General features: G+C 60.0%; 106 protein-coding genes, 1 pseudogene and 1 riboswitch (2 of these 108 only partly in view). Of the genes and pseudogenes, 82 read left to right on the top strand and 25 right to left on the bottom strand.

Annotated features, from left to right (window positions below; all coding sequences use genetic code 11):
• The 3 genes in view from C1725_RS15845 to C1725_RS15835 are tightly spaced (at most 56 nt apart) and all read left to right on the top strand, a layout consistent with a single transcriptional unit that may run on beyond the window.
• Positions 1 to 399: the 3' portion of an ABC transporter permease family protein gene (locus tag C1725_RS15845; RefSeq protein WP_102412613.1), read on the top strand. The gene continues 513 nt to the left of window position 1, outside the view; the window shows 399 of its 912 coding nt (coding positions 514-912); the start codon falls outside the window, past its left edge; it ends in the stop codon at positions 397 to 399.
• A 51-nt stretch (positions 400 to 450) separates the two neighbouring features.
• Complete coding sequence (locus C1725_RS15840) at positions 451 to 2,100, top strand: extracellular solute-binding protein (RefSeq protein ID WP_102412611.1); 1,650 nt, start codon at positions 451 to 453, stop codon at positions 2,098 to 2,100.
• 56 nt (positions 2,101 to 2,156) lie between these two features.
• A complete protein-coding gene (locus C1725_RS15835; RefSeq protein WP_102412609.1) occupies positions 2,157 to 3,173 on the top strand; it encodes an exo-alpha-sialidase in 1,017 nt (338 codons plus the stop codon).
• Here C1725_RS15835 and C1725_RS15830 read toward each other — a convergent pair.
• The gene (locus C1725_RS15830; protein WP_346026736.1) at positions 3,170 to 3,925 is read right to left on the bottom strand and encodes a DeoR/GlpR family DNA-binding transcription regulator; all 756 of its coding nucleotides are present in this window, start codon (positions 3,923 to 3,925) and stop codon (positions 3,170 to 3,172) included. The genes C1725_RS15835 and C1725_RS15830 overlap by 4 nt on opposite strands.
• Before the next feature lie 112 nt (positions 3,926 to 4,037).
• On the opposite strand from C1725_RS15830, the gene C1725_RS15825 reads away from it, so the two are divergent.
• The 3 genes from C1725_RS15825 to C1725_RS15815 are packed head-to-tail and all read left to right on the top strand — an operon-like array spanning position 4,038 to position 7,225.
• On the top strand, positions 4,038 to 5,327 hold the full coding sequence (locus C1725_RS15825) for a sedoheptulokinase (RefSeq protein WP_346026735.1): 1,290 nt from the start codon (positions 4,038 to 4,040) through the stop codon (positions 5,325 to 5,327).
• Between the two features lie 42 nt (positions 5,328 to 5,369).
• Complete coding sequence (locus C1725_RS15820) at positions 5,370 to 6,143, top strand: HpcH/HpaI aldolase family protein (RefSeq protein ID WP_346026734.1); 774 nt, start codon at positions 5,370 to 5,372, stop codon at positions 6,141 to 6,143.
• An 11-nt stretch (positions 6,144 to 6,154) separates the two neighbouring features.
• Positions 6,155 to 7,225 carry an iron-containing alcohol dehydrogenase gene (locus C1725_RS15815; RefSeq protein ID WP_102412604.1) on the top strand — a complete coding sequence of 357 codons (1,071 nt, stop codon included), beginning with the start codon at positions 6,155 to 6,157 and terminating at the stop codon, positions 7,223 to 7,225.
• On the opposite strand, the gene C1725_RS15810 is transcribed toward C1725_RS15815, so the two are convergent.
• Positions 7,205 to 7,879 (bottom strand): alpha/beta hydrolase, encoded by a 675-nt coding sequence (locus C1725_RS15810; protein ID WP_346026733.1) that lies wholly within the window; start codon positions 7,877 to 7,879, stop codon positions 7,205 to 7,207. The two genes, C1725_RS15815 and C1725_RS15810, sit on opposite strands and share 21 nt — an antisense overlap.
• A gap of 233 nt (positions 7,880 to 8,112) precedes the next feature.
• Between C1725_RS15810 and C1725_RS19480 the strand changes: the two are divergent.
• From C1725_RS19480 to C1725_RS15785, 5 genes and pseudogenes are all read left to right on the top strand, one after another.
• Positions 8,113 to 8,238, top strand: a pseudogene (locus C1725_RS19480) (AbrB/MazE/SpoVT family DNA-binding domain-containing protein); the annotation flags it as partial.
• A 760-nt stretch (positions 8,239 to 8,998) separates the two neighbouring features.
• Entirely contained in the window at positions 8,999 to 9,787 is a 789-nt protein-coding gene (locus C1725_RS15800) for an AP2 domain-containing protein (protein WP_346026732.1), read from the top strand.
• A gap of 70 nt (positions 9,788 to 9,857) precedes the next feature.
• Positions 9,858 to 11,822, top strand: coding sequence for an SH3 domain-containing protein (locus C1725_RS15795; RefSeq protein ID WP_102412600.1), 1,965 nt, complete (start codon positions 9,858 to 9,860; stop codon positions 11,820 to 11,822).
• 87 nt (positions 11,823 to 11,909) lie between these two features.
• On the top strand, positions 11,910 to 20,027 hold the full coding sequence (locus tag C1725_RS15790; protein ID WP_102412598.1) for a Cna B-type domain-containing protein: 8,118 nt from the start codon (positions 11,910 to 11,912) through the stop codon (positions 20,025 to 20,027).
• Between the two features lie 79 nt (positions 20,028 to 20,106).
• Positions 20,107 to 22,131 carry an ABC transporter substrate-binding protein gene (locus tag C1725_RS15785; protein ID WP_102412597.1) on the top strand — a complete coding sequence of 675 codons (2,025 nt, stop codon included), beginning with the start codon at positions 20,107 to 20,109 and terminating at the stop codon, positions 22,129 to 22,131.
• A gap of 131 nt (positions 22,132 to 22,262) precedes the next feature.
• Here C1725_RS15785 and C1725_RS15780 read toward each other — a convergent pair whose 3' ends face one another.
• Positions 22,263 to 23,132 carry a hypothetical protein gene (locus C1725_RS15780; protein WP_146009271.1) on the bottom strand — a complete coding sequence of 290 codons (870 nt, stop codon included), beginning with the start codon at positions 23,130 to 23,132 and terminating at the stop codon, positions 22,263 to 22,265.
• A gap of 319 nt (positions 23,133 to 23,451) precedes the next feature.
• Between C1725_RS15780 and C1725_RS15775 the strand changes: the two genes are divergently transcribed.
• The 12 genes from C1725_RS15775 to C1725_RS15720 all read left to right on the top strand — a co-directional run bounded on the left by C1725_RS15775 (position 23,452) and on the right by C1725_RS15720 (position 36,908).
• Positions 23,452 to 24,147, top strand: coding sequence for a GntR family transcriptional regulator (locus C1725_RS15775; protein WP_102412593.1), 696 nt, complete (start codon positions 23,452 to 23,454; stop codon positions 24,145 to 24,147).
• Positions 24,148 to 24,264: 117 nt separating this feature from the next.
• On the top strand, positions 24,265 to 25,227 hold the full coding sequence (locus C1725_RS15770) for a tripartite tricarboxylate transporter substrate binding protein (RefSeq protein WP_346026731.1): 963 nt from the start codon (positions 24,265 to 24,267) through the stop codon (positions 25,225 to 25,227).
• A gap of 68 nt (positions 25,228 to 25,295) precedes the next feature.
• On the top strand, positions 25,296 to 25,883 hold the full coding sequence (locus tag C1725_RS15765; protein ID WP_102412590.1) for a tripartite tricarboxylate transporter TctB family protein: 588 nt from the start codon (positions 25,296 to 25,298) through the stop codon (positions 25,881 to 25,883).
• Between the two features lie 71 nt (positions 25,884 to 25,954).
• Positions 25,955 to 27,469, top strand: coding sequence for a tripartite tricarboxylate transporter permease (locus C1725_RS15760; protein ID WP_346026730.1), 1,515 nt, complete (start codon positions 25,955 to 25,957; stop codon positions 27,467 to 27,469).
• Positions 27,470 to 27,502: 33 nt separating this feature from the next.
• A complete protein-coding gene (gene ilvD, locus C1725_RS15755) occupies positions 27,503 to 29,188 on the top strand; it encodes a dihydroxy-acid dehydratase (protein ID WP_102412587.1) in 1,686 nt (561 codons plus the stop codon).
• Positions 29,169 to 29,849: an RraA family protein gene (locus C1725_RS15750; protein ID WP_102412585.1), complete on the top strand. Its 681-nt coding sequence runs from the start codon at positions 29,169 to 29,171 to the stop codon at positions 29,847 to 29,849. The genes ilvD and C1725_RS15750 overlap by 20 nt, the downstream gene beginning before the upstream one ends.
• 17 nt (positions 29,850 to 29,866) lie before the next feature.
• Positions 29,867 to 31,012, top strand: coding sequence for a galactonate dehydratase (dgoD, locus tag C1725_RS15745; RefSeq protein WP_102412583.1), 1,146 nt, complete (start codon positions 29,867 to 29,869; stop codon positions 31,010 to 31,012).
• 113 nt (positions 31,013 to 31,125) lie between these two features.
• The gene (locus tag C1725_RS15740; RefSeq protein WP_102412581.1) at positions 31,126 to 31,800 is read left to right on the top strand and encodes a bifunctional 4-hydroxy-2-oxoglutarate aldolase/2-dehydro-3-deoxy-phosphogluconate aldolase; all 675 of its coding nucleotides are present in this window, start codon (positions 31,126 to 31,128) and stop codon (positions 31,798 to 31,800) included.
• Positions 31,797 to 32,780 (top strand): 2-dehydro-3-deoxygalactonokinase, encoded by a 984-nt coding sequence (locus C1725_RS15735; protein WP_102412579.1) that lies wholly within the window; start codon positions 31,797 to 31,799, stop codon positions 32,778 to 32,780. Before C1725_RS15740 ends, C1725_RS15735 begins: the two co-directional genes overlap by 4 nt.
• Positions 32,781 to 32,970: 190 nt before the next feature.
• A complete protein-coding gene (locus C1725_RS15730) occupies positions 32,971 to 33,225 on the top strand; it encodes a hypothetical protein (protein ID WP_102412577.1) in 255 nt (84 codons plus the stop codon).
• Positions 33,226 to 33,508: 283 nt separating this feature from the next.
• Positions 33,509 to 35,677 (top strand): stage V sporulation T C-terminal domain-containing protein, encoded by a 2,169-nt coding sequence (locus C1725_RS15725; RefSeq protein ID WP_102412575.1) that lies wholly within the window; start codon positions 33,509 to 33,511, stop codon positions 35,675 to 35,677.
• Positions 35,678 to 35,921: 244 nt separating this feature from the next.
• Complete coding sequence (locus C1725_RS15720) at positions 35,922 to 36,908, top strand: diguanylate cyclase domain-containing protein (RefSeq protein WP_102412573.1); 987 nt, start codon at positions 35,922 to 35,924, stop codon at positions 36,906 to 36,908.
• Positions 36,909 to 37,037: 129 nt separating this feature from the next.
• On the opposite strand, the gene C1725_RS15715 is transcribed toward C1725_RS15720, so the two are convergent.
• The 4 genes from C1725_RS15715 to C1725_RS15700 form a co-directional block, all read right to left on the bottom strand.
• Positions 37,038 to 38,015 (bottom strand): AraC family transcriptional regulator, encoded by a 978-nt coding sequence (locus C1725_RS15715; protein WP_102412572.1) that lies wholly within the window; start codon positions 38,013 to 38,015, stop codon positions 37,038 to 37,040.
• Between the two features lie 143 nt (positions 38,016 to 38,158).
• A complete protein-coding gene (locus tag C1725_RS15710) occupies positions 38,159 to 39,118 on the bottom strand; it encodes a uroporphyrinogen decarboxylase family protein (protein ID WP_102412570.1) in 960 nt (319 codons plus the stop codon).
• Between the two features lie 32 nt (positions 39,119 to 39,150).
• Positions 39,151 to 40,416: an L-serine ammonia-lyase, iron-sulfur-dependent, subunit alpha gene (locus C1725_RS15705; RefSeq protein WP_102412569.1), complete on the bottom strand. Its 1,266-nt coding sequence runs from the start codon at positions 40,414 to 40,416 to the stop codon at positions 39,151 to 39,153.
• Entirely contained in the window at positions 40,394 to 41,776 is a 1,383-nt protein-coding gene (locus C1725_RS15700) for a M20/M25/M40 family metallo-hydrolase (protein WP_102412567.1), read from the bottom strand. Before C1725_RS15700 ends, C1725_RS15705 begins: the two co-directional genes overlap by 23 nt.
• 236 nt (positions 41,777 to 42,012) lie before the next feature.
• Between C1725_RS15700 and C1725_RS15695 the strand changes: the two genes are divergently transcribed.
• Entirely contained in the window at positions 42,013 to 43,077 is a 1,065-nt protein-coding gene (locus C1725_RS15695) for a M24 family metallopeptidase (RefSeq protein WP_346026729.1), read from the top strand.
• A gap of 77 nt (positions 43,078 to 43,154) precedes the next feature.
• Here the strand turns inward: C1725_RS15695 and C1725_RS15690 are convergent, their stop codons facing one another.
• The 3 genes from C1725_RS15690 to C1725_RS15680 form a co-directional block, all read right to left on the bottom strand.
• Positions 43,155 to 44,333, bottom strand: coding sequence for a phosphoribosylaminoimidazolecarboxamide formyltransferase (locus tag C1725_RS15690; RefSeq protein ID WP_102412563.1), 1,179 nt, complete (start codon positions 44,331 to 44,333; stop codon positions 43,155 to 43,157).
• A 62-nt stretch (positions 44,334 to 44,395) separates the two neighbouring features.
• The gene (locus C1725_RS15685) at positions 44,396 to 45,106 is read right to left on the bottom strand and encodes an IMP cyclohydrolase (RefSeq protein ID WP_102412561.1); all 711 of its coding nucleotides are present in this window, start codon (positions 45,104 to 45,106) and stop codon (positions 44,396 to 44,398) included.
• Positions 45,107 to 45,191: 85 nt separating this feature from the next.
• A riboswitch (ZMP/ZTP riboswitch) is annotated at positions 45,192 to 45,271 on the bottom strand.
• A gap of 111 nt (positions 45,272 to 45,382) precedes the next feature.
• Entirely contained in the window at positions 45,383 to 46,375 is a 993-nt protein-coding gene (locus C1725_RS15680) for an aldo/keto reductase (protein WP_102412559.1), read from the bottom strand.
• Between the two features lie 300 nt (positions 46,376 to 46,675).
• Between C1725_RS15680 and C1725_RS15675 the strand changes: the two genes are divergently transcribed.
• The 9 genes from C1725_RS15675 to arfA all read left to right on the top strand — a co-directional run bounded on the left by C1725_RS15675 (position 46,676) and on the right by arfA (position 57,315).
• Positions 46,676 to 47,644 (top strand): ABC transporter permease subunit, encoded by a 969-nt coding sequence (locus tag C1725_RS15675; RefSeq protein WP_102412557.1) that lies wholly within the window; start codon positions 46,676 to 46,678, stop codon positions 47,642 to 47,644.
• A 17-nt stretch (positions 47,645 to 47,661) separates the two neighbouring features.
• On the top strand, positions 47,662 to 48,543 hold the full coding sequence (locus C1725_RS15670) for an ABC transporter permease subunit (RefSeq protein ID WP_102412555.1): 882 nt from the start codon (positions 47,662 to 47,664) through the stop codon (positions 48,541 to 48,543).
• A 46-nt stretch (positions 48,544 to 48,589) separates the two neighbouring features.
• Positions 48,590 to 50,125 (top strand): type 2 periplasmic-binding domain-containing protein, encoded by a 1,536-nt coding sequence (locus C1725_RS15665; RefSeq protein WP_346026728.1) that lies wholly within the window; start codon positions 48,590 to 48,592, stop codon positions 50,123 to 50,125.
• 124 nt (positions 50,126 to 50,249) lie between these two features.
• A complete protein-coding gene (locus C1725_RS15660; RefSeq protein WP_102412551.1) occupies positions 50,250 to 51,182 on the top strand; it encodes an ATP-binding cassette domain-containing protein in 933 nt (310 codons plus the stop codon).
• Positions 51,183 to 51,186: 4 nt separating this feature from the next.
• Positions 51,187 to 51,915, top strand: a complete 729-nt coding sequence (locus tag C1725_RS15655) for an ABC transporter permease subunit (protein WP_102412549.1) — start codon at positions 51,187 to 51,189, stop codon at positions 51,913 to 51,915.
• A 2-nt stretch (positions 51,916 to 51,917) separates the two neighbouring features.
• Positions 51,918 to 53,366, top strand: a complete 1,449-nt coding sequence (locus tag C1725_RS15650; protein ID WP_102412547.1) for a Gldg family protein — start codon at positions 51,918 to 51,920, stop codon at positions 53,364 to 53,366.
• Entirely contained in the window at positions 53,363 to 54,781 is a 1,419-nt protein-coding gene (locus C1725_RS15645) for a DUF4340 domain-containing protein (RefSeq protein ID WP_102412545.1), read from the top strand. Before C1725_RS15650 ends, C1725_RS15645 begins: the two co-directional genes overlap by 4 nt.
• A 2-nt stretch (positions 54,782 to 54,783) precedes the next feature.
• Entirely contained in the window at positions 54,784 to 55,725 is a 942-nt protein-coding gene (locus tag C1725_RS15640; RefSeq protein ID WP_346026727.1) for a uroporphyrinogen decarboxylase family protein, read from the top strand.
• Between the two features lie 75 nt (positions 55,726 to 55,800).
• Complete coding sequence (gene arfA / locus C1725_RS15635) at positions 55,801 to 57,315, top strand: arabinosylfuranosidase ArfA (RefSeq protein WP_346026726.1); 1,515 nt, start codon at positions 55,801 to 55,803, stop codon at positions 57,313 to 57,315.
• A 123-nt stretch (positions 57,316 to 57,438) separates the two neighbouring features.
• On the opposite strand, the gene C1725_RS15630 is transcribed toward arfA, so the two are convergent.
• Positions 57,439 to 58,464 carry an aminotransferase class I/II-fold pyridoxal phosphate-dependent enzyme gene (locus tag C1725_RS15630; RefSeq protein ID WP_102412541.1) on the bottom strand — a complete coding sequence of 342 codons (1,026 nt, stop codon included), beginning with the start codon at positions 58,462 to 58,464 and terminating at the stop codon, positions 57,439 to 57,441.
• 77 nt (positions 58,465 to 58,541) lie between these two features.
• Positions 58,542 to 59,621 carry a carcinine hydrolase/isopenicillin-N N-acyltransferase family protein gene (locus tag C1725_RS15625; protein ID WP_102412539.1) on the bottom strand — a complete coding sequence of 360 codons (1,080 nt, stop codon included), beginning with the start codon at positions 59,619 to 59,621 and terminating at the stop codon, positions 58,542 to 58,544.
• Between the two features lie 179 nt (positions 59,622 to 59,800).
• Here C1725_RS15625 and C1725_RS15620 point away from each other — a divergent pair, with 179 nt between their 5' ends.
• The 3 genes from C1725_RS15620 to C1725_RS15610 all read left to right on the top strand — a co-directional run bounded on the left by C1725_RS15620 (position 59,801) and on the right by C1725_RS15610 (position 63,541).
• The gene (locus C1725_RS15620) at positions 59,801 to 60,706 is read left to right on the top strand and encodes a sugar phosphate nucleotidyltransferase (RefSeq protein ID WP_102412537.1); all 906 of its coding nucleotides are present in this window, start codon (positions 59,801 to 59,803) and stop codon (positions 60,704 to 60,706) included.
• An 86-nt stretch (positions 60,707 to 60,792) separates the two neighbouring features.
• Complete coding sequence (locus C1725_RS15615) at positions 60,793 to 62,784, top strand: GTP-binding protein (RefSeq protein ID WP_102412536.1); 1,992 nt, start codon at positions 60,793 to 60,795, stop codon at positions 62,782 to 62,784.
• Positions 62,785 to 62,809: 25 nt separating this feature from the next.
• Positions 62,810 to 63,541: a GNAT family N-acetyltransferase gene (locus C1725_RS15610; RefSeq protein WP_102412535.1), complete on the top strand. Its 732-nt coding sequence runs from the start codon at positions 62,810 to 62,812 to the stop codon at positions 63,539 to 63,541.
• A 74-nt stretch (positions 63,542 to 63,615) separates the two neighbouring features.
• Here the strand turns inward: C1725_RS15610 and C1725_RS15605 are convergent, their stop codons facing one another.
• Positions 63,616 to 64,971 (bottom strand): amidohydrolase, encoded by a 1,356-nt coding sequence (locus C1725_RS15605; RefSeq protein WP_102412533.1) that lies wholly within the window; start codon positions 64,969 to 64,971, stop codon positions 63,616 to 63,618.
• A gap of 163 nt (positions 64,972 to 65,134) precedes the next feature.
• On the opposite strand from C1725_RS15605, the gene C1725_RS15600 reads away from it, so the two are divergent.
• On the top strand, positions 65,135 to 66,190 hold the full coding sequence (locus C1725_RS15600; RefSeq protein ID WP_102412532.1) for a pyridoxal-phosphate dependent enzyme: 1,056 nt from the start codon (positions 65,135 to 65,137) through the stop codon (positions 66,188 to 66,190).
• A gap of 33 nt (positions 66,191 to 66,223) precedes the next feature.
• Positions 66,224 to 67,990, top strand: a complete 1,767-nt coding sequence (uidA, locus tag C1725_RS15595; protein WP_102412530.1) for a beta-glucuronidase — start codon at positions 66,224 to 66,226, stop codon at positions 67,988 to 67,990.
• A 370-nt stretch (positions 67,991 to 68,360) separates the two neighbouring features.
• On the opposite strand, the gene C1725_RS19035 is transcribed toward uidA, so the two are convergent.
• Positions 68,361 to 68,936, bottom strand: a complete 576-nt coding sequence (locus tag C1725_RS19035) for a hypothetical protein (protein ID WP_346026725.1) — start codon at positions 68,934 to 68,936, stop codon at positions 68,361 to 68,363.
• 353 nt (positions 68,937 to 69,289) lie between these two features.
• Here C1725_RS19035 and C1725_RS15590 point away from each other — a divergent pair, with 353 nt between their 5' ends.
• From C1725_RS15590 to C1725_RS15575, 4 genes are all read left to right on the top strand, one after another.
• On the top strand, positions 69,290 to 69,640 hold the full coding sequence (locus C1725_RS15590; RefSeq protein WP_102411210.1) for a helix-turn-helix domain-containing protein: 351 nt from the start codon (positions 69,290 to 69,292) through the stop codon (positions 69,638 to 69,640).
• Positions 69,637 to 70,479, top strand: a complete 843-nt coding sequence (locus C1725_RS15585; protein ID WP_102412528.1) for an IS3 family transposase — start codon at positions 69,637 to 69,639, stop codon at positions 70,477 to 70,479. Before C1725_RS15590 ends, C1725_RS15585 begins: the two co-directional genes overlap by 4 nt.
• Before the next feature lie 124 nt (positions 70,480 to 70,603).
• Positions 70,604 to 71,974: a ParB/RepB/Spo0J family partition protein gene (locus tag C1725_RS15580; RefSeq protein ID WP_102412525.1), complete on the top strand. Its 1,371-nt coding sequence runs from the start codon at positions 70,604 to 70,606 to the stop codon at positions 71,972 to 71,974.
• Between the two features lie 305 nt (positions 71,975 to 72,279).
• The gene (locus C1725_RS15575) at positions 72,280 to 72,621 is read left to right on the top strand and encodes a DUF7768 domain-containing protein (RefSeq protein WP_102412523.1); all 342 of its coding nucleotides are present in this window, start codon (positions 72,280 to 72,282) and stop codon (positions 72,619 to 72,621) included.
• A gap of 32 nt (positions 72,622 to 72,653) precedes the next feature.
• Here C1725_RS15575 and C1725_RS19030 read toward each other — a convergent pair whose 3' ends face one another.
• The gene (locus tag C1725_RS19030) at positions 72,654 to 73,412 is read right to left on the bottom strand and encodes a hypothetical protein (RefSeq protein ID WP_146009268.1); all 759 of its coding nucleotides are present in this window, start codon (positions 73,410 to 73,412) and stop codon (positions 72,654 to 72,656) included.
• Between the two features lie 54 nt (positions 73,413 to 73,466).
• Here C1725_RS19030 and C1725_RS15570 point away from each other — a divergent pair, with 54 nt between their 5' ends.
• From C1725_RS15570 to C1725_RS15505, 14 genes are all read left to right on the top strand, one after another.
• Positions 73,467 to 73,955, top strand: a complete 489-nt coding sequence (locus tag C1725_RS15570; protein WP_346026724.1) for a PcfB family protein — start codon at positions 73,467 to 73,469, stop codon at positions 73,953 to 73,955.
• Positions 73,942 to 75,795 carry a VirD4-like conjugal transfer protein, CD1115 family gene (locus C1725_RS15565; protein WP_102412521.1) on the top strand — a complete coding sequence of 618 codons (1,854 nt, stop codon included), beginning with the start codon at positions 73,942 to 73,944 and terminating at the stop codon, positions 75,793 to 75,795. The genes C1725_RS15570 and C1725_RS15565 overlap by 14 nt, the downstream gene beginning before the upstream one ends.
• A gap of 93 nt (positions 75,796 to 75,888) precedes the next feature.
• The gene (locus tag C1725_RS15560; protein WP_066862403.1) at positions 75,889 to 76,101 is read left to right on the top strand and encodes a Maff2 family mobile element protein; all 213 of its coding nucleotides are present in this window, start codon (positions 75,889 to 75,891) and stop codon (positions 76,099 to 76,101) included.
• A 12-nt stretch (positions 76,102 to 76,113) separates the two neighbouring features.
• Positions 76,114 to 76,980: a VirB6/TrbL-like conjugal transfer protein, CD1112 family gene (locus C1725_RS15555; protein WP_102412519.1), complete on the top strand. Its 867-nt coding sequence runs from the start codon at positions 76,114 to 76,116 to the stop codon at positions 76,978 to 76,980.
• 15 nt (positions 76,981 to 76,995) lie between these two features.
• Complete coding sequence (locus C1725_RS15550) at positions 76,996 to 77,802, top strand: DNA-methyltransferase (protein WP_102412517.1); 807 nt, start codon at positions 76,996 to 76,998, stop codon at positions 77,800 to 77,802.
• Between the two features lie 17 nt (positions 77,803 to 77,819).
• A complete protein-coding gene (locus C1725_RS15545; protein ID WP_346026902.1) occupies positions 77,820 to 78,407 on the top strand; it encodes an MT-A70 family methyltransferase in 588 nt (195 codons plus the stop codon).
• Positions 78,382 to 78,729 (top strand): PrgI family mobile element protein, encoded by a 348-nt coding sequence (locus C1725_RS15540; RefSeq protein WP_102412513.1) that lies wholly within the window; start codon positions 78,382 to 78,384, stop codon positions 78,727 to 78,729. The genes C1725_RS15545 and C1725_RS15540 overlap by 26 nt, the downstream gene beginning before the upstream one ends.
• A complete protein-coding gene (locus tag C1725_RS15535; RefSeq protein ID WP_428829593.1) occupies positions 78,716 to 81,088 on the top strand; it encodes a VirB4-like conjugal transfer ATPase, CD1110 family in 2,373 nt (790 codons plus the stop codon). The genes C1725_RS15540 and C1725_RS15535 overlap by 14 nt, the downstream gene beginning before the upstream one ends.
• The gene (locus tag C1725_RS15530; protein ID WP_102412511.1) at positions 81,069 to 82,697 is read left to right on the top strand and encodes a CD1108 family mobile element protein; all 1,629 of its coding nucleotides are present in this window, start codon (positions 81,069 to 81,071) and stop codon (positions 82,695 to 82,697) included. The genes C1725_RS15535 and C1725_RS15530 overlap by 20 nt, the downstream gene beginning before the upstream one ends.
• Positions 82,698 to 82,710: 13 nt before the next feature.
• Positions 82,711 to 82,971: a DUF4315 family protein gene (locus tag C1725_RS15525; protein ID WP_102412509.1), complete on the top strand. Its 261-nt coding sequence runs from the start codon at positions 82,711 to 82,713 to the stop codon at positions 82,969 to 82,971.
• Positions 82,968 to 83,627: a CD1107 family mobile element protein gene (locus C1725_RS15520; protein WP_102412508.1), complete on the top strand. Its 660-nt coding sequence runs from the start codon at positions 82,968 to 82,970 to the stop codon at positions 83,625 to 83,627. Before C1725_RS15525 ends, C1725_RS15520 begins: the two co-directional genes overlap by 4 nt.
• Entirely contained in the window at positions 83,624 to 83,977 is a 354-nt protein-coding gene (locus tag C1725_RS15515) for a cysteine-rich VLP protein (RefSeq protein WP_102412506.1), read from the top strand. The genes C1725_RS15520 and C1725_RS15515 overlap by 4 nt, the downstream gene beginning before the upstream one ends.
• Before the next feature lie 395 nt (positions 83,978 to 84,372).
• Entirely contained in the window at positions 84,373 to 84,558 is a 186-nt protein-coding gene (locus tag C1725_RS15510) for a DUF4316 domain-containing protein (RefSeq protein WP_102412504.1), read from the top strand.
• Positions 84,555 to 84,902 (top strand): plasmid mobilization protein, encoded by a 348-nt coding sequence (locus C1725_RS15505; protein WP_102412502.1) that lies wholly within the window; start codon positions 84,555 to 84,557, stop codon positions 84,900 to 84,902. The genes C1725_RS15510 and C1725_RS15505 overlap by 4 nt, the downstream gene beginning before the upstream one ends.
• Positions 84,903 to 84,946: 44 nt before the next feature.
• On the opposite strand, the gene C1725_RS15500 is transcribed toward C1725_RS15505, so the two are convergent.
• Positions 84,947 to 86,527, bottom strand: a complete 1,581-nt coding sequence (locus C1725_RS15500; protein ID WP_102412500.1) for a GmrSD restriction endonuclease domain-containing protein — start codon at positions 86,525 to 86,527, stop codon at positions 84,947 to 84,949.
• A gap of 254 nt (positions 86,528 to 86,781) precedes the next feature.
• Between C1725_RS15500 and C1725_RS15495 the strand changes: the two genes are divergently transcribed.
• Positions 86,782 to 88,134: a relaxase/mobilization nuclease domain-containing protein gene (locus C1725_RS15495; RefSeq protein ID WP_102412499.1), complete on the top strand. Its 1,353-nt coding sequence runs from the start codon at positions 86,782 to 86,784 to the stop codon at positions 88,132 to 88,134.
• 187 nt (positions 88,135 to 88,321) lie between these two features.
• On the opposite strand, the gene C1725_RS15490 is transcribed toward C1725_RS15495, so the two are convergent.
• The gene (locus tag C1725_RS15490) at positions 88,322 to 88,684 is read right to left on the bottom strand and encodes a helix-turn-helix domain-containing protein (protein WP_428829592.1); all 363 of its coding nucleotides are present in this window, start codon (positions 88,682 to 88,684) and stop codon (positions 88,322 to 88,324) included.
• 189 nt (positions 88,685 to 88,873) lie between these two features.
• Here C1725_RS15490 and C1725_RS15485 point away from each other — a divergent pair, with 189 nt between their 5' ends.
• The 6 genes from C1725_RS15485 (at position 88,874) to C1725_RS15465 (ending at position 94,696) form a co-directional block, all read left to right on the top strand.
• On the top strand, positions 88,874 to 89,617 hold the full coding sequence (locus C1725_RS15485; RefSeq protein ID WP_102412497.1) for a MerR family transcriptional regulator: 744 nt from the start codon (positions 88,874 to 88,876) through the stop codon (positions 89,615 to 89,617).
• Between the two features lie 70 nt (positions 89,618 to 89,687).
• Positions 89,688 to 90,413 carry an ATP-binding cassette domain-containing protein gene (locus tag C1725_RS15480; RefSeq protein WP_102412496.1) on the top strand — a complete coding sequence of 242 codons (726 nt, stop codon included), beginning with the start codon at positions 89,688 to 89,690 and terminating at the stop codon, positions 90,411 to 90,413.
• Positions 90,410 to 91,153: an ABC transporter permease gene (locus C1725_RS15475; protein ID WP_102412494.1), complete on the top strand. Its 744-nt coding sequence runs from the start codon at positions 90,410 to 90,412 to the stop codon at positions 91,151 to 91,153. The genes C1725_RS15480 and C1725_RS15475 overlap by 4 nt, the downstream gene beginning before the upstream one ends.
• A 454-nt stretch (positions 91,154 to 91,607) precedes the next feature.
• Positions 91,608 to 92,030, top strand: a complete 423-nt coding sequence (locus tag C1725_RS15470; protein ID WP_102412492.1) for a sigma factor-like helix-turn-helix DNA-binding protein — start codon at positions 91,608 to 91,610, stop codon at positions 92,028 to 92,030.
• Positions 92,031 to 92,752: 722 nt separating this feature from the next.
• Positions 92,753 to 92,893, top strand: coding sequence for a hypothetical protein (locus C1725_RS19475; RefSeq protein WP_346026723.1), 141 nt, complete (start codon positions 92,753 to 92,755; stop codon positions 92,891 to 92,893).
• 90 nt (positions 92,894 to 92,983) lie between these two features.
• Complete coding sequence (locus C1725_RS15465) at positions 92,984 to 94,696, top strand: recombinase family protein (RefSeq protein ID WP_102412490.1); 1,713 nt, start codon at positions 92,984 to 92,986, stop codon at positions 94,694 to 94,696.
• A 134-nt stretch (positions 94,697 to 94,830) separates the two neighbouring features.
• Here the strand turns inward: C1725_RS15465 and C1725_RS15460 are convergent, their stop codons facing one another.
• The 5 genes from C1725_RS15460 to C1725_RS15440 form a co-directional block, all read right to left on the bottom strand.
• Positions 94,831 to 95,877 (bottom strand): tyrosine-type recombinase/integrase, encoded by a 1,047-nt coding sequence (locus C1725_RS15460; protein ID WP_102412488.1) that lies wholly within the window; start codon positions 95,875 to 95,877, stop codon positions 94,831 to 94,833.
• A 22-nt stretch (positions 95,878 to 95,899) separates the two neighbouring features.
• Positions 95,900 to 96,106: a DUF3006 family protein gene (locus C1725_RS15455; RefSeq protein WP_102412487.1), complete on the bottom strand. Its 207-nt coding sequence runs from the start codon at positions 96,104 to 96,106 to the stop codon at positions 95,900 to 95,902.
• Positions 96,107 to 96,114: 8 nt separating this feature from the next.
• A complete protein-coding gene (locus C1725_RS15450; RefSeq protein ID WP_102412485.1) occupies positions 96,115 to 97,104 on the bottom strand; it encodes an MBL fold metallo-hydrolase in 990 nt (329 codons plus the stop codon).
• Positions 97,105 to 97,233: 129 nt separating this feature from the next.
• A complete protein-coding gene (locus C1725_RS15445; protein ID WP_102412483.1) occupies positions 97,234 to 97,596 on the bottom strand; it encodes a hypothetical protein in 363 nt (120 codons plus the stop codon).
• Complete coding sequence (locus C1725_RS15440; RefSeq protein ID WP_102412481.1) at positions 97,593 to 98,297, bottom strand: S24 family peptidase; 705 nt, start codon at positions 98,295 to 98,297, stop codon at positions 97,593 to 97,595. Before C1725_RS15440 ends, C1725_RS15445 begins: the two co-directional genes overlap by 4 nt.
• 191 nt (positions 98,298 to 98,488) lie before the next feature.
• On the opposite strand from C1725_RS15440, the gene C1725_RS15435 reads away from it, so the two are divergent.
• The 15 genes from C1725_RS15435 (at position 98,489) to C1725_RS15375 (ending at position 110,568) form a co-directional block, all read left to right on the top strand.
• Positions 98,489 to 98,689, top strand: a complete 201-nt coding sequence (locus C1725_RS15435) for a helix-turn-helix domain-containing protein (RefSeq protein WP_102412480.1) — start codon at positions 98,489 to 98,491, stop codon at positions 98,687 to 98,689.
• Entirely contained in the window at positions 98,679 to 99,449 is a 771-nt protein-coding gene (locus C1725_RS15430; RefSeq protein WP_102412478.1) for a BRO family protein, read from the top strand. The genes C1725_RS15435 and C1725_RS15430 overlap by 11 nt, the downstream gene beginning before the upstream one ends.
• Entirely contained in the window at positions 99,436 to 99,750 is a 315-nt protein-coding gene (locus C1725_RS19025) for a hypothetical protein (RefSeq protein WP_146009267.1), read from the top strand. The genes C1725_RS15430 and C1725_RS19025 overlap by 14 nt, the downstream gene beginning before the upstream one ends.
• 34 nt (positions 99,751 to 99,784) lie before the next feature.
• Positions 99,785 to 99,934, top strand: a complete 150-nt coding sequence (locus tag C1725_RS19470; protein WP_346026722.1) for a hypothetical protein — start codon at positions 99,785 to 99,787, stop codon at positions 99,932 to 99,934.
• A 161-nt stretch (positions 99,935 to 100,095) separates the two neighbouring features.
• Complete coding sequence (locus C1725_RS15420) at positions 100,096 to 100,428, top strand: hypothetical protein (RefSeq protein WP_102412475.1); 333 nt, start codon at positions 100,096 to 100,098, stop codon at positions 100,426 to 100,428.
• Positions 100,429 to 100,519: 91 nt separating this feature from the next.
• Complete coding sequence (locus C1725_RS15415) at positions 100,520 to 101,671, top strand: DUF2800 domain-containing protein (protein WP_102412474.1); 1,152 nt, start codon at positions 100,520 to 100,522, stop codon at positions 101,669 to 101,671.
• Positions 101,672 to 101,707: 36 nt separating this feature from the next.
• The gene (locus tag C1725_RS15410; protein ID WP_102412473.1) at positions 101,708 to 102,265 is read left to right on the top strand and encodes an ssDNA-binding protein; all 558 of its coding nucleotides are present in this window, start codon (positions 101,708 to 101,710) and stop codon (positions 102,263 to 102,265) included.
• Between the two features lie 59 nt (positions 102,266 to 102,324).
• Positions 102,325 to 103,341 (top strand): hypothetical protein, encoded by a 1,017-nt coding sequence (locus tag C1725_RS15405; protein WP_102412471.1) that lies wholly within the window; start codon positions 102,325 to 102,327, stop codon positions 103,339 to 103,341.
• The gene (locus C1725_RS15400; protein WP_102412469.1) at positions 103,319 to 105,262 is read left to right on the top strand and encodes a DNA polymerase; all 1,944 of its coding nucleotides are present in this window, start codon (positions 103,319 to 103,321) and stop codon (positions 105,260 to 105,262) included. Before C1725_RS15405 ends, C1725_RS15400 begins: the two co-directional genes overlap by 23 nt.
• A gap of 10 nt (positions 105,263 to 105,272) precedes the next feature.
• Complete coding sequence (locus C1725_RS19465; protein WP_346026901.1) at positions 105,273 to 105,431, top strand: DUF6378 domain-containing protein; 159 nt, start codon at positions 105,273 to 105,275, stop codon at positions 105,429 to 105,431.
• The gene (locus tag C1725_RS15395) at positions 105,424 to 107,853 is read left to right on the top strand and encodes a DNA primase family protein (protein ID WP_346026721.1); all 2,430 of its coding nucleotides are present in this window, start codon (positions 105,424 to 105,426) and stop codon (positions 107,851 to 107,853) included. The genes C1725_RS19465 and C1725_RS15395 overlap by 8 nt, the downstream gene beginning before the upstream one ends.
• A complete protein-coding gene (locus C1725_RS15390) occupies positions 107,853 to 108,149 on the top strand; it encodes a VRR-NUC domain-containing protein (protein WP_102412466.1) in 297 nt (98 codons plus the stop codon). The genes C1725_RS15395 and C1725_RS15390 overlap by 1 nt, the downstream gene beginning before the upstream one ends.
• Positions 108,142 to 108,636 (top strand): methyltransferase, encoded by a 495-nt coding sequence (locus C1725_RS15385; protein WP_102412464.1) that lies wholly within the window; start codon positions 108,142 to 108,144, stop codon positions 108,634 to 108,636. The genes C1725_RS15390 and C1725_RS15385 overlap by 8 nt, the downstream gene beginning before the upstream one ends.
• A complete protein-coding gene (locus C1725_RS15380; RefSeq protein ID WP_102412462.1) occupies positions 108,633 to 109,973 on the top strand; it encodes an SNF2-related protein in 1,341 nt (446 codons plus the stop codon). Before C1725_RS15385 ends, C1725_RS15380 begins: the two co-directional genes overlap by 4 nt.
• Positions 109,963 to 110,568, top strand: coding sequence for a sigma-70 family RNA polymerase sigma factor (locus C1725_RS15375; RefSeq protein WP_102412460.1), 606 nt, complete (start codon positions 109,963 to 109,965; stop codon positions 110,566 to 110,568). Before C1725_RS15380 ends, C1725_RS15375 begins: the two co-directional genes overlap by 11 nt.
• A gap of 18 nt (positions 110,569 to 110,586) precedes the next feature.
• On the opposite strand, the gene C1725_RS15370 is transcribed toward C1725_RS15375, so the two are convergent.
• The 3 genes from C1725_RS15370 to C1725_RS15360 all read right to left on the bottom strand — a co-directional run bounded on the left by C1725_RS15370 (position 110,587) and on the right by C1725_RS15360 (position 111,445).
• Positions 110,587 to 110,877, bottom strand: coding sequence for a hypothetical protein (locus C1725_RS15370; RefSeq protein WP_102412458.1), 291 nt, complete (start codon positions 110,875 to 110,877; stop codon positions 110,587 to 110,589).
• The gene (locus tag C1725_RS15365; protein WP_102412456.1) at positions 110,878 to 111,114 is read right to left on the bottom strand and encodes a DUF7249 family protein; all 237 of its coding nucleotides are present in this window, start codon (positions 111,112 to 111,114) and stop codon (positions 110,878 to 110,880) included. It abuts the gene before it with no gap.
• Positions 111,115 to 111,247: 133 nt separating this feature from the next.
• Entirely contained in the window at positions 111,248 to 111,445 is a 198-nt protein-coding gene (locus C1725_RS15360) for a helix-turn-helix domain-containing protein (protein WP_102412454.1), read from the bottom strand.
• 912 nt (positions 111,446 to 112,357) lie between these two features.
• Between C1725_RS15360 and C1725_RS15355 the strand changes: the two genes are divergently transcribed.
• The 4 genes in view from C1725_RS15355 to C1725_RS15340 are tightly spaced (at most 16 nt apart) and all read left to right on the top strand, a layout consistent with a single transcriptional unit that may run on beyond the window.
• The gene (locus C1725_RS15355; RefSeq protein ID WP_346026720.1) at positions 112,358 to 112,795 is read left to right on the top strand and encodes a sigma factor-like helix-turn-helix DNA-binding protein; all 438 of its coding nucleotides are present in this window, start codon (positions 112,358 to 112,360) and stop codon (positions 112,793 to 112,795) included.
• A complete protein-coding gene (locus tag C1725_RS15350; RefSeq protein ID WP_102412451.1) occupies positions 112,758 to 114,149 on the top strand; it encodes a phage terminase large subunit in 1,392 nt (463 codons plus the stop codon). The genes C1725_RS15355 and C1725_RS15350 overlap by 38 nt, the downstream gene beginning before the upstream one ends.
• Positions 114,150 to 114,165: 16 nt before the next feature.
• Positions 114,166 to 114,717: a phage adaptor protein gene (locus C1725_RS15345; protein ID WP_102412449.1), complete on the top strand. Its 552-nt coding sequence runs from the start codon at positions 114,166 to 114,168 to the stop codon at positions 114,715 to 114,717.
• Positions 114,714 to 115,343 carry the 5' end (the start) of a portal protein gene (locus C1725_RS15340; RefSeq protein ID WP_102412448.1) on the top strand. 1,125 nt of this gene lie beyond the right edge of the window, so the window shows 630 of its 1,755 coding nt (coding positions 1-630); its start codon is at positions 114,714 to 114,716; the stop codon falls past the right edge of the window. Before C1725_RS15345 ends, C1725_RS15340 begins: the two co-directional genes overlap by 4 nt.

Below are 115,343 nucleotides of genomic sequence, written 5' to 3'. Positions count from 1 at the left end.
CCCTGGGAGCTTCAGGAGGCCTCCAAGATCGACGGCTGCGGGGACATCCGGCTGTTTGCGAGCATCATCCTGCCGCTCTCCGCGCCCATCATCGCGGTCATGGCGATGTTCTACGCGGTATCCCACTGGAACGCCTACTTCAACGCGATGATTTACCTGAGCGATAAGGCGCTCTATCCCCTGCAGCTGTTCCTGCGCAGCATCCTGCTGCTCGATACGATGAACGAATTAATCGGCGCGGACGCCGAATCGCAGCGCGAGATTTTACGTATGGCGCAGCTCAAGGAATCGATGAAGTACGGCATCATCGTGGTGTCGGCGCTGCCCATGCTGGTGATGTACCCGTTCTTCCAGAAGTACTTCGTCAAGGGCGTCATGGTCGGCGCGATCAAGGGTTAATCCGTGCCTTTGCCCGCGAAGGGCATCAAATAAAGAAAAGAGGGAACACACATGGCAAAGAAGTGGGGAACGTCAATCCTGCTGGCGCTCGCGCTGTGCCTGACCGCGGCGTTTGCGCTGGCCCAGGACGGACCGGAGGGACTCGGCTACGGGTTTAACCCGACGGGACTGCCGATCGTGGACGAGGAGATCACGATCAAGGTGCTCTACGACCGCAGCGCCCAGCACGGGGACTTCGACCAGTATTGGTTTATCGACTATGTGGCGGAAAAGACGGGCATCCGCCTGGAGTTTGAACAGGTCGAAAGCGCGGCCTGGAACGAGCGCCTCGCGGTAGCGTTCGCGTCGGACAGCTACCCCGACGTCTTCATGCACGGGCTTACAGCTCAGCAGATCGCCAAGTACGCCGCCGAGGGCTACCTGGTGGACCTGGCGCCCCTGATTAAGGAATACGCGCCGGAGACGGTGAAGCTTTACAACGAGTATCCGGAGCTGGTGAAGGAGATCGTGGGCGAAAACGACGCCATCTACTTCATGCCCTCGATCAACGCCTCGCCCCGCGACCTGGTGACGCAGTACCCGACGTTCATCAACAGGCAGTGGCTTGGCAATCTGGGCCTTGAAATGCCCACGACCCTGGACGAGCTGTACGCGGTCCTGAAGGCCTTCAAGGAGCAGGACGCAAACGGCGACGGCGACCCGAACAATGAAATCCCGGTCGTCACGACCTACTCCGCGGGCACCGACCGCTTCTCGATCCTCGTGCTGACGGCGCTGGGCCTCGTGGACAAGCAGCACGTGGTGAAGGACGGCGTCTACACCTACGTGCCCTCGACGGATGCGTACAAGGCGTACCTGGAGTACATGAACAAGCTCTATTCGGAGCAGCTGTTGGACAACGAATACTTCACGCTGACGTCGGAGGCGCTGGGCGCGAAGATTTCGACCGGCAACGTCGGCCTGATGGGCAACCAGCCCTACACCTACCTGCCGCTGGAGGAACAGTACACCCAGTATCAGGCCATCGCGCTGCTGAAGAGCGATTTGAACGACGTGCCCATGTACCCGGCGCAGTCGGCCTGCAAGCTGGCGTGGGGCACCATGGCCATGACGGACAAGTGCGCGTATAAGGAGGCGGTCGTCCGCCTGATCGACTGGTTCTACACGATCGAGGGAAGCCGTGCGGTGCGCGCGGGCTGCGAGTACGGCACCTGGACGGACGAGGAAGGCGCACAGTACGGCTATGAAATCCTCAAGCAGGCGGATGAGACGGAAGACGGCCATCTGCTGGCGAAGCTGCACATGGGCGACTATACGAGCTACTGGGCCTGCCGCCTGGGCGAAATCGGGCCGACCAACCTTCCCTTCAACTCGGTGGACGCGGTGAACGACATCATCATCGCCGGCGACCCGACCAACCTGTGGCTTTATGACGAGGTGATGGCAAGCGGCGTCGTGGAGGCGCGCACGTTCGGCCTGCCCAACGTCTCCTTCACGGACGACGAGAACACCCGCCTGTCGATGTTCCTGGACTTGACGAATTACGTGGAGGCCATGGAGGCCAAATTCATCACCGGCAGGGAGAGCTTCGACAACTGGGACGCGTATCTGGCGGAGCTTGACAAGCTGGGGCTTGCGGAGATGTGCGGAATTTATCAGGCCGCCTACGACCGCTACGCCGCCAAGCCGGATCAGCTGTAACGGAAAGACGCCCCGCACGGCCCATTGGCCCGTGCGGGGCGGGTTTGGAGGACGAAATGGATCGATTGAGAATGGTGCATCGGGACAGCCTGAGCTGCGAGCCGATTCTGCGGCGCATGCCGAACGGGGAACTGCTCATCCTCGCCCAGTGCGGGGACGTGACGGAGCCCGCGCCCGGAAACCGCGTCTACGCCTTCAGCAGCAGGGACGAAGGGGAGACGTGGAGCGAGGGACGGCTCGTCTACCCGGAAGACGGTCAGGCGGTCTACCTGACGGAGGTAACCGTGCTCGCGGGCGTGGTGCGCGTGTACCTGACGACGCACAACGGCTATTTCCTCAACTGGCGCGGAATCGTGATGAAGAGCGGCGACAGCGGCTATACCTGGGAAATCGAGGGGCCAGCCCCCTGCCTGCCGTCGTTTACGTTCCTGCGCGGGCAGATTCGCGCCCGAAACGGCGAGCTGCTGATGGCGTACCAGCACTACCCGGTGACGCAGGCGGAAAACGACCGCCTGCTCGCGCAGGGCCTGCGCTGGAAGGATGCGGACGTGGGCTACGTGGAAAGCGGCGTGCTCGTAAGCGGCGACGAGGGAAAGACGTACGAGCGGTTTCCCGGCGTCCGCCTGACGTTCGGCGGGGAGACCGGGCGCGGCTGGATCTGGTCGGAGCCCACGCTCGCCTCGCTCGCGGACGGAACGGTCGTCATGCTGCTGCGCGAGAACAAGTCAGCCCACCTGTGGCGCGCGCAGTCGCAGGACTACGGGCGCACCTGGACGCAGCCGGTGATGACGGACATCCCCAATCCCTCGAACAAGCCGAAGCTTTTGGAGCTGCCGGGAGAGCGCATCGCGTTGATCCACACCCCGAACGAACAGGTGGGTATGGCGCACCGCAATCCTCTGTCCATCTGGATCTCGGACGACGGCATGAAGACCTGGGGCGTAAAGCACGTCGTCACGGATTTCCCCGGCTCCTTCTGCTACGCGGACGGCTTTTACGAGGCGGGCCACCTGCTCTTTTCCATCGAATACAACCGCCACGACATCCTCTTCGTGGACAGTACGTGCGGCTAAAGCACGCGGACGCCCTTCGCCGCGAACGCTTCCCGCATTGAACCCTCCGGCGCCTTGTCCGTCGCGACGCATTCGATCTCGTCCAGGCCGCACAGCCGGAACGTGGAGACGTTCCCCAGCTTCTTCGCGCTGCAAAGCAGCACGCGGCGGCGGCTGTTGTCCAGCATGATGCGCCGAATCTGCGCCTCCTCCTCGCTCACGCAGAAAGCGCCCGTCTGCGGGTCGAGCGCCTTGACGGAGACGAAGGCCATGTCCGCCTGCATCGAGCGCAGCGCCTGCTGCGCGATCGCGCCGTTGAAGGAATAGATGTGCGCGGCGAGCAGGCCGCCGGAACAGTACACGCGCACGTGCGGGTATTCCGCAAAGGCGACGGCGAGGCGCGCGCCGTTGGTGATGACGGAAAGGCTTTGCAGCCTTCCGAGGAAGGGCACCATGCAAAGCGCGGTGCTGCTGGAATCCAGAAAGACGACGCTGCCGTTCGTCACCATCGCCGCCGCCTTGCGGGCGATGAGGATCTTGGCTTCCTTGTTGGCCTCCAGGCGGGCGTTCAGGGCGAGCACCTCGTTTTCGCCCTGCACCAGGATCGCCCCGCCGTACGTCTTCTGCACGAGCCCCGCCTTTTCCAGGCGCGTCAGGTCCCGGCGGATGGACGTCTCGCTCACAAAGAGCATGCGGCTGAGCTGGTTTACACTGGCAGCGTGGTGCTCCTTTAGAAAGTCGAGGATCGCCTGCTGGCGCTCCGGTATGAGCACGGAATCACCTCTTTCGTCCCCCGATGCGCGGGGGATGCGCGCGGCCCATATTCGTATGCGGCATTCTAGCACGCGCCAATCATCCCTGTCAACGCAGAAAGAAGGAATCTCGATGGAGTGGCTGGCACTCGACCTGGGGAGCACGTATACGAAGTGCGCGCGCGTCGATTCGAAGCGCGGCGTGCTCGAAAGCCGCGTGGAAAGGACGCCCGCGCCGCTCCCCTCCCGGCTCGGACGCTATGAGATCGACGCAGAGGCGTACTTCGCGGGGGCGCACGCGCTGCTCGAGAAAATGGCGTCGCCGGACACGGCGGGCGTCCTCCTCAGCACCCAGATGCACGGATGGCTCCTCACGGACGAGCGCTTTCGGCCCGTCACCCCCTATGTTTCCTGGCAGGATCGGGCAAGCCTCGAGATAGGGCGGGAGGGCGTGAGCTTCCTGGAGGAAATGCGCCGCCGCATAGCGCCTGCGTGCATGGAAAAAAGCGGCGTGCCGGTCAAGGCGAATCTGGCGCTCTGCTCGCTCTACGCCCGCGCGCAGACGGGCCTTGAAATCGCGGCGGGCCAGCGGTTTTGCACGCTCGGCGGCTACGTCATCGGGCGGCTCACGGGGCGGCACGTCTGCCACCTGACGAATGCCGCGCCCAGCGGCCTGGCCGACATCATGCGCGCGGCCTGGTCGAGGGAGCGCATCGAGGCGGCGGGGCTTTCGGCCCTCGCGTTTCCGCAGATCATAGCGGGGTTTGCGCCGGTGGGGACGGCCTCGCTTGGCGGGAGGACGCTGAGCGTCTTCCCCGACGTAGGGGATCATCAGGTCTGCGTGCTCAGCGCGGGGCTTTCGAGGGAGACGGACCTGAACGTGAACATCGGCACGGCGGGCCTGATCGGCGCGCTGACCGCCTCCTTTGCGCCGGGACCCTACGAGAGCAGGCCGTGGATCGAGCCGGGGCTGTACCTGCGCAGCGTCTCCGGATTGCCGGGCGGCCGCCAGGTCGCGGTGCTGCACGGGTTTTACGAGGGGATCGTCCGGCGCCTTGTGCCGGAGGCGGACGCCGCGCAGCGCGCGTGGGACATGATGACGGGCGCGCGCGCAGAGCCTTCCCTGCGCGTATCGCCGGACTTCTTTTCAGGAGAAGGGCGCATTGAGGGCATTGGGCCTGAATTTCACGCGGACGCGCTGACCGAATCGCTCTACGCGGCCATCGCCGGGGACTATGCGCGCGCGGCGGCGGGCCTAAACCTGCCCCTTGGCGCGCTGCGGTTTACCGGCGGCTGCGCGGAGAAGAACCCCGCGCTGCGCCGCGCGATCTGCGGGGCGCTGGGGCTTGGCGGGGAGGACGACGCGTTTGACGTCATGGAGGGCATGCGTCTGCTCGCCCGCATGGCGGAGCGTCTTGTATAAAAGGCAGGCCGCAAGGCTGGCTTAGAGATAAGGATGACGAAGATGAACACGCAAAAGGAAATGAAAAGCCGCCTTGCCGGGGGCGAGACGGTCTACGGCATCATGCTTTCGGAGCTTTACGTCCCCAACCTCGTGCGTCTGCTGGCGCGCTGCGGGTACGACTACCTGCTGCTGGACTGCGAACACGGCTATTACGACATGACGCAGGCGGCGAACATCATCGCGGTGGCGGACGGCATCGGCATGCCGGTGGTGGTGCGCGTGACGCAGCCCAGCCGCACGCTGATCACGAAGTATCTGGACATGGGCGCGCGCGGCATCCTGCTCTCCAACAGCGCGGACGCGCTGGAGGCGAAGACGCTGGTGGACGTGTGCTGCTACGCGCCGCTTGGGGATCGCGGCATCTCGACGTTCCGGGCGCATACGGGCTACCAGAGCGGCGACGTCAAGGGCATCATGCGGGAGGCAAACGCGCGCAATGTCGTCATCTGCCAGATCGAATCGCCGGAGGCGGTGGAAGGGATCGACGGTATTCTCGCGGTCGATGGGGTGGACGGCGTGCTCGTAGGCCCTAACGATCTGAGCCAGCACATGGGCATCTTCGGCCAGTACGACCATCCGGAGATGGTGCGCGCGCTGGAGCGCGTGGCGCAGGCGGCGCGGGATCATGGGAAGTGGTCGGGCATCATCACGAGCAACAAGGGGCTCCTTCAGCGCTGCAAGCGGCTGGGCATGACCTGCTTCAGCGCGGGGAGCGAGCTCTCGGCGCTTTCGAGCGGCGCACGAGATGAGCTGGAAAGTGTGCGGGCGCTGTAGGAGGGAATGCGATGGAGACGCGGATGGACGCGGCCTACAAGTTCGGATGCGGCCGCTATGTGCAGGAGCCCGGCGCGCTGGAGCGCGTGGGGCCGGAGTGCGGAAGGCTTGCGCGGAAGGTTCTGATCGTCACGGGCAGAACCGCCCGCGCCCTGACGGAGGAAGCAATAGAAGGTTCTCTTCGGGCGGCGGGCGTGACGGGCCTTTGGCAGGAGCACGCGGGCGCGTGCAGCGAGGAGAGCGCCCGCGCCTACGCGGACGCTGCGCTGGGCGCGGGGTGCGGCGCGGTCGTGGGCGTCGGCGGCGGGCGGGCGCTCGATCTGGCGAAGCTCACGGCCCGGCTCTCCGGCCTGCCGGTGATCTGCGTGCCCACGTCGAGCGCGACGTGCGCGGCGTTCTCGCCGCTCTCCGTCGTCTATACGCCCGAGGGAAAGACGCGCGGCACCTGGCTGTTCCCGCTGGAAGTGAGCGCGGTGCTCGCGGACATGGACATTCTCTATGCGCAGCCGCCGCGCTTCCTGGCGGCCGGCATGCTGGACGCGATGGCGAAGTGGATCGAGGTAAGCCACCATCTGCGCTTTCGCACGGCGGGCGAGGGCGCGGACGCGCAGGTGGCTGCGCTGATCGCCCGTCACGTCTACGAGCGCCTGATGGAGATCGCGCCCACGGCCTACGCGGACCTCGAAGCTGGCAGAAGGACGCAGGCCGTTTGGGACGCGGCGTACCTCAGCATCGCCGGGGCGGGCATGGTGAGCGGCACCGCGCGGGGGCAGTACCAGTCCGCGATCGCCCACGCGGCCTACGAGGCCGTCCGCACGCACTTCACGGACGAAGCGCGCGCGGCGATGCACGGCGAGATCGTGGCCGTCGCGCTCTTCTGGCAGCTCCGCTTTTCCGGCATGGAGGAGCTGCAAGCGCCGCTGCGAAGCGTCATGCGAGGGCTGCACATGCCCCTGACGCTTTGCGAAATCGGCATCGAGGACACCCCTGCGAACCGGATGATCCTGCAGCGCGACCTCGCCTGCACGCGCTTTGTGCGCCCGGAGGACGCGGAGCGCTTATCACGCGCCCTGAACCTGTGAGCCCGCCTGATCGAGCAGCCAGGAGACGGCCCGCGCCATGCGCGGCGCGAAGTCGACGAAGTGATTGCCGGGGTTCAGCTGGAAGACGGACGGAAATCCGGCCTGAAGGAGCAGCGAATGCGCCCGCTGCGTGCAGGAAAGCACCTGCGCGAGGCGGGCGTTTTTCGTGCGCGCCTCGCGGTCCCCGAGCGACAGGTAGACGGGACGCGGCGAAAGGCCGGGCAGCGCCTGCTCGAAGAATTCTAAAAATCCATCGTACCACAGGGAGCCGGACACGCTGGCGATCCCGTTGAAGCAATCCGTCTTCGTGAGGGCGTAAAGGGCGAAGAGGCCGGCAAGGGAGTATCCGGCGAGCAGGCGGATGCCTGGCGAAAAGCCCAGGGACGCCTCCGCTTCGGGCAGGGCCTTTTGCAGAAGATCCCGCAGGAAGGCGCCGGAGCGCCCGCCGAAGTCCTCGCCCTTCGGAAAGGCGCGCGGCGCGGGCCAGGGCGAGAGATCCGCGTTCCAGTCGGGCACGGCGACGGAGACGAGGGAATACGCGCGTCCCGAAAGCGCGGAGCAAAGGGCGCCGTCCTCGCCGGGCCCGTCCGAGAGCAGGTAGACGACGGGTGCCTTTGAAGGGCCCAGGTGGATTAGGCGAGCGTTGTTTTGCATTTGTGCCTCCTGCCGCCGCGAAAAGCGCTTGGAAAAGAATGCGCGGTTTCGCCCGTTTTTGTCCCTATTCGCGTTTTGCGGCGTATTTTCCTTTTTTGCTCTGCCTTGGCCTCCTGCCTGGCGTCTCCTCCTTCCTTCCATCGATTCCCGTTTTTCACCGCGCATAAGGAAGCCGACAAATTCCATACTAGGTTTGTCGAGGAAATCAACGTATGGATAGGGAGGCAACCGGGGTGCGAGCAACAGGCATTGTGCGCAGAATAGACGAATTGGGCCGCGTGGTCATCCCCAAGGAGATCAGGCGGACGCTGCGAATCAGAGAGGGCGACCCGTCACAGATGACAGGGAGAGCGTCGGAACGCTTCTGCTTCGCGATGATGGAGCTGGGAAAGCGGGCAGGATGGGGATGAACCGGATTTGAAAAGGCAATGTCCCTTTGTGCCTGCGGCGGCTGGCAGCGCGGGCGCTCAGGGAAAGCCCAATAGGATCGCATAGAAAGACGAGGCGGAACGCCCTCAGAAAAGGAGAGGACGTTCCGTTTCGTCTTTCTATCGCTGATTTGGGAAACCTGGGACAGAACCGGCAGGGGCCTCTGCGCCAGATCGGGAAACAGTGAAATAGGAAGAAATTCCAACAATGGATACCTTTGGTCGCTGCTAAGACCGCCTTTGTAGAAGTATGTAGAATGGAGTCGGTTTTTGACAGAGACGGCAGGGGCTGTCCCTCTCGAGGAGCGTTCTACATTTAGATATAGACTATCGGTTTGTTTGCGATTTTTTGGGCTCCAAGACGGCGCAGACGCAAGGATATTAAGTAAAAATTAATACCCCCCGGAGGCTGGCAAGCATTGACATGCCGGGAATCGTTGGGATAAAATAAGACTGAGTTCAAGTAGCGCAAACCTCTGCGGCGTGATCATGTCATGACCCGGGCGCGTTTGCCAACAAATGTATATCTATTGTGTCGTCCGTAAAGTCGGAATTATGAGAAGCAAAACCGTTTCTCATGATTCCGGCTATTTCTTTTTCCGCCGTATCTCAAAATATATGCTTTTTCTGCAAGAACAGCGCAAAAAGCGATCGTACGCGTGTGAAAAGCGGGAGAAAGGGGATGCGGCGGATGGCTGAGACGCGGGGGAAATGTAGCCCGGCGGGCATCGGGGCTGTTTATGGCGCGTTGACGGTCTTGGAATACCTGCCGCCTGACGGAACGGGAAAGCGGAAGTGCCTGTGCCGCTGCAGCTGCGGCAACTTATGCCGGGTAAGCCTCACAAACCTGAAATCCGGCCATACGCGAAGCTGCGGCTGCCTGGCTGAAAAGCAGGTGCGCGAGCGCCTGGAACAGATGGTAGGACAGCGTTATGGAATGCTGACGGTCATCGGATTGAGCCGGGAGCGCAGGGGCAGGAGCCTGCTCCTCGTCTGCCGATGCGACTGCGGCAGAACCTCCTATCAGACCCGGCACGATCTGATCAGCGGAAAGGCGAGAAGCTGCGGGTGCGAGGCCGCGCGCACGCGCGAAAGGAACTTCGGCGGTATCCACCTGGTGGACGGAACCTGCGTGGAACGTTTGGCGGCGAAGGTCGTTCAGCGCAACAATACCAGCGGCTGTCCCGGCGTCTACTATAATCCACGAAACGGAAAGTGGACGGCCCTGATTTATTTTAAGAAACATCGCTATTACCTGGGGCAGTTCGAGACCAAGCAGGAGGCGGTTGCGCAGCGTAAGCGGTATGAGCGCATGCACGATGAATTCGTGGAAGCCTACCGCAGCATCAAGGAGGGGCAGACCGGACCGGACTTTTGCGGGAACCGGCCGGCTCTCAATCGAGACGATACGTCTCACAGACAATCCCCGGATACGACGGCGCGGCAAGCGGAATGCAACGCGGCGTTTCCGACCGGTTAAGCACATATCAGACGTGATGCGTTTCAGGACGAACGAAGCGAGAACGATCGCATGGGAGGAAGGTTAGAAAATGAAGAACAAGAAGTTTTACGAGACCAAGGCGTTCAGGTGGATTCTTGCGGGCTTGCTCGCGTTTATCCTGATCTCGAGCGACGCCGTCGACAAGATGATCCACATCTACGCCAACGAAGAAGGCCAGGTGGAAGAGGTGGACAACAGCGCGGCGGAGGAAGCGGCGCGCGAGGCCGAGGAAGCCGCGCGCAGGGAAGCTGAGGAAGCCGCGCGCCGAGCCGAAGAAGAGGCCGCGCGCAAAGCGCAGGAAGAGGCCGAGCGCAAGGCCGCGGAAGAAGCGGCGAAGAAAGCCGAGGAAGAGGCGGCTCGCAAGGCTGCGGAAGAGGAAGCGGCGAGGAAAGCCGCCGAGGAAGAGGCGGCCCGGAAGGCCGCGGAAGAGGAAGCGGCGAGGAAAGCCGCCGAGGAAGAGGCGGCCCAGAAGGCCGCGGAAGAGGAAGCGGCGAAGAAAGCCGCCGAGGAAGAGGCGGCCCAGAAGGCCGCGGAAGAGGAAGCGGCAAAGAAAGCCGCCGAGGAAGAAGCCGCCAAACAGCAGGCGGAGGAAGTAAAACCGACCGATGTTCCGCAAACGGAGGCGCCGACGGAAACGCCCGCCCCCGCAGCGACAGAGGCGCCGGCGGCCGAACCCACCCCCGCGGCGACGGAGGAACCGGCGGCCGAACCCACCGCGACGATGGAAGCCACGGCGGAGCCCACTCCCGAGTTGACCGCGACGCCGGAGCCCGCCGCGGAGCCGGCAGCCCCCGGAACCGCGACCTTCTATGTGATGGCCGACGGCGAATATGAGGAGGCCGGCAGCGCGCAGATCGTCCGCGAGGGCGACGTGTGCTATGTGAGCAAGGACGACGTAAGGGCGATGTGCGCGGACCTGGGCCTCAAGGAAAGCGATATGCGCGGCGCCTGGAGCTGGGGCGTCGGCAACGACGCGAACCCCGGCAAGGCGGGCAGCCGCCTGAACTGGAAGAATGGCCGCTATGAGTTCGCCGGTTACGACGAGAAGGCCGCGGGCGCGGACGTATTCGTCGTTGCGGACAAGGCGATCAGCGCAAACAGCGAGGAAGAGCCGGAAGCGACGGCAGCACCGGAAGCGAGCGCAGAACCCGAAGCGACGGTTGAGCCGGAAGTGACGACTGAACCCGAGGCGACGGCGGAGCCGGAAGCGACGGCTGAACCCGAGGCGACGGCGCAGCCCGAGGCGACCGAAGCGCCGGTAGCGACTGCGCAGCCCGAGACCGTGCTGTACACGGCGAAGGTCGGCACGAACGGCAAGTCCGTGAACGTGCGGGCGGCGGCGGACGCGGAGTCCGAGCTGGTAGGCCGCATCTTCGACGGCGCGACCGTGGAGGTATTTGCTGAGGCGGACGGCTGGTGTCTGGTGCAGGGCGAGAGCGTGGACCGTACCCCGGTCAAGGGGTTTGTGAGCGCAAAGTTCCTCAAGCAGGGAGCGGAGCCCGAGGCGACGGAGAAGCCGGAAGAGCCCCAGAAGGCAGAGGATTTTGTCGTTCCCCATGTGAAGGAAGAAGCGAATCTTCGATTGGGAGGCGACGGCCTCAGCGAGATCATCATGACAATCCCGAAGGATGCGCAGTTGAACGTGCTGGCTGTAGAAGGGGATTGGGTGAAGGTCGATGTGGATGGCGTGATCGGCTACGTCTATATCGACAGCGTTGAAGGAACCATCCCCGAACCGGGCGAGCTTAAAGAAGAAGCGGAAAATACAGAAGGTGAAAACGCGTTCAAAGTGACCATCTTCTCCTCCCGCAGGTCGGTCATGGAACCGGGAGAAACCGTATATCTGACCAGCAAGATAGAAGGCTTTGACGGTTACGAGACCATGTATCAGTGGCAATGCGACAAAGGAAACGGGTTTGAGGACATCGCGGGCGCGAACGACGACACGTATGCCTTTGGCGCGGACGTCGATACGCTGAGCTACGATTGGAAATTGGTAGTTTACTATCGCTAAGCCATAGCTTACCGGCCGCCTCGGCGGCGGCCGGTAAAGATAGATTCAGCCGCTATGTTTCGTTGATACTGCGAGGAGGAAGTATAAATGCCGAATAAAAAGAGGTTTCTTGCGGTCCTGCTCACATTGATGGTGCTGTGGCAGATGCTGCCTATTACGGCGATTGCCGACGGATGGAACAGCACTGCCTCGAACGTCGTGAGAGGTGCGCAGACTTGGCTGGTTACGTTCAATGATAAGGGCGGAAAACGGCTGGTGCAGCAATACGTAGAAGATGGGGCTTCGGCTGTACAACCGGATATCCCCGATGTAAAGGGCCATAAGTTCACCGGCTGGACGAGCGATAAGGCAGGATCGACCGTTTCGTCCGTCAAGGCGGATACGACCTTTACTGCTGCCTATCAGGAACTGACAAAGTACAGTGTACGGGTGGACTATGTCTATAGCGATGGCAGCACCGCTTTCCAGAGCTATGTGTCAGAATTCGAGGAGGGCGATCCGGTCGAGCTGACGATAGAATCTCCGGCAGTTCCGGAAGGCTTTAACGTGGATCGCGCGAGCGTCCGCTTTAGCATTGATGAGATTAAAGAGAATCATGCCGAAAAGGTTACCTATACGGGCGCAAATGCTAAGTATGCAGTATCGTACTTGCAGCAGAATGTGAACGATAATGCGTATACCCAGATTGAGTCCGTGGATAAGACGGGTAAGGTACGCGAACAGTGCGTGGTCGAGGAGAAGGATTACACGGGCTTTACCATGCTGCCCTACGTTACCCCCGCCATCGCGGCCGACAGTTCGACCGTGGTCGAGGTGAAGTACGACCGCAACAACTACCTGCTCACCGTAGACAGCGACGGCGGCACATATGTAGAGAGCAAGCAGCTCCGTTACGGCGCAAAGCTCGGCCTGCCCGGCACCGATAAGATGAGCAAGCTCGGCTACACCTTCGCGGGGTGGCGCGGCTCGGACGGGAAGACGTATACGGCAAACGACACCATGCCCGCAAGTGAATTGAAGGTCACTGCATTGTGGACGGCCAATAAACAGGCGGATTATACGGTCATTTATTGGCTGCAGAGTCTAAATGACAAGTGGGATTATAACGATAACCAGAAGACCTATGAGTTTGTCAAGCAGATCTCAGGGCGCGGAGCTGTTGGAAGCACTGTCTCTAACATTAATGTAAATGTTAGCAACGTAGGCATTAGCAGCACGTTCTGCAAGCTGAACACCACGAAGTCTCAAGTCGGAAACATTAGAAATAATGCAGGTTCATCGACGGTAACGGTTGAGGCGGACGGGTCTACGGTCATCAACGTCTACTTTGACCGCAACACGGTGACGTTTACATTCGAAGGGGCCAACGGCCGGAATAGTGTGACCCGTAAAGGCTTGTACGGTCAGACCTTTGAAGAGGCTGGCTATACAACCAATGGCTGGCCAAGCGCAGGAAGCGGGAACAGATGGACAGACAGAGGTGGGCTAGGTAGTAGCAACTGGACATATTTGAATGGATTCACTAGTAGCAGTTTGACTTCCACGTCGGTAAGTTTTTATAAGACTTCAGGTGGAAGCAAGGATGTTTACCAGTATGTTGAGGCGTTGAATTGGACAAACGAAAACAATAGGTGGATTGAAAAGGACCACTATGAAGCAGGTAAAAATAACTTTTCTTTAGGCGAAAAATTTGAACCTGGTTTCAGCTTATATGGATACAAAAAAGATAACTCTACAAAAATTTCTACAGATATAAAAGATAATTCCGGGTTCAAATCGATTTCCTATAATAGTACTATTAAAGTTTATAACACTCGCAACAGTTTTACGCTGACCTATGCGAACTGTACGGGTATGCCCTCTACGCCCTATAAGTATGAGGCCGTGCTTACCGCCCCCACCGCCGCGCCGGGTAAACCAGCAGGCGTGGATAGCGACTATGAGTTCGCAGGGTGGTACAAGGATCCTGCTTGCCAGACGCCGGTGCAGTGGGGGAAGGAAACCATGCCTGCCGCCAACCGGATCGTCTATGCCAAGTGGATGCCCCCGACGAAGACGGTTCAGTGGCATTTGAATTACGAGGGCGCAAGGGATCCGTATCACACCGCGACGGTCACCAAGGGCGAAATGTTGGGCGAAGAAAATTTGCCCAAGGACCCGGAGAATCGCGGCGTTGAGGGTGTGGACGCGGAATACGTATTTGCCGGTTGGTATACCGACCCGGCATGCACCATTCCGTTCCTGAATAACACAGTCATCGCCAAGGATTGGAATCTTTATGCCAAGTGGACGATCGAGGGCACGGTCAACTATCGTTATGTCTACCTCGATCAGGATGGAACTATTATCAGTGAATCCAAAGATCATTCTGGACAGGTCGGCGATTCGATCTACGTATCTTATGAAGATCTTCCGGAGATACCCGGGTACATTCTCGTCACTGAAAAGGTAGATGAGACGCTGACGACCAACGGCCAGAAAATCAAGATCTACTATAAGAAAGTGGAATCCTGGCTGTTGACGGTCAAGTATCTGGAGAGGGGAACCGAAAAAGAACTTCTTCCCCAGTACACCGAGAATGTGGCCGGCGCTAGGCGCGTCGTCTTCTATGAAAAGATAGACGACTATAAGCTGGAAGGCCCCTTTGTGCAGATCGCGAGCAAAGAAGAGCCTACCGTCACCTTCTATTACACACCGGTTACCGATAAGGAATACAAGGTAGAGTATTACCTGCAGGTTTTGCAGCCGGACGGCAGCAGCGTCTACGAAAAGAAAGAAGACGAAACCGTAACGCATTTCGGAAAACTTGGCGACACGGCGAGAATTCTTGACGAGGACAAAAAGACGTTTGCGGACTATACCCTCGATGAGAGCATCGCGGGCACCGTGACGTCTGCGACGATCCTCGGGGACGGTACGACAACGCTGAAGCTCTACTATCGGTTAAACTCGGTTACGGTAACCTATATCGCGGCCGAGGGCGGATGGGTAGACGGAAAAGGTGAGACGGAAGAAACCGTTAGGTTCGGTCAAGATGCTAACGGTGCGACGGCTCAGCCAAAGGACGGCTACTACTTTGTCAATTGGACAGACGCAGCAGAAACGGAAGTTAGCACGAACGAAACATGGGCCCCGACGAACGTGACGGCCAACGCGACGTATTATGCCCATTTTGCGGCAAAGGGCGTCGTTACGATCAAGGCTCAAGACCTCTCTAAGACGTATGACGGAACGCCGATTGAGGCGGACAAAACAAAGGTTACGGTGACAGGGTTGCCGGAGGGTTACAGCTATGAGGTAACGACGAAGGTCAGCAAGAATGTCACCAATGTCGAAACGAAGGATGGAAAGCACCAAGTTGACGGCTATGTCATTACAAAGGATGGCAAAGACGTTACCCATCAGTTCACGGTGACGACGGTGGACGGAGCACTGACGATCAACCCGAAGGCGGTGACGATCACGGCGGCGGACGCCGAGAAGGTATACGGAAACGAGGATCCGGCATTCGCGAATGCCGCGATCAGCGAGTATATCGGAACGGAGCTGGACGGGATCGACCTGAGCGTGGCGAGAAGCGACGCAGGGGATGACACGCTGGGTACGCATACGGGCGTTCTGAACATCGGCCAGACGGCGGAAGGGCTGAACGCGGCGTACACGAACTACGAGTTCACGGTAAGGCCGGGGAACTTCACGATCACGACGAACGAGAACGGCCTGAGCGTAAGCGCGGAGAACGTGGAGGAGATGTACGACGGAACGGCGTACGGCGTATCGCCGGAGTCGGTGCCGTCTGGAGCGACGATCCTGTATAAGGACGCAGAAGGGAATTACACGCTGGAGGAGAGCCCGGCGCAGAGGAATGTCGGGAATCTGACGGTGGAATTCAAGGCGAGCCTGTACGGATACAAGGACGCGTACGGAAGCGCGACGGTGACGATCACGCCGAAGCCGGTGACGATCACGGCGGCGGACGCCGGGAAGGTATACGGCAATGAGGATCCGGCATTCGCGAATGCCGCGATCAGCGAGTATATCGGAACGGAGCTGGACGGGATCGACCTGAGCGTGGCGAGAAGCGACGCAGGGGATGACACGCTGGGTACGCATACGGGCGTTCTGAACATCGGCCAGACGGCGGAAGGGCTGAACGCGGCGTACACGAACTACGAGTTCACGGTAAGGCCGGGGAACTTCACGATCACGACGAACGAGAACGGCCTGAGCGTAAGCGCGGAGAACGTGGAGGAGATGTACGACGGAACGGCGTACGGCGTATCGCCGGAGTCGGTGCCGTCTGGAGCGACGATCCTGTATAAGGACGCAGAAGGGAATTACACGCTGGAGGAGAGCCCGGCGCAGAGGAATGTCGGGAATCTGACGGTGGAATTCAAGGCGAGCCTGTACGGATACAAGGACGCGTACGGAAGCGCGACGGTGACGATCACGCCGAAGCCGGTGACGATCACGGCGGCGGACGCCGGGAAGGTATACGGCAATGAGGATCCGGCATTCGCGAATGCCGCGATCAGCGAGTATATCGGAACGGAGCTGGACGGGATCGACCTGAGCGTGGCGAGAAGCGACGCAGGGGATGACACGCTGGGTACGCATACGGGCGTTCTGAACATCGGCCAGACGGCGGAAGGGCTGAACGCGGCGTACACGAACTACGAGTTCACGGTAAGGCCGGGGAACTTCACGATCACGACGAACGAGAACGGCCTGAGCGTAAGCGCGGAGAACGTGGAGGAGATGTACGACGGAACGGCGTACGGCGTATCGCCGGAGTCGGTGCCGTCTGGAGCGACGATCCTGTATAAGGACGCAGAAGGGAATTACACGCTGGAGGAGAGCCCGGCGCAGAGGAATGTCGGGAATCTGACGGTGGAATTCAAGGCGAGCCTGTACGGATACAAGGACGCGTACGGAAGCGCGACGGTGACGATCACGCCGAAGCCGGTGACGATCACGGCGGCGGACGCCGGGAAGGTATACGGCAATGAGGATCCGGCATTCGCGAATGCCGCGATCAGCGAGTATATCGGAACGGAGCTGGACGGGATCGACCTGAGCGTGGCGAGAAGCGACGCAGGGGATGACACGCTGGGTACGCATACGGGCGTTCTGAACATCGGCCAGACGGCGGAAGGGCTGAACGCGGCGTACACGAACTACGAGTTCACGGTAAGGCCGGGGAACTTCACGATCACGACGAACGAGAACGGCCTGAGCGTAAGCGCGGAGAACGTGGAGGAGATGTACGACGGAACGGCGTACGGCGTATCGCCGGAGTCGGTGCCGTCTGGAGCGACGATCCTGTATAAGGACGCAGAAGGGAATTACACGCTGGAGGAGAGCCCGGCGCAGAGGAATGTCGGGAATCTGACGGTGGAATTCAAGGCGAGCCTGTACGGATACAAGGACGCGTACGGAAGCGCGACGGTGACGATCACGCCGAAGCCGGTGACGATCACGGCGGCGGACGCCGGGAAGGTATACGGCAATGAGGATCCGGCATTCGCGAATGCCGCGATCAGCGAGTATATCGGAACGGAGCTGGACGGGATCGACCTGAGCGTGGCGAGAAGCGACGCAGGGGATGACACGCTGGGTACGCATACGGGCGTTCTGAACATCGGCCAGACGGCGGAAGGGCTGAACGCGGCGTACACGAACTACGAGTTCACGGTAAGGCCGGGGAACTTCACGATCACGACGAACGAGAACGGCCTGAGCGTAAGCGCGGAGAACGTGGAGGAGATGTACGACGGAACGGCGTACGGCGTATCGCCGGAGTCGGTGCCGTCTGGAGCGACGATCCTGTATAAGAACGCAGAAGGGAATTACACGCTGGAGGAGAGCCCGGCGCAGAGGAATGTCGGGAATCTGACGGTGGAATTCAAGGCGAGCCTGTACGGGTACAAGGACGCGTACGGAAGCGCGACGGTGACGATCACCCCCGCAACGCTGACAGTAACGACGCCCTCCGCAACCAAGCCCTACGATGGCGAGCCGCTGACAGCGGAAGGAAGCTATACGGGTCTGGTGGGAGAGGAAACAATCGGCTTTGTTACGACCGGTAGCCAGACGTTGGTCGGAAGCAGCGACAACACCTACGAAATCGAATGGGCGGCTGATGACAACGACTACACAGCGAAGGAAAGTAACTATACCGTGGCGGAGTCGATTGGAATCCTGACGGTGGAAGGCGATCCGGTTATCCCCGGAAAGACTACGCCGGAAGTGGAGAGCGATTATGAGCTCGGAGACTTCATTCCCTTTACGATTACCGTCGAGAACATCACAGACCACGAATTGACCAACGTTACGATAACGGATGATAATGCTGTCATCGTGGAAGGCACGGGCTACGCACTGGAAAATGAACACAAAGCCATTATTGAAAGCATCCCGGTAGGCGGCAGTGTCACAGTGAACGCGCAGCACGTGGTTACCTCGGAAGACATACTTGAAGGAACCGTTGGCAACACAGCGACTGTTCGCGTGGAAGACAAAACGTTTACCCCGTCCACTTCGACCGATAAGATTGACCCGGTTGACACGACGCTGACGGTCGAGAAGACGACGACGAGCAATCCGGAGAGCGGAAGTGCTTATGGTGTAGGCGAGACGATCACCTATGAGATCAGGGTGACGAACAAGGGCAATGTGACGTTCACCAACGTGGAAGTTATCGATATGTTGGATGGCGCGACAATCCTGCCCGGTGAAGGCTATACTGTAAACGACGCAGGTATCGCGGTGATTGACAGTCTGCCTGTGAACCAGAGTGTTGTGGTGAATGCGGCATACACCGTCGCAGAAACTGATTTGGGCTCCGAGGGACGTTATGGCAGCGTTTTGAACGCGGCGACGGCCAGCGGTGATCCGATCGAAGATCCGAAAGATCCGGAGAATCCCAAGACGCCAGAAGGTGAGGACACAGAGGAAACGCCTACGAAAATTGTACTGACCATCACCGCAAACGACAACTTGAATGTGCCGTTTGACGGGTTGGCGCACGGCATCAATGTACTGGCCCCCTATACGGTGAGCGATGATCTGGCAGAGGGACACGTGCTTGCTCCTGAGTCGGTGCTCGTAACGGCGGAGGGCGGAGAACAAGTGAATGTGGGCGACTATATTGACCTGTTAGTCCCCAGCGGCGCGCGTATCTTGGATGCAGCGGATAATGACGTGACGGCAAACTATCAAATCACCTATGTAAATGGCGACCTGACCATTCGCGGACTGGTGATCTACGATGGAAATGGCAATACGGCGGGCACGGCGCCGCTGGATGCGAACCTGTACAACGTGGGCGATATGCCTGTCGTGCTTGACAACGCAAACGGCTTGGCCCGTACCGGCGCGACATTCCTCGGATGGAGCCAGACGCAAAATGGCCTGATTACGACGCTTGATCAGGAGTTGGCGGCCGGCATTCTGAAAGCTGGCGAGCTGCTGGATGCGATGACCGCTGAGAACGGCTTGATCGTGCTCTACGCGGTCTGGGCGATCGACGATCTGGGCCCGAACGACGTGCCTGACTACCGCGAGATGCAGGTGGCGGGCGTCAAGACCTGGATCGATGGCGACAACGTATCCCTGACGCGGCCGCTGACCATCACGATCAACCTGCTGCGCGACGGAACGGAGATCGCGGAACGCACCGTGCGCGCGAATCCGAATGGCGAATGGACGTATGACTTCGGCCTGCTGCCGCGCTATGACGAGAACAACCGGGCGTACACCTACACCATCACGGAGGACGCGGTTGCGGGATACACGACGGTGATCGACGGATTTAACGTCACCAACCGCATCGTGCAGACGACGCATAGCGTCACGGTGAACAAAATCTGGCGCAACGCGCCGGGAGCGCACCCGACGATCCGCGTGAACCTGCTGCTCGACGGCCGTCTGCTGGACTATGAAGACCTGACGAACGGCGTCACGCAGTACACGTTCCCGGATGTGCCGATGTACGATCCGAACGACGGACACCTCTACACGGTCACCATTACGGAAGATACAGTCGAAGGATTTACGACAACCATTGATGGCACCACCATAATCAATACGGCGGAAGCGGCAAATGAAGAGACGCCGGGTACGAGAACCCTGACGATCGAAGAAATGGCTGTACCGCTCGGATTTGGCGGCACGATCATGAACGTTGGCGACTGCTTCGAGTAAGTAGAACATCCCCCGGCCCGGGCGGCTTGTCCACCCGGGCCGGGGGAGGCTTACAAGATCGAACTTGGAGGGATGATCTGTGAAGAAACTCCTGTCTTTTGTGCTGGCAGCGCTGATGATTCTATCGTGCGCGGTGGTATCTGCGGAGGATTCTGTTTTGATTCCGGGCGCGGAGGCGGCGACGCGGCCTGTGCCTGCCGCCAGCGAAGCGCCGGAAGAGGAAATTAAAAGGCTGATCGTGGGTTCCACCACGCAGATGAACGGCTGCTTTTTTACCGACATGTGGGGCAACAACACCGCGGACATCGACGTGCGGTCGTTGATCCACGGCTACGATACGGTCGCCTGGACGAGCGATGCGGTGTACACGGTGAACCCCATGGTCGTGCAGAGCGCGACCGTCTCGGACGACGAGAACGGAAATCGCCTGTATATCCTCACGCTGAACCGAAACCTGATGTACAACGACTCCACGCCCATCACGGCGGCGGACTATGTATTTCAGCTCCTGCTCAGAGCGGCGCCGCAGGTTCAGAAAATCGGCGGCGACACGAGCGGCCTGAGCTATGTGCTCGGCTTTGAGGAATTTAACGCCGGCACGACGCCGTACCTGGCGGGCGTAAGGCTGTTGGGCAATTACCAATTCTCCATTGAAATCAAGGCGGACGCCCTGCCGTTCTTTTATGAGCTGACCATGCTCAGCTGCGAGCCCGCGCCGATTTCCGTAATCGCCCCGGGATGCAGGGTGGCGGACGACGGGAACGGCGCCTATGTGGCCAACGCGGACGCTGCGGTGACGGAGCCTGTGTTTACGGAAGGCCTGCTGCGCGAGACGCTGCTGAACCCGCAGTCGGGCTATCTGACGAACCCGCGCCTGACCTGCGGCCCGTACAACCTCGTCGATTACGACGCGGAAAACCATGTGGCGGAATTCGCCATCAACGAGTACTACCTGGGGAATTACGAGGGCCAGCGGCCGACGATTCCGGAGCTTGAGTTCAGGGAAGTCAAAAACGAGAACGCCGTCGCGATGCTCGAAAGCGGAGAAATCCACCTGCTGAACAAATGCACGGACAGTGACGTGATCACCAAGGGCCTGCAGCTGTTCGCAGGGGATCAGGCAGGCTCGCAAAACTATCCGCGCACGGGGCTCGCGTTTATCAGCTTCGCGTGCGAACAGGGCCCGGCGCAGTTCGAGGCGGTGCGCAAGGCGGTAGCCTACGCGCTGGATACGGAAGACTTTACCTCGCAATTTACCGGAAACTATGGACAGGCAGTCTACGGCTATTACGGCTTCGGTCAGTGGATGGTGCAGATGGTGAACGGGACGCTCTCGCATCTGGCGGAGGGGGAAACGGAAACCGCGGCACAGACGCAGGCGTGGGGCGAGCTGTCGCTTGACAATCTGGAGCACTATGCAAAGGACCTCGAGAAGGCGGAAGCGCTGCTCGTCGCGGACGGATGGACGCTCAACGAGAAGGGTGAAGCCTTTGCAAAGGGTACGGACGCCGTGCGCTACAAGGACGTGGACGGCGAGCTGATGCGGCTGAGCCTGAGGTGGGCGAAGACGCCGGACAACCGCGCAGCGGATCTGCTGGAAGCGATGCTGGTGGAGCCGCTCGCAGCGATCGGTATGGAGATTCTCGCGGAGGAGGTGCCGTTCTCGCAGCTCCTGCGCCACTACTACCGTCAGGATGCGCGCACTTACGACATGTTCTACATGGCCTCCAACTTCACGCTGGTCTACGACCCGTACGTCATGTTTTCAGACGATGCGAGCTACGAAGGCGCTTTGGTGAACACGACCGGCTATGAGGACAGCAGGTTGGAAGCCCTGGCGCTGGACATGCGGCAGACGGAGGTGGGGGACTACCTGAGCTACTGCAAGAAGTGGGTGGCGTTCCAAGAGTACTGGAACAGCGTGCTGCCGGCGGTGCCGCTGTACAGCAACGTGTACTTCGACTTCTACACGACGAAGCTGCAGGACTACGCGGCGACGTCGAACCAGACGTGGGCGGACGCGATCCTCTACGCCTGGCTGGGCGATCCGGTCGAGACGCCGGAGGATGAAATCACCACGGACGACATCATCATTCTGCCGTAAAGGGCCATTGAATGAACGAGGCTGTGCTTTCCCCGTTTCCGGGGAGGCACAGCCTCTTGTTCTATTTGCCTTCGGAAGACAAAAACCGGCGCGCTGAAGCAGCTCCACCGGCCGGCATTATGGGTTTGGTTTTATGGCGACGGAGTCCGTCCATTCTGCGACGGCAGCGACGCCAGCAGATTTTTCAGCAGCTCAAGCGCCGGGAAGCGGAATCCCTTCAGCGTCTGCTCGTCATATCGCTTGGCCAGATCGGCCTTGCCGGGCGCAAAGAATGCGCCGACGGCGAAGAGGGAGAGCGCGCCACCCCGCGCGGCGAGCACGAGCGGCCGATCATCGGGATTCCCACTCATCAGGATGGGCGCACAGGCGGACAGGCAGGCGATGGAACTACCCGCATGCGCGAGGACGACGTACGCGTCCGAAAGCCCCAATTCGTCTTTCGCGGCTTTGATATAGCCGCCGCGCGCGTATTCCTCCTCCGGGCAGACGCGGTTCAGCGCACCGGCGCAGAGTATGACCCACCGTTCTTCCGGGGGCAGGGCGTTCTGCGCGACGAGCAACGTACCGCCGACGGATTCGATCGTCTTGTTTGCAAACTTTCTGATAAACGCCGCTTCTCCGACCGAGAACGGCGTGACGCCAATTTGGCCGCGCACCACATGGTGTTGTTTTGCTCCGGGAACGAAAGCAACCGCGGGCGTCAGCCCGCTTTGCACGAGCAGGCCGTCCGCCCCCTCTGTCTCCTTAAAAGAGAGAACTTCTCCGGCGCCGTTGAGGACGTGCGTAAGCAGCGCCTGTGTGTAGAAGGCGCGATAGCGCCTCTTGTAAAGCCCCCGGGAGACGAGATGAAAGACGCAGGAAAATACGATCATCGGATAAGCGACAGGCCAGCGTGAAACCAGCGCGAACAGGGAAATGAAGAAGAGGAGCATCGAGAGCAGCAGCATGGACCGCTCCCTCCTGCGCAAATCGGCCAGGGCCTTTCCCTCCATAGCTTGCATCAGAAAACCTCCAATCGGCCAGAAACGGCAGCAGCGACGAACATATATGTTATAGTTGTATTATATCATACCACATGGAAGGGAACGCGTCTATCCCTGAAATGGCCGGATGTTTCGGCGGCCGCCGTCTTTGTTTGCGCCGCCGGTGAAATTCCGCGCATCAAACCATATTTTGCGCCTCTGTTTTTCAGGTGTGTACGGAACTGCTTAAATTTTACGCGACAAATTTCGCATTTGTACTTGACAAGTGCGGTCGAACGAGTTTATACTTCAGTCAGATGTATGACAAGTAACAACATGACGGACGAGGACGCTTTGGATGGATTTTGTAAAGATTGAAAAGGTGAACCTTGTAGACGCTGTCTGCCAGCAGCTTCGGGACATGATCGTTTCGGGAAGATTTCCGGAGGGCACTAAGCTTGAGAGCGAAAACAAGCTCGCTGAATCCTTCAGCGTAAGCCGCGTCGTCATCCGTGAGGCGCTTCAGCAGCTCCGAAGTGAGAAGCTGATCGTCACGCGCCAGGGGGTCGGCACCTACGTAGCCAACCCGACCAACTTTACGATCAACACGCAGTCGATCGACTTGACGGAGGAAATGTATCGCGATTTCCTGCACTTTCGCGAGAGCGTCGAGTACAGCGCCGTGTCCCTTTCAAAAGCCGCGGCGACCGAGAGCGATTTTGATGAGCTGGACAAGTGCGTCGCCGCGATGAAGAGCACGCGCGACGACAGCCGGGTCTTCAGCGACACGGACTATAACTTTCATCTTGCCGTCGTCCGCTGCGCGCACAACGTCTTCCTCGAAAACGCGGTGAAGGCCAACCGTCAGTTGCTCGTGTTTGTCTTTGAGGCGATGAACGAGCTGCCCAGCGCGGACACGTTCGGCATCGCCTCCCACGAAGAGCTCGCGACGCTCCTGCGCAAGCGCGACGTGAAGGGGGTCATCCGGAGCTATGACGAGATGGGGCGCTACAACATCGCCCGCCTCGCCGAGTTTTTCAAGAACAGAGATTGATTCTCTGTATTTACGGATACTTGTATGACATGTGATAAACACACATCATGCCTCGTTTGCTCGACAAAGCGTATGCAACGCCCTGGAAGGGCGTTGAAAATAAAAGGAGGAACCCCCATGAAAAAAATTGTTGCTCTGTTCGTTGCCGCGTTGATGGTCTTTGCCTGCACCTTCGCGCTCGCAGACTATCCGGAGAAGGCCATCGAGATCATCATCCCGGCAAACCCCGGCGGAGACACCGACACGACGGTTCGCGCCATCTCCCAATCCCTCACCGAGATCCTCGGTCAGCCCGTGGTCGTCACGAATATGGCCGGCGGCGCCGGCTCTGTCGCCATGAACGAAGTGGCGAACCGCGATGCGGACGGTTACACCGTGTTCTATCATCACGTCGACACGCTGCTCCTCGAGCTGCTCGGCCGCATGGACGAGGGATGGAAGTGGGAAGACGCGCTGGACATCTCGGCGGTTGCCGGCGGCGGCAACACCTACTGCCTGTTCGTGCGCAAGGACAATAAAAAGGGCATCGAGACGTTTGAGGATCTGGTCGCCTACGCGAAGGAAAACCCGTACGACCTGACCTACGCGGTTGAAATCGGCGGCACGCTGCACATGCACGCGCTGGCCATGATGGACGCGCTGGACATCGAGGTCGACTGCGTAGACCTCGGCTCCGCGTCCGACCGCAACGTCGCGTTCCTGGGCGGCCAGGTGGACATCCTCGAAGCGCTTTACAGCCAGGGCGAGGAGTACATCGAAAGCGGCGACTTCATCCCGCTGTTCGTCTTCGGCAACGAGCGCAACTCGAACTTTGCGGACATCCCGTGCTCCGACGAGCTGGGATTCCCCTTCGGCGCGGAATGGTTCTACTATTTCGGCTTCAAGAAGGGCACCGATCCGGAAATCGTCGCCAAGTTCACCGAGGCGGTCGGCCAGGCCATCGAGATGGAGCCGTACAGCAACGCGCTGGCGCTGTATGACTTCCGCGCGAACTTCCAGCCGGGCGAGGACGGCGTGGCCTTCATGAAGGGCGTTCAGGAGGTCTATCGTCCGATGGCTGAGGCGCTCATGGGCAACTGATTTACGGAAGCGTGCGGCAGGTATCCATTGCGGTGTCTGCCGCACTTTTTCTATCGGAGGTTTGGCGTATGCAGGAAAACAAGAAAAAGAATTTTCAGGATCTGATATCCGGAATCGTCATCATGGCCCTGGCCGCGTTCTTCTTCTGGACGACTTTCGGCACCAAGTCCTTCCTGGGCACCGGCCGCGGGCGTACCGCGCCGGACACGATCCCCAAGATCGTGGCTGCGGCGATGTTCGTCATCGGCGCGGTCATCACCCTCAAGTGGTTTATCGCGATGAAGAAGGGCACGCTGCCCAAGGTCGAGGACGCTGACGGCACCGAAGACTGCGCGGGCATGGACGACAGGGAAATTGCCAACCGGCGTCTTTTTCAGAAGATCACGATGCCCGTCACGCACGTCCTCGTCTTTTTCTACATCCTCGCGATGCCGCGCGTCGGCTTCACGATTTCGACGTTCTTCTTCCTGACGCTGCAGATCACGCTTCTGTCCATCGACTTTTCCTGGAAGAGCTGGGGGAAGAGCGTCGTGATCGCGCTGCTCGCTTCCGTCGGGATCTATCTCATCTTTGGATGTGCGTTCGGCCTCGCCGTGCCCAAGGTTTCGTTCGTCGACCTGGGTCTGGGCAGCCTTTACCGGGCGATCTTTGGCTGAGCCGCATCCGGCATCGTCCTCTGGATGCGGAAAACTTCAAATATGAGGGATCAAATGTAGGAGGCAAACTGATGTTACAGCTCTTTGCACAGGGATTCGCCCAGATGGCCAACGTGCTCTGCGTCGGCATGACGGCCTTCGGCGTCTTCCTGGGGGTCATGTTCGGCTGCGTTCCCGGCCTGAACGGGAACACGGCGCTTGTTCTGGTTCTCCCTCTGACGTATAAGCTGCCCCGCATGGCGGCGTTCGCCCTGATCATGGGCATCTATATCGGCTCCTGCTCCGGCGGGCTGATCTCCGCAATTCTGCTCAACATCCCCGGCGCGGCCTCGAACGTCGCGACCCAGTTCGACGGCGCGCCGATGGCCCGCAGGGGCGAAGCCGGCAAGGCGCTCGGCGTAGGCATCTTCTATTCGTTCCTGGGCTCGCTGATCGGCTTTGCCGCGCTGTTCTTCCTGTCCGGCCCGGTGGCGAATATCGCGATCAATTTCGGCAAGGCGGACTACTTCTGGATGGCGATCTTCGCGCTTACGATGGTCGTTTCCCTCTCCAGCCAGAACCTCTGGAAGGGCCTGGCGGTCGCCTGTCTGGGTCTCCTGTGTTCGTTCATCGGCGCGAGCGCGGTGGACGGCTCCACCCGCATGACGATGGGCATGCACGCGCTGGACGCGGGCATCGACCTGATTCCCGCGCTGATCGGTATCTACGCGGTAGGAGAGCTGATCAACGCCTCGAAGGCGTTCGACAGGAAGGTCAAGCCCGTCGCCAACTACAAGATCAAGGGTTTTGGCTTTTCCGGCGCGGAGTTCAAGAGCCAGACGGGCAATATGCTCCTCTCCGGCGCGGTCGGCGCGTTCATCGGCATCCTGCCCGGCATCGGCGGCATGACGGCGAACCTGGTCGCCTATTCGATTTCCAAGTCGACCTCCAAGCACCCGGAAAAGTACGGCACCGGCTACATCGGCGGCCTCGTGGCGTCCGAAACCGCGAACAACGCCTGCGTCGGCGGCGCGATGATCCCGCTGTTCGCGCTGGGCATTCCGGGCGACACGTTCACCGCGGTCATGCTGGGCGCGATGATGGTGCACGGCCTGCAGCCCGGTCCGCTGGTCATGACCAAGAACGCGGACTTCATCTACGGCATCTTCGTGGCGCTTCTGCTGGCGAACCTGCTGTGCGTGACGCTGCAATACTTCGGCATCAAGATCTTCGTGCGCCTGCTCGCGGTGCCCAAGCACATCCTGCTGCCCATCATCATGGTGCTCTCGCTCGTGGGCGCGATCGCCATCAACAACCGCGTCTTCGACGCATGGGTTGTCCTGGCGTTCGGCATCGTCGGCATCGTCATGAACAAGCTTAAATTCCCCATTACACCGATTATACTGGGCTTTATCCTGGGGCCGCTGGCGGAAGAAAACCTGCGGCGGGCGCTGATGCTCAGCAGAGGCGCGCTGCTTCCGCTGGTCAGCAACCTGCCCTCGATCATCCTGATCTGCCTGTCCATCCTCTCCTTGGCCATTGCGCCGCGCCTGATGAAGCGCGAGGCTGCGGCAAAGGCGGAAATGGACAAGACGGCGGACGCGTGAGCGGGGCACGGCTGATTCAAAGGAGGCTATTGCTTGGAGAATTATAATGTTTTGCTGCGCGGGGACGAAGGCGCGCTCAAGCGTGCGCTTTACAAGTCCATGGGTTTTACCGACGAGGCGCTCAGCCGCCCGCTGATCGCCGTGGTGAATTCCTATACCAACGCGACGCCGGGACACGCCAACCTCAACCAGCTCGCCGATCAGGTGACGCGCGGCATTGAAGCGGCCGGGGGCACGGCCATGACGTTTTCGACGATCGCGCCGTGCGACGGCATCGCCGAGGGGCACATGGGAATGCGCTACATTCTCCCCTCCCGAGACGTGATCACCGCCTCCGTGGAGTGCATGGTGCGCGCGCACCGCTTTGACGGCATGGTGCTGCTGGGCTCCTGCGACAAGATCGTGCCCGGCATGCTGATGGCCGCGGCGCGGCTCGACATCCCCGCGATCTTCCTGAACGGCGGCCCCATGTATCCCGCGCGCTATCGGGGCAGGGACTACGACGGCAACATCGTCACGGAGTCGATCGGCTGGAAGCAGCGCGGCGAGATCGACGCGGAGGAGTTCCGCCGCATCGAGAACCTCGCGGAGCCGTGTGTCGGTTCCTGCGCCATGCTCGGCACCGCGAACACGATGGGCATGGTCGCGGAGGCTTTGGGCATGTCCCTGCCCGGTTGCGCCGCCATCCCGGCGGTCGACGCCAAACGGATGCAGGCGGGCTATGAGACGGGCCGCGCGGTGATGGAGCTGGTCAGAAAGGGCATTCACGCGCGGAAGATCATCACGCGGGAAAGCGTGGAGAACGCCATCGCGCTCATCATGGGCACGGGCGGATCGACCAACGCGATTATGCATTTGCAGGCTATCCACCGGGAAGCGGGGCTGGGCGATCTGCCGCTCTCGCGCTTTGACGAGATGAGCCGGAATGTTCCGCAGGTCGCGTCGGTCTATCCCGCCTCGCCTTACGACATGGTCGACTTTTACCACGCCGGCGGCGTCCCGGCGGTGCTTGCCGAGCTGAAGGAGCATCTGCACCTGGATTGTGTCACCTGCACGTGCAGGACGCTGGCGGAAAACCTTCAATCGGTTCGGACGCCGGACACGCGCGAGGTCATCAGAACCGCGCGCGAGCCCTTTTCTGAGACGGGCGGCGTCGCGGTGCTGACGGGCAATTTATCGCCCCTCGGCGCTGTCGTCAAGCCCGCGGCCGTCCCCGCGGACCTGATGCGCTTTCGCGGAAAGGCGCAGATTTTTCAAGACGAGCAGGAATCAGTTCAGGCCATCTGGTCAGGCAGGGTTCAGCCCGGCACGTGCATCGTCCTGCGCTACGAGGGCCCCAAGGGAGGGCCGGGCATGCCGGAGATGTACCGGCCGATGAAGGCGCTGGAGGGGATGAACCTGTCGTCCAGCTGCGCGCTGATCACGGACGGGCGCTTCTCGGGGAGCAACCGCGGCCTGTTCGTCGGGCACATTTCGCCCGAGGCCTACGAGGGCAGCGCGCTTGCGCTGGTCGAGGACGGGGATGAGATCGAAATCGACATCCCGAACAGGCGCATTGAACTGCGCGTGCCGGAGGAAACCCTGCGCGGGCGGAAAGCGCGCTGGACGAGGCCGCGCAAGGAGATTCCGGACGGTTATCTGAAGGTCTATCAGGCGATAAGCAAATCGGCGGCGGAAGGCGCCGTAGTAGGAGCGAACGATGTTGACGTGGAAGAATGACGATGAACTGTTTGCCATCATGCGGCGTGACCTGTACTCCGCCGTCATCGGCGATATTCTGGACCAGATGGGAAGGTACCATCAGTTTCTCCCGATGGAGATTCAGCCGATCCGCGAGGACATGGTCGTCTGCGGGCGGGCGATGACGGTGCTGGAGGAGGACCTTCCCCAGATCGGCGAGCCCGTCCCGAGCGAACCGACGTTTGGCTATATGCTCGACGCGCTGGATGGGCTGCAAAAGAACGAGGTGTACATCTGCTCGGGGTCCTCGCCGGATTACGCGGTGGTGGGCGAGCTGATGTGCACGCGGATGCAGGCGTGCGGCGCGGTTGGAACGGTGATGAACGGCCCGCACAGGGATACGCGCGGCATTCTGGAGCTGGATTTCCCGTGCTTCAGCCGCGGGCGGTATGCGCAGGATCAGGCGCCGCGCGGGCGCGTGACGGCCTGGCGCGTTCCGATCGACGTGGGGGATGTGCACGTCTGCCCGGGGGACATCGTCTTTGGAGACCTTGACGGCGTGGTCGTGATTCCGCGCGAGGTCGAGGCCGAGGTCATCTCGCGCGCGTGGGAGAAGGCCACCGGTGAAAAGACGGTCGGCAAGGCGATCCGCGCGGGGATGAGCGCCGCCGACGCATTCAAAAAGTACGGCATTTTGTAAGAATAGGGGTAGAGATCATGAAGATCGCGAAGATTGAACTGTTCAAGGTTCCTCCGCGCTGGCTGTTCCTGAAGATGACGACCGATGACGGCCTGACTGGCTGGGGCGAGCCCGTCTGCGAGGGCAGGGCGGACACCGTCGCCGCGGCGGTGAAGGAACTGGGGGCGCAGCTGATTGGACACAGCGCCACGGACGTCGAGGATGCATTTCAGCTGATGTATCGCACGGGATTTTACCGTGGCGGCCCCATCCTTACCAGCGCCATTTCGGGCATCGAGCAGGCCATGTGGGACATCAAGGGCAAGGCGCTCGGCGTACCGGTCTACGAGATGCTGGGCGGCAAGGTGCGCGACCGAATCGAGGTGTACCGCTGGATCGGCGGCGATCATCCGCGCGATACCGGCGAGGCGGCGAAGGAAGCGATCGCGCAGGGCTATCGCGCCGTCAAAATGAACGGCACGGACGAGCTGCGCTGGATCGACACCTATGACAAGCTGGAAGCGACGGTCGCCCGCGTGGCGGCGATCCGCGAGGTCGCGCCGGACATGCGCATCGCGGTGGATTTCCACGGCCGCGTGCACAAGACGATGGCCAAGCAGCTCATCCACATGCTCGAGCCGTACAACCTGATGTTCGTGGAGGAGCCGGTGCTCTGCGAGAACGAGGACGAGTTCCTCGAATTTGCCCGCACGTGCCATACGCCGATTGCGACAGGCGAGCGAAATTTCACCCGCTGGGGGTTCAAGCACATGCTCACGCGCGGCGGCGTCGACATCCTGCAGCCCGACGTGAGCCACTGCGGCGGCATTCTGGAGGCGCGCAAGATCGCGGCCATGGCGGAGGCGTTCGACGTGGCGGTCGCGCTGCACTGCCCGCTGGGACCGATTGCGCTGGCGGCCTGCCTGCAGGTCGACTTCTGCTCGCCCAACGCGTTCATCCAGGAGCAGAGCGCGGGTATCCACTACAACGCGGGCTACGACCTGCTCAACTACATTCGCAATCCGGAAGTGTTCACGTATAAGGACGGCATGTGCGGCCTGCTGACCGGGCCGGGCCTTGGCATCGAGGTGAACGAGGAGTACGTGCGCAAGATGGCCGAAAGCGGGCACGATTGGCACAACCCGATCTGGCGCGACAGCGACGGCATCATCGCCGAGTGGTAAGCCGTCGCTGCCCGGCGCCGGGAGAGCGGCTCTGATTGCCCGGGAAGCCGGCTTACGATCGTTGCCCGGCTTCCCGCTTCGCTTTTTATCGTGTACGGAAAGGAAGAAAAAGCATGAACAGAAGTCATGACGAAGTCCTTGAAATCATCCGCCGGGAGCACCTGGTCGCGATTCTGCGCGGCCTGCCGATGGACCGCATCGACGGCGTCGTCCGTGCGTTGATTGCGGGCGGCGTGCGCGTGCTGGAATTTACGTTTGACCACGACCGGGAGAACTATCTGCGGGAGAATGCGGACAAGATTCGCTACGTGACGGAGCACTACGGCGATACCGTCGCGGTGGGCTGCGGCACGGCGCTGAGCGTCCACGAGGTCTCGGCGGCACATGAGGCCGGCGCGGGGCTGGTCATCTCCCCGGATGTAAACATCGAGGTCATCCGCAGGGCCCGCGAGCTCGGCATGGTCTCCATGCCCGGCGCGCTGACGCCGACGGAGATCGTCACCGCGTGGAACGCGGGCGCGGACATCGTCAAGCTCTTCCCGGCGGGCGAGCTCGGCGTGGGCTACATCAAGGCTGTGCGCGGGCCGCTGAAGCATATTCCGATGAGCGCGGTGGGCGGCGTCAAGCCGGATAACGTCAGGGACTTCCTGAATGCGGGCGTCTGCGGCTTCGGCGTGGGCGGGCCGCTCGTCCTTGCGGACGCGGTCAGGGAAGGCGACTACGCGGCGATTGAGGCGCGCGCAAAGGCGTTCACCCAGGCGATTGCGGCGTGGGAGGCGGAAAAATGAGCGCGACGATCATCGTGGACTGCGGCACGACCAACCTGCGCTGCATGCTGTTGGGCGGGGACGGCCGGGTTCTCGCGCGCGGCAGCCGTTCCGGCGGCGTGCGCCATACGGCGATCGATGGACACAACGGCAGGCTCAAGGCGATGCTCGCCGAGTGCATGGAGGAGGTCCTTCAAAAGGCCGGATTGCAGATGGGGGACGTGTCGCGCTGCGTAGCTTTCGGCATGATCACGAGCAACGTGGGCCTCTTGGAGATTCCGCATCTGATCGCCCCCGTCTCAGCGGAAGACCTGCGGCGCGGCATGCGCACAGAGCGCTTTCCGCAGATCGCGCCGTTTGAGATTGCCTTCATCCCGGGCGTCCGCAACTTCGCCGGCAGCGTGACGCTCGAAAACTGCTCCGGCATGGACATGATGCGCGGCGAGGAGACCGAATCGATCGGGCTCTATGACCTGCTGAGGCCGCGGCAGGAGAGCGTGTTCATCCTGCCCGGCTCGCACAACAAGTTCGTCCGCGTCAGCGCGAAAGGGGAGATCCTCGGCTGCATGACCTCCATCTCCGGCGAGCTGCTCGACGCGGTCACGCACGGCACGATCCTGGCCGACGCCGTCGGGCGCGCGTTCGCCACGGAGGAGGACTACGACGCGGAGATGGCGTGCAGGGGCGCGATGGAATGCCTGCGCTGCGGGCTGGGGCGCTCGGCGTTTGCGGGGCGCATCCTCAATCAACTGGGCGGCGTAGAGAGCGTTCGCCTGCGCAGTTACCTGCTCGGCGCGGTGCTCGCGCAGGATGCGCTGGCGCTCCAGGCATTTATCCCGGACGTTTCGTCTGTAAAGGTTTATATCGCGGGCAAGATGCCCCTGCAGCGCGCGATCAGGGACGTATTGGGCGCGATGGGCATCGAAGACGCCGAGCAGGTGCCGTCGGAAATTTCGGGCAAAATGGGCTTGCACGGCGCGATGAAAATCGCGGGAGTTTGACGCGAAGAATTGCCCAGCAGGAACACAGAATGGCCGGTTCGCAGATTTTTGCGGCCCGGCCTTTCCTGTTTTACGCCTCTTTTCCGCCGCGCTTCCTCGCGGGCCTTCGGGCCTCGATTTTTGCGTTCGCCCCGGCTGCATAAATCGAGGAAGGCGAGGAAACGATTGGAAGGGAGGAGCGTGATGACCTTTGGAGGTTCGCATAAGCGACGAACGCCGGCTGGTGGAGGTCTGGCTGACCAACGCGGAAAAAGACGATCCCGCTGTGCGGGAAAGCCTGAGGCCCCTCTATGCAAAGTACAAGCTGAAAAAATATCTGGTCGCCGTGTATGCGTCCGGCGGCTGCGATCTCTATCAAAGCACGCTGAACCTGCTTTCCTACAATCAAAAGCGGCTTGCGGAACTGGCTGTCCGGCACGAGCAGCAGCAAAATTTGCCGCTTTGAGAAAAAGAAAAAACGGGAGGACGAGGCGCCCTCTCATTTCAGCCGATTGACAGGGTATCGGGATGCAGATGGGAGGGCGGGCGCTCTCCCATTTCTTTGGCTTAGCGCTTGTAATATCGGCCGCATTGCGTTACAATGTTATCTGATACAGGAATGGATAGAATCACTGTTGTTGATAGGGCTTGGGGCTTTCCGTGTCTGGAGGGCCTCTGGAAAGCGACGAAACCGTCTCCGGATGCAACCGCGGGACGGCAGAATATAAAGGCAAGCGAGGTGACGGCAAGTGATCGAAACCTTTGACATCGCGGGCTACGCACGCATCTCCGTGGACGACGAGCTGGACAAGGACAACACCTCCATCGAAAACCAGAAGGCGATCCTCGCGGACTACGTGAAGCAGCGTTTTCCCGGCAGCACGCTCACCTTTTACGAGGACCGCGACCGCTCTGGCTATACCTTTGAACAGCGCGAGGGCTATCAGTCCATGCGCCGCGAGCTGATGGCGCACCGCAAGGACATCCTCCTCGTCAAGGATTTTTCGCGGTTTTCCCGCCGCAACAGTCGCGGCCTGGTGGAGCTGGAGGACCTCCGCGACGCCGGGGTCCGCATCATCTCCATCGGCGACGGCATCGACTTTCCCAATGACGACGATTGGCTGAAGATTCAGTTTCAGTTCCTGATCAATGAGATGCCCGTCACCGACACCTCCAAGAAGGTCAGAAACGTCATCAAGCGGCGGCAGGTGGACGGCCGGTGGATCTGCGCCGCGCCCTACGGCTATATCGTGAACCGGCAGCGGGAATTCGAGGTCGTGCCAACCGAGGCGGACATCGTTCGGCGGATTTTTGCGCTCTACAATCACGAGGGCTGGGGATACAAGAAGATCGCCAACTTCCTCACTGAGCAGGGGATTCCTACCCCGCGTATGTCCGAACAGATGCGCAAGGAAGCCGAGGGCGAAAGCTACAACCGCCCGGTAAAGGCCGCGTGGAGCATCGTGAGCGTTCAGGGCATCCTGGACAACGACTTTTACATCGGCACGTTGCGGCAGGGCAAGTATACGCGGGCCAAGATCAACGGCAGGGACGTGAAGCGGGACGAGGAAGAGCACATCGTCATCGAAAACCACCATCAGGCCATCGTCGATTACCGCACCTTCGCCACGACGCGGGCCCTGCGGGAAAAGCGCACCCGCTCCAACTACCGGGGCGTGAAGAAGTATGACAACGTGTACTCCGGCTTTCTGGAATGCGGCGACTGCGCAGGCCCCATGTTCGCCATGAGCCGCAGCGACTTGAAGCCCGCCTACACCTGCGGTACGTACCACCGGCGTGGCCTCGCCGGGTGCACCTCTCACCATATTCGGGCGGACAGGCTGGATGAGCTGCTGAAAATCTACGTCCGGCGCGTGATGGAGGGTTCCTCCGGCATGCTGGAACAGCTCAACGCCGGCCTTTCCCGGGAGAGAGAAGACGTGGCGGAGACCGAGCAGTCCGCCGATCATCTGGCGGAGGTGCTCAGCGACCTGCACGAGGAGCTGAAGGCCACCAAGCGCCAGCGCATCCGGGATCTGATGAAGCACCCCGAGCAGGAAGCCCTGCTGGAAGAGACGTACGACGAGCTGGAGGGCGATCTGCAAAGGAAGATAGAAGGGCTGAACCGTCAGATCGGCCTGCTTTCGGACAGGCGCAACACCATTTTGCGGGTCAACCGCGTCGCCAAGACGGCGATGGACGTATTCCGGGACGTGCTGGAAAAGGAGAAGCTCGAGCGCAACGACCTCGAACTCATCATCGACCGCATCCGGGTATTCGAGGACCATCTGGAGATCTACCTGCAGGCGGACATCGACGCGCTGCTTCGCTCCTGCACGTTGGAGGAAGCCGTAAATTTTAACCGGGGCATCGAAAATATCCTGCAATGCCGTCTTGTCCAAAGCGCGAAGAACCAAAAGGACAAGGTTTTCGATGCCCATGTTATCAGTGACGGCGACCCGCTGGAGATTTATACGGACAAGGACGGCGAGGTGATCCTCAAGAAGTATTCCCCGATCGGGGAAATCTCCTCCTTCGCCAAGGATTACACGGAGTCGCTCTTCCGTTCGCTGGGGCACATCGCGTGCATCTGCGACCGCGACATGGTCGTGTCCGCCAGCGGCGTATCGCGCAAGGAGCTGTGGGATAAGCCCATCAGCCGCGACCTGGAGGCGGCGATTCAGGGCCGCCAGGTCGTCAACGTCAGCCGCCAATCCGGCGGCAAGATGCTGGCCGTGACGAACGAGGAAGACGCCGCCGCGTACACCGCGCAGGTGATCTGCCCGATCATCGCGGACGGCGAATCCATCGGCGCGGTGCTGCTCCTTTCGCGCGAACAGAACGCGAAGATGGGCGACACCGAGCTCAAGGTTGCGGAGACGACGGCTTCCATCGTGGGCCGTCAGATGGAGCAGTAAGCGCGCCGAAACGCGCGAAGGCTCCGAAGCGGGCCGCACAGGCGCAGGCCCCATTGAAAGCCGTCGGGATCGTACGATTCCGGCGGCATCTTTTGTAAATTTGCAAAAAGGCAAAAAAGCCCGCCGCATGCGCTTTACGAAGCCGCGTTTATCGACTATACTGATGGACAGAGGCGCAGGATGGGCGGCGAGGCTTTTCCCATCAGGGATCGCCGCGCGGCCCGCGGTAAAGGAGGGGGTTCCAATGGCCCGGACGTATTCGGATTTTCATCGCAGGGCGATGGATAAGGTCAGGCGCCTTTGGCACCTTTATGTCGTGAACGAGAATCCGGACCAAATGGAAAGGGAACTGGCATCGCTTCCCGCCGATCTGCTGATGATCGGGACGGGCAGGCACGAGCTTTACAAGTGCCGGGAGGAATTCCTGCGGGGGATGATGGCCGACCAGACGGAGGCGCGCGACATTCAATTTGAACTGCAGGACGAGTGGTACGACGTACAGGCGATCAGCGCGGACGTCTGCGTCGTCTACGGCAGCATCTGGGCGCGTGAGAAGGTGACGCCCGGCAAGGCGGTGCTCGTGGACATGGAGGGCAGCCGCTTTACCGTGGTTTGCCGGGACACGGGAAGCGGCGTTGAAATTTGCACCGTGCACCATTCCATGCCGTATGCCGACCAGGGGGAGGACGAGTTCTACCCCAAATCGCTCGCTTCGCTGGCCAACGAAGCCCTCAAGAAGACAAAGGCGCTGGAACGGCGGGTCGAGATGGATCACATGACCGAGCTGTACAACCGGGTCTATATGGAGCGGCGCGTGACCCAGGCGATCGGGCGGGAAAACGGCTGCTTTTTCGCGATCGACCTGGACGAATTCAAGCGCGTCAACGATACCATGGGTCATCTGGCGGGCGATCAGGTCATCCGTGAGTTTGCGCGCGCGCTTAAACGGGCCTTCGCCCCCTCCGCGATTCTGGGACGGATGGGCGGCGACGAATTTGCCGTATGGGACAGCGCCGTCTCGGACCGCAAGGAGGCGGAAGGGCGTTTCGCGGCGCTGGCCGAAAGCTGCCGGACGCTCTCGGAGGGCGTCGGTACGCACGTCAGCTGCTCGGCCGGCATCGCTTTCAGCGGCCGGGCCGGGGAGGACTTTACCGCCCTCTATCAGCGCGCGGACCGCGCGCTGTACCGGGCGAAGTCGCTGGGAAAAGGACGCTTTTGCTGGGCTGAATGAACCGTGAAATGAAAAAAGGAGCCGTTCCCTGAATGCGGGCGCCGCAGCGTCCGTACACGGGGAACGGCTTTTTGGGTTTGTCGGAAATTCGCGGGATGCGGCCGCGCGCGCCGGCACGCCGCCGGACGCTCAGCCCTGCTCGAGCGGGAAGAACTGCTGCGTGGCGTGCGGAACGGAGTTGAAGTAGGCGGTGACGATGGGGTTTTCCTCGCTGCGCATCTTTTGGCGCCATTGGCTGGGCGATATGCCGTGGATACGGCGGAACTGGCGGCTGAAGCTGGAGGGCGATGGATAGCCCACCTGCATGCCGATGTCGGTGACGGAATACTCGCAGTTGTAGAGCAGCACGCAGGCGCGGTCGATGCGGATGACCTGCAGGTAGTCCAGCGGGGCCCAGCCGAGCACCTGCTTGAAGAGCCGCCGGAAGTGCGAGGTGCTGACGTGGCAGAGCTGGGCGAGCTCTTCGATGGAGAGGTCGTTCATGTAATTTTCCGCGATAAAGGAGATGGCCGGGGCGATGCAGCCCATCCGGGGGTTGATGAAGTGATCGCTCGGCTGCACGGTAGGGGAGACGCGCAGCAGCAGGAGGAAGAACGCGTACAGCAGCTCGCGCACGATATGGTGGTAGTGCTGGCCCTGCCCCTCCATCTCCCCGATGATCATCTCGGTCAGCGCGAAAATCTGCGGGTGCTCCCTGGCGGAGAGGATGCAGTCCGCCCCTGCGAGAAGCCGCTGGTATTGGTTGATGGCGTTGGCCAGGCGCGGGGAGAGCTGGGGCAGCAGCTGAATGGGGTCGACGTAAATCCACTTCCAGCCGCAGACGGCGCCCTCGTCCACGATGTTGGCATGGGGCGCGTTGGGCGGCGCGAGCACGATGGCCGGGGCCTCGAAGTGCACTTCCTTGTCGTCCACGTAGTACTGACCGCTGCCCTTGTAGAGGTAACCGATTTCCAGGCAGTTGTGAAAGTGCATGCGGGAAACAGGCTCGCGGACGTATTGCCACGAGTCGCCCAGCAGGCCGATGACCGGGAAGTGTGCCGGCAGGTCGAAATGCCTGTAGAAGATGTTGTGCTGCATGTTCTGCTGTGCGTCCTGTCGCGTATCCATGAAGACACCTCGCTTGACGTTGCCCGAATGGCTTTGATTATAGCATGGAAGGCGGCGATGTCAAGCGGGAAGCGCAGATCGCGCAAAGAAGGGAGCCCCTTGCGGGCTCCCGGAAGCTGTGATGGACCTGAGGGACGCCGGGGTTACGCCAGACGGCGCACCGCGTCCACGACCCAGCCGATCCGCTCCTTGTCGATGCTGGCGGGCAGCGTGCAGTCGGCGCCGAGGATCACGCCGGTCGTGCCGGCCGCTTGAACGAGCGCGCGGGTCGTGGCTTCGACCTCCTCGCGCGTGCCGGAGAAGAGCACCCCGCAGGGCCGGTTGTCAAACCCGCCGAGCACGCACTTGCCCCCGAAGAACGCCTTGCCCTGCGTGAGGTCCATGTCCTCGATGAAGCAGGCCCAGTTGATGGCCTTAGCCGGGTAATCCTGCCAGACCTCCAGATGGTTGGGGATGCCCGCCCAGCCGCAGCAGTGCAGCACGTTGTTCTCGCTGAACCGGTTGGCGTGTTCGAGCACCGCGCGGTCGGAGGGACCGATGAGCTCGCGGTACGTTTCGACGCTCATGCGATCCTTTTCGCCCCCCTGTACGCAGTAGTAGATGCCGTCGATTCCGGCTTCCCGGATCAGCAGCTCGCTGAGCAGAGCGGCGTCCTTCGCGATGACGTCGAGCGCGTACTGAACGGCCTTCGGATCTTCCTTCAGATGGCGGGTCACCAGCTCGTTGCTGGTGCCGAAGCGGATGAGGGAAAAGGGCGCGAACACGTTGTAGATGACCACCATGTCGTCCTTCAGCCCGGCCTTCACGGCCTTCGCGCGCGCGACCTGCTCGCGGATGAAGGGGGAATCCGGCCCCAGCGGCTGCATGTTGTACCAGTCCTGCGGCGATTGGACCGACTTGGCGACGGGATTCGGGTAGTCGAAATAGCTGTCGCACATGATCTTCACCATGTCGACGTCGATGTGGTTGTAGTAGTCCAGGTGCGCCTTGACGCACGCCTCGCCTACGCCCTGATCGGCCTGAAAGTGAAACCAGAAGCCTACGGGAGGCCTGTCGACCGGCAGGTTGTTCAGGGCGGCCAGGACTCTTTCACGCTTGTTCATAAAAAGGACCTCCTTTAATACTGGGGTGTTTTTTACTTGGCGATCATCATATCCAGAATGACGCGGTCGGTGGCTTGCATGCCGAGGCTGCCCAGGCTGCCGAGGTTTTGAATCGTCTGCTCCACGTCCTCCGCGATGATGCCGTCCAGGCAACCCGCGCCGGCGCCCGCGAGGGCGAGCTGCGCGCACTGCATGGCGCTGGCGACCGACGTGGCGATCTTGAGGGCGCAGCCCGACTTCGCGCCGTCGCAGATGAGGCCGGAGATGTCCGCGATCATGTTCTTGATGGCGCGGCACAGGGCGCTCTGCGTGCCGCCCAGCAGGTACGTGATAGCGCAGCACGAGCCGATGGAGGCGGCGATGGCGCAGCCGCACAGCGGCGAGAGGCGGCCGATGTGGGTCTTGATGTGGATGGTGACGAGCTGGCTGAGCGCCTGCGCGCGCAGCAGGCTTTCCTCGCTCGCGTTCAGGCGGCGGGCGACGGCCACGACGGGCAGCGTCGCCGTGAGTCCCTGGTTGCCGCTGCCTGCGGTGCTCATCACGGGCAGCGTGCAGCCCGCCATGCGCGCGTCCGCAGCGGCGGCTGTGTAGGCGACGACGTAATCCTTGAGCGGCACGTCGCCTATAGGGCCATCCCCGCGCAGCACTTTGCCCACGCGCATGCCGTAATCGCTGCGCAGCCCTTCCTCCGCGATCGCCTCGTTCATTTCGATCGCCTCGCGCAGGAACGCGAGCGCGGATACGTCCACCGAAGTGACGAAGCGGTAGATGCCCGCGACGTCCATTGGATGGTCCGATGCGGCCCCCGCGTGCTGCGCGCCCGTGCGGCCCTGCTCGAGCACGGCGCCGTCGAGCGTCACGAGCGCGATGTGAGTGTGCGCGTCCTCGATGACGCAGCGTGCGGTGTGCGCGTCCTTGACGAGCTCCGCTTCGATGTAGAGCTTCTTGTCCGTCTCCTTGGGCTTGACCTGAACGAGTCCCTGCGCGGCCAGGCGCCGGGCTCGTGCGCGGTCTTTCTCGTCCGCGCCGCTGAGCACCTCCAACCCGTAGTCGGAGCGTCCCGCGACGCAGCTGAGCGCGGCGGCGATTTCCAGACCGACCATGCCGGTGCCGGGGATGCCGACGCCCATCGCGTTTTTGAGGATATTGCGGCTCACGCGCAGGCGCACGCTGTCCGGCATGGCGCCGAGCGCTTCTCTGGCGCGGGCGACAGCCAGAGCAGCGGCGATGGGTTCCGTACAGCCCAGGGCGGGCTTGATCTCCTCGCGCAGGATGTCAAGGTAGGCATTTGCTTCCATGTGTAGCTCCTTCTATCGAGAGGGTGTCGAGGGCGTCCAGCGCGACGACCGCCGCCGCGTAGACGCGCATGAAGTCGAGCAGGCGCTCGATGTCCTCGCTTTCGTCGCACTGGTGGTAATCGCCGTGTCCTTCGCGGAAGATGTGACGGGGAAATTCGCGGCCCGGCATGCCGGGGCCGAAGCCGAACGCGTTCGGCAGGCAGGAGGCATAATTGCCGCCGGACATGGCGAACGGCGCGCTGTCGGTGTGCATGACCTCATTATAGGTATCGGTGAGCAGGCGGACGACCGGGTGTTCGCGGGGAAAGCTGACGGGCCGCCGCAGGCGCAGAACCTCCGCCTGAACGTCGAGGCGCGCGCACGCGTCCTTCGCGCTTTGTACCAGCGCATCGGGGTCACAGCAAACGGGCAGGATCGCAAACACGTTTACGTAAAGACGTCCCCGCGTGACCTCCATACGGGTGGGCGCCATCAGGAGCGCGCCGGAAAACGCGTCCGCAAACGCGATGCCGAGCGGCGCGCCGTCCGCGGCGGCGCAGAGCGTGCGGAGCGCCCGAAGCTTTTCAGCCTCTTCGGGCAGGCGCTGCGCGAGCGCTTCCAGCAGCAGGAGGATCGCGTTGTCCTCCGGGGAGGCGTTGTAGACATGCGTGCTTTTGCCGTGCATGCGGAGCGTCTCCCCGCCTGGCAGGCGCGCCGTGATTTCCTCCGGCGTCACAGAGGGATTGTTGCGCATCTCGATCGAGACGTCCGGAACAAAGGGAACGGAGAGCGACAGCGTCATCGCGCCCCGCTGCGCGCAGCAGACGGGGAAGCCGCTGTCGGGCACGATGGAGAGGTCGGGGCAGGGATAGTGCGCGGCGAAATAGCGCGCGTCCTCCATGCCGCACTCCTCGTTCGTGCCCAGATAGAGCGTGTACCCGTGGCGCAGCGGAATGCCCAGGTCGCGCAGGCAGTTCATCACGTGAAAGACGCCGATGGCGGGAGACTTGTTGTCCTGTACGCCCCGGCCGATGATGTAGCGATCCTCGACGACGGTGGCTTCAAAGGGCGGGTAATCCCAGTCGCCCGGTTCGGGGACGGGCACGACGTCCAGGTGTGCCCAGAAGCCGACGGTTTGATCGCCCTTTTGAAATTCAATCGCGCCGACGTAGTTGTCGTAATTTCGCGTCTCGTATCCATGCCGACGGCCTAAAGAAAGCATGTGATCCAGCACGTCCCGGCAGGGTTGGCCGAAGGGCGCGACGGCGCTTCCGGGCTCCGACACGCTGGGCACGGCGACGAGCTCGATCAGGTCGCGGATGATCTCCTCGCGGTGCGCGTGAAGCCAGGCGTCGACGCGCTCTGACAATGGGGCTTCCATGGTAGATCCCTCCTTTGCGGGGTAAAGGTGTGCGATCAGTCCACATCATAACGCATGGCACAGGCATTTGCATGTGGGAATGGCGCAGAAATCGAGCAAAAACGACCTTTTTGCCGCCGCGGCGCACGCCCCGCGAGGTTTAAGCGATTTATCCCGTTTTTTGCTCGTTTTAGATCGGACAATGCATAGCTTTTGTGTTATGATATAGATCAATCAACCTGGAAAGGATGGGGCTCATGCTTGAAAACAGGCTACGGCGCGTGCGGGAACGGATGGCGATGAACGGGCTGTCTCAGATCATCGTCACGCAGCCGCAGGCGATTTACTACCTGACAGGGGAGTGGGTCGAACCGCACGACCGATTGGACGCGCTCGTGGTCACGCAGGCGGCGTGCAGGATGCTCTGCTACGTGCTGGCGGTGATCAATCCGGAGGGGTGTGATGTGACCGTGTACAGCGACACGGGGCGCACCGCGGCGACGCTTTCGGATCTTTTGGAGGACGCTGATACGGGCGTGGACGGCTACCTCGCCAGCAGGTTTCTGCTTCCGCTGATGGCGGCCCGCCCGGAGCTGCGCTTCACGGTCAGCTCCTGCGTGGAGGAAGCGCGAATGATCAAGGAGCCGGACGAGGTCATGCGCCTGCGGCGGGCGAGCGAGATCACGGATCTCGTGTTCGAGGACGCGTTTGCCCGCCTTCGGGAGGGGATGACGGAGCTGGAGCTCGGCGCCGTCTTTTCCGAGTGCTTTGAAAGGCGGGGCGTGGGGCGCTTTCAGGGAGACCCGATGGTCTGTTTCGGAAAGGGCTCGGCGGAGCCGCACCACGCGCCGGGCGACGCGCGGCTGTGTCCGGGCGACGCGGTGAGCGTGGACACGGGCAAGCGCATCGACGGCTATTACAGCGACATGACGCGGACCGTCTTCTTTAGAAGCTGTTCCGCGCTTCAGCGCGAGGTTTACGAGGTCGTGCTGGAGGCGAACCGGGCGGCCATCGCGGCGGTGCGGCCGGGCGTCCCGATCGCGCAGATCGACCGGGCGGCGCGGGAGGTCATCGAGCGCGCGGGATATGGCGACCGCTATCCGCACCGCACCAGCCACGGCATCGGCATCGACTATCACGAGGAGCCGTTCGACGTGGGCGGACGGAACCTGCCGGTGGCGGAAAACATGTGCTTTTCCATCGAGCCGGGCATCTACCTGCCCGGGGCGTTCGGCGTGCGCATCGAGGATCTGGTCTGCGTCACGAAGGAAGGCTGCGAGCTCTTCAATCACCACCCCAAGGAGCTGCGCATCGTCGGCTGATGCCCCGCTGGCATAAAAAATGCTCCGCCGAAGGGATTCCCCCTTCGGCGGAGCGCTGATGCGCTGCTTTTCAGCTTTTAATGATGGAAGAGCCGGATGCCGGTGAAGGCCATCACCATGCCGTACTTGTCGCAGCACTCGATCACGGCGTCGTCGCGCACGGAGCCGCCCGGCTCCGCGACGTACTGAACGCCGCTCTTGTGCGCGCGCTCGATGTTGTCGGAGAAGGGGAAGAAGGCGTCGGAGCCCAGCGTCACGCCCTGCAGGCGGTCGAGCCACGCGCGCTTTTCCTCGCGGGTGAAGACCGGCGGCTTTTCCTTGAAGAGACGCTGCCAGGCGCCGTCCGCCAGCACGTCCATGTACTCCTCGCCGATGTACACGTCGATGGCGTTGTCGCGGTCCGCGCGGCGGATGCCGTCCACGAACGGCAGGTTCAGCACCTGCGGGGACTGGCGGAGGAACCAGTTGTCGGCCTTCTGCCCGGCCAGGCGCGTGCAGTGCACGCGGGATTGCTGGCCCGCGCCCACGCCGATGGCCTGACCGTCCTTCACGAAGCATACGGAGTTGGACTGCGTGTACTTGAGCGTGATGAGCGCGATCTTCAGGTCACGCCGGGCCGCTTCGGGCAGCTCCGTGTTTTTCGTCACGATGTTGGAAAGCAGCGCGTCGTCGATGGGCAGCTCCTGACGCCCCTGCTCGAACGTGACGCCGAAGACCTCCTTGTGCTCCAGCGGGGCGGGGCGGTACTGCTCGTCGATCTGGATGATGCAGTAGCTGCCGTTTTTCTTCTGGCGGAGGATGGACAGCGCCTCCTCGGAATATCCCGGGGCGATCACGCCGTCGGAGACCTCGCGCTTGATAATGGCGGCGGTGCTCGCGTCGCAGGGGTCGGACAGCGCGATGAAGTCGCCGAAGGAGGACATGCGGTCCGCGCCGCGCGCGCGCGCGTAGGCGCAGGCCAGCGGCGAGAGTTCGCCCATGTCGTCCACCCAGTAAATCTTTCTGAGCGTATCGCTGAGCGGCAGGCCCACCGCCGCGCCCGCGGGCGAGACGTGCTTGAACGAGGTGGCGGCTGGCAGCCCGGTCGCCTGCTTCAGCTCGCGAACGAGCTGCCAGCCGTTGAGCGCGTCCAGAAAGTTGATGTAGCCGGGCCTGCCGCCGAGGATCTCCACCGGCAGGTCGCTGGCGTCCGCGACGTAGATGCGCGAGGGCTTCTGGTTGGGGTTGCAGCCGTATTTCAGGGTGAATTCTTTCACGTGGCGTCTTCCTTTCTACTCATAAAGAAGCGGCGTCCTTCGGCCGCCCCGACGGGGATGTCTTACCGGTTCTTGTTGACGATGCGGCTCTCGTGCGCGCCGGACGCGATGTCGATGAAGCGGACGAAGAGGGAGACCTTGTTGTCCTCGTTAAGGCTCTGCCAGAGGAGCCGCGTAAAGGCGTCGATGTCGTTGGGAATGGCGACCGGCCTGGGCTCGCCCGTGAAGCTGGGCAGCGGATCCCCGTCATGCATATAGGTGTGGATGAAGTGGCCCTGCCCCGGCAGGCAGTCGCTGTAGGCGAAGGTAAAGCGGTTGCACTGCGCCGGGTCGCCGTCCGCGCTCTTGAGGATGGACAGCGCGTAGCTGAACGCGCCGTTTTCCACGTGCAGGATGCCGGAGATGCGCGGCGTGTAGTTGGGCGCGTCCGGCTCGAATGCGCGGGTGCGCAGGGATTGCTCAAACGTGAGCTGCCTGTCCATGCCCTCGTAGATCGTGTCCGTCTGATCCCCGTTGGTGACGATCGTCTTGTTGCCGAGCACGCGCACCGGCGCGTAGATGATGAGGCTGGGATCTTTCATCTTCGAGGGGTCGAACGCCTGCGTGCGGATGCCCTCGCCCTCCTCGACGAAGACGCGGTTGCGGCTGTTCTCGCTTCGGCCCATGATGAAGTAGGCGGTCACGGCCGACTTTCCGTCTTCGGACCGGCCGATGACGATTCCCCTGCCGGGATAGGCGTTTTCCTTCAGTTGCTGTTCGAGCGGCGTTTTCAAGCACCATTCCTCCTCTGATCTTTTGAATTGAAAGCGGCCTGGGCGCGGCGGCGATGAAATACGAAAAAAGCCGCACACGTATCCAAGCGTTTGCCCAGACGGTCGGCTTATCCAAGGTTATACTCCCCGTGGTTCCTTCCACTTCCGTCAGTCGTATAACAGCTTCAACGTAGCATGAATTTGGCAAAATGTCAAGCGGGATCGGGCAAAAAAGCGGGCGGGGCGGCGGAAAAAAGGCCCGGCGCGCAGGGCGTCCGGGCCGTGGGGCCAAGGGGATTACTTCGCGAGGATCGCGTCGATGCGCGCGAGCTCTTCGGGCGTGAACCCGGCGTGGCGCAGCGCCGCCGCGTTTTCCACGATCTGCTCCGGGCGGCTGGCGCCGATCAGCGCGGAGGTGACCACCTCGTCGCGCAGCACCCAGCACAGCGCCATCTGGGCGAGGCTCTGATCGCGCGACAGGGCGATTTCGTTCAGCTTTTCAATCTTCGCGATCTTTTCGGGCGTGATGTCGCTGGCGTGCAGGTAACGCGGGTCGTGCGCGGCGCGGGAGTCCGCCGGGATGCCCTTGAGGTACTTGCTCGTGAGCAGGCCGTTTTGCAGCGGCGCAAAGGCGATGCAGCCGACGCTTTCCCGGCGCAGCACGCCGGTCAGCCCGCCCTCGATCCAGCGGTTGAACATGGAGTAGTTCGGCTGGTGGATGAGGCAGGGCGTGCCGAGGGCCTTCAGCGCCTTCACCGCCTCGGAGGTCTGCTCGGCGTTGTAGTTGGAAAGGCCGACGTAGAGCGCCTTGCCCGAGCGCACGATCTGGTCGAGCGCGCCCATCGTCTCCTCGATCGGCGTGTCGGGGTCGGGCCGGTGGTGGTAAAAGATGTCCACGTAGTCAAGGTGCATGCGCCGCAGGCTCTGATCGAGGCTGGCGATCAGGTATTTGCGGCTGCCGTGGTCGCCGTAGGGGCCCTTCCACATGTCGTAACCGGCCTTGGTCGAGATCACCAGCTCGTCGCGGTGGGGCTTCCAGTCGCGGTCCATGTGGACGCCGAAGTTCCGCTCCGCCTCGCCGTAGGGCGGGCCGTAGTTGTTGGCCAGGTCGAAATGGGTGATGCCGTTGTCAAAGGCGGTGCGCAGCAGGCTCTGCTGCACGCCGAAGGGCGTGATGTTGCCGAAGTTATGCCAGAGCCCAAGCGAAATCGCGGGGAGCATCAGGCCGCTGCGCCCGCAGCGGCGGTAAGGCATCGCGTCGTAGCGCGATTCGGCGGGAACGTATGTCATGAAAGCGCCTCCTTCTGCTGATGTGTTTTATTATACAGGAAGTCCTCTTTTGAAGCCATCGCGTTTTCGACGAACCTTCGCGCAGAAACGCTTATTTTCGCGCGCATGCGCAGGAACGCATAGGGGACAATTCACCAAACGCCGGGCCCCATGATGATTGATTCTGCACGTTTTCTGCGTCTTTTGCGCTTTTAGTGCGCGAAAATGCTTTGTATAATGAGTTCACATAAAGCTTGGCGTCGACGGCAAAGAATGCCAACAAATCGTGTAATTATTTGCATATGGAAAAGGGGTAGATCCATGAAAGCTTCGGGTGTCGCAAGAGCGAGGGGGCCGCTGCAAAGGTCGATGGGGCAGCGCATCTGGCATGCCGTCGTCGAATACCGCTATCTGCACCTGATGGTGCTGCCGGGACTTTGTTTTTTTATCCTCTTCAAGTACGTGCCGATGTACGGCATCCTCATCGCCTTTAAAAACTACAAGGGCGCGGCGGGCGGCTTTGCCGCGATCATGCAGTCCGATTGGGTGGGGCTCAAGAACTTCGAGGTTTTCTTCAAGTCGATCTACTGCAAGCGCGTCTTTAGCAACACGATTTACCTGAGCGTCCTGCGCCTGATCTTCAGCTTCCCCGCGCCGATCCTGCTGGCGCTGATGATCAACGAGATCCGCTCTACCTGGTTTAAGCGCACGGTGCAGACGGTGACCTACATGCCCTACTTTCTCTCGTGGGTCGTGGTGGCCGGGCTGCTCAACACGCTGCTCTCGCCCGACAGCGGCGCGGTAAACGCGCTCATCAAGCTGTGCGGGGGCCAGCCGGTCTACTTCCTGACGAGCAAGCAGTGGTTCCGCCCGATCCTCATCCTGAGCGAAATCTGGAAGAGCATCGGCTACGGCTCCATCGTCTACCTGGCGGCGATCACCAGCATCGATCAGGAGCAGTACGAGGCCGCGCGCGTGGACGGCGCGAACAAGCTTCAGCAGATCCTCCACATCACGCTGCCCGCCATCTCCGAGATCATCGCGATCATGCTGATCCTGCAGATCGGCAAGATGTTCGACGACAACTTCGACCAGATCTTCAACCTCTACAGCCCCTCGGTCTACGAGGTTTCCGACGTGTTTGAAACCTACATCTACCGCAACGGCATTCAGGAGTCCAAGTTCTCCTACACGGCCGCGGTCGGCCTGGTCAAGTCGGTGCTCGCGCTGGCGATGATCCTGTTCAGCAACCGCGCCTCCAAAAAGCTGGGCGCTGAAGGTCTGTTCTGAGAAGGGGAGGAAAGCAAATGGCAGGCACGGTTACAAAGGGCGAGAAGACGTTTCTCGTCGTCAACGACGTCGTCATGGTGGTGCTGTGCGCGATCATGATCTATCCCATCCTCTTCGTCCTCGGCCGCTCGGTGACGCCGGAATTTGAGCGCGCGCTGAACCCGCTGCGCCTGATCCCACGGACGTTCGACTGGTCCGGATACCGGTTCATCCTGTCCTCCGGGTCGAATATCATCAATTCCTACCTGACCACCATCGCCCGCACGCTGATCGGCACGACGCTCAACATCGTCGTGACCACGCTGCTGGCCTACCCGCTCTCCAAGAAGTACTACCCGCCGCGAAGGGCCCTCACCGGCATGATCGTCTTTACCATGTGGTTTTCCGGCGGGCTGATCCCCAGCTTTTTGCTCAACAAGTCCCTGGGGCTCATCAACAACTTCTGGGTGTACATCCTGCCCTCGATGGTCAACGCCTTTAACCTCATCATCATGCGCAATTTCTTCATGCAGATTCCCGACTCGCTGGAGGAATCCGCAAAGCTGGACGGCGCAAACGACCTGCACATCTTCTTTCGCATTTACTTGCCGCTTTCCACCGCGTCCATCGCCACGATCACGCTTTTTTACGCGGTGTATCACTGGAACATGTGGTTCGACTCCATGCTCTACATGAACAGGAAGGAAATGTGGACCATGCAGTACACGCTGCGCCAGCTGATCGACAGCGCCACCGTCGCGGACATCGCCACCGTCGGCTCCGCGATGGACAACATCCCCCCGGCGGAAACCGTTCGTATGTCAACCATCGTCATCGCCACCGTCCCGATCCTGTGCGTCTACCCGTTCCTGCAAAAGTACTTCGTCAAGGGCATGCTGGTGGGTTCGGTGAAGGGCTGAGGCGACGATGGGTGCGAAAAGCGACATAGAAAGAGGAGGTACCTACATGAAAAAGGTTGTTTCCCTGGTACTGGCGGCGGTCATGGCGCTTGCGATGATCGCGGGCGCGGCGGCCGAGGACGCGGTGCAGCAAGAGCCTGCGCGCTTCGTCATCCGCTCCAACTCCAACAAGGAAAACAAGACGGAGAACGACAAGATCAAGGCGCTGATCGAGGAAAAGTCGGGCATCGACTTCGAGGTCATCGTCGTGGCCGAGAACACCTGGGCCGAGAAGGTCAACGTCATGATCGCGGGCTCGGAGAAGTTCGACACCCTGAACCTGACCGCGAACAGCGGCGTCTGGTCCACCTACGCGGCCAACGGCGCGATCGTGCCCTACACGCAGGAGATGCTCGACACGTATCTTCCCAACGTGATGGCCATGATCCCTGAGGAAGCCTGGATCCCCTGCAAGGACGCCGAGGGCAACATCTGGGCGCTGCCGCGCCACGAGTCGTTCACCGCGGGCGGCGTGCCCTCCATTCGCACGGACTGGCTCGAAAAGCTGAACATGGAAATGCCCACCACGCTGCCGGAGCTGGAGGCGTACTTTGAGGGCGTGAAGACGCAGGATGTGAACGGCAACGGCGATCCGAACGACGAATACGGCTACATCCCGTACTTCCAGAGCCTGTGGAACGGCCCGCTGCACGTCTATTACCTGGGCACCAAGGGCAACTGCGACAACGAGGACCGTTACCTCACCGAGGACGGCACGGTGATGCCCTGGTACATGCACGAGAACGCCTGGGCGCTGGTCGCCAAGGGTGCGGAGTGGTATCAGAAGGGCTACATCAATCAGGATTACCTGACGATGACCAACGAGACGGCCAACGACATGGGCGCGACCGACCGCATCGGCATGTGCTCCGGCTGGTACAACATGGGCCTGCAGGGCACCTCGCGCCTGATGGAGGCGAACCCGGACAGCTCCTGCTCCTGGGCGGCGATTCCCAACTTCACCGACGCGCCCAGCGGCGTGAGCGCGTGGGGCGGAAACCCGACCTACATGGCGGAGGTCGCGCTCTCCGCGACCAGCACCGACCCGCAGTGGGCGCTCAAGCTGCTCGACTGGATCTACGCTTCCGAGGAGAACTACATGCTCGCGACCTACGGCATCGAGGGCGACCACTACATCCTCAGCGAGGACGGCAAGACGTTTACCCAGCCGGACGGCGCGACCGACCGCTACATGCTGGAGTATCAGCTGCTCGAGTGGTACGACTACGACAAGTACCCGGAGCCCTACTTCTCCGAGGACAACTGGCGCACCTATACCGCCTGGCAGATGCGCGAGCAGATCGACGCGGGCATCCAGGCGATCCCGAGCTTTGACTATTACGTGCCCTACGACCTGAACGGCACCGACGCGGAGTACCTCACGAACGACGCCGACACGCTGATCAAGGAAGCGATGGAGAAGGCGCTCGTGGGCGAACTGACCGAGGACGAATGGAACCAGACCGTGCAGACCGCCTGGGAGATCGACGGACAGATCCGCAGCGCCGTATGGACGGAGCAGTACCACGCGTTCGTCGACTGACGGCGCGCGGCAACCCGAAAGCTTGAAGCGCGGAGCCCGCAGGCTCCGGGGAATGCGCCGGCCGCGTTTGACGCGGCCGGCCTTTTCGGATAAGACCGGGCGACGACGGACGGAGGCCAGATACATGCTGCAGGTGGAAGACATCACAAAACGCTACGGAAACCACGACGCCGTCCGCGGCGTCTCCTTCGAGGTGCGCGCGGGTCAGGTGACGGGTTTTCTGGGGCGGAACGGCGCGGGAAAGTCCACGACTCTGAACATCCTCGCGGGCTGCCTTGCGCCTACCTCAGGGCGCGTGCTCTTTCAGGGGCAGGATGCGCTGCGCCTCGGGGACGCCTATAAACAGGAAATCGGGTACCTGCCGGAGATCCCGCCGCTCTACCCGGATCTGACGGTTCGGGAATACCTGGATTTCGTGTGCGGGCTCAAACGGATCAGGCGGCGCGTGCGCAGGAGCCACGTCGAGGAGGTGTGCGCGCTGACGGGCCTTTCGGAGCAGCAGGGAAGGCTCATCCGCAATCTTTCCAAGGGATACCGCCAACGCGTCGGGCTCGCGCAGGCGCTCGTCGGCAATCCGGGGCTCATCATTTTGGACGAACCGACCGTGGGCCTCGACCCGCAGCAGATGGTGGGCATCCGCAGCCTCATCCGCGCGCTGGGGGAGGATCACGCGGTCCTCATCTCCAGCCACATCCTGCACGAGATTCAGGACGTCTGCGACAGCGCCGTCATCGTTAAAAAAGGACGGGTCGTCGCAGCGGGCAGCATGGACGAGATCGCCGCGCGCCATCGCGAAGGGCATCGGCTCAAGGTGCGCGTACAGGGCGCGGGCGCGAGGGCTGCGCTTGAGGCGCTGCCGGGGCTGCGGCAGCTGGCCCCTCTGCCCGCGCGCGAGCCGGGCTGCCAGGACTTCCTCCTCGAGACGGAGGAAGATGTGGGCGGGCTGCTGGCGCGGTCGCTGCTTCAGGCGGGCTGCGGCCTGCGCATGCTGTACCCGATGGACGTGGAGCTGGAGGACATCTTCCTGCGGCTGACCGAAGACGAAGCGGAGGAGTGAGACGATGACGAGCGTTTTCAAGCGCGAGCTTATGCAGTACTTCCTGACCCCCACGGGCTACGTCTTCACGGGCATCTTCTGGCTGCTCGGCGCCGTCTTTTTTTTCCTGTACAACGTGCTCGCCGCTTCGTCCGACCTGAGCGCGCTCTTTGGCAACATGTCGTACCTCTTCATGATGATCGTGCCGCTGCTTACGATGCGGCTGCTGAGCGAGGAACGCAGGAGCCGCACGGTGCAGCTCCTCTACTGCGCGCCGGCGAGCCTTGCCTCCGTCGTGCTGGGCAAGTTCTTCGCCGCCTGCGCGGTACTGCTCGTCGCGCTCGCCGGCACGTTTCTGTACGTCGCGGTCATCGGCTGCTACGCGCGGGTCTACGCAGGGCTCGTCTTTTCAAACTACCTGGGCTTCTTCCTGCTGTGTGCCTGCTACATCGCCATCGGCCTTTTGATGAGCGCCGTCACGGAGAGCCAGATTACGGCCGCCGTGCTCACGTTCGGGGCGAACATGCTGCTGCAGCTCCTGGAGATGATCGCGCCTACGCTGCACGTGCCCTACCTGCCGTTCTTGCCCGGCCTGCTTGGCGTGCTCTCGCTGAACGCCCGCTATGCCGATTTCACCAGCGGCATGATCGCGCCCGCGTCCGTCGCCTACTATGCCACGTTCGCGGCGGTCGTGCTGAGCATCACGGTCTACCTGATGGACAGGCGGCGCTGGAGCAGAAAGGGGGCGGCCTGAACGTGTCGAAGACGAAAAAAGAGAGGGCCGGGCGCACGCTCCCGCTGCGCGCATTTATGAAGCTCGCCGCGGTCGTCCTGTCGGCGGCGCTCGTGTGCGCGTCGGCGGGCGCCTTGCAGGCGCGGTATTCCCTGCAAATCGACCTGACGCCGACGGCCATTTCGCGCCTGAGCGAGCAGACGCTCAAAATTCTGGAGCAGACGGACGAGCCCGTTTCCATCCACCTCGTCTTTCAGAAAGCCACGGCGACCGACCTTCGCAGAACGCTGGAGACGCTCGCGGGGCAGTACGCGGCCCGGGGATGGGACGTTACGGTGGACACGATCGATCCGGTGACGGAGCCGAACCGCATCGCCGCCTTTAAGACGGGGGACGACGCGATCGCCGAGGGCTCGGCCATCGTGGCCAATGCGGACGGAAGCCGCTTTAAGGTCGTTAACGCGCGGGAGATGTACGCGTACACGCGCACCCGATCCGGCGGGTACGCCCTCACAGGCGTAAATGCGGAGCAGAAGCTCACCTCCGCCGTCGCCTATGTGACGAGCGAGGACATGCCGCGCATCGGCTTCCTCACGGGTCACGGCGAGTTGTCCACCGGGGACTGCGAGACGCTCGCCGATAGGCTTTCGGCGGAGAACTACGAGGTGACGGATTACGAGCTGCTCAAGGACCCGGCGCTGAAGAGCGGGGACGTGCTGCTGGTCCTTTCGCCCGCGCGCGACCTGACGGAGCAGGAGGCGGCGGCGCTGCAGCGCTGGCTGGATGAGGACGGGCGGCTCTTTTTTGCCGTGGACGCGACGGTGAACATGGAGAACCTGCCGCGCTTCGCGGAGCTCGCTGGGCGCTATTCGCTTTCGTTTGAGCCCGGCATCGTCGTAGAGGCCGAGACGGCGGCGGGCAACTGGATGAACTCGCCGCTCTACCTCGCGCCCGACCTGAACCGGGACGCAGCGGCGCTTTCCGGCATGGCGGCGGATCAGCGCGTCGTCCTGCCCGGCGCGCGCGCCGTCGCGGGACCGCAGATTCCGCTGTCCGGGTACACGTACGAGGCGCTGCTGACGACATCCGACGGCGCCTACGTCAAGCGCACGGACAGCGAGGCGTTCACGCGCGAGGCGGGCGATCCGGCAGGAAGCTGTCAGCTGGCCGTATCCGTGGAGCGCGCGCAGGAGGAGGGCAAGACGCGCGCCGTCTTCATCGGTTCCCTGTACACCGCGATGGACAGCAGCCTGCTCTATTCGACCTATAACCTGGATCTGATGGCGAGCGCGCTCTCCTGGCTTTCGGAGCGCGAGAGCGGGATTTCGATTCCCGTGCGCGAAATCGCGGATACCAGCATGGTGATTCCCAGCGCGGCAGCCGCGTGGCGCATCCTCGCGCTGACGCTGGCGCTGCCGGCGGCCGCGGCGGTCGCCGGCGTCGCGGTGCAGGTCAGGAGGCGCAGAAGATGAGCGAAGAGAGAAAGAATCCGCTGCTTCGTCCGGCGGCGGAGCTGCGCAGGGCGCTTCCTCGCCGCGGCCCGCGCGCGCCCCGCGTCCTAGCCGCGCTGACGGCGATCTTCCTTGCGGCGAGCGCGGCGCTTCTGTTCCCCGCGAGGGAGCAGAAGCCCACGAATGCCCCGGCGCAGAAGGCCGAAAGCGGCCTTACGCAGCTCATCCCGGCAGGCGCGGGCACGCCCGTGGCCGCGCGGGTCGAGGCGCAGGGAGAGGCCTATACCCTGCGCGCGGGGGAGGACGGAAGCTTCGCGCTTTCGGACGACGCGCTCTCCATCGACGCGGCGGCCGCAAGGCGCGTGCTGAGCTGCGGGGCGTCGCTGCTCGCCCGCCAGCGCATCGACGCGCAGGACGCGGCGGCCTTTGGGCTCGACCCAGCCCGGGTGTCGGCGTCTTTTACCTACGCGGACGGCCGGACGCTGACGCTTCATCTGGGCGACGCGCCCGCCACGGGCGAGGGCCGCTACGCGCAGGTGGAGGGGACGGACGGCGTCTACGTGGTCAACCGAGCGGTCTACGAGACGTTGAGCGCGGGCGCAAAGGCGCTTGCCGCGCTTCCAGACCTCACGATGTTCCAGGCGGAGACGCTCCTTCGGGCGGCGGTCACCCCGCGGGGCGGGGAGACGGTGAGCGTCGCGCGCGTGACGGAGGCCAATCCCTTCAACACCGTCGCGGAGATGACGGAGCCGATTCGCTATCCGGCGAGCTCCGAGCGTGCGGCAGAGCTCTTCCTCGCGGTCTGCGGCCTCGAAATTGAGCGCTACACGGGCCGTGCGGAGGGGAAGGAGGCGCTTTCCACCTACGGGCTGGACGCGCCGCTCTTCACCCTTCATCTGTTGAGCGCGGGCGAGGAAACCCTGGACGCGCAGGTGGGGGAGGCGGACGGCGCGTTGTACGCGCGCCTTGACGAAGGCGACGCGGTGTACGCGCTCTCGCAGGACGCCGCGCGCATCCCCGAGATCGCGCGCGTGACCTACCTGGCGGAGCAGCTCCCGGGCCTGGTGTCGCTTGCGGACGTAAAGACGCTGACGCTCAGGCGCGGCGGGGAGACGCACCGGCTCTCTGTGGAGCGGACGCAGACGGGGGAAGCGCGCTATTGGGTGGACGGCGAGGCGGTGGAGCTGGAGGATTTTAGGCCGTATTATCAGGCGGCGATCGGCCTGCTCATCGACCGCAGGCTGGGCGAGGGGCAGCAGCCCGGCGCCTGCCGCGCGTCGTTTACCTATACCTTTACGGATGGCACGGAGTGGACGCTTCGCTTTCTTGACTGCGGCGATACCTACGACGCGGTGGAACGGGACGGCGAGGCCGCGTTTCTGATCGCCCGCCAGAAGGTGGACGCCGTCTTTGAGCGGTTTGCAGGGGAGGAATGAGCATGAATCGCATGACACGCGCCGTCAATACCCTGCTGGGCAGGCCGGTGGACCGTCCGCCCGTATGCTTCTGGCATCACTTTGGCGATATCGGGCCCGAGGCGACCGTGCGGGAGCACGTGCGGTTTTACCGGGAGAGCGGGGAGGACATCCTGAAGATGATGTGCGACGAGTTCTTCTTCTATCCGCTGCCCGAATCGCCGTCCGCGCAGGACTTGCTCTCTCTGCGTCCGCTGGGCAGGAAAAGCGCGTACATTTCCGGGCAGGTGGAGCGCGCCGCGCGCATCAACGAGGCGCTTTCGGGCGAGGCGTTTACCCTGTACAACGCCTTTTCGCCGTACGCCACGCTCAAGCACGCGATGGGCGACGCGCAGAGCATGGCCCTGCTCCGTTCAGACGAGAAGGCCGCGCTGCACGTGCTGGACGTCATCGCGGAGGATACCTGTCTGCTCATCGAGGGCATCCTGACGCAGACCGGCACGCGGGGGATGATGCTGCCCCTGCAGGGGGCGGAGCGGGGGCGTTTTTCGCCGGAGGAATACGCGCGGCTGATCGCCCCCAGCGACCGGCGCGTCGTCCTGCGCGCAAATGAGCTGTCGGACGCAAACCTCCTGCACCTGTGCGGCTGGGACGGCGTGCCCAACCAGCTCGACCTGTGGAAGGACTATCCGGGCCGCATCGTCAACTGGGCGGTGGGCGTGGAGGGGCTCAGCCTCGCGGAGGGACGCTCGCTTTTCCCGGGCCGCGTGGTCATGGGCGGCTTCGACAACCGGGAGGGCGCGCTGCTGCACCGGGGAGGGAAGGGGCAGGTGCGCTCGTTCACGCGCACGCTTTTGAACGAGGCGGGCGCGGAGGGCCTGATCGTGGGCGCGGACTGTTCCCTGCCCCGGGACATCGACCCCGCCCGCATCCGCTGGGTGATCGAGGCGCTCGAGGAGGCCTGAAGATTTTGCTTGCCACGGCGCGCGCTTTGGGCTATCATGAGGGAAAAGTTCATCCGTACGGGAGGCGAATATCCTTTGAAAGAAGCACGCATGATCCTCGACCGGGATTATCGCATTGGCGAGGTCGACCGGCGCATCTACGGTTCGTTTCTGGAACACCTGGGCCGCGCCATCTACACCGGGATTTACGAGCCCGGCCATCCGCTCGCGGACGAGCAGGGCTTCCGTCTGGACGTGCTGGGCCTCGTGCGCAAGCTCGGCGTGCCCATCGTGCGCTGGCCGGGCGGCAACTTCGTTTCCGGCTATAACTGGGAGGACGGCGTTGGGCCCAGGGAGGGCCGTCCGAAGCGCCTGGACATGGCGTGGTTTTCGACCGAGTCCAACGCGGTGGGCATCCACGAGTTCTGCGACTGGGCGAAGAAGGCCGACAGCAGCGTGATGATGGCGATCAACCTGGGCACGCGCGGGGTGGACGCGGCGCGAAACATCGTGGAATACTGCAACCATCCGGGCGGAAGCTACTGGTCCGATCTGAGGCGGCAAAACGGCGCGCAGGAGCCCTTCGGCGTAAAGCTCTGGTGCCTGGGCAACGAGATGGACGGCCCCTGGCAGATCGGCCATAAGACCGCGCAGGAGTACGCGCGCGTCGCCTCTGAGGCGGGCAAGGTCATGAAGTGGATCGATCCGTCGATCGAGCTGGTGGCCTGCGGCTCGTCCAGCCTCACCATGCCCACGTTCGGGGATTGGGAGCGCACGGTGCTGGAAGAGGCGTACGACACGGTCGATTACGTCTCGCTGCACCAGTATTACGGCAACGCGGCGGGCGACACGCCCACGTTCCTGGCGCAGAGCGTCAACATGGACGCGTTCATCCGCAGCGTCGTGAGCATCTGCGATGCCGTACAGGGCAAAAAGCACGGGAAGAAGCAGATCAACCTTTCGTTCGACGAGTGGAACGTCTGGTATCACTCCAATGGACGCGACCAGAAGTATTACGACAGCCGCGTGTGGCGCGAGGCCCCGCCGCTGCTGGAGGACGACTATACCTTCGAGGACGCGCTGCTGGTGGGCAGCATGCTCATCACCCTGCTGCGCCACGCGGACCGCGTGAAGGTCGCCTGCATGGCACAGCTCGTGAACGTCATCGCGCCGATCATGACCCGCGCGGGCGGTGGCGCGTGGTGCCAGACGATCTTTTACCCCTTCATGCACGCCTCGCGCTATGGGCGCGGCACGGCGCTTTTGCCCGTGCTTAAAAGCCCGGCCTACGAGACGAAGGAGCTCGGCGCCGTGCCCTGCGTGGACGCGGTCGCGGTCGAAAACGAGGGGGGCGGCGTGACGGTCTTTGCGGTCAACAAGGACCTGCACGAGGACATCGCCCTCTCGCTGGACCTGCGCGCCTTTGAAAACCTGCGGGTGGCGGAGCACATCGTCCTGCACCACGACGACGTGGGCGCGAAGAACACGCTGGAAAACCCGGATGCGGTCGCCCCTGTGCGGGGCGCGGGCGGCGCGATGGAGGGCGGCAGGCTGACCGTAAAGCTCGGAAACCTCAGTTGGAACGTGATCCGGCTCGAAAAAGAAGCCTGATAGCGCACAAAAACCGGCGGCGCAGCCCTGAAGAGGCTATGCCGCCGGTTTTTCATGGCGATTCCGTGAGGAGACGAAGAGGGTTCGGCGCGGGGAGACGCAGGAACCTCCGTAGCTGCGATATTACGGCATCCCCGCAATCGCCTCTGCGAGCGCGCGGGCGTTTTCCTCGGGCGTTGCCCAGCTGGTGACGATGCGGATGGCGGTGCGCCCGTCCGAAAGCTGCTCCCAGACCTGAAAGCCGAAATCCCGCTCGAGATACGCGATCTGCGGGGCGGTCAGGATGGGGAAGAGCTGGTTGGTGGCCGTCTCCACGAAGAAGGGAACGTCCCTTTCGGAGAACGCGGCGCGGATCACCTGCGCCATCCCGTTCGCGTGGCGGGCAAGGCGCAGGTACAGGCCGTCCTGCATCAGCACGTCGAACTGATAGCCTGCGACGAAGCCCTTGGCGAGCATGCCGCCCCGGTTCTTGATGAGGTAGCGGAAGTCGGCCTTGAGGGCGGGGTTTACGAGCACCATTGCCTCGCCAATGAGCGCGCCGTTCTTCGTGCCGCCGATGTAAAAGGCGTCGCACAGGCCCGGCAGGTCGCTGAAGCGCACATCGCAGCCCTCGCTCGCGAGTGCCGCGCCCAGGCGCGCGCCGTCCATGTACAGGTACAGGCCGCACGCGTCGCAGGCCGCGCGTAAGCCGCGCAGCTCCTCCAGGCTGTACACCGTCCCCAGCTCGGAGGCGTTCGAGATGAACACCGCGCGCGGGCGCACCATGTGCTCGTCCGTATGGGCGGCGGCGATGCGGCGTACGGCCTGCGCGGTCAGCTTGCCGTCGTGGGAAGGGGCGGTCAGGATCTTGTGGCCCGCGCCCTCGAGCGCGCCGGTTTCGTGCGTGTTGATGTGGCCGCAGTCCGCGCAGATGACGGCCTCGTGCGGGCGCAGGAAGGCGCTCAGCGCGACGAGGTTGGCGCTGGTGCCGCCGGTGAGCAGGTGCACGTCCGCGTCCGGACGGTCGATCAGCGCGCGAATCCGCTCGTGTGCGCGAAGCGAGATGTCGTCCAGCCCATAGCCGCGCTGCTGGCGCAGGTTGCCCTCCGCCATGGCTTCGAGGATGCGCGGGTGCGCGCCCTCGCTGTAATCGTTCAGAAACAGAATCATGAAATGCGCCTCTTTTCTCGCGTGAATCTGTCTGGCAGTTTAGCACAGGACGGGAAAAAACACAAGCGCGCGGCGCGTCAGAGCGATGTGAAATACGGGTTTTCGTAGTCGCGGCCCGCGCAGACCACGGCTTCGCCCGTCGCGTTGTTGTACATCACCGACCATTGCGTGTCGCTGTCGGACGTCACGTCCTCAAAGGGCTGGCTGACGGCGGACAGGAGCGCCATGCCCTCCTCCATCGTGAGCACACCGCCCTTTTCCGCCAGCGTTCGCACGAGCAGGTCGTAGCGCTCCAGCCCCTTGCCCTGGCCGTAATAGGCGGGCGTCTGCAAAAAGTTGGTGCAGGCCTGATAGGGCGTGTCTGCGCGCACGACGCTCATGACGTCGCCCTCGAATTCGACGACGGCGGAATGGCCCTGCGCGTCCGCGATCTGGAAGTGGTAGCTGCTGCCCGCCGAGGCGTGCATGTCGTAGCGCGAGAGCAGGTCGATCGCCTCGTCCACGCTCGCGGCCTTGTCCAGCACCAGCCGCACCGCGGCGGTGGTGCTGATGGGCGTCTTGCCCGTCTCCTGCGCCGTCGGCTCGGTGGGAATGAGCAGCACGCCGATGGACACGCCCTTCTCGTTCACGCCGTCCAGCGGCGCGTAAGGCGCGGCGAGCAGGATGAAGGAAGAAAGCAGCGAATCCGGCAGCTTGCCCTCGCCGTAACCCAGAAAGCCCATGTTGACCATCGAAAGAGACGCATATCCGTCCTTCGGCTGCGTGCGCACGAGCAGCGCGGGCGAGTAGGAAAGGTCGAAGTTGCGCCCGAATATCGCCTCTCCTTCGGGGGTGACGGCGTTAAACGTCGAGCAGCCGAGGTCGGGGATGCTGAACGGCAGGGGGATGCCCTTGAGCAGCGTGCGGGTGACGAAGGCGATCAGCTCCGCATCGCTCGCAGAGCCCTCCGCCAGGTACTTGTCAAAGCCGTAGTCGCCCAGGTAGTTCATGGTGTACAGCGGGTATTCGCGCTGCTTTTCGACCGTCATCAGCGTGCGCAGCTCGCCTTGAAACAGCGTAAGCAGGGCCGCAAGGGCGACGACCAGCGCGAGAAGGACGCAGACCAGCAGGATTCGCAGCGGGTGGCGCCGGGCGGAATGCTTGGGGGTGGATGTCATGGCGTTTTCTCCTTTGATGTTCTAATATTTTGATATTCAATATAAACGGGAGAAAGGATACCATAACAGGCACATTCTGTCAAGCGCCATGAGTGGACGAAACAGACAAAATCTGCTATACTGAATGCAGCAAACCGATGATGCGGCTGCAGGCCGCGGCAAAAGAGGAGAGAACAGAGATGAACACGACGCTTATCATCATGGCGGCGGGCATGGGATCGCGCTATGGCGGCAACAAGCAGGTGGACGCGATCGGGCCGGGCGGCGAGATCCTGATGGAGTATTCGATTTACGACGCAATCCGCGCGGGCTTTAACAAGGTAGTCTTTATCATCAAACGCGAAATGCTGGATACCGTGCGCGAGATGGTGGGCGACCGCATCGCGAAAAAGGTGAAGGTCGAATACGCCTTTCAGGATTTTTCTTCGCTCCCTGCGTTTTATCAGGTGCCGGCGGGGCGCACCAAGCCGTTCGGCACGGTGCACGCCATCCTCTGTGCGCGGGACGTCGTGCATGAGCCCTTCGCGGTGCTCAACGCGGACGATTACTACGGCGTGCCCGCCTTTCAGTCCATGCACGACTGCCTGCAAAGCCTCGCGCCCACGGGCGAGGCGGCGATGGTCGGATACCGCCTGTGCAACACGGTCTCCGAAAACGGCACGGTGACGCGCGGCGTCTGTTCGCTGCTGGACGGCAAGCTGGCCGCGGTCAAGGAGACGTACAAGATTCGCCCCTTCCCGGACGGCACCATCCGCGATACCTCCCAGAGCGAGGAGGGCGCGGCGCTCGACCCGCAGGCGCTGGTCTCCATGAACTTCTGGGGCTTCACCCCGTGGATCTTCGAGGCGGCGGACGCCTACTTTACCGCGTTCTTAAAGGCGCTTGCGCCGGACAGCGTGAAGGGCGAGTGCCTGCTGCCGATCATGGTGGACGACCTGATGCGGGCGGGCGGGCTGTCGGTGCGCGTGCTCTCCACGGACGCGGTCTGGTTCGGCATTACCTACAGGGAGGACAAGCCCTACGTCATGGGCGAGCTGAAGGCGCTGCACGCCGCGGGCGTGTACCCGAAGACGCTCAGAGACTGAGATGAGCCGGAAGCTGGGCTTCCGGTGTCCTTTTGTCCAAATGAAATGGGTTAGGAGGCGCGCGGGGAGAGAATCCCGCCGGTTGCATGAACAGGACGATTGGCATTTTGGCGCACGTGGACGCGGGCAAGACCACCCTGTCCGAGCAGATTCTTTACCTCGCGGGCGTCCTGCGCGCGCCCGGACGGGTGGATCATCAGGACGCCTTCATGGATGCGGACGCGCTGGAGCGGCGCCGGGGCATTACCATCTTTTCCGGGCAGGCGGTCTTTGCGCTGGGGGAAAATCAGTACACCCTGCTCGACACGCCCGGCCACGCGGATTTTTCGGCGGAGATGGAGCGCGCCCTGCAGGTGCTGGACGCGGCCATTCTGGTCGTGAGCTGCGTGGAGGGCGTGCAAAGCCACACGGAGACGGTCTGGCGGCTCGCGCGGCAGGCGGGGCTTCCGGTCTTTTTCTTCCTGAACAAGACGGATCGGGAGGGGGCGGACGTCCGGCGCACGCTGGACGGCATCCGCGCGCGGCTCACGGGAGACTGCGTGCTGCTGGACGCGGGCGCGGCGGAGGGCTCGTTTGCGCCCGCCGCGAAGGAGGAAATCGCCGCGCGCGACGAGGCGCTGCTGGAGGGCTACCTCGCGGGTACGGCATCTAGCGAGGACTTTCTGCGCGCAGCGCGGCTGGAGACGGCGCAGAGACAGCTGTTTCCGGCCTTCGCGGGCGCGGCGCTCAGGGGGGAGGGCGTGCGGGAGCTGCTCTATGGGCTCGACGCGCTGCTCAAAGACGCAGCGCCCCAGCTCGATGCGCCCTTCGCGGCCCGTGTCTTTCGCGTGCGGCGCGACGCACAGGGCGCGCGGGTCGTGCATATGAAGGTGCTCTCCGGCGCGCTCTGCGTCAAGGATGAGGTCGCAAGCCTGACGCGCGCGGGCGAGGCGGTGCGCGAAAAGGTGCACGAGCTTCGCGTGTACAGCGGCGACAAGTATCGCGTGGTTCAGCGGACGCAGGCGGGGGACGTGGTCGCGGCGACGGGGCTGGAGACGCCGCTTCCGGGCGACCGTATCGGCGGCGCACCCGCGCTTTCCCGCTTCGACACGCGCCCGATGCTCCGCGCGCGCGTGTTGTTTTCGCCGCCGCTTTCAAAGGACGCGGTGCTTTCGGCGCTGCGGCTGCTGGAGCAGGAGGACCCTGCGCTCTCGGTGGGCGCGGACCCAGATTCGGGCGACCTGGAGGTCAGCGTCATGGGCCCGATTCAGCTGGAAGTGCTGACGGAGCTTCTGGAGGCGCGCTTTCGCATGCGCGTCGGCTTTGGTCAAAGCCGCATCCTCTACATGGAGACGATCGCGGACGAGGCGATCGGCACCGGGCACTACGAACCGCTGCGCCACTACGCGGAGGTGCGCCTGCGCCTCACGCCCGGGCCGCGCGGCAGCGGCGTCACGTTTGACAGCGTATGCCCGGTGGATTTGCTCGCCCTGAACTGGCAGCGCCTCGTCCATACGCACGTGATGGAGCGCACGCACCGCGGCGTGCTGACGGGCGCGCCGCTGACGGACGTGCGCGTGACGCTGCTCACGGGACGCGCGCACCTCAAGCACACGGAGGGCGGCGACTTCCGCGAGGCGACCTACCGCGCGATCCGGCAGGGGCTGATGGGCGCGCGCTCTGTGCTGCTCGAGCCGGTCTGCCGCTTTACCCTCACCGCGCCGGAGGAATCGCTGGGCCGAATCCTCTCCGACCTCACGCGCCTGCGCGCGGACTTCGATGCGCCCGTGAGCGCGGGCGGCCTCGTCGCGCTGTCGGGGCTCTGCCCGGCGGCGACGTTCCTACAGTATCCGCCGGAGTTTACGGCGGCGACGCGCGGGCGCGGGGCGGTGTCGTTCGCCCTGTCGCACTACGCGCCCTGCGCGAACGCGGAGGAGGTCGTCGCGCTCGCGGGCTATAACCCGCTCGCGAGCCTCTCCGATACGCCGGATTCCGTGTTCTGCAGCCACGGCGCGGGCTTTGGCGTCAGCTGGCGCGAGGCGCCGAACTGGGCGCACTGTCCGCTCCCGGAGCGGGAGGCGAAGCCCTTCGTCCCGTAAGCTGCCTGCCAAGGGAGGGAAACCTATGGAAGAGCGCTTTTTGCGCACCGGGCTGGACAAGTCCCTGCCGCACATCGGCGTCATCATGGAAAAGCGGGATACGGCGGCGTATCCGCGCTTTGAGCTGCCGAAGGGGTATCGCTTTAGCGCGTTTGAGCCGGGCTTTGAAGCGCGGTGGGCGCGATTGCAGCACCTGGTAGGCCACGTCGATTCTCTGCAGGAGGCGGAGGAAGTCTTCCAAAGCGGGTTTCTCCTGGGCTGTGGGACGGACTGGGCGCAACCGCGGCCGCCCGAACGGAGGGATATACCTGCCGAGGCGTTTCCCTGCTATGAAGAGATGCGCAGACGTCTTCTCTTCGTGACGGATGCAGCGGGAGACGTCGTGGGTACGGGCGCGCTCTGGCCGGGCCGTCACTTCGGGGTGGAGCGCCAGCGCCTGCACTGGGTCGCCGTGCATCCGGACCATCAGGGGCGGGGAATCGCCAAGGCGTTGGTGACACGCCTGCTCGACCTGTATAACGAGCTGGGGTATGCGGGCTACGTGTACCTGACCTCGCAGACGTGGAGCTATCGGGCGCTTTCGGTTTACGGCAAGTTCGGATTCCGGCCGTATCTGGGCGCAAAGCCGCCGAATTGGCTGTCGGTAAACCTCGCTTCGCAGGCGCGCGAACCCTGGGATTACGAGGAAAGGAACCGCGAGGCGTGGGCGATGATCCAAGACAAGATCGACGCCTATGAGCGGTCGCGGCGTCCGTAAACGCCGGGGATGAAAAACAGCGGACGGGGCCTCTCCTGAAATGCAGGCGATGGCCCCGTCCAATTTTTTCTCCGTCATTTGTAGTCGAGCAGAACCGTGCCGTCCTCCTGTACGCGGACGGCCTCGCGATCTAGATAGAGCGCGTCGATAGCCGACAGGAACGCCTCCCGGCTGGCATAGCGGGGCCTGAAGCTCTCGAGCACGGCCTTGGCGCGCGCGGCGCCGTTTGCGAGCAGCCGGTGCGCCGTGAGCAGCAGGATCTTCGCGGGCACGACGCAGGCCATCTCCGGGTCTGCGATGCGGTAGTTGTCGCCGTGCCCCAGCCCCTGCGAGCCCTTGATGTAGGGATGGACGACCGGCATCACGCAGCTCAGGTCGCCCATGTCCGTGCAGCCCGTGTCCCACGTGCCGTCATAGGCCGCCTCGCAGGCGCCGAGCACCGCCTCCGCCGCCTCGCAGGCCGTCCGCGCGAGCGTGCGGTCGTTCAGCAGCGGGGAATAGCCGGGGCGGTCCTGCAGGTGCACGCTTGCGCCGAAGGCAGCCGCGCAGCCCGCCATCGCGCGGTTGACGCGCTCGTTTGCCGCGCGTATCGCCTCCATCGTCGCGCCGCGCACGTAGCTTTCCACCACCACCGTGTCTGGGATGGCGTTGACCGCCTGTCCGCCCTTCGTGATGATGGGGTGAAAGCGGATGTGGTCTTCGTCCCGGAACGTCTCGCGCAGCGCGTTGACCGCGGAGAGCGCCGTCGTCGCCGCGTACAGCGCGTTGATTCCTTCGTGCGGCGAGCCGCCCGCGTGCGCGGCTACGCCCGTGAACGTCATCTGCTTGGTGACGCAGCCGTTGCAGCCCTCTCCGACGAGCATCGCAGGGCCCTCGCTGTGGGCGCTGTTGTGGATCATCATCGCCATGTCCACGCCGTCGAAGAAGCCGCGCGCGAGGAACTCCACCTTGCCGCCGAGATAGCGGATCACGCCCCGCTTTCTGAGCGCCTCGCGGTAGCCGATCTCGATGAGCTCCTCCGCAGGCACGACCATCAGCCGGATCGACCCGCACAACCCGTCCAGCGCGCCCGGCTCGCGCAGCGCCGCCGCCAGTCCGGCCATCGCGGCGCACTGCGCGCTGTGGCCGCAGGCGTGCACAGCGCCCGTCTCGGGGTTCGCGTCCGGGTGGTTCCTGCAGATGAGCGAGTCGAGCTCCGCGAGCAGGGCTACCTTCGGGCCCGGATGACCCGTGTCCACGTCTGCGTAAAAGCCGGGGATGTCGCCCGCGCGCGTGAGGCGGTAGCCGAGGGCTTCGAAGTGCGCGGCCATGTACCGGTCCGCCTCCCATTCGCGATAGCCGGTCTGGGGGTGGGCCCAAAGAAAGTCCTGCGTACTGAGGATCGCGCCGCGGTGCCTGTCCACGAGCGAAATGAGCTGAGCGTCCTGCATTGAAGAGCCCCTCTTCCTGTTTTTCTTCCATTATACCGCATCTGCCGCCCGCCGCAAGGGGAAGCGGCGTTTTTGGACGGCGCGAAGCCCGGCGGCAGGAATTTACGGGTGTGCGGCGAATGCAAGAAGAAAAGCGAATGGAACACGCTGGGAGGAATGGAAGATGGAGGAACGATACAAGGCCGTGCACGCGATGCTCGCGGCCAGGCCGCGCGCCGGGCTGGGCTTTTTCCCGACGCCGCTGCATCGGTTGAGCCGCCTGTCGCAGATGCTGGGCGTCGAGCTGTACGTCAAGCGGGACGACTTTTCCGGCAGGAGCCTCTTTGGTGGAAATAAGGTTCGGAAGCTCGAATATCTGCTGGGCGACGCGCTGGCCGGAGGCTGCGATACGGTGTTCACCTACGGCGCGACGCAGTCCAATCACGCGATGCAGACCGTGACCGCCTGCCGCATGCTGGGCCTGAACCCGATCCTCTACCTGAACGCGTACGTGGAGCCGGATGCGCGCGACGTGCGCTCCAACATGCTGCTGGACCGCGTTCTGGGCGCGGAGATGCACATCGTCGAGGGGGAAGAGGGCGAGAGCGAGGCGGCGACGGAGGCGCGCTGCTTCGCGCTTGGCCGCGCGCACGCCGCGAGGCTTGAGGCCGAGGGGCGCCACTGCTACGACATCCCCCTCGGCGGAGCGAGCGCCGTCGGATCGGCGGGCTTCGTCGGCGGTTATCTGGAATTGCGCGAGCAGTGCGATGCCGAAGGCATCGCGCCGGACTGCGTGTTCAGCGCGACGGGTACGGGCGGAACCGTCGCGGGCCTCTGCGCGGGCCGCCGCCTGCTGGGCGGAGGGCCGCGGATCCAGGCGATCGCCGTCAGCGACAAGGATGCGGCGTACGAAGCGCGCTGCGCAGCGCTCGCGACCGAAACGCTGCGCTATCTGGGGAGCGGCGAGTCGGTCGGCGCGGACGAAATTTGCGTGGATCGCGGCTACTTTGCACCGGGCTACGAGCAGCCGAACGAAGCCGCTACGGAGGCGATTCGCCTGCTCGCAAGGACAGAGGGGCTGCTTCTGGATCCCGTCTATACGGGCAAGGCGTTTGCTGGAATGCTGGACTACGTGCGCTCGGGCAGGGTGGCGGCGGGCAGCACGGTGGTATTTTGGCATACAGGCGGCGCGACGGCGCTTTTTGCGGAAAGGGAGATTTTGGGCGATTTGGCCGATTGAAGCGCGAAGGACGAGAAACGGAGGTTTTTTAACATGTTGTATCCGTCGATGACGCAGAGCCGTCTGGTCTTCAGCCTGGACGGCATATGGGATTTTCAACTGGACGATGGGCTTTCGGCGCAGGAGGGCTGGGCGGGAAGGCGCCTGCCGCACCTGCGCGCCATGGCCGTGCCCAGCGCTTATAACGATCTGTACGAAGGGCGCGACTTTCGCGAGCACGTGGGCAACCTCTGTTACCAGCGGACGTTTGAAATACCTGCGCTTTTGCCGGGAAAGCGGGTGCTGCTGCGCTTTGGCAGCGTGACCCATCAGGCGAGCGTATACGTGAACGGCGAGCTCGTGGCGCGGCATAGGGGCGGCTTCCTGCCCTTCGAGGCGGACGTTACGGGCGCGGCGCGTCCGGGCGAGAACCTGCTGACGGTGCTGGTAAACAACGTCGTGGACGAGACGACGCTGCCCGCGGGGCGGATGACCACGCGGCGCGTGGAGGGCCTGCCGGACAAGGCGATCGACCTGCCGAACTTTGACTTTTTCAACTATAGCGGCATCATGCGCCCGGTGAAGCTGATGCTCGTGCCGAACGTGCGCATCACGGACGTCGCGATCGTCGCGCACGCGGACGGGCGGCTCTCCTGCCGCGTAGAGACGTCCGGGGCGGGCGAAATTTCCGCGCGCGTGCTGGACGGCGAGGGACGGGAGCTCGCCGCGTTTACAGGGGCCGCGTTTGAGGGAAGGGTAGAGGGCGTCACGCCCTGGTCGCCGGAGCAGCCGGCGCTTTACCGCCTGGCGGTGCGCCTCGCGGGGGCGGACGGCGAGGACGTGTACGAGGAGCCGTTCGGCTTCCGGGACGTGACCCTCGAAAACTGCCGCGTCTGCCTGAACGGAAAGCCCGTATATCTCAAGGGCTTCGGCAAGCACGAGGACAGCCCGGTAAACGGGCGCGGGTTTAACGAGGCGTACAACGTCAAGGACGTCGCCCTGCTCAAGTGGCTCAACGCCAATTCCTTCCGCACCAGCCATTATCCGTACAGCGAGGAAATGCTGCGCCTGTGCGACCGGGAGGGGATCCTCGTGATCGCGGAGGCGCCCGCCGTCGGGCTGCACACGGGCTTTTCGGCGGTGGGTCTGTTGGGCGGCGAACCGAACGGCACCTGGAAGACGATGAAGACGGCGGAGCACCACAGGGACGTGATCGGCGAGATGATCGCGCGCGACAAGAACCACCCGTGTGTGGTGATGTGGAGCGTGGCGAACGAGCCCGCGAGCGAGGAGGAGGGGGCCAGGGAGTACTTCGAGCCGCTGACGAATCTGGCGCGTACGCTCGACCCTCAGCGCCGCCCGGTGACGATCGTGACGTACGGAGGCTCCACGCCGGAGACGTGCAAGGTCGCGGAGCTGTGCGACGTGCTGGTGCTCAACCGCTATCGAGGCTGGTACGACACGGCGGGCGACCTGCCTGCGGCGGCTAAGCTGCTGGAGGACGAGCTGCTGGGCTTCCACAGGCGCTGTCCTGACAAGCCGATCATGCTGGGCGAGTACGGCGCGGATACGATCGCGGGCCTGCACGACGCGACGCCGGGCCTTTTCAGCGAGGAATATCAGGCGGCTTTTTTAAAGGCCTACGGCGAGGTTTTTGACCGCCTGCCGTTCATCACGGGCGAGCATGTCTGGAACTTTGCGGACTTTGCGACCGCGGAGAACATCATGCGTGTGGGCGGCAACAAGAAGGGCGTGTTCACGCGCGAGCGCAGGCCTAAGCTGGCGGCGCACTTCCTGCGGGCGCGGTGGGAAAAGAAATAAGGAGCGCATGAAAAATGCTGCCGGCAAATGGCTGCCGGCAGCATTTGGGTAGAATGATTTATGCCGGCGTTTTTGGGGATGGAGGCCTTGCTTGCGTGCTGAGGCGGGCACATCTCGCATTGCAATGCGATAGTGTGAATCAGAATATATGTTTTTAATAGGACTGCGAATTAAAAATTCTGGTTCTGAACTCTGTGCGGGAGCCTGCCATAAGGATGTGGTAGAGAAATTGAGGGATAAACCACATAAACATAGGGAAATGAAAAGACCGCCGATAAACGTCGACGGCCTTTTTCCTGGTCGGAGCGTAATTGTAGGACTTGGAGCGAACTGGAAAAACAATTTTATAGACGCAAGCGGCAAGCTGTACTCATTCTGTCTTTTTTGGTTTCATGGCCAATCCAGCTACAAAAACAATTTGCAGAATTGGCCAGCCCACATAGTTTATCCAAGGGTTAAAAAAGGTTGGTATTAAATAGCCAATTCCTCCAAGGACGCTACTAAGAATTAGAAGACAGAAAAAAGCTATTACTTTAGTCTGCCTGTCTTTAAATGTGTTCATAAAAGGAATACATAAAGTTATTAGCAAAGAAAGAACAGCACCAGATAGAAATTTAAATAACATAACTGTTTTGACATCATCGCTATTTGAATTTTGAGCAGCACTGGAAATGGACCAGTTTCTTTGTTGGTCTATTTCCACAAGTATAGCATCATACTCTTTTTTAAGTAAGGGCTCTTGGGATATTTCTTCATAGTCAAACTGTGAAATACTTTGTAAAATACGAATTCGTTTTTCGATTCGATGATAAAAAAAGTAGTTGGCATCAATGTAAGGAAAAACAAGTGCACACACGAATATAACTACTGCTATAAAAGCATATAGTTTTGGATTTTTTAAGTTTTTCTCTATTCCACTAATGATTGCTTCTAGAAATTTATCCATATTTTCATCCTTAAACATAAATAATATTTAATAAAGTATAGCACTTATAGTAAATCCTGTCACTCAGTTTTGCTTCCGAGTGAATTGTGGGACTTAACCGTTTTTTATATCTGATAAACCTGCTAAACAAAGGCGTAGTAAAAGACCGCCGACAAAAGTCGACGGTCTTTCCAATGGTCGGAGTGGAATTATAGGATTTGAAGAAACCCAGTAAAATCAATGGTTTGTAGGCAATCAGAAAGCAGTATTTACAACAAAAAACTAAACTATGAGCAAAGCGCCGCCCTATGGAGATGAACTGCCCCCCTAATGTTAGACAGTATGGTATACTGAAAACGTTGGGGGTGCTTTTTATGCCAAAAGGGAGACCAAACAAGCGATACACGCCAGAGTTTAAGACGATAGTGGTAGAAACAATGCAACAGGAAAGGTTGAGTTACAAGGAAGCAGCGCGACAATTCGAGGTTGGAGACGACAAGCGGGTCGCGGCGTGGGAGCGTATTTACCTAACAGAAGGTCCGGAAGGCTTTTGCGTGGAGCGTCGTGGACGCGGGAGTAAGGGACGTCCACCAAGGCTACCTGAAAAAACAGAAGAAGACTTGCTTGCAGAAGTGCAGCGGCTACGAGCGGAGAATGCGTACCTAAAAAACTTGCAAGCCTTGGTTTTGGAAGACGAGCGACGCCAGCACAAAAAACACTGGTGATTCAAAAACTGAGGCAAGATTTTCGGCTGGATCTGCTCCTTTCCATCGCTCAACTCCCGCGTGCCACTTACTATTACCACATAAAGCGACAGGCCGCGCCAGAAAAATACAAATGGGAAAAAGAGTTGATATCGGCCATCTATCATGAGCACAGAGGTCGCTACGGCTACCGCCGTATCACAGACGAATTGCGTGACAAAGGTTTTGTCCTCAACCACAAGACGGTACAGCGACTGATGCGTGACCTGAAACTCATTTGCCGCGTCCGGATGAAAAAATATCATTCCTACAAAGGAGAAGTTGGCAAAATTGCGCCAAATCTGCTGGAGCGCAAATTTGAAGCAGAGAAGCCGAATCAAAAGTGGGTGACCGATGTCACGGAGTTCAGTCTCTTTGGGCAAAAACTCTACCTGTCGCCAATCCTCGACCTGTGCAGCCGGGATATCGTCAGCTACACCATTTCGGACAGGCCAGCGCTGTCTATGGTGACAACTATGCTGAACAATGCCTTTGCAAAAATTTCGGATGGAACAAATCTTATCCTACACTCCGACCAAGGCTGGCAGTATCAGCACAAGCAGTACCAAAGAATGCTCAAAGAAAAAGGAATTTATCAGAGCATGAGTCGCAAAGGCAACTGTTTGGACAACGCGGTGATTGAAAGCTTCTTTGGCCTGCTCAAGAGTGAGCTGCTGTATTTGCAGACGTTTCATTCCATGGAACATTTTAAGAATGAACTGACTGACTATCTTGATTACTACAACAACCGTCGTCGCAAGGCAAAGACAATGGGCTTGCCACCTGCGATGCACAGACAGCAAGCCCTTGCGGCTGCTTAATTAAACTATTTGTCTAACTTTTGGGGGTCACTTCAAGACTATGGGCGGCGTTTTCATATATCCTCGTAGGCCACGCCGTTAGGTTTGGCCTTTTTTCATGCCAAGAAAGAGGAGGTATCCGTGAATGGCAGACGAAACGAAAATCACCGGCACGGGGGAAACGCCCGCGCCGGAGTCCCATGAGCCTGAGACACCGGGCCCCCCTACCGCCGAGCAGGGCGTGATTCCGGGGATTGACAATCCCCCCGCGTCTTCGGATAAGGTGACCAACCTCTCGGATGTTCTGGAGGGCGCTGGCGGCGGTGACGAGGCCGCCGTGACGGATAAGAAAGACCCGCCCGCGCCGGAGGTGACTGATTCCCCTGATGGCCCGACCCAAAGGGGTAAGTCCCTGGAGGATGATGACCGTCAGGAGTGGGAAATACCCAGCGCCGAACTGGAGGCCCGCAAGCAGAAGCCCAAGCGGGGCCGCCCGCCCAAAACCCAGGATACCCCCAGCAAGGGCAAGCGGGCCGCACCGGGCAAGGCAGGCCGCGCTCCCAAGGCCGCCGATAAAGGAGGCTCGACTGCTGAGAACCCTCCGGCCCCCACGGTTGACCCGCCCGAGCCCCGCGATGCTTCCAGCGGCGTGGAGGAGAAGGTTGAATATATCAACCTGTCGGAGCTCCACCCCTCCCCGCTCAACCCCTTCGGCGTGCGGGATGATGTGGAAATGCAGGCCCTGGTGGAAAGCGTCAAGACGGGCCGTGTGAACCAGCCCGCGCTGGTGCGCCCCCATCCCGATGGCGGCTACGAGATTATCGCGGGCCACCGTCGGCACAAGGCCAGCGAACTGGCCGGGTACTTCAATATGCCGTGTATCGTCCGGCAAATGACCGATGATGAGGCCATTATCGCCATGACGGACGATAACCTCCGGCACCGGGAAAAGCTATTGCCCAGCGAGAAGGCCCTGGCCATCAAACAGCAATATGAGGCGATCAAGCACCAGGGGGCTCGTGGGGATGACGAGGAGGCAGGTAAGCTCTCCCTTGCCCAGGTGGGTGAGCGCAACGGCATGAGCATCAAGACGGTGCAGCGGTATCTCTGGCTGGATGACCTTGTTCCCGAACTGAAAAAGACAATGGACGAGGGCAAGCTGTCCTTTACCCCCGCCGTGGAGATTTCCCGTATCCGGCCTAAGCTCCAGAAGTATATCGCCGCTTCCATTGATACACTGGGCTCCCCATCCCAGGGACAGGCAAAGCGGATGCGGGAGCTGGACAAGAAAAAAGAACTGAATACCGATGTGGTTGATACCATTTTGAGTGAAGTAAAAAAGAAGGAGGATCGCAACGTGATTATTACTGGCGCTGAACTGGAGAAGTATTTCGGCCCGGAGGCCCCGGTTGATGAAATGAAGGGCCAGATTCTGGCCCTGCTGGACGAATGGAAGGAGAAACAGCCCCCGGAGTTGGGCAAGGGCGACAAAAAGGTGGATATGGAAAAGGAGTAACCTCTGGCCATCGTGACCAGAAGTTTTTTCTTTCCCCGCGTCCCCCCTACTGAAAGGGTCTGGTGGTTTATATCCCCCGTCGCCGCCTATCTCCGGGCGCGGGCGGGAGCTGGCTGTCAAGGGGGCGGCACGCCCCGCCGCTTGCGGCGGTTTGCCCTTGACGGCCTGCCCCGGCTGTGCCACACCCAGCGGCGCGGCAGGGGTATATCCTCCAGAGCCGCCCCCTTTCCCTGGATAGGGAAAGGGCGGGGGGATAGGGTTGACCGCTCCCCCGCAACTCAATTTAGAAATTGGAGGTTCTCATTATGAAACGACCCCTTGCGTATATAACCGCCGCGTGGCGCGGCGATCCCTGCGAGGTGACGCAACAGGCGGCGGAATACTGCCGAACCGTGTATGAGGCGGGCTTTGCTCCCATCTGCCCGACGCTGTATCTTCCCCTGTTCCTCAATGACGCGGTGCCGGAGGAGCACAAGAACGGCATCGACATGGGCCGCGACCTGCTCCGGCGCTCCCGTGTGCTGGTGGTGTGCGGCATCCCTATTACTGAGGAAATGAAAAACGACATCGCCGTGGCCCAGCGGCTGGGGATCACGGCTACCACCCTGGAGGGCATCCTGACGGTCAAGGGCCAGGGGCGCCGTTAATTGTGTCTCTACTTTGAGCTGATTTCGCTAAATCAGTCAGGCTTCAATACATCTCCAAATATTGCATCAATAATATTTTTGTTTTTCTCCCGTTGAAAGGCAATTTCTTCGGCCGTCATTCGTGATAACGCAACAAACACTTGTGTTTTCTCATAAAATGTCAAACAAAGTGTTCTAACTTTCATGGCATCCTCTGGGCTGAACTGATATGTAAAGATAGCGGGATTATTCCCTTTTACTTCAGTGTGCCAATGTGGCATTTCCATTTCAATCATTTTACATGCCCTTGCATTGAAAACAGTGCTCTCAATCGCTTCTGGATGAAAACAAAGCCGTGTTACGATTTGGCAGTCACCCTCGAAGCGCACCCCAAAGTCATAATAATACAATGCACGAGCTATCGCTTCAAAGGAGTGGAACAGCCGGATCATATCCACGTTAACCCACTGAACTGGAAAAACTGTATTTTCTGTTCTAATTTCATCCTCACTTTCAACTACTACTAGTCGTGGATTTCTATCTCTTGCTCGTCTTACTTTCGTACATGTATGAATATAGGCCTCGGCATTATTCCCCGTCCTTGATGCAAGACAGACCATCAGGTATTCGTCATCATTTGACTTCCGCAAATTATGCTCATCACAAGATGGAACGGTAATTAAATCTTTACGCAAATCTTTGCCGTATATTTTTTTAATATCCTTTGTTTCTGGAAATAAACACTTTGGTGGAACATGCTCTTTTGAAGTTGCAGGCGCTCCGCACCAATAGCACCGTTCTTGTTCTTCCAAATCGATCCCCCCTTTTGACATTATTATATCATAACAACAACTTTTTTGAAGGTGGTGAAGCTACTGGTAAGTGACGAAATTTCCCGGAGCGCCATCGCCATCACCGTCCGGGCCAGCAAGCTGACGGCGCAGGGACTGGCCTATGTGCTGGGCGCGGCGGCCAGGAAAATCCGCAAAGCCCAGCGGGCTGCCCAAACGCCCCAGGGCAAGCAGAGCGTGAGAAAGCTCATGGGCCAGGTTGGGGACACCAGTGGCATGGAGCTGCCCGGCGATACCCGGCTGTTTGACCGGGTGGCCCGGCGCTGGGGCGTGGACTACGCCATCCGGCCCGTGGATAAGGGTAAGTACCTGTTGTTGTTCAAGGCAAGACAGGCCGATGCTGTCACGGGCTGTTTTGCGGAATACTCCCGCCGTATGCTGAACCGCTCCAAGGATCGGCGCGTCCCCATCCGGGAACAGCTCAAACGCGCCCAGGCGTTGGTATGCCAACAGCCCCAGCGCCAACGGGAAAGGGAAAAGGAGGTAGCGGCTGAGGACAGATAAAATACGCAAATACATTTTACCCAATCTACCTTATCTATTTATCCTGTGGGCCTGCCTGAAGGTGGGGACGGCCTACCGTCTGGCATCCGGCGCTGGCTTCGGTGAAAAGCTCATCGGGACGATCCAGACCATCGGCCCGGCCTTTGCCGACTTCGCGCCGGGGCTTGTACCTTTCGATTGGCTGGTGGGCATCGTGGGGGCGGCGGCCTTCCGGCTGCTCATCTACTGCAAGACGAAAAAGGCCAAGAAATACCGGCCCGACGCGGAGTACGGCAGTGCCCGATGGGGTACCCCCAAGGATATAGCCCCCTTCACCGATCCCAAGTTTGAAAACAACGTCATTCTCACCGGGACGGAGTTTCTCACCATGAACACCCGGCCCAAGATACCGGCCAACGCCCGCAATCTGAATTGCTGTATTATCGGCTCGTCCGGCTCCGGCAAGACTCGGTTTTGGCTGACCCCCCAGCTATTGCAGGCCAGCGCGGACAAAAACGGCGGATGCAGCTATGTGGTGGTAGACCCGAAAGGCGGCGTCCTCTCCCAAGTGGGCTGGTTTCTGCAAAAGAAGCGTGGGTACAGGATCAAGGTTTTTAACAGCATCGACTTTTCAAAATCCATGCACTACAATCCGTTGGCGTACATCCGCAACGAGGCCGACATTCTTAAGTTCGTCAACGCCCTGATCTCCAACACCAAGGGGGAGGGCAAGGAGGGCGATCCCTTTTGGACGAAAGCGGAAACCTTGCTGTATTGCTCCTTAATCGCCTATATCATTTTTGAGGCCCCCGCTGAGGATCGAAACATGAATACCCTGGTGGACATGATTTCCGGCATGGAGGTCAAGGAAGAGGACGACGACTTTATGAACGCGGTGGACTATATGTTCGCGGGGCTGGAAAAGCGCAAGCCGGATTGTTTCGCAGTGAAGCAGTATAAAAAGTACAAGTTGGCCAGCGGCAAGACGGCGCGCAGCATACTTATTTCATGCGGCGCTCGGCTGGCCCCCTTCGACATCCCCCAACTCCGGGAGATCATGTCCTATGACGAAATGGAGCTTGACCGCATGGGCGACAGACGGACGGCCACCTTTTTCTGCATTTCCGACACCGACACCACCTACAATTTTTTAGTGGCTTTGGCCTTTTCGCAGATGTTCAATTTGCTTTGTGAGAGGGCCGATACCGTCCACGGGGGCCGCTTGCCCCATCATGTGCGGGTGCTTTGGGATGAGGCTGCGAACACGGGACAGGTGCCCCAGCTCGAAAAGCTGGTGGCCGTTATCCGCTCACGCGAGGTCAGTCTGTGCCTGTTCTACCAGCAGATGGCGCAGTGTAAGGCCATTTATGACAAGAACGCGGAGACGATTTTAGGCAACATGGACAGCGTGATTTTCCTGGGTGGCCGGGAAAGCTCCACCATCAAGGAGATTTCAGAAAATTGGCTGGGCAAGGCCACCATCTCCATGCAGACCGAAGGGCGCTCCCGTGGACAGTCGGAAAGTTTCAACCTGAACACCCAGCGGCTGGGCCGGGAGCTGATGACCCCCGCCGAGCTCGCCACCATGCCGGGCGACAAGTGCATTTTGCAGCTCCGGGGCTTGCCGCCGTTCTACTCCCCCAAGTACGATCTGAAACAGCACCCCAATTACAAATACACCGCCGAGGCCAACAAGAAAAACGCCTTTGACCTGGGCCGCCTGATTGACCGGCGCATGAAGGACATAAACCCCGACGAGCTATATACCGTGTACGAGGTGGACGTGCCGGACGAGCACATGGAAGAGGACGAGGACATCCTCAACTATGACGATCTCGACGACCCGGACGCCTTTGTATAGCTTCTGGCCATCGTGGCCAGAAGATGAACCCGCCGCCTGAAAGGGCGGCTTTTTTATGGCCGGGGCCGAGCGCCCCGGAGAAATGGAGGCACTATGCAGTTTTTCGCTACCGCCGTTACGACCCTTCAAACCCTTGTGATCGCCCTGGGCGCTGGTTTGGCCGTGTGGGGCGTGGTCAATCTGCTGGAGGGCTACGGCTCGGATAACGCAGCGGCCAAAAGCCAGGGGATCAAGCAGCTCATGGCCGGGGGCGGCATCATCGTCCTGGGCACGACGCTGATCCCCCTGCTGTCCTCGCTGTTTTAAGGGCGGCAGCACATGGGTATTCTCACCGACTGGATCACGGAATGGCTTAAAGAGCTTTTGATTGACGGGATCATGGGCAACCTGAGCGGCCTGTTTGATAACGTCAACGCCCAAGTCGGGGAGATCGCGGCACAGGTGGGGACGACCCCGGCGGCGTGGCACGCCGGGGTGTTCTCCCTGATCCGCCAGCTTTCCGAAACGGTGATCCTGCCGATTGCCGGGCTGGTTTTGACTTTTGTAGCAACCTATGAGCTGATCCAGATGATCCTGGAAAAGAACAATATGCACGAGTTTGACGTGGCGAATATCTACAAGTGGGTATTCAAAACCGCCTGCGCCATCCTCATTCTCTCCAATACCTTCAATATTGTAATGGCTGTGTTCGACGTGTCGCAGAGCGCGATTGCAAGCGCGGCGGGGCTGATCCAAGGCTCCACGGACATCACGCCGGACATGCTGGCGAACCTGGAAACGACGCTGGAGGGCATGGAGCTGGGCCCCTTGTTGGGCCTGTTTATGCAGTCCATCCTCATCAATGTCACCATGCTGGCCCTGAACCTCATTATTTTCGTGCTGGTGTATGGCCGTATGATAGAAATATACCTGCTCACCAGTTTAGCGCCCATCCCCGTGGCGACCCTCTCTAACCGGGAGCTGGGTGGGACGGGGCAGAACTACCTAAAAGCCCTGTTTGCCGTGGCGTTCCAGGGGATGCTCATTCTGGTATGCGTGGCGATCTACGCCGTGCTCATTCAGGGCATCGCCACCAGCGGCGACCCCATTGGGGCCGTGTGGGGAACTATCGGCTACACAGTTTTGCTCTGCTTCATGTTGTTCAAAACGGGCGGCATCGCCCAGCGCGTGTTTGGCGCTCACTAAAAGGAAAGGTGATACATGACAGACCATTTTACTTCTGGCCAGTGTGGCCAGAGCTTTGCCCCGGACGGGCGGCCCCTGGCCCCGGACGGTTTGTTTCTCATGGACGGGATCGAGGGGCTGCGCTCCCTGCCCCGTCACTCCGTCGATCTGCTCCTGACCGATCCGCCCTACGGCACCACCCGGAATTACTGGGACGTGCCCCTGCCCCTCCCGGAGCTGTGGGAGGCGGTGCGGTGGGCGGTAAAGCCGGAGGGCGCGGTGCTCCTGTTCGTCCAGTGTCCCTATGACAAGGTGCTGGGGGCCTCCAACCTCCCCATGCTCCGCTATGAGTGGGTGTGGTACAAAAGCCGCTGCACCGGGTTTCTCAACGCCCGCCGGGCCCCTCTGAAAAAGTCGGAGAACATTCTGGTGTTCTACCGCAAGGCCCCGGCCTACTATCCGCAGTTCGACCAGGGGGAGCCGTACAAGAAAATCCACCACCGCAGCGGCAACAGCCCCAACTATGGGAAGTTTGAGCGTACCAGCGGCGAGTCGGACGGGCGGCGCTTCCCCGGGAATGTGCTGGCCTTCTCCACCGTGGCCAGCGGTATCCACCCCACGCAGAAGCCGGTGGACTTGTGCGAGTACCTGATCCGCACCTACACCCGGGAGGGCCAGGTGGTGGCGGACATCTGCGCGGGGAGCGGCACAACGGCGGTGGCCGCCCTGAACACGGGCCGCCGATACATCTGCTTTGAAAACGCCCCGGCCTTTTACGGCCCGGCCACCGAGCGCCTGGAACGGGCGCGGGAGGCCGTCAACCAGGGCGGGAAGGGAGTGTAACTATCGGAGACTATTCCATCATCTACGCCGATCCCCCCTGGCGCTACGCTCAAAAGGGTTTACCGGGGGCGGCTGAAAAGCATTACCCCACAATGGGGATTGACGAGTTATGCGCTCTGCCCGTGGCCGATCTGGCGGCCCCGGACTGTGCGCTTTTTTTGTGGGCCACCTTCCCCCAGCTCCCGGAGGCCCTGCGGCTGATCCGGGCCTGGGGCTTCACCTACAAGAGCGCGGCCTTTGTCTGGCTGAAAAAGAACCGCAAGGCGGATAGCTGGTTTTATGGCCTGGGCTTTTGGACAAGGGCCAATACGGAGGTGTGCCTGCTGGCGACCAGGGGCCGCCCCAAGCGGCAGGCGGCCAACGTCCACCAGTTCATCATTTCCCCCATCGAGGCCCACAGCAAAAAGCCGGACGAGGCGCGGGACAAGATTGTGGCCCTGCTGGGGGACGTGCCCCGCGTGGAGCTGTTCGCCCGGCAGACCACGCCCGGCTGGGACGTGTGGGGCAACGAGGTAACGCCTTCCGCCAACTTATGGCCATCGTGGCCAGAGGTGGGCGGGGCCGGAGAGGAGGCAGCGCATGGCCTATGTGAACGTTCCCAATGACCTGTCCAAAATCAAGACCAAGCTGGCGCTGAACCTGACCCGCCGCCAGCTCCTGTGCTTCGGCGGCGCGGCGCTGGTGGGCGTCCCGGCCTTCCTACTGACTCGGAGCGCCATCGGCAATACCGGGGCTATGTTCCTGATGCTGGCCGTCATGCTCCCGGCCTTCTTCCTGGCGATGTATGAGCGGGACGGCCAGCCCTTTGAAAAGGTGGTGGGTCACATCGTCCGGGCGCGGTTTCTGCGCCCCGGCGTGAGGCCCTACCGCACGGAGAATATGTACGCCCCATTTACAGGAAAGGAGGAGCCGATTGACCAAAAGTAACCCCACAGCAAAACACGGCCCCGCAAGGGGTAAAGGGCGGGCGGCCCTGTCCGCCCAGCAGACCGTCCCCTATGTGGAAATGCTCAAAGACGGCGTTTGCAAGGTGCGGGACGGCTACTATACCAAGACCATCGCCTATGAGGACATCAATTATTCGGTGGCTTCCACGGAGGATCAGGCGGCTATCTTTAGCGGCTGGTGCTCCTTCCTGAACTACTTTGACAGCGCCCTGCCCTTCCAGCTCTCCTTCGTCAACCACCGCTCCCGTGGCGGGGGCCGCTACAAGGTGAACATTCCCCCGGCCCAGGATGCCTTTGACAGCATCCGGGCCGAGTATACGGAAATGCTCAAACGGCAGATTGCCCGGAGCAACAACGGGATCGTGCGCTCCAAGTACATCACCTTTGGTATTGCCGCCGCCGACCTCGCCGCCGCCCGGCCCCGGCTGGAGCGGGTGGAGGCGGACATCATGGGCAACTTCAAGCGGCTGGGGGTACATTCCGTAGCCCTGGACGGGCGGGAGCGGCTGGAGGCGCTCCATGGGCAAATGCACCCAGGGGGCCGGGAGCCCTTCCGCTTCTCCTGGGGGGACATCCCCAAGACGGGCATGGGGACGAAAGATTTCATTGTTCCCTACAGCTTCGACTTCCGGCAGTCCCGCTCCTTCCGGGTGGGCCAGTCCTGGGGCGCGGCCTCCTACTTGCAGATCATGGCCTCCGAGCTGTCCGACAAGCTCCTTCTGGAGCTGTTGGAGCTGGACGCGGAAATGACCGTCACCCTCCACGTCCAGACCGTTGACCAGACCAAGGCCATCAAGACGGTCAAGGGTAAAATCTCCGACATCGACAAGATGAAGGTGGAGGAGCAGCGCAAGGCCACCCGGAGCGGCTATGACCCGGACATCCTGCCACCCGATCTCATTACCTACGCCAAGGACGCGGCGGCCCTGCTGGCCGACCTCCAATCCCGCAACGAGCGGATGTTCCTGCTCACGTTCTTAATCGTGAACACGGCCCCCACCCGGGAGAAGCTGGAGAACGAGGTGCTCACGGTGTCCGGCATCGCCCAAAAGCACAACTGCGCGTTGCGGCGGCTGGACTGGCAGCAGGAGCAGGGCTATATGTCCTCTCTGCCGCTGGGGTACAACGGCATCGAGATCCAGCGGGGCATGACCACCAGCTCCACGGCGATTTTCATTCCCTTTATGACAAAGGAGCTGCGGATGGACGGGCAGGCCCTCTACTACGGGATGAACGCCCTTTCCGGCAACGTCATCATGGCTGACCGCAAGCGGCTGAAAAATCCCAACGGGCTTTTCCTGGGCACCCCCGGGAGCGGAAAATCCTTCGCGGCCAAGCGGGAGATTGTGAATGTGTTTTTGACGTGGCCGGAGGACGACATCGTGATTGCAGACCCGGAGGGGGAATATTACCCCCTTGTCCACCGCCTGGGGGGCCAGGTGGTGAAGCTCACCCCTTCGACCAGCTCCGGCACCTACATCAACCCCATGGACATTACCCCCGACTATGCCGACGATGAAGATCCGCTATCCCTGAAAAGCGACTTTATCTTGTCCCTGTGTGAGCTCATCGTGGGGGGCCGGGGCGGGCTGGCCCCGGTGGAAAAGACCGTCATCGACCGGGCGGTGCGGAATGTCTACCGCCCCTATCTGGCAGACCCGGCTCCGGAGCGGATGCCCATTCTCCAGGACTTGTACGAGGAGCTTCTTCGCCAGCCGGAGCCGGAGGCCCGCCGGGTGGCGTCGGCCCTGGAGCTCTACTGCACGGGATCGCTCAACCTCTTTAACCACCGTACCAACGTGGAGGTCAATTCCCGGCTGCTCTGCTACGACATTAAATCCCTGGGGAAGATGCTGAAAAAGATCGGCCTGCTCATTCTCACCGATCAGATATGGGGGCGCGTCACGGTCAACCGGGACAGGCATAAATCGACGTGGGTATATCAAGACGAGTTCCATGTGCTCCTGTCCGATCCCCAGGTGGGGGCCTACTGCGTGGAGATATTCCGCCGGTTCCGCAAATGGGGGGCCATCCCCAGCGGCATTACTCAAAATGTCAAAAGCCTGTTGGAGAGCAGCGAGATCGAGTCCATTTTCGGCAACTGCGATTTTCTCTATCTGCTGTCCCAGGCCGCCGGGGATCGGGAGGTGCTGGCCAGCCACCTGGGGATCAGCCCCCACCAGCTTTCCTATGTCACGCACTCCGGCTCCGGCGAGGGCCTGCTGTTCTACGGCGATACCGCCATCCCCTTCGTGGATCGCTTCCCCCAAAATACCGAGCTGTATGCCCTGTTGACCACTAAGCCGGAGGACAAGGCCCATGAACAAAACGACGAATGAGGCCGGGGAAACTTCTGGTCAGGCTGGCCAGAAGTTCCGGCAGGAAAGCACACAGGAGCGGCTGAACAAGTCCAAGCTCCGCATGGAGAAACGGGGCGGCAAGCTGGAGGCCGCCCGGGAGAAGCTGGCAAACCAAAAACCGCCCAAGCGGCCCGGCCCCGTCAAACGGGTGGGCCGGGCGGCCGGGCGGGGAGTGCATGGCTATGTCCACGGCAAGCTCTTTCAAGTGGAGCAGGATAACGTGGGCACCGAGGGCGCTCACCGCTCCGAGATGGTGGGCGAGACCGCCCTGCGGGGCGGGGCGCGGTTTGTGAAAAAGCGCGCCCGCACCCATCCGGCCAGGGCCGCCGCTCACGCCGAGTCCAGCTATCTCAAAGCCCAGGCCGACTACCAGACCCGCAAGCTGGCCCAGGAGCACCCCGAGGCTATGAAAAACGCCCTCTCCCGCCAGTGGTATAAGCACAAGCTGAAAAAGCAATATCAAAAAAAGGCGCGGGAGGCCGCCAAGCAGGGCACAAAGGCGGCGGGAAAAACCACCGCCGCCACGGGCAGGGCCGTGGCAGGCTTCGTCAGGCGGCATCCCGTGGGGGCGCTGATCCTGGTGGCCTGCTTTCTGCTCCTGCTCATCATGCAGTCCTGTATGTCGCAGATGGTGTCCCTGGGTAACGCCACGGTGGGCGCGGTGGCCGCCAGCACCTACTCCGCCGAGGACGGCGACCTGCTGGGGGCCGAGGCCGCCTATGCGGCGCTGGAGGAGGAGCTGCGGGACTACCTGGACAGCTACGAGTCCACCCACAGCTATGACGAATACCATTACGACCTGGACGAGATCGAACACGACCCCTATAATCTGCTTTCCATCCTTTGTGCGCTCCATGAGGGGGCCTGGACGGTGGACGAGGTGCGGGACACCCTGCAAATGCTCTTTGACCGCCAGTATATTCTCACGGAAAATGTGGTGGTGGAAACGCGCTACTACACCGACACCCGGACGGACAGCGAGGGGAACGAGTACGATGTGGAGGTGCCCTACGACTATTACATCTGCTATGTGTCGCTGGAAAACTTCAACCTTTCCAAGCTCCCGATCTACATCATGGGCGAGGAACAGCTCTCCCGGTACGCCCTCTTTATGGCGACCCTGGGCAACCGGCCCGACCTGTTCCCCGGCTCCGACTATGTGGGAAAGTACGTTACCAACCCGCCCCCGGACTATGAGGTGCCCGAGGAATATCTGGCCGACGAGCGGTTTGCGGCCATTCTGGCCGAGGCGGAAAAGTACATCGGCTATCCCTATGTGTGGGGCGGCTACTCTCCCAGCACGTCCTTTGACTGTTCGGGCTTCGTGTCGTGGGTCATCAATCATTCCGGCTGGGACGTGGGCCGCCTGGGGGCGACGAGCCTATATAACATCTGCACCCCCGTTTCCACCCCCCGGCCCGGCGACCTTGTTTTCTTCGTGGGCACCTATGACACGGCGGGCTGTTCCCACTGTGGCATCTATGTGGGCGACGGGATCATGCTCCACTGTGGCGACCCCATCCAATATTCCAACCTGAACAGCAGCTATTGGCAGGCTCATTTCTACGCCTATGGGCGTTTACCATGATTGGAGGTTTTACATGGCGACAAGCAAAAGCGCGAAAATCCAGGCCGAGATGGAAAAGGTCAAGGCTAAGATCAGCGAGGCCCAGGCCAAGCTGAAAGAATTGGAGCAGAAGCACCGGGAGGCGGAAAACGAGGAGATCGTGGACATCGTGCGGGGTATGAGCGTGCCCCTGGACGAGCTGCCCCTCCTGCTCCAGAAGCTTCGGGGCGGGGAGGGCGCTTCTGGTCACACTGGCCAGAAGTCCGGCCCTGCGGGAGAGGGGGCGGCGGAATGAGAAAAGCGCGGTTTTTAGCGGCGGCCCTGTGCGCCGCCGTCCTGCTCTGCAGCTTCACCGTCCCGGCCTATGCCTTTTCCGACGAGGGCGGGGGCACCGAGGGCAGCGATCTGTGGGAGGGGCTCGACCCGGCGGAGACGGCCCCGGCCCCCTCCCCGGAGCCGGAGCAGAGGCCCTTTACCCCGCCCGGCACGGGTACGGTGGTGGACAATGCCACAGACCAGGAGGGCAAGGAGTTTTTCACCATCACCACGGCGGACGAGTCCGTTTTCTATCTCGTCATTGACCGGCAGCGGGGCGCGGAGAATGTGTACTTCCTGAATGCCGTCACCCTGGCCGACCTCGCGGCGCTGGCCGAGGCCAACGGAGAGCCCCTGGCCCCCAGCCCCGAGCCTGACCCTGTACCCAGCCCGGAACCGGCCCCGGCCCCGGAGCCTGAGCCGCAGGCCAAGGGCGGGGCCGGGCCCTTTCTGCTGGGGCTGGCGGTGCTCCTGCTCGGCGGCGGGGCCGCGTTCTACTTCAAGGTTTACCGACCCAAGCACCAGGGGGCCCCCACGCCCGAGGAGGATTGCGCCGACGAGCCCACCCCCTACGAGGAGGACTATGAGGACGGCCCGCCCTGGGACGAGGACGGCGACGGGGAGCCGGAGGAATGAGCCGGGAACTGACCCGCGAGGAAAGGGCGTCCATCCGCAAGCTGGTGCTCTCCCTGTGCGCCAACTATGACCGGGAATACGGATGCCTGCCCCTGGACTGTGAGTGCTATATGCTGGGCAAGTGCTGGACGGGGGCCCTGTGCCGCTATTTCCGGGAGGCCGTGCTCCCCACCGATCCGGCGCTGGAGGCGGCGCTCACCACCGAGGGCCCGGCCCCGGAGATGCGGATTTGCCCCGTCTGCGGCGGGGCCTTCGTCCCCCATGGGCGGCGGGCCTACTGCTCCGAGGCTTGCACCGGGGCCGCGAGGCGTAAGCGCCAGCGGGGATATATGAGGAAAAACCGGGGCTGACCTGTGAGCTTTTGGCCCTTTGAACCCCGCTTGTTTCAAGACTTCGCGGGCCCGGTTTATTGGGGGCCGGTACGTTTTCACGTCCGGCCCCCGTTTCCGGCTTAAAAAGCTAACAAAAACAGCCCCATTTAGGGGCTGTTAAAAAGCACAGGGGCAAATGAGAGGTTGACGAATGGCATCTTGAGTGTAAGACCAGTGTAACGATGGCCGGATACCTTACCAATGATTTTCTGAACACCTGCGATAATTTTAGACATCAGCACTCCCCCTCCTTTAGTGATACTCTCATTTGCTGTAATTCCTGTGGAGTCTGGTGGGCCAGGAGGGGGCAGACATTGGCCCGCAAATATAATACAATAATTTGTTGAAAAAGACAATGCTTTTAGGAGGAGTCTATGGATAACAACCCTTTAAAAAACGCGAAGCTGTCTATGGAGCAGAACTATGACCACATCAACGGGATTATCAACAACCTTCCGGCCCCGCCGTCCGTTCCCGTGCCCCCGGCTCCGGTGATGGAAACGGACAAGGTGAAGGAACCGCCCCGGCGCAGGCGCAGCCTGGAGCGTGAGGAGCGGTGAACCAGAAGCGCGTCCGCAACGTGCCCATCTATGTGTGGGTGCGCCCTGACGAGCTGGAGGCCATCCGGGAGCGCATGGCCCAGGCGGGCATCCGCAACCTGAGCGCCTATATCCGCAAAATGGCCCTAACCGGCTATGTGCTCAACGTCGATCTTGAACCCGTCCGGGAGCTTGTCTCCCTCCAGCGCCGGTGCTCCAACAATCTGAACCAGGTGGCGATCCAGGCAAACACCTACGGCGGCATCTGCCCCGAGGAGATCAAGGCCCTGCAAAAAGACTATGCCGACCTGTGGGGGCCTCTCTCCGAGCTGCTGGAAAAGCTGGCCGTCGTGGTAAAGATATAACAATTGCGGGCACAGCAGTTAAACTTGCTGTACCCGCAACTATTTTAAGCTATAATTCCGCACAATTTTTTTGAATATGATACCAACTGTTTTGCCCGTTCAGTAATAAATGTATCATAATCAAGTGAAAATGTTTGGGACGGACAAATTGCAGATGCAAGTATTTCATCTATTTTGTCTGTAGTTATCATTTTGCAATAATCTTCGGGAGCCTTGTCCTTAATTTTTTGATTGTCTGCATTATTTAAAAAGCAAAAATTTGCCAGACAGTAAATTTGACTCCTCTCCAGACCAAGACGTTGCAAATGTTTGGCCGGAAATATATGGTGAAATTCTTTTGAATTGGCTAATTTCATTGGTTCTGAGAGGTCTACATTAGCACCAGAAATAAATGAACGTGGAGATGCAGATGCTAGCATAGCTATGAAAGTCTTTGTATTGACTGTATTAAGATTAAATACATTTCCGGTAAAAAAGGATGGAAATATTTCACACTTAAATGAGCAAATATCGAAACGCTCATCTTGCGCTAAATTTTTCATTGCTTGCAAATCGCTTTCGTGAGCGCTGTTCACACCGCTAGAATACCGCCTAGAGAAGCACCCACGCCAAAACCATTTGATAAGGCTTTGGCGTTGTAAATCCGTATATGTGGCCCCGCCTTTTTTGGGCGTACCAAAAAACTTTACAAGTGATACCAACATAGCTGGATATGGTAGATACTTTAGGCTGTCGAGTTTTAGTTCTGACCTTATAAAGTCAACAGCCGACTTAATGCCATTTTTTATTTCGTCGTAATTTGTGCGAATGTTTTCACCGTTTAGTTTCGTAATTGAACCCGGAGAAGTTTCTCCAAGGATATAGCCAGTAAAACACTTTAAGAGCAAGTCTTGATCAGTAGTTAATCCGTCATATCCATAATCCGCAAGTTCCGAGGACAAATCATCAAGTTGTTCCTGTAAATCAAAATCAGTACTCCAGCTCCAAGCTTTCAAGAGTTGGAAAGAATCCAGCGGCACGCCAGTTCGGTTAATGCGTTCAAAAACTATCGCAACATGCGCACGATCATCTGTCTCCATTAGCTGGAATGGAATTTGAATCTCCTTAAATATTTCTTGTAACTTGTCAACTTCAACTTTTGTTGAATCCTCTAATCCCTCGGTTGCCTTACGATACTTAACAGAATCAAAAAGGCAATTTAATGGAAAGTGCAATTTAGTATCAACTGCATCAGAGTCAAGAGGGACAAACTGGCTTTGTTGACTATCAGCTGAACTGCCGAGAACATAATAGATGTCCATCCAATTTGACGATGATGAGGCTGACAATTCTGTCTGAAACACAGAAAAAATTGATGTAATCCGTTGTTGCCCATCCAAAACATAATCTAAAGGATAACCTTTTGTTGGCTCTGGTAAGTCAAAACAACCTAAACGGCGCTCATTATCTAACCGTTCATTTGTTCTCCAGAAAAGTAAAGAGCCAATAGGATATCCCTTATAGAGACTATCAATAAAAAAAGCTACTTTTTCAGGTTCCCAAACAAATCCACGTTGAAATGAGGGAATTCTGATTTCTCCTGTGAGAGTCTTTTCAATAATTCTACGAATTGAAATTTCCGCCATTCAATCGCCTCCCTTTTGGTTTACTATACTCCATATATTACATTTCGACAATACTTTGCAGTCATCAATGTTCAGATAACTAAAAAATTTTATTAGCGAGGCAGACAAACTTCTGGTCACACTGGCCAGAAGCTGGGCCACAGGCGGCGGCTGAAAACAGCCGCCGCCTTTCTTCATAGAAAGGGGGAACGCCCACGGCCACGACCTACATCAAGCCTCACAAAAGAACGGTGGGCAAGTCCGCTGTACAGAGCATGAAAGGCCGTTTTGACTACGGCCTGAACCCGGAGAAGCTGGGGGCCGTGTCCGCCTACCTCTGCGATCCCGAGGCGGCCCACGCCGAGTTTATGCTGGTGAAAAGCCAGTATCAAGTGGAAACGGGCCGGACGGCGGAGCAGGGGGCGCTGTGTTATCAGATACGGCAGGCGTTCCCCGAGGGGGAGGTCACGGCGGAGGAGGCCAACCGGATCGGCTATGAAACCGCCCTCCGCTGGACAAAGGGCAAGTACCAGTTTTTCGTCTGCACCCATATTGACAAGGGGCACATTCACAACCATATCTATTTCAATTCCACCGCCGTTGACCGCTCCCGGAAGTTTCGCAACTTCATCGGCTCCACCTTTGCCCTGCGGCGGCTCTCTGACCGGGTGTGCCTGGAACACTCCCTTTCCGTGGTGGAGCGCCCCAAGCTCCACAGCAAGGGCAAGTATCAGCATTACGGCCAGTGGATGGGCGAGGCCCGGCCCCCCTCTTTCAAGGAGCAGATCCGCCGCGCCATAGACACGGCCCTGACCGAGCGCCCCGCCGACTTTGCCGACTTCCTCCGCCGCGTGGAGGCGGCGGGCGTTCAGGTGGTGCATGGGCGGGGCGGCGTGATCTCCTTCCGTGTCCCCGGCCAGGATTGCGCCTCCCGGCTCCGGGCCTCCACCCTGGGGGACGGCTACGGCCCCGAGGACGTGGGGGCCGTTATCGACGGCACGGCCCCCACCCGTAAGAGAGCGCCGGAGCGCCCTCGCCCGGCTCTCCGGCGTGTCGATCTGGTCATCGACATCCAGGAGCGAATGCGCAGGGGCAAGGGCCCGGCATACGAGCGGTGGGCCAAGGTCTACAATCTCAAACAGATGGCCGCCGCCCTCCAGTACCTCCTGGAGCACGGCCTGACCGACTATGACGCGCTGGCTGCCGCCACCACGGGGGCGGTGGATCGCGCTCACTCCCTGGCCGGGGAGCTCCAGTCCGTGGAGGCGGAGCTCACCAAGACCGGCCAGCTCATGGGGGCCGTGGTGGACTATGCCAAGACCCGGCCAGTGTTCGACGGCTACAAGGCCGCCCGGTACTCCAAAAAGTATCTGGCCGAACACGAGGCGGAGCTTGCCACCTACCGGGCCGCCCGCGCTTCTATGAATGACATCCTGGGTGGGGCAAAGCTCTCCCGGATGGACGCGCTCAAAAAATCCCGCCGGGAGTTGGCCGACAAGAAAAAGGCCCTTTACACCGACTACCGGGAGGCCCAGCGGCAGATGCGGGAGCTGGTGGCCGTCAAGGACAACGTGGATCACCTGCTCGGCCTGACGGATGGGCGGGAAAATAAGGCCCAGGAGCGATAGCGACGGGCCGCCGACAAGGGGCGCGACGCGCCCCGGACTTCTGGCCAGTGTGGCCAGAAGTCCAGCGGGTCTGGGGGCACCCCAGCAAGCATTTTCGCGGCGCGAAAATGGCAAGTGTCTATACACTTGCCTTGCTTGCCGCTAACGCGCTCCCCGGAACCTTCACAAAAAAAGGTTGGCCGCGTTTTCACGCTTCCGACCTTCCACGGGCCTTTTTCAGTCCCTCCGCTGTGGCTTCCATAATTGTTAGTTCTTTCTCATCCATCGAATTGAGCAAGACATCAATATGCTTCCGGCAGTCGCTCTGGCCGTTTTGCTTGTCTGGATAGAAAAATTGGTCTACGGAAATATCCAGCAGGGTGACGAGCTGATAAAAGGTGTTGAGGCTGGGATGCTGGCCCCGGTTTTCGATATACATGATGGAGCGCGGAGTACGATCCACAAGCTGGGCCAGATATTCCTGTGTCCAACCTTTGGCCTCCCTCTTGCGCTTGATTTCCCGCCCCAGGGCGTGGAAGTCAAGGCGCTTATCGTATTGGTACATTTTCATATCACCCCTATATCATTCTACATTTCAGGGTACATTATGAAAACGAAACACAATTTTATGAATTAGTAGTATTTTATTTCCTATTTGCATCCTTGCAAGCAAAATACAGATGCCTTATAGTGAAACCCTCCACTATAACACCAGACTTTCAAAATGAGATATACTACAGGAGATTGGAGGTGGTTTGCTGTGAACACATACAAAACATCACAGGTCGCCGCCGTGATTGGAATACATCCAAACACCGTGCGCCTGTATGAAGAATGGGGCATTATTCCAAGGCCGGAGCGGAAAGAGAATGGGTATCGGGTCTTTACGGATTTTCACATTGATCAAATCCGGCTTGCCCGTACAGCCTTTCAAATTGAAATCCTGCAAAGCGGCCTGCGAAAGAAAATATTTCAGATGGTCAAATTGTCGGCGGCGGGGAAGTTTGATGATGCCCTTTCCCTTACGCAGTCATATTTAAGCGGGCTGCTTCAAGAGCGTGATAATGCGGAGGATGCGATCCGCATTGTGAAACAAATCATATCTGGCGAAAACCAAGAGAACAGGACTTTTATGAAGCGGAAAGAAGTATCTGAGTATTTAGGCGTTTCAATGGACACCCTGCGGAATTGGGAAATGAACGGCTTGCTGGCGGTTAAGCGGAAAGAAAACGGCTATCGCATCTATACGGATGACGATATCAAACGTCTGAAAATCATTCGCGCCCTGCGCTGTGCCAATTACTCGCTGGAGGCCATTTTACGGATGATCCAACAGCTATCCAAAAATCCCAACGTGGATATTAAGACTGTGCTCAATACGCCAAGGCCATCCGACGATATTATCTCGGCTTGTGACCAGTTAATCCGCTCCCTGTCTGCGGCGAAAAAAAACGCCGTCATTCTGATGGAAATGTTGCAGAAAATGAAACGGCAATACTCATAAACCCTCCATCTTACCACCAATGTTTTCATTGGTGGTATTCTTTTATCATCACAAAAAGGAGGGTATGCGTATGCAGGAAGCACTCAAAGTCGAGCGGTTGTCGAAGTCATACGGCAATCAGCTTGCGTTGGACAACCTAAACCTATGCGTCCGAAAAAATATGGTTTTCGGTTTGCTGGGGGCAAACGGTGCGGGAAAGAGTACGACCATCGAATGTATTTTAGGGACGAGAAAGGCCGATAGCGGCACTATATCCGTCCTTGGCCGCGATCCCAAAAAAGACCGCCGTAATTTGTTCCAGGAGGTAGGCGTTCAATTTCAAGAGGGAGACTATCAGCCGGAAATCAAAGTTTCGGAACTATGCGAGGAAACGGCTTGCCTCTACAAAAGCCCTGCCGACTGGAAATCTCTATGTGAACAATTTGGAATCGGGGACAAGGTGAGCCGGGCGGTGAAAAGTCTATCCGGCGGGGAGCGCCAACGTCTTTTCATTGTTCTGGCATTAATTCCAGATCCCCAGCTTGTCTTTCTTGACGAGCTGACAACCGGGCTTGACGCAAAAGCGCGGCGGGATGTCTGGAAAATACTTGAGGGGCTGAAAAGCAAAGGCCTGACCATCTTTCTGACCTCACACTTCATGGACGAGGTTGAGGCCCTGTGCGATGAAATCTGCATCCTCAAAAACGGCAGAGCTGTTTTCTGCGGGACGGTAGCCCAGGCAAACGAACAATGTGGCTGCGAAAAATTTGAGGACGCCTATCTGGTGCTTTCCGGCGAGGAGGGAACGGACGAATGAAAGCCTTTGGAACGCTCTTGAAAAATGAGTTGAAGCTCAACATACGAAATATGAACATGGTGATTTTCGCCATCATCATGCCGCTGGTGGTCTTGGTCATCCTCGGCTTTCTCTACGGCCCAAAGCCCGCCGCCGACGGCGCGGCATACACCTTTATGGATCAGTCCTTTGGTGCGCTCTGTACCATCTCCATCTGCGCGGGGGGCTTGATGGGACTGCCCCTGGTGGTGGCGGAATATCGGGAGCGCAAAATTCTGAAACGCTTTCAAGTGACCCCGGTCAGTCCCGTTATGCTGTTGGCTGTGGAGTTTACGATCTATGTGATTTACGCCGCTGTCTCTATGCTGACACTGATCCCTGTGGCAAGGCTTTTTTGGAATGTCACCATTCATGGCTCTTGGCTGGCGTTTTTGGGTAGCTGGCTGTTGACTATGGTGTCCACCTTGAGCATTGGAATGATGGTGGGCGGTATTGCGAAAAACGAAAAGACGGCTAGTGTGATTGCCTGTGTGCTCTACTTCCCCATGCTGATTTTCTCCGGCGCGACATTACCCTTTGAAGTCATGCCCGAAATGATACAGAAAATCATCCGTGTACTACCTATGACCCAAGGCATCCAGCTCATGAAAGAAACTTCCCTTGGCTTGCCGGTCGGCAACGTCTGGCTTCCTATCGTCGTGATGGGGGCTGTGACAGTTCTCTGTACTGGAATTGCGGTGAAATGTTTTAAGTGGGAGTAACCCCCATTTTCCATAGGGACTATACGCTATAACGCCAAAACTGCCGCACGACGGCAAAAGAAAAAAAGCCGTCGTACAGCAGATATATCTTCACGCCCACTTGACGGCGGCTTTTGAGAAATCAAAGCCGCCGTTTTGCTACCCCTATAAGCGGCGGCATAAGGGAGGAGGCCGCCATGTTACAGTTTAGTCCCTAACAAACTTTACCGCTTAAAAAAAGGCCAATCTTTGCATGGGATCAGTCCGCCAGTATACATGAAACATATCACTACTTTATAGATTGTTTCGTTTCGTGCGTCCGCATAGCTATCTGCTGTGCGGACGTTTTTTGTACCCGCTTCTGGCCAGCGTGGCCAGAGGTGCGGAGCGGCTCCCCTGGGTGCCGCTCCCCGCCGCCCTCCATTTCGATCTGTTCACCCGTCAACCGCCCAACATCGAAATGGAGGATTTACAAATGACCATGCTCAATCTGCGGGACGTGTACCCGTTTTACCATAGTGACCTGTTTGTGGAAGTTTCCCAGGCCGTTGCCGAGGCCATGACCACCGCCGCCCGGCGGGAGTCCAACGCCCGCCGCCAAATGTACCGCTACAAGGCACAGTATTCCCTGGATCGCGGGGACGGCATTGAGCATAGCTCCCTGCGCTTCGCCCCCTCTCCCGCCGAACTCTATGAGGAGAAAGAAAAAATCGAGGCCCTGTATGCCGCCCTTGCCGCTCTCCCGGAAAAGCAGAGCCGCCGTGTGTATGCTCATTACATACTCGGCGTGAGCAAGTCTGACCTTGCGCGGGCCGAGGGGGTGGCGGAGAGCGCTGTCCGGGACAGCATCAGCCGGGGCTTAAAATTGCTCCGGGAACTTTTGAAAACTTCCATCTAATCGCCTGCGGTTTGACCCTGAAAAAGACATGGTAAATAGAAAGAGGTACAAGCCCTTTCTTTGGAACCGTGACAACTGAATAGACAGCATTTCAGGCACAAAACCCGCGTGAGTAGCGACGAAAGACGCGCCGCCAGGACAGATAGCTTTAAGGGGGTATGAAGGACAAGCTATCCGAGCGATCAACGCCAGTCTTTGACCCGGCCACGGCAAGCCGGGCGCGATGACAGCGCGGGGGATAATGAAACTTGCTCACGCCCTCCCACGGACTTGCGGGGGAGCCCTGCTGTATGCGCCAGCCTAAAAGGGTTCCCGGCAAATCAATGATTTGCTGGGAGGAGCCGGAACAGCGAAATGAACGAGCTTTTGCCGCAAGGCGGAAGCGAGGGATATGGAGCTTGTGACGGCGAGGCAGCGGTACGGTGGAGCTATGACAGTCGGAGCCACCGGCGGCCTGAAATGTTCCCCGCGCCGGGGATGCGTGGCAAATACGGCGCAGATATAGCAATCAAGGGGGCCGCCCCATCCGGGGCCTCTCTGTCTTGTAACAGGCCAAACTTCCCCGGATCGGCGGCCCCTGCCTTATCCCCTCCGCTTCTGGTCATCCTGGCCAGAGGTGGAGGAAGGTGAAAGGGCGGCGCACTCGCGCCGCCCTTTCACGTTTCCCCACGGGACAAGGGGAGGCTGGTAGTCTATCCACACAAAGCGAGAGAGGAGGCAGAATGTCTGGTAACTGCACAGAAGAGTATAGCTATCAGATAGATAAAATTACTTTTGTGGTCGAGCCGGTCTACAGCGACGAAGGCGAGACGTTGGCCGCAATTCTATTAAAGCTCATGCAGGCGGACGCGGAACGGTTTTGAACATTCAGAGGCATCCTTTTCATAGGCGGTCGGCAGAGGTATAATATAAGTGTAAATACTGCTTGTTTGACTGCCGGAAAGGAGGACATTTTGAAACAGTCGAACAACAGGAAGCACTCAATCAATACCGCCGCTTTGTACTGCCGTCTGAGCCGTGACGATAACATGGACAACGAGTCCAACAGCATTACCAACCAAAAGGCACTTTTAAAAAAGGTGGCAAAGGAGAAGGGCTATACCGACACCCTGTTTTTCGTAGATGATGGGATCACCGGCACCACCCTTGACCGCCCCGGCTTCAATGAGATGATTAAGGCAATCGAGGCGGGCTATATCTCCGCCGTGTTCGTGAAAGACCTTTCACGCCTGGGCCGTGACTATCTGAAAGTCGGCTACTACACGGAGGAGTTTTTCCCCGAGCATGATGTGCGGCTGGTAGCTGTTTCCGACGGTGTGGACAGCGAGGACGGCGACAACGAGTTTACCCCGTTTCGCAACATTATGAACGAGTGGTATGCAAAGGACATCTCCAAAAAGCGCCGGATCGTCAATAAGTTAAAGGGCAATTCCGGCGTCCCGCTCTCACCCCCGCCTTATGGGTACATGAAAGACCCGGAGGCCACACCCACCCGCTGGATTGTGGACGAGGCAGCCGCCGTGAATGTCCGCCGTATATTCAGGATGGCCTTGGACGGCCGCGGGATCGGGGAAATTGCCGCCGCACTCGCTGAGGATGGCGTTCTTACTCCTACCGCCTATTGGCAGAGCAAGGGCGTGGGCTGGGGCGGTAAAAAGACCAAGTTTTCCCCCACGGACTGGCGGCACTCTACCGTTGCTAAAATCCTTTCCTTACAGGAATACTGTGGGGACGTGATAAACTTCAAAACTTTCTCCAAGTCTTACAAGATGAAAAAGCGGATTGAAAACCCCGAAGAAAACCGGGCCGTATTCTTGAATGTTCACGAGCCCATCATTGACCGGGAGACATGGGAGAAGGTACAGAAGAAGCGCGGCACCCGCAAGAAACCCAACAAGACCGACGGGGAGTGCAGTATTTTTTCCGGTTTACTGAAATGCCCTGATTGCGGCGGAAACCTCAATTATCATGTCAACTACAATAACGCCGACATTAAGTATTTCAACTGCGCCAACAATAACAGCGCACGGGGCAGATGTGCCACAACGCATTATATCCGCTTAGACTTTCTGGAGCGTGTAGTGCTGGAGGAGATCCGCCGCCTAACCCGCTTTGCCAATGAGTATGAGGACGATTTCGCACGGGCTATTGTAGGGCGCTCCATAAAAACAGCGGAGCGTGACCGCATAAGAAAGCAAAAGGAGCTTGAGGGCCTGCTGGCGCGGGATAAGGAGCTTGACGTGCTTTTTGAACGTATCTATGAGGACAACGTGGCTGGGAAAATCAGCGACGAGCGGTTCTCCCGCATGGCGCAAAAGTACGAACAGGAACAGGGCGAGGTGGCCGGAAAAATCAAGGCCCTGCGGAAAGAGCTTCGCAAGGAGGGCAGCCAAACGATGACCGCCGAGCTGTTTCTTGATACGATCCGCCAATATACCGATGTGCGGGAGCTGACCCAGCGCATGGTAACGGAGCTGATAGACCATATAGACGTGTACCACGCGGAAAAGGTGGACGGCGTGACCCGCCAGCGGGTGGTCATCCATTATCACTTCATCGGCGCGTTTATCGCCCCCAAGTGCAAGGACATCCCCGAGGCCGCCATCCTGATGCAAACAAGAAAGGGAGTAGCCGTTCGCTACTCCCCGGAACAGATTGCAAGTTGAAGCGCCATAGAAATAAAAAAGCGGAGTGTCCTTAATAGGATACTCAAATCCTATAAGGACACTCCGCATGGTCGAGGTGACAGGATTTGAACCTGGCTATATTGCGTAAAAATACGTTGATATATAAGAAAAATTTATTTTCCGTGTTGCATTTCGTGTTGCATTGCTGTGAAATAGTCGTTGACTTTATCCGCAACGTCTCTCTGTTTTTCCTGCATTGTGTGTTGATATACGGTTTTTAGCATGTTGGGCGTTGCGTGTCCCATGCGCTCCATTGCATACCGGTCTGGGACGCCGAGGGCAAGCATAACCGACGCATTGTAGTGACGAAGATCATGAAAACGGAAGGTGAGCCCTAACCGATCCCGAAGTCGCTCAAATCGGCGCGTAATGGCGTTGGGAGTAAGCGGAACAATGGAATCCGAGGAGCGAGGGGCCTTCTCCAGATACTCAGAAAGGAAGTCCGGCAGGGTCAAGGTTCGCGTTCCTGCATAAGACTTCGGTGCCTTGACAACCCAATTGCGCTTATCATCCACGACCATGGCCTTGTTAATCCGCAATGTCTTGCGAACAGGGTCATAGTCGTTCCATGTGAGCGCTGCGATCTCGCTTCGTCGAAGCCCGAGCATGGAGGCAAGTATAAGGGCGGTTTCCATTGCTGTGTTGGCGACAGATCCCATCAAGGCCTGGATTGCCCTGTCGTCGGGCACGGCGATGTCAGGCCGGACCTTTGCTGGCAATTTAGTGCGGAGAACGAAGTCAGGCAAGGCCTCTGCCAGAGCCGCGGAAAGCAGCCCATGCGCGTTCCGAGTAGACTTGGGAGAGTGATCCATCGCATAAGCGTTTATCGCGGACTGAACGGCTTCCTGCGTGATCTCAGACAGCTTATACGAGGTCAGATCCTGTAGCGCGTATACTTTTAAATGCTTATACTCTCGCACGGTAGATGGGGAGAGGATCGCCGTCTTCGTCGCGATGTACTGATCGATCGCCTCGCCTATCGTCAGTTCTGCGGGCCTTGTTCTGTGTCGCTTTTCAACATTGTACGAAGCGGCCATGAATTCGGCTTCTTTCTTTGTGCCGGCGGTAAATGACTTGTATTGGCGCTTGCCGGTCGTGTCTTTTCCGACATACAGGTTTACCCGCCAGCTCCCGCTTGGGAGCTTTTTTGCGGTCGCCACGTATATTGCCTCCTCCTACAATTTAATACCACAGATCATCCATTAGTTTTGCAATGCGTTCATGGCGTTCAGCGTTGTCGGCCACTCGATAGCCCTCGTCTGTCTGCTCGATGGCGGTTCCTTCCTTCACCCCAGACGGCAGAGCATGCAGAGGTATCTCGACCATCTGTCTGTTCTCGTCCTCACAAACTGCGATCATGCCCTCGATTCGATCAACTACGAATTTCACCTTTCACCTCACGGCTTGCATTTTTTGCATGGGTCATAGCCCGCGTTAATTGCATCGTCTCTTGCATCAAAATAGACTTGGTTCTTTGGCGCTGGCAGCGATCCGCAAATCGGCTTATGAAACTTCTTCGTGTTTTTATTACCGATGTAGGTTATGCCCGAATCAATATTATCCGGTGTGTTATCGCGCTCGGGACTATTTAAGAGCACATCCTTGCCATCGGATTGGATCGTGATAGTGCCCAGCTTATCTGTTCTGAGTATTCGGATACCTTTTGCGTCTAGCTTTTGCAGGGTTTCGGCGTGCGGGTGTCCGTATGAATTGTCGGCTCCGCAGCTTATGACGGCATAGTCAGGATCGGTTGTATCGAGAAACATATCGGTCGTGGAACTGCTGCTCCCGTGGTGCCCGACCTTCAGGACATCGGCCTTGAGGTGTGCACCGGCCGCAAGCATTTCGTTTTCACTGGTTTCTTCTGCATCACCGGTGAAAAGAAACGATGTACCTCCATAATCAATCCGTAGCACAATGCTGTAGTCATTTGTTTCGGCGTAACTGCTGCCGATCGGAGCCAGTGCCGTGACCGTAGCACCACCAAGCGTAAATATGGTTCCTGGCGTAGGCGCCGTGATTTTCAGACCTTTGCTTTGAATTGCAAGTAGAACGTCTTCAAACGTTTTTGTATCTGCCCGCACACGAGGCATCCAGACGTTTGTGACGTCGTACTGCTCGATTACTTTGTCAAGGCCACCGATGTGATCTTCGTGCGGGTGAGTGCCCACAACAAGATCGTAAGACGTTGCTCCGGCGCCAGCAAGGTAAGAGAGTAGCGCATCTGTGCTTGCGTTTGGCCCCGCGTCGACGAGCATGTTGTGCCCGTCACATTGCACGAGAGCGGCGTCACCCTGACCGACGTCGATGTACGATACAGTCAGATCCGCCCAGGCGACCACAGGCAGCAGCAGTATAAGCAACACGGCAATAGATAGCCTTTTCATACACACGCCTCCTTTTTTTGTAAAAGTGAAGGCTGGTGAAAGCTGTACACTATATCCTTATATACGAGACTTTATTATCTCTATACGTGGGGGATAGGGTTTAGCTTTCACCAGCCTTCACACAAACTATTAAAATATAATATTTGGAAATGCCAGTAGAACTAGAAAAAACACGAGCGCGAGACCATCGAATACACCAGTAAGCACGTCCCATGAGCAGTTTTGAGCGGATTCCGGTTCTCGAAAAGCAAGGAAGCCCCATAGCCAATCAATAAAAGTATGAGCATATTTTATTGCAAACACCAAGACGATTGCCAGAATGCTGGCAGCAACAAACATAGTCACAGGCCAAATTATGCCGCCTAACAGCGTGAAGAACACTGATTGCGCATCTTCCGCCTTCAATATAGTCGAAAATCCGTTGGTGCGAGATAAGAACGTGACAAAGACTAAAATGGCAAGGATGGCGCGACGTGCATAATACTTTTTCATTTGGTCTTCCTCCGCAATTCGACTACGACCCCGAGAATTTGAACGGGAAGATTCTTGATTTCTTGGGCTGTAAACGTGCGGGGCTCATATTCAGGATTCAATGGCTGGAGTGTCATCATGCCGCCGTTTAGTCGTACACGCTTGAACACTGCGTCACTGCCATCCACTAATACAATCGCGTCATCACCACTATCACAAATGGGCTGCTTGCGAACAATAAGCACATCGCCGTCCAGATACTGTGGATACATGCTATTGCCTTTGACCTGAAGACCAAAGTATTCACGCCCTCCAGAGGCCATAGAAGCCGGAAGCTCCTCCCAGTCTATAATGTCCTCGATCGCCTCAAGTGGAAGGCCGGCGGGGACAGAACCGAGCACTGGGATACGAATGGATGACGGGCTTAAGGGCCCGTACATCATCTCAGTCCACTCAGCAGCATGAAAAGCAGATTCCGCCGTGTTGCGGTCACCATCAAAGTATTCTACGAATCCTTGTGGAATGCGCACGTCTGTTCTTCCTATAAGCCAATCTAGCGAAACGCCAAAATAATCGGCGATCTTCGCTAGTTTATCATTTTTGGGAGTGCTACGTCCTTTTTTCCACTCAGTCATGGCTGAAGTACCAAAACCAAGGTCTTTGGCAACACGATATGCAGTAATACCGCGTTCATCTAACAGCTGTTGAAAACGCTCATACACAGAAAAATTTCCCCCTTTTTTAAAATAGTACAGAAAAAAGAGCTAAAATCATTGACTAGCTTTGAAACTTGTGCTATTATTTTTGCATAGTACAGAAAACAAATCGAATTAAGATTCGAAGCTATGGATTTTGTGCTTTTACAAAATTATATCATATTTCCGAGCTAATTGCAATGAAAAGGAGGGGCATCGTGTATCGCAAATTCGAGAAATTGCTGGAAAGCCACGGGGTAACCGCTTACCGTGTGGCTCACGCAACTGGAATTTCAACGAGTACGTTTTCCGGGTGGAAAAACGGTCGGAGCAGTCCTAAGCTCGATAAGCTCAAGCGAATCGCCGATTACTTTGGCGTGAGCATCAGCTACTTTGTGGAGGAAGAGAATGGTGACTGATCTTCAAGTCTTCATAAACCCGGACTTTGGCCAGATCCGTGCCATAGACAAAGACGGCGAAGCATGGTTCGTAGCGGTGGATGTGTGCCGAGCCCTGGAGCTTGGGAACAGCCGGAAAGCGCTGACAAGGTTAGATGACGATGAAAAGAATACCGTCACTTTAAGTGACGGAAATCGCGGCAACCCAAACGTCTCCATCGTCAACGAACCAGGCCTGTACACGCTCGTGCTCGGCAGCCGCAAACCAGAGGCTAAAGCCTTCCGTCGGTGGGTCACGCACGAAGTCTTACCGTCGATCCGGCGGCACGGCTTGTATATCACACAAGAGTTGCTCGCGGATCACGAGAAGCTGAAAGCAGCCCTGGAAGACATTAAGGACGAGAACCTACACCTTGCGCTGAAGTACGACGGGATGCTCGCACGGTTGGAGTTTCTGCAGCACCGCGTCGCGTACCATCGAGGCCAAGAGGCAAAACGACTGATGACTGGTATACGGGATACCGCACAAGTGTTAGACATCCCGGAGCATCAACTTGTAGGATGGCTGCTTCAAAGGCGCTTCCTATACCGCAAGCGGGGAAGTAAAGACCTAAGAGCGTATGCCCCATACCTGGGGCCGAAAAAAGATTACTTCCGGCTGCGGGCCACAAACGATGATGGATTTGAGCACGTGCAGCTGATTGTCACTCCCATGGGGCGCGAGTATTTCGGTACCAGGAAAAAAGAAATCATGGAGGCAAAGATTGATGAAACTATGTGATTCCTACGACAACGTATCTCATGCGACCGGGGCCCTCAACTGCGCAAGGGTGACGATGGCCGATCTAACCATGGATATGATCATGCGTTCAGAATCCGGCCATGCGATACCGAACGACATTGCTGTGCGGATCGGGATTATCGAGGATTATCTCAATGATATGGTCGACCTCCTTTCCGTCGCAGAGAGAAACCTGCTCGATTTAGTACAAGGAGATGATACCGATGCCGAAAACATTGATTACGAAATCCCAGAAGCTCGCGCAGGTATGGAAATCACAGGACGCAGAGCTTCGCGGTGAGATAGCCCGGTACTTGGCGATGAAAAACCTAAAGATGGAAGAGCTTGCTACGCTCGCGCGCATGAGCCGGGCGACAATGTACAACCGCTGTAAGCGACCGGAAACGTTCACGCTCGCTGAGCTGCGCCGGCTGCTTGCGATTATCGGCGGGGAGGCCGACGCCTATGCACGGCACACCGGCTGACATTCTTGGGATGCTACAGGCAATGCGAGAGGGGGGATGGGCAAACGAAGATATGCAAAACGCCTTTGGACGTAAAAAAGCCACTGGCGAGGCGGCAACCTCAGACCAGCGGCAGACAAAAACATGCGACCTTATTGTAGCACAACGAGAGGAGATTATCAATGGAAATCACCGTTAGAATCGATTGCCCCGCGCTGGATCGTCTGGCGCAAGCATTATCCGGGATTCCGGCACTGCACCCCAACGGCGGGTACGCGCCGATGGCGGCGCCCGCCAAAGCAGAGGCACCCGCCAAGGTGGAAAAGCCGACCAGCAATCCGACTGTGATCTCCATGGTCGAAGCCCGCGCAGCCCTGAACGACCTGCGCGCTGCGAAGGGCGCAAAGGCGGTGCGGGGCGTGTTGGATCAGATGGGTGTCAAGTCGTTTACCGATCTGAAGAGCCCCGAGGAGCTGGCGCGCGCGGTACAGCTTGCCCAGGAGGCGATGGCATGAGTTTGCTGCTGCTCGCTCTGTGTATCTATCAGTTGATCGACCGGGAGAACGTAGAGGCGGCCCAAGCACGGCTGCTGGAAAGGTGGGAAAAATGCCGGCAGTAGGACATGCCCTGCTCAGCGCGAGCAGCGCGCACCGGTGGCTGGCCTGTCCGCCCAGCGCGCAGCTATGCGCGCAGGCCCCCGAGGGCGGCACGAGCGAGGCTGCGGCGGAGGGGACGCTGGCGCACAGCATCTGTGAAGCAAAAATCAATGCCTACTTGAAGGGCAAGAAGCCGCGCACGCCTGCGAAGTTGACCAGACATGAACTGTACCGCAAAGCGATGGAGGAGCACACCGACGGTTTTGTAGACTACGTAATCGAGCTATACGACGCAGCGCAGCGGCGCAGCCCTGACGCGCTGCTGCTGACGGAGCAGCGACTGGACTTCGGGGCCTGGGTGCCGGACGGCTTTGGTACGGGTGACGTCATCATCATATCCGACGGTGTGATGGACGTAGTGGACTTTAAATACGGCAAAGGTGTGCCGGTCAGCGCTGAAAACAACCCGCAGCTGCGGCTGTATGGCTTGGGTGCGTTGGCAGAGTTCAGCAGCCTGTATGAGATTGACATGGTGCGTCTGCACATCTTCCAGCCGCGGCTTGACAGCGTCACGATGGAGACCCTGCACGTCGAAGCGCTGCTGGAATGGGGCAACCGGATACTCACGACCGCACAGCAAGCCGCAGAGGGCAAGGGCGAGTTTAAAGCTGGCGAACATTGTCGGTTTTGCCGCGTGGCGGCGACATGCCGCGCACGGGCAGAGAAGCAGCTGGAGCTCGCAAAGTACGAATTTGCCGATGCACCGCTACTCAGCAACGCTGAGATTGGCGAAATCTTAGCCCGCGTGGACGAGCTGACCGCATGGGCGAAATCGGTCAAAGACTACGCCGCACAGCAGGCGATTGAGAACGGAGAGCATTTCGACGGCTGGAAGCTCGTGGCCGGCCGGTCGACCCGGAAGATCTCCAACGAAGAGCTGGCCGTGCTCGCTTTGAGGGAAAGCGGGTACAAGACGACCGACGTTATGCGCATCAAGGGTCTAACAGACCTCGAAGAGTTGGTCGGGAAGAAGGCTTTGGCAAGCCTTCTGGGCGACCTGATCGTCAAACCGGAGGGCAAACCGACGCTTGTGCCGGAGACGGACAAGCGGCCGGAATGGAACAGTGCAAAGCAGGACTTTAACGACGACGTCACCGCCTGACAGCGGTGAGGATCGAAATATGGGAGATGTGGAATTATGGAAGCTACTAAGGTTATCACCGGTAAGGTGCGTTTCAGTTATCTCAATGCTTTTAAGCCCCGTGCGAGCGCGGAAGGCCAGGAGCCCAAGTACAGCGTATGCCTGTTGATCCCCAAGACGGACAAGACGACGCTAGGTAAGATCAAGGCGGCCTGCGAGGCAGCCCGGCTCTCCAGCGCCGCAATATTCGGTGGCAAGGTGCCGACGTCGCTCAAGTCGCCGCTGCACGACGGCGACGGAGAGAAGCCCAACGGTGGCGAATATGGCCCGGAATGCAAGGGCTGCTACGTGCTCAACGCCAGCAGCAAGCGCGCGCCCGGCGTAATCGACCGCAGCAAAGTCGAGATCCTGGATGAGACGGAGCTGTATTCGGGGTGCTACGGCAGGGCTTCGCTCAACTTCTATGCCTATAACCAGAGTGGTAACAAGGGTATCGCGGCCGGATTGAATAACCTGCAAAAGCTTGCAGACGGCGAGCCACTGGGCGGGTTCAGCCGCGCGGAAGACGACTTCGCGGACGATTTCGAGGGTGAAGAAGACGACCTTGGACTGTAAGAGACGGTAGAGGCGGTGCGGTAGAGGCCGCGCCGCCTCTTTGCGTAGGAGGATTTACATTGACACCACAAGAGTTCATGCAAAAGCAAAAGCTACCCTATGCGGCCAAGGTCGCACACGCGGAGATCAAGGCGTGGGAGTTCTACAATCAGCTCGACGGCATGTGCTATATTTCGGTCGGAGGCCTCGACAGCATCACATTATTGCTGTTCTTGCGCTCTATCGGCATCGATGTGCCAGCGGTATCGGTTTCCAGCCTCGAAGATAAATCCATTCAAAGGATTCACCGCGAACTTGGCGTTCAAGTGCTCCATCCGATCAAGACACAGAAGCAGGTTGTCGAGGAGTACGGGTATCCGATTATCAGCAAGGAAAAGGCGCGAAAAATCGAGGCTTTGCAAAAAGCGGACAACCCTAAGCAGACTTTCATTCACGCGCTGATTACCGGCGACATGGGAGCGCAAGGAAACTTTGGGCATTCCAACCGCTTAAAGTTACCCGATAAGTGGCTGAAACTATTTGGCGGAAACTATCAGGACCATAGGCCGGACTTTCCGATGAAAGCTGCACCTTTCAGGGTTTCGGCGGAATGCTGCTATTGGATGAAGGAAAAGCCCTGCTCCGATTATGCAAAGGCAGCTGGTCGCTCGCCGTACATGGGTCTTATGGCCTCCGAGGGCGGTCAGCGTGAAAAGGGGTTGATGAAAAATGGCTGCAACTACTATGGCAAATCAGTTACACGCTCATGCCCGTTTGCGATTTTTATGAGGCAAGACCTGTTGCAACTGGCGCTTGACCTACATGTCCCCGTGCCTGAAATCTATGGCGAGATCGTTCGCGACACAGATGGAACCCTCCGGACGACCAGGGCTCAGCGGACAGGCTGTACAATGTGCGGCTTTGGAATCCACATCGAGAAGCGTCCGCATCGATACGATCGTTTATACGAGGATAACCCGAAATACTGGAACTACCTCATGTACGATCAAGGCTGGGGCGCGGTTCTGGATTACATCGGCGTTGCCTGGAACCCAGCGCTGGAGGAAAAGAAGAATGGCGAAAACGCTCAGCATTGACATTGAGACGTACAGCGACGTTGACCTGACGCGCTGCGGCGTACATCGCTACGTCGATTCGCCTGATTTTCGGATTTTACTCATAGGTTATGCGTTTGACGACGGGCCGGTACGGGTCGTGGACTGCACGAAGAACTGCCTGAATGACGAGGAGCTGCGCGCATTCCAAGGCGCGCTGTGGGCCCCTGATGTGCTTAAAACCGCCTACAACGCAGCCTTCGAGATGACCTGTCTGGGCCGCTGGTTTGGCCGGCCTATGGATGAGAGGCAGTGGAGATGTACGGCGGTGCTGGCCGCGACGCTGGGCCTGCCGCGTAAGCTGGGCGACGCAGTCAAAGCGCTGGGTCTGACCGAAGAGAAGATGGACGAGGGCAAGAGGCTGATCGATTATTTCAGCAAGCCTTGCAAGCCGACGCAGACCAGCGGAGGGCACGCGCGAAACCTGCCGGAGCACGACCCGGCGAAATGGCGCGCGTTTATTGATTATAACCAGCAGGATGTCGTCGTGGAGCGCGAGCTGCGTAAGCGGCTATCGGCCTATCCGCTGCCGCCGAAAGAGCAAGCCGCATGGGAGATGGATCAACGAATCAACGCGCGCGGGGTCGGCGTTGACATGGAATTTGTCCGCGCCGCGATTGCGATGAGCAACGAGCACAACGGCCTGCTGACGGACGAAGCCCGGCAGCTGACCGGACTGGACAACCCAAACAGCGTGGCGCAGCTTAAACGGTACTTTGGCACGGATAGCCTGACGAAGAAAGACGTTGCGGCGATGCGCGAAACGGCGACCGGCGAAAAGGCGCGGGCGCTGGCGATCCGGCAGGAGCTGGGAAAAACGAGCATGGCGAAGTACGAGGCCATCGAGCGCAGCGTCTGTTCCGACGGTCGAGTGCACGGGTTGTTCCAATTCTACGGCGCAAATCGAACGGGCCGATGGGCAGGCAGGCTCGTGCAAGTTCAAAATTTACCCCAAAATCACCTGGAAGACCTGGAAGCCGCGCGAGAGATCGCGAAGAGCGGAGATCGTGAGGGTCTGGAAATGCTGTACGGCAATGTGCCGTCGACGCTCTCCGAGTTGATCCGCACGGCCTTTGTGGCCAAGCCGGGGCACACATTTGCAGTAGCTGATTTTAGCGCCATCGAGGCGCGGGTTGTAGCATGGCTGGCCGACGAGAAGTGGCGGCAGGAGGTCTTTGCGAAAGGCGGCGACATATACTGCGCGTCAGCCAGCCAGATGTTTAAGGTGCCGGTCGAAAAGCACGGCCAGAATGCTCACTTGCGGCAGAAGGGCAAGATTGCTGAATTGGCCCTGGGCTACGGCGGCGGCGTGGGGGCGCTGACCAACATGGGCGCGCTAGAGATGGGCCTGGAAGAGAGTGAGCTACAGCCGCTGGTGACGGCATGGCGCGAGGCCAGCCCGCACATCGTGGCGCTGTGGGAGCGTGTCGGCTCCGCAGTGATTAACGCCGTGAAGCACGGCGGTACCTACAAGCTGCCACACGGGTTGAGCGTTGAGCGTACGACAAAAAGGCTGCTGCACATCCACCTTCCCAGCGGTCGGAGTCTGCGGTATTTCGAGCCGCAGATGACGACAAACAAGTTTGGCGGGGAGAGCGTGAGCTATCAAAGCTATGAAGCGGGGCGGTGGAGCCGCGTCGAGAGCTACGGGCCGAAGTTTGTAGAGAACGTCGTCCAGGCCATCGCCCGTGACTGCCTGCGCGACGCGATGCTGGCCGTTGAGCAACACTACCCGGAGATCGTCATGCACGTGCATGACGAAATGGTCGTCGAGGTGCCGGAGGCGGAAGCTGATACAGCGCTACGGGATATCTGCGAGATCATGGCGCGGCCTCTGCCGTGGGCACCCGGTTTGGTGTTGCGCGGGGATGGGTACGTGACCAAATTTTATAAAAAGGATTGATATTGTGGACATGCTTTGGATCGGCAAAGAGCCACATCTAGTGCGCGATGCGGCAGAGCAGGCGCTGCTCAAGATCGCACGCATCAAGACCGGAAAGGGCACGCGGGATAGTTTCGTGGATCTGGCAGGCTATGCGGCCTGCGGCGCGGAGGTGGTGGCGCATGAATAACCTCACGATCTCTGTAGGCAAGAGCCGGCATGATACGCACTGGCAAGTGCGGCAGCTAAGTTGGCCGGATTTGTTAGAGCGTTTGCGCACGCCGATCCGCACGACGGAGACGGCCGCGGAGTTCGCGGCGATGCCAGCGCAACAGCGCGCGGAGATCAAAGACGTCGGCGGATTCGTGGGCGGCGACGTGCACGGCGGGCGGCGCAAATCGAGCAACGTGCAAAGCCGCTGCCTGCTCGCGCTGGACGCGGACTACGGCACGGTGGAGTTGTGGGACGTCTGGACGTCGATGTACGGACTTGCGGCCGGCGTGTACGCAACGCACAGCCACACGCCGGACAAGCCCCGCCTGCGCTTCTTGTTCCCGCTGGCGCGCCCTGTCGCGCCGGACGAATACGAGGCTATCGCTCGCCGGGTCGCGAGCTGGCTGGACATTGAAGCGTTTGACGATACGACCTACCAGCCCGGCAGGCTGATGTACTGGCCCAGCATGCCCAAAGACGCAGAGTACATCTTTGAGGCGCAGGACGGGCCGTGGCTCGACCCGGACGCGGTGCTGAGCGAGTACAACGACTGGCACGACACGGCAGAGTGGCCCACGAGCAGCCGCCAGACACACAAGCTGCGCGCCCGCGCAAAGGCGCAGGGCGAGCCCACGGACAAGCCGGGCATCGTCGGCGCGTTCTGCCGGGTGTACGACGTTCCAGCGGCGATTGCAAAATTTCTTTCTACTATATATGACGCAGCGCAGGAGGGCAGATACACCTACCGCGCGGGCAGCGCCTACGGAGGTGCGGTGCTGTATGATGGCGGAAAATTTATCTATTCGCATCACGACAGCGACCCCGCGGGCGGGAGGCTGTGCAACGCGTTTGATCTGGTGCGGCTGCACCTGTATGGCGAGCTCGACGGGGACAAAGACCTGCCCGCGAACGAGATGCCGTCATTTATGGCGATGCAGGAGATGTGCCAAGGAGACAGTGCGGTGCTTGAAGAGCTCGAAGCGCGGATCAAGGCCAATGCGCTGGAAGACTTTGAAAACGAGGCGGCGGAGGGCCTGATTAAAAGCGAGACAGACTACACCGACCAGGGCAACGCCGTGGCCTTTGCCGACGCATACAAGCGCGTGCTTTGCTGGCAGGACAACCTGCGCTGGGTAGCCTGGGACGGCGTGCGGTGGCAGACCGACGCGGAGGGAGCCGCGAAGCTGCTCATGATGCGGTTTACCGACGGGCTGCTGAGCGCCGCACAGGCTTGGCTGCGCGTGACGCCGGAAGGCTCAGACGACCGCAAGCGCGCCGCAGCGGCGCTGAGCTGGGCCTGCAAGAGCCGCAGCGCTGCGAAGATCAAAGCGACGCTCGACCTTGCCAAACCAATGCTGGAGAGCCATCTCTTGGAGGACTTCGACGCCGACCCGTGGGCCTTGAACACGCCCGGCGGGATTGTAGACCTCAAAACCGGCAAGCTGCGCTCGCACGACGCGGCCGCGCTGTGCACGGCCTGTACGGCGGTTGCGCCCGCTGGCGGCGAGACGCCGATGTACAGCGATTTTCTGCGCCGCATTACAAACGCTGACACGGATTTTGAGCGGTACCTGCAGGACGTTGCGGGCATGGCGCTGGTCGGCGCGGTGTACGAAGAGGGCATGGTCATCAGCTACGGGCCCGGCGGCAACGGCAAGTCAACCTTGTTTGGAGCCTGGAAAGACGTGCTGGGCGACTATGCGGGCGGCATTCGGCAGGAGCTATTGGTGGCGAAAAACAACGGGGCTGAAGCATTTGGGCTGGAACAGGTACGCGGCAAGCGGCTTGTCATTGCCGGTGAGACCGACGAGGGCGCGAACATGAGCGTCAGCATCATGAAGCGCCTGACGAGCCGCGACGAGATCAATGCAAACCCCAAGGGTCGAGACCCGTTCAGCTTCAGACCGACGCACACGCTGGTGCTGCACACCAATCACCTGTTTAAATTGCGCTCGCTCGACGGCGGCACACGCAGGCGCATCGCGGTCGCGCCGTTTGAGACGACGATTGCGCCGGAGCAGATGGTCACCAATTTCGGTGAGCAGCTGGTCGCGCAGGAGGGGCCACAGATATTGGCCTGGATGATCGAGGGCGCAAAGCGATTCTGTGCGAATCGCTGTAAGATCAAAAAGCCGGAAATCGTCAAACAATCCACGGCTGCGTATCTCGACCGCGAGGACTGGCTTAAGGCCTTTTTGAGCGAGTGCACGCGCGAGGGCACGAAGGTGAAAAGCGCGGAGCTGTACGGCCGTTACGTCACGTGGGCGACGAGCAACGGCGAGAAGATGCCGCGGCGCTCGAACGACTTCGCCGCGGCGCTGGAGGCACGCGGGTATGAGCGACGGCACACCAACATCGGCAACGTGTGGCTGGGGCTTGAGGTCACGGAGGAGATATAATGCGCGAATCGCAGATCGAGGCCCGCATGGGCCAGCTTGTAAAGAAGCGAGGCGGGCTATATTACAAATTTGTGAGCCCCGGCAATCCCGGCGTGCCGGATCGCATCATCATCACACCCGATGGACGTGTTGTATGGGTAGAGCTCAAGACCGAAGTGGGCCGCCTGAGCAACCTGCAAAAGTGGCAGATCGAGGAGATGCGCAGGCGCGGCATGGACGTACGTAAGGTCAGCGGGTGGGATGAAGCGAAGGCCTGCGTGGAGGACGTATTCAAAAGGAGCGTAAGCGATGGATAAACTGATATTAGATGCCACTTGCGGAAGCCGTACCATGTGGTTTGACAAGCATCACCCTGCAGTGATCTACTGTGATAAACGTCAAGAGACGTTTGAAAGAGTATGGAGAGGCAGTGAAAGGCCGTGTGTCGTGGCGCCAGACGTAATATGTGACTTTACGCATTTGCCCTTCGATGATAAAACTTTTAGGCTTGTCGTATTTGATCCGCCACATCTTGAACGTGTTGGTGAAACGTCTTGGACCTTTAAAAAATACGGTAAACTTGAGGAGGGCTGGGAAGATACGCTTCGTAGTGGGTTCCACGAATGTCTTCGAGTGCTTAAACCCGAAGGGGTACTGATTTTTAAGTGGTCTGAAGTACAGATTCCGGCTGAAAAAGTGTGGCGCGCTATCGGGCAGCGCCCCTTATTTGGGCATCACAGCGGCAAAAAAATGGGCACATTTTGGGGCTGCTTCATGAAGTTTGACGAGAGTGGCGTCGTATGATTTTCAGGCCGCACGAATACCAGAGATACGCGATCCAAAGGATTGTCGAACAAAACGAGGTCGGTCTGCTACTTGATATGGGCCTTGGTAAAACAGCGATCACGCTGCACGCCATCGACGAGCTGATCAACAATCGGTATGAGGTCGACCGGGTGCTCGTCATCGCGCCGCTGCGCGTAGCGCAAACCGTGTGGGCGCAGGAAGCGGCCAAGTGGGATCTGGGGCTGCGGGTCGAGCGGGTGTTGGGCAGCGCGGCTGAGCGGCGGGCAGCGCTGAGGCGAGACGCCGACGTGTACGTAATCAATCGCGAGAACATTGAATGGCTGGCGGAAGAAGTGGGGCGGTGCTGGCCGTTTGACATGGTCGTGATCGACGAGCTGAGCAGCTTCAAGAGCGCGAGGGCGGGGCGCTTCCGGGCGCTCCGCCGTGTGCGGGGGTGCATCACGCGCATCGTGGGGCTCACGGGCACACCGGCACCCAACGGCCTGATCGACCTATGGGCGCAGATGTACCTGCTCGACCGCGGCGAGGCGCTGGGCAAGACGCTGGGCAGCTATCGATATCGGTATTTCGACGCTGGCAAACGCAACGGTCATGTCGTCTACGAGTGGCGTCTCAAACCGGGGGCCGAGGAGGCTATCTATGATGCGTTGCATAATCTGTGTATAAGTATGCAAAGTGTTGACTATCTACAGATGCCGGAGCGCATCGACAACGTTATCAGTGTCGAGCTCGATGATGCTGCACGGGCGGCATACGAAGAGATGGAGCGCGCGATGCTGCTGCAGTTGGACGGCAAAGAGATCGTAGCGCTTACCGCCGCAGCGGTCGCGAACAAGCTTCTGCAGCTCGCGCAGGGGGCCGTGTACGACGCGGGCGGCGACTGGCATGAGCTGCACAGGGCAAAGCTCGACGCCCTGGCAGACGTCGTAGAAGCCGCCTGCGGGCAGAGCATGTTGGTCTACTACACGTACAAGCACGACCTTGAACGGCTGCAAAAGGCGTTCCCGCAAGCGCGAGTGCTGCGGCGCGCAGAGGATGTCGAGGCCTGGAACCGCGGAGAGGTGCCGATGTTGCTCGCGCACCCTGATTCGGCGGGGCACGGCCTCAACCTGCAGGCAGGCGGGCATATAATCGTGTGGTTTGGGCTCACCTGGAGCCTCGAAAAGTATCAGCAAGCCAACGCGCGGCTGTACAGGCAGGGGCAGCAGCACGGTGTGGTCATACATCACCTTGTGGCGTGTGACACGATCGATGAGCGCGTCATGCGCGTGCTGGCGGGCAAGGCGAGGCTGCAGGACGAATTACTGGAGGCGGTGAAAGCGGTTGTCAGATGAAGAACGTGAAAGGCTGATACTGGACAATACGAAACTTGTATGGTATGTCGTACGGCGACTTTACGGCCACTCCCCGGCCGAAAAACAAGAAGAGCTATACCATTACGGGCTGGAAGGGCTGGTAAAGGCCGCGAGGGACTTTGACCCGGAGCGCGGGGTCAAATTCGGCACGATGGCTTACCCGTACATACGCAACGCGCTGGGCCACGGGGCCCGCCGGGAGTTTGGGTCGGTCTACCTACCGGTGTACAAGCGCCAGGCATACTCGGCGCTGCTGTACGGCGACGGCATACCTGCAGAGATCGCGCCGGACGAGGCGCGTACCATGCAGGCGCTGGGCGAAGGCCTGCTGTCGCTGGATACGGAGTATATGGCCGACCGGCTCGGCGGCGAGGATCAGGAGCTCGAGCGCGCAGAGCAGCGCGCAGACGTTGAGCGGCTGCTGGGGCAACTTAAGAGCCGCGAGCGGTATGTGATCGTGCACCGCCTCGCCTACGGCGAAAAACTGCGCCAGGTGGCCGAGGCGCTGGGCTTATCGCGCGAGCGCGTGCGCCAGATCGAAAAGCGGGCAATGGAAAAGCTCCGGGAGGGTTAAACCTCTCGGAGCTTTGTTTCAAACCTGGACCGGCGTCCAGCACCCGTTGATTTGCTGTTCACGTTGGACGGCCACGCCTTCAAGGCCCCACGTGTAACCGTCGCGCTCCCATTGGCTCAGGATCTCCATGAGCTGATCGCAGTGGTACACACTAAACCCGACGACCACGTGGTAGTCATCACCATAAGGGCTGATCGTCTGCCCGCGCTTCCAACCTGTGCACCATATTTCTGTGCCTTCATCAGGGATTGTCCAGCTGTCGCGAGTGTACACGCCGTCCAGGTCATACCATCTATTCAGCTTTGTCATTCAAATCAGCTCCTTCAGCATGTCGGTCAGCTCGGTGTAGTCAAGGCGGGTGCCGCTATAACTGATGTTGTCCGGGGTGCGCTCACCGCCCAGACCGGCGTAGCGGACGAACCCGTCATAGCTGACGCGCTTCGCCTGACGCACATACTCGCAGGCCAGGCGATAGAGCGGTTCATCGTTGTTGATCCAGAGGGAGACGTTCCAGGTCTGACGATTTTTCCAACCGTTATAAGACATAAATTGCCGTCCTTTCTTGTTGCACAAGTGGACGGCAGTATAGTATAATATAGCTGTCCGCCTGTGCTTTCGTCGTTGTTTGCACTGTGGGGGCGCGCTGCGGTTTGGGGTGGTAGCCAGCCGCAGCATTTTTTTAGCGTTTAATAAGCTCGTGGATGTCGATTTGCAGAGCGTCAGCAATCCTTACAACCTTCTCGGCTTCCGCACGTGGTAGGCTGCGGTGGCCGTTCATGTAGTTATTTAAGGTCAATTTGCTGATGCCGGTTTCGTCAGCTAAGCGCTGCACCGTCCAACCTTTGGCTTGCAGAGCTTCCTTTAAAGTGATAGACATCGCCACCTTTCATGGTGTCTTCAATGGGGAAGTTGAGGTTGCCTCTGCCGTGGTGGCTTTTTGCTTGCCATGGTCACATTGTAAGTCGTTCGACTTAATTTGTCAACCCCTTTTTTCAAAAAAGTTTTTGACCCGACTGCGCTCTAATGATGCGGAAGATAGAAACCGTGCGAAAAAAGTGAAAGCTGGTGAAGGCTGTACACATAGGCGCAAGAGTGGGATACGGTTATGTTTAAATAACAAAAGTGAAGGCAGGTGAAAGCTAAACCCTATCCCCCACGTATAGAGATAATAAAGCCTCGTATATAAGGATACAGTGTACAGCTTTCACCAGCCTTCACTATCCTAATAAATGGAAGAATGGACTATTGCGATAGTCAAGACGGCAAAAGGGCTTCAAGCTCGTCTTGACTATCGTGGTCGTAAGATATCGCGAAGGCGATGGGGGCGGGGGGTTATGCGGTTTTTCAATCGAGTTCCCGTGACAGTCGGCTGCTACAAGCAAAGGTCAGACAAAATCAGTTCGCGAAAGGATGCTTTTGCGAATAGATTGAGGGCGATGCGCACAAATAACGCTTATTGATATTGTGCATAGTGCTAAATTTGCCTTAATGGAGGCTAATTGCACCGCTTTTGTGCGGAAAAAAGGGGCGAAAAAAGCCTTGAAACTGCACCGAAAATAGGCGAACCCCCACGGGGGAGGGCGGAATTGACCCTCGCTCGCGCGACCGTAGCGCATTTTATATACCTCCAACCCGGTATGCCGGAGCCCCGCCCCCTGCGGCAAGGCTCTTATTTTTTATTTTTTTGGCCCCTCTACGCCTTAAAAATTTTCTTTGAAAATCATTTGAATAAATGCCCTTTTCCAGATATAATGCATTTCACAATTTTCGGGGAAGGGAGGGCGACGCAATGAGCAGACGCAGCGCAGTCGCGGCGATGAAGTTTGGGGGGAGGAATCGCCGGGTAGTCGAGATGTACTACGTCGAGGGGCTGTCTCAGGCGGAGATCGCGGCGAGGCTCGACATGGGCCAGCAGAACGTGAGCAAAATTCTGCGGAGGCCCGAGTCCGTCGCCTATGCGGACGAGCTTCTGGACGCGGCGACGAACGACGCGCTTAAGATCGTCAAGATGGCGAGCGTCAAGGCCGCGCGGCGGGAGGTCGCGGCGCTCGACCACAAGGACGTTTATGCGAACCTGCAGGCAAGCCGCGACCTGCTGGACCGCGCGGGCATCAAGGACAAGGATGCGACGGCCGTCAAGGTGGAGCTGTTGGGAGGCGCGGAGATCGAGATGATCGGGGAGGCCACGGATGCCGAGAGTGCAGCTGAGCTACCAGCCGACGGCTAAGCAGCGGCTCTTTCACGGCTCGACGGCGTTCGAGGTGCTGTACGGCGGGGCGGCGGGCGGCGGCAAGAGCTATGCGTGCGTGTGGGACGCGCTGCTGCGGTGCCTGAAGCACCCGGGCACCGAGGCCTACCTGTTCCGCAAGACCTATCAGGAGCTGGAGAAGAACCTGATCGCGACGGCGCGGCGGATCATCCCGCCGGAGCTGGGCACGTACACGTCGTCGAGCTACACGTACCGGCTGAAAAACGGATCGATCCTCCGCTTTTGCCACTGCAACAACGAGGAGACAGATAAACTGCGCTATCAGGGCGCGGAGATTCACTGGCTCTACATCGACGAGCTGACGCACTTTCAGCAGTCCACCTACGAGTACCTGCGCACCCGAGTGCGCGCGAATCGCGCCCTTGGCATCCGGCCGGTGGTGCGCTGCACCTCGAACCCCGGTGGACCGGGGCACGGCTGGGTAAAACAGCGATTTGTCGATTCCGCACCCTACGGCGAGATTCATGCGATGCCGGTCTACTCCGAGGTGCTGAAGAAGACGCAGCAGCGGACGGTGCAGTACATCCCGGCGCTGGCGACGGACAACCCGCACATCACGGAGGACTACATCTTCGAGCTGGAACAGAAACCCCCAGCCTTGCGCGACGCGCTGCTGCTGGGGCATTGGGACGCGTTCGAGGGCCAGGCGTTCCCGGAATGGGTGAACGACCCTTCACGCTACAGCGACCGGATCATGACGCACGTTATCGAACCGTTCGAGATTCCGGCGCATTGGCCGCGATACCTGTCGTTCGACTACGGTTACAGCAGGCCGTTCTCGTGCGGCGTGTGGGCGGTGGGCGAGCGCGGCGAGGTATACCGATACAAGGAGATTTACGGCTGCACGGGCGTGGCGAACGTGGGCGTCAAGCTCTCGCCGGGCGAGATCGCGATGAGGATCGAGGAAGGGCTGCGGGACGAGCGTCGGGAGGGCATTCGCACATTTGGCGTGGCGGACCCGAGTATCTGGGACGGGAGCCGGGGCACGAGCGTGTACGAGCAGATGCGGGCGGCGTCGCCGGGGCTGATGTTCAGCCCGGCGGTGAATGATCGGATTCCGGGGAAGGCGCAGGTACACGAGCGGCTGAAGTTCGACGCTGCGGGGCGGCCGATGATGCAGGTGTTCACGACCTGCCGGGACTTCATCCGGACGTTCCCGGCGCTGGTGTACGACGACAGACACGTCGAGGATGTTGACACGGGCGGCGAAGATCACATCTACGACGAGACGCGCTACTTTCTAATGTCCCGGCCTATCGCGCCGAGGACGCCGCGAGAAACGCGCAGGCCGGTGTTCGACCCCCTGGGGTGAGAAGGAGGCGATGCATGTGACGTTCGGGCAGATCAAGAAACGGGTGCTGGAGCAGGCAGGCGAGGACGCCAGCGACATCGCGGAGTTCGACGCCCTGATCGACCAGTATGTGAACGAGGGATATCACTATGTGCTGCAGCGGGCTTTCAGGCCGCGTGGGCATACGGAGCTCTACTTGGAGACGGGAGAGGACAGCGTTGACGCAAGGCGCGTACCGCGGCTGATTGAGATCGTGGAGGCACAAGCGGACGGACGGCAGGTGCCTTTCGAGATGGACGGCAGCCGGGTGCATCCGCTGTGCGCTGTAAAGGGCGAGCTGGAGATCACCTATGTGCACGACGAGCCGGACCTGCTGGCGGATCGTGATACGCCGCGCCTGCCTGCATGGTCGCATGGGTGCCTCGCGGACTACGCGACGTGGAGGTTTTATTCTAACGGCAGCCTGACGCGCCAGAGCCGCGCGGAGTTTTACAGGCAGCGGTTCATGGAAACCTTTTTTCGCATCCGCCCAGAGGGCGAGTACAGCGCCACGGTGCCCAATATGCATGGGCTGTACGATTGCACGTGAGAGAGGAGGAGCGGACGCTGGAACATGAAGAGCAGGTTCTGAAGCCGGAAGAGCGCGAAATCCTGAACCGGGCGTTGCGGCTCTTTGAAGAGTTTCGTACGGCGCACCGTCCGCTGCACGAGCAGGCGCGCACGAGCCGTAAGCTGCGGGCGTTGCAGGACGACACGCTGCCCAAGACCGCACCGAAGCTCAACAGCCTCAACAGCACCATCGACAACGTGGTGGCGGATCAGATGGACAACCTGCCGGAGGCGAAGATGATGCCGGAGCGCCCAGAGCTTCAGGAGAGCGCGGACGTTCTGACGGACGTGGTGCGCTACGCGCTGTACCAGAGCGCGTTTGACGAGCAGTACGCGCAGCTCATGGAGGACTGCGCGGTGACGGGCACCGGCATCCTGCAGGTGTTCTGGGACGAGGAGCTGGACGACGGGCGGGGGATGGCGCGCTGCGAGCGCTGGGAGATGGAGAGCTTCTTTCCCGACCCGATGTTTGAGGATATTCAGGACGGGCGCGCGGTCTTCAAGACGGCGTTCTACCCGCGGGAGTGGTATGAGCAGCACTACCCGGAAAAGGCGCGGTACATCGGCGGGGATACGTACTGGGAGCCGCGGGCGGGGTACACGCCG

The organism is Beduinella massiliensis (assembly GCF_900199405.1).
Classification (GTDB): domain Bacteria; phylum Bacillota; class Clostridia; order Christensenellales; family Aristaeellaceae; genus Beduinella; species Beduinella massiliensis.
This window is presented reverse-complemented; position numbering and strand designations above follow the sequence as displayed.

What these genes read in the sequence shown, in the direction of transcription:
- C1725_RS15840 (WP_102412611.1), top strand. Translation starts at nt 451, where the DNA reads ATGGCAAAGAAGTGGGGAACGTCAATCCTGCTGGCGCTCGCGCTGTGC.
- C1725_RS15835 (WP_102412609.1), top strand. Translation starts at nt 2,157, where the DNA reads ATGGATCGATTGAGAATGGTGCATCGGGACAGCCTGAGCTGCGAGCCG.
- C1725_RS15825 (WP_346026735.1), top strand. Translation starts at nt 4,038, where the DNA reads ATGGAGTGGCTGGCACTCGACCTGGGGAGCACGTATACGAAGTGCGCG.
- C1725_RS15820 (WP_346026734.1), top strand. Translation starts at nt 5,370, where the DNA reads ATGAACACGCAAAAGGAAATGAAAAGCCGCCTTGCCGGGGGCGAGACG.
- C1725_RS15815 (WP_102412604.1), top strand. Translation starts at nt 6,155, where the DNA reads ATGGAGACGCGGATGGACGCGGCCTACAAGTTCGGATGCGGCCGCTAT.
- C1725_RS15810 (WP_346026733.1), bottom strand. Translation starts at nt 7,879, where the DNA reads ATGCAAAACAACGCTCGCCTAATCCACCTGGGCCCTTCAAAGGCACCC.
- C1725_RS15800 (WP_346026732.1), top strand. Translation starts at nt 8,999, where the DNA reads ATGGCTGAGACGCGGGGGAAATGTAGCCCGGCGGGCATCGGGGCTGTT.
- C1725_RS15795 (WP_102412600.1), top strand. Translation starts at nt 9,858, where the DNA reads ATGAAGAACAAGAAGTTTTACGAGACCAAGGCGTTCAGGTGGATTCTT.
- C1725_RS15790 (WP_102412598.1), top strand. Translation starts at nt 11,910, where the DNA reads ATGCCGAATAAAAAGAGGTTTCTTGCGGTCCTGCTCACATTGATGGTG.
- C1725_RS15780 (WP_146009271.1), bottom strand. Translation starts at nt 23,132, where the DNA reads ATGCAAGCTATGGAGGGAAAGGCCCTGGCCGATTTGCGCAGGAGGGAG.
- C1725_RS15775 (WP_102412593.1), top strand. Translation starts at nt 23,452, where the DNA reads ATGGATTTTGTAAAGATTGAAAAGGTGAACCTTGTAGACGCTGTCTGC.
- C1725_RS15770 (WP_346026731.1), top strand. Translation starts at nt 24,265, where the DNA reads ATGAAAAAAATTGTTGCTCTGTTCGTTGCCGCGTTGATGGTCTTTGCC.
- C1725_RS15765 (WP_102412590.1), top strand. Translation starts at nt 25,296, where the DNA reads ATGCAGGAAAACAAGAAAAAGAATTTTCAGGATCTGATATCCGGAATC.
- C1725_RS15760 (WP_346026730.1), top strand. Translation starts at nt 25,955, where the DNA reads ATGTTACAGCTCTTTGCACAGGGATTCGCCCAGATGGCCAACGTGCTC.
- C1725_RS15750 (WP_102412585.1), top strand. Translation starts at nt 29,169, where the DNA reads ATGTTGACGTGGAAGAATGACGATGAACTGTTTGCCATCATGCGGCGT.
- dgoD (WP_102412583.1), top strand. Translation starts at nt 29,867, where the DNA reads ATGAAGATCGCGAAGATTGAACTGTTCAAGGTTCCTCCGCGCTGGCTG.
- C1725_RS15740 (WP_102412581.1), top strand. Translation starts at nt 31,126, where the DNA reads ATGAACAGAAGTCATGACGAAGTCCTTGAAATCATCCGCCGGGAGCAC.
- C1725_RS15735 (WP_102412579.1), top strand. Translation starts at nt 31,797, where the DNA reads ATGAGCGCGACGATCATCGTGGACTGCGGCACGACCAACCTGCGCTGC.
- C1725_RS15720 (WP_102412573.1), top strand. Translation starts at nt 35,922, where the DNA reads ATGGCCCGGACGTATTCGGATTTTCATCGCAGGGCGATGGATAAGGTC.
- C1725_RS15715 (WP_102412572.1), bottom strand. Translation starts at nt 38,015, where the DNA reads ATGGATACGCGACAGGACGCACAGCAGAACATGCAGCACAACATCTTC.
- C1725_RS15710 (WP_102412570.1), bottom strand. Translation starts at nt 39,118, where the DNA reads ATGAACAAGCGTGAAAGAGTCCTGGCCGCCCTGAACAACCTGCCGGTC.
- C1725_RS15705 (WP_102412569.1), bottom strand. Translation starts at nt 40,416, where the DNA reads ATGGAAGCAAATGCCTACCTTGACATCCTGCGCGAGGAGATCAAGCCC.
- C1725_RS15700 (WP_102412567.1), bottom strand. Translation starts at nt 41,776, where the DNA reads ATGGAAGCCCCATTGTCAGAGCGCGTCGACGCCTGGCTTCACGCGCAC.
- C1725_RS15695 (WP_346026729.1), top strand. Translation starts at nt 42,013, where the DNA reads ATGCTTGAAAACAGGCTACGGCGCGTGCGGGAACGGATGGCGATGAAC.
- C1725_RS15680 (WP_102412559.1), bottom strand. Translation starts at nt 46,375, where the DNA reads ATGACATACGTTCCCGCCGAATCGCGCTACGACGCGATGCCTTACCGC.
- C1725_RS15675 (WP_102412557.1), top strand. Translation starts at nt 46,676, where the DNA reads ATGAAAGCTTCGGGTGTCGCAAGAGCGAGGGGGCCGCTGCAAAGGTCG.
- C1725_RS15670 (WP_102412555.1), top strand. Translation starts at nt 47,662, where the DNA reads ATGGCAGGCACGGTTACAAAGGGCGAGAAGACGTTTCTCGTCGTCAAC.
- C1725_RS15665 (WP_346026728.1), top strand. Translation starts at nt 48,590, where the DNA reads ATGAAAAAGGTTGTTTCCCTGGTACTGGCGGCGGTCATGGCGCTTGCG.
- C1725_RS15660 (WP_102412551.1), top strand. Translation starts at nt 50,250, where the DNA reads ATGCTGCAGGTGGAAGACATCACAAAACGCTACGGAAACCACGACGCC.
- C1725_RS15655 (WP_102412549.1), top strand. Translation starts at nt 51,187, where the DNA reads ATGACGAGCGTTTTCAAGCGCGAGCTTATGCAGTACTTCCTGACCCCC.
- C1725_RS15645 (WP_102412545.1), top strand. Translation starts at nt 53,363, where the DNA reads ATGAGCGAAGAGAGAAAGAATCCGCTGCTTCGTCCGGCGGCGGAGCTG.
- C1725_RS15640 (WP_346026727.1), top strand. Translation starts at nt 54,784, where the DNA reads ATGAATCGCATGACACGCGCCGTCAATACCCTGCTGGGCAGGCCGGTG.
- C1725_RS15630 (WP_102412541.1), bottom strand. Translation starts at nt 58,464, where the DNA reads ATGATTCTGTTTCTGAACGATTACAGCGAGGGCGCGCACCCGCGCATC.
- C1725_RS15625 (WP_102412539.1), bottom strand. Translation starts at nt 59,621, where the DNA reads ATGACATCCACCCCCAAGCATTCCGCCCGGCGCCACCCGCTGCGAATC.
- C1725_RS15620 (WP_102412537.1), top strand. Translation starts at nt 59,801, where the DNA reads ATGAACACGACGCTTATCATCATGGCGGCGGGCATGGGATCGCGCTAT.
- C1725_RS15615 (WP_102412536.1), top strand. Translation starts at nt 60,793, where the DNA reads ATGAACAGGACGATTGGCATTTTGGCGCACGTGGACGCGGGCAAGACC.
- C1725_RS15610 (WP_102412535.1), top strand. Translation starts at nt 62,810, where the DNA reads ATGGAAGAGCGCTTTTTGCGCACCGGGCTGGACAAGTCCCTGCCGCAC.
- C1725_RS15605 (WP_102412533.1), bottom strand. Translation starts at nt 64,971, where the DNA reads ATGCAGGACGCTCAGCTCATTTCGCTCGTGGACAGGCACCGCGGCGCG.
- C1725_RS15600 (WP_102412532.1), top strand. Translation starts at nt 65,135, where the DNA reads ATGGAGGAACGATACAAGGCCGTGCACGCGATGCTCGCGGCCAGGCCG.
- uidA (WP_102412530.1), top strand. Translation starts at nt 66,224, where the DNA reads ATGTTGTATCCGTCGATGACGCAGAGCCGTCTGGTCTTCAGCCTGGAC.
- C1725_RS19035 (WP_346026725.1), bottom strand. Translation starts at nt 68,936, where the DNA reads ATGGATAAATTTCTAGAAGCAATCATTAGTGGAATAGAGAAAAACTTA.
- C1725_RS15590 (WP_102411210.1), top strand. Translation starts at nt 69,290, where the DNA reads ATGCCAAAAGGGAGACCAAACAAGCGATACACGCCAGAGTTTAAGACG.
- C1725_RS15580 (WP_102412525.1), top strand. Translation starts at nt 70,604, where the DNA reads ATGGCAGACGAAACGAAAATCACCGGCACGGGGGAAACGCCCGCGCCG.
- C1725_RS15575 (WP_102412523.1), top strand. Translation starts at nt 72,280, where the DNA reads ATGAAACGACCCCTTGCGTATATAACCGCCGCGTGGCGCGGCGATCCC.
- C1725_RS15560 (WP_066862403.1), top strand. Translation starts at nt 75,889, where the DNA reads ATGCAGTTTTTCGCTACCGCCGTTACGACCCTTCAAACCCTTGTGATC.
- C1725_RS15555 (WP_102412519.1), top strand. Translation starts at nt 76,114, where the DNA reads ATGGGTATTCTCACCGACTGGATCACGGAATGGCTTAAAGAGCTTTTG.
- C1725_RS15550 (WP_102412517.1), top strand. Translation starts at nt 76,996, where the DNA reads ATGACAGACCATTTTACTTCTGGCCAGTGTGGCCAGAGCTTTGCCCCG.
- C1725_RS15540 (WP_102412513.1), top strand. Translation starts at nt 78,382, where the DNA reads ATGGCCTATGTGAACGTTCCCAATGACCTGTCCAAAATCAAGACCAAG.
- C1725_RS15530 (WP_102412511.1), top strand. Translation starts at nt 81,069, where the DNA reads ATGAACAAAACGACGAATGAGGCCGGGGAAACTTCTGGTCAGGCTGGC.
- C1725_RS15525 (WP_102412509.1), top strand. Translation starts at nt 82,711, where the DNA reads ATGGCGACAAGCAAAAGCGCGAAAATCCAGGCCGAGATGGAAAAGGTC.
- C1725_RS15520 (WP_102412508.1), top strand. Translation starts at nt 82,968, where the DNA reads ATGAGAAAAGCGCGGTTTTTAGCGGCGGCCCTGTGCGCCGCCGTCCTG.
- C1725_RS15515 (WP_102412506.1), top strand. Translation starts at nt 83,624, where the DNA reads ATGAGCCGGGAACTGACCCGCGAGGAAAGGGCGTCCATCCGCAAGCTG.
- C1725_RS15510 (WP_102412504.1), top strand. Translation starts at nt 84,373, where the DNA reads ATGGATAACAACCCTTTAAAAAACGCGAAGCTGTCTATGGAGCAGAAC.
- C1725_RS15500 (WP_102412500.1), bottom strand. Translation starts at nt 86,527, where the DNA reads ATGGCGGAAATTTCAATTCGTAGAATTATTGAAAAGACTCTCACAGGA.
- C1725_RS15495 (WP_102412499.1), top strand. Translation starts at nt 86,782, where the DNA reads ATGAAAGGCCGTTTTGACTACGGCCTGAACCCGGAGAAGCTGGGGGCC.
- C1725_RS15490 (WP_428829592.1), bottom strand. Translation starts at nt 88,684, where the DNA reads ATGAAAATGTACCAATACGATAAGCGCCTTGACTTCCACGCCCTGGGG.
- C1725_RS15480 (WP_102412496.1), top strand. Translation starts at nt 89,688, where the DNA reads ATGCAGGAAGCACTCAAAGTCGAGCGGTTGTCGAAGTCATACGGCAAT.
- C1725_RS15475 (WP_102412494.1), top strand. Translation starts at nt 90,410, where the DNA reads ATGAAAGCCTTTGGAACGCTCTTGAAAAATGAGTTGAAGCTCAACATA.
- C1725_RS15470 (WP_102412492.1), top strand. Translation starts at nt 91,608, where the DNA reads ATGACCATGCTCAATCTGCGGGACGTGTACCCGTTTTACCATAGTGAC.
- C1725_RS19475 (WP_346026723.1), top strand. Translation starts at nt 92,753, where the DNA reads ATGTCTGGTAACTGCACAGAAGAGTATAGCTATCAGATAGATAAAATT.
- C1725_RS15450 (WP_102412485.1), bottom strand. Translation starts at nt 97,104, where the DNA reads ATGAAAAGGCTATCTATTGCCGTGTTGCTTATACTGCTGCTGCCTGTG.
- C1725_RS15445 (WP_102412483.1), bottom strand. Translation starts at nt 97,596, where the DNA reads ATGAAAAAGTATTATGCACGTCGCGCCATCCTTGCCATTTTAGTCTTT.
- C1725_RS15430 (WP_102412478.1), top strand. Translation starts at nt 98,679, where the DNA reads ATGGTGACTGATCTTCAAGTCTTCATAAACCCGGACTTTGGCCAGATC.
- C1725_RS19025 (WP_146009267.1), top strand. Translation starts at nt 99,436, where the DNA reads ATGAAACTATGTGATTCCTACGACAACGTATCTCATGCGACCGGGGCC.
- C1725_RS19470 (WP_346026722.1), top strand. Translation starts at nt 99,785, where the DNA reads ATGGAAGAGCTTGCTACGCTCGCGCGCATGAGCCGGGCGACAATGTAC.
- C1725_RS15420 (WP_102412475.1), top strand. Translation starts at nt 100,096, where the DNA reads ATGGAAATCACCGTTAGAATCGATTGCCCCGCGCTGGATCGTCTGGCG.
- C1725_RS15415 (WP_102412474.1), top strand. Translation starts at nt 100,520, where the DNA reads ATGCCGGCAGTAGGACATGCCCTGCTCAGCGCGAGCAGCGCGCACCGG.
- C1725_RS15410 (WP_102412473.1), top strand. Translation starts at nt 101,708, where the DNA reads ATGGAAGCTACTAAGGTTATCACCGGTAAGGTGCGTTTCAGTTATCTC.
- C1725_RS15400 (WP_102412469.1), top strand. Translation starts at nt 103,319, where the DNA reads ATGGCGAAAACGCTCAGCATTGACATTGAGACGTACAGCGACGTTGAC.
- C1725_RS19465 (WP_346026901.1), top strand. Translation starts at nt 105,273, where the DNA reads ATGCTTTGGATCGGCAAAGAGCCACATCTAGTGCGCGATGCGGCAGAG.
- C1725_RS15395 (WP_346026721.1), top strand. Translation starts at nt 105,424, where the DNA reads ATGAATAACCTCACGATCTCTGTAGGCAAGAGCCGGCATGATACGCAC.
- C1725_RS15390 (WP_102412466.1), top strand. Translation starts at nt 107,853, where the DNA reads ATGCGCGAATCGCAGATCGAGGCCCGCATGGGCCAGCTTGTAAAGAAG.
- C1725_RS15385 (WP_102412464.1), top strand. Translation starts at nt 108,142, where the DNA reads ATGGATAAACTGATATTAGATGCCACTTGCGGAAGCCGTACCATGTGG.
- C1725_RS15380 (WP_102412462.1), top strand. Translation starts at nt 108,633, where the DNA reads ATGATTTTCAGGCCGCACGAATACCAGAGATACGCGATCCAAAGGATT.
- C1725_RS15370 (WP_102412458.1), bottom strand. Translation starts at nt 110,877, where the DNA reads ATGACAAAGCTGAATAGATGGTATGACCTGGACGGCGTGTACACTCGC.
- C1725_RS15365 (WP_102412456.1), bottom strand. Translation starts at nt 111,114, where the DNA reads ATGTCTTATAACGGTTGGAAAAATCGTCAGACCTGGAACGTCTCCCTC.
- C1725_RS15360 (WP_102412454.1), bottom strand. Translation starts at nt 111,445, where the DNA reads ATGTCTATCACTTTAAAGGAAGCTCTGCAAGCCAAAGGTTGGACGGTG.
- C1725_RS15355 (WP_346026720.1), top strand. Translation starts at nt 112,358, where the DNA reads ATGAGCAGACGCAGCGCAGTCGCGGCGATGAAGTTTGGGGGGAGGAAT.
- C1725_RS15350 (WP_102412451.1), top strand. Translation starts at nt 112,758, where the DNA reads ATGCCGAGAGTGCAGCTGAGCTACCAGCCGACGGCTAAGCAGCGGCTC.